Source organism: Agromyces mediolanus (genome assembly GCF_014648575.1).
In the GTDB taxonomy this organism is placed as follows: domain Bacteria; phylum Actinomycetota; class Actinomycetes; order Actinomycetales; family Microbacteriaceae; genus Agromyces; species Agromyces mediolanus.
Window position 1 is genome coordinate 1 of the sequence record NZ_BMRJ01000002.1, and the last position, 96,654, is coordinate 96,654.

At 73.4% G+C, this 96,654-nt stretch carries 91 protein-coding genes; 45 read left to right on the top strand and 46 right to left on the bottom strand.

The window, feature by feature from the left end; translation table 11 throughout:
- The 4 genes from IEY71_RS09805 to IEY71_RS09820 form a co-directional block, all read right to left on the bottom strand.
- A partial coding sequence (locus IEY71_RS09805; protein WP_229781655.1) for a hypothetical protein occupies positions 1 to 721 on the bottom strand: 721 nt, incomplete at its 3' end.
- A gap of 74 nt (positions 722 to 795) precedes the next feature.
- Positions 796 to 1,200 (bottom strand): Imm44 family immunity protein, encoded by a 405-nt coding sequence (locus IEY71_RS09810; RefSeq protein WP_189085170.1) that lies wholly within the window; start codon positions 1,198 to 1,200, stop codon positions 796 to 798.
- 15 nt (positions 1,201 to 1,215) lie between these two features.
- Positions 1,216 to 1,659: an NUDIX domain-containing protein gene (locus tag IEY71_RS09815; RefSeq protein WP_229781656.1), complete on the bottom strand. Its 444-nt coding sequence runs from the start codon at positions 1,657 to 1,659 to the stop codon at positions 1,216 to 1,218.
- A 14-nt stretch (positions 1,660 to 1,673) separates the two neighbouring features.
- Positions 1,674 to 3,059, bottom strand: coding sequence for a glycine--tRNA ligase (locus IEY71_RS09820; RefSeq protein ID WP_229781657.1), 1,386 nt, complete (start codon positions 3,057 to 3,059; stop codon positions 1,674 to 1,676).
- Between the two features lie 112 nt (positions 3,060 to 3,171).
- On the opposite strand from IEY71_RS09820, the gene IEY71_RS09825 reads away from it, so the two are divergent.
- Together IEY71_RS09825 and IEY71_RS09830 are read left to right on the top strand one after the other, a co-directional pair.
- Entirely contained in the window at positions 3,172 to 4,473 is a 1,302-nt protein-coding gene (locus tag IEY71_RS09825) for an alpha/beta hydrolase (RefSeq protein WP_189085172.1), read from the top strand.
- Positions 4,470 to 7,064 carry a bifunctional lysylphosphatidylglycerol flippase/synthetase MprF gene (locus IEY71_RS09830; protein WP_189085173.1) on the top strand — a complete coding sequence of 865 codons (2,595 nt, stop codon included), beginning with the start codon at positions 4,470 to 4,472 and terminating at the stop codon, positions 7,062 to 7,064. Before IEY71_RS09825 ends, IEY71_RS09830 begins: the two co-directional genes overlap by 4 nt.
- Before the next feature lie 264 nt (positions 7,065 to 7,328).
- Here the strand turns inward: IEY71_RS09830 and IEY71_RS09835 are convergent, their stop codons facing one another.
- From IEY71_RS09835 to IEY71_RS09850, 4 genes are all read right to left on the bottom strand, one after another.
- Complete coding sequence (locus IEY71_RS09835) at positions 7,329 to 9,128, bottom strand: alkaline phosphatase family protein (protein WP_189085174.1); 1,800 nt, start codon at positions 9,126 to 9,128, stop codon at positions 7,329 to 7,331.
- 103 nt (positions 9,129 to 9,231) lie between these two features.
- Positions 9,232 to 9,930: a GNAT family N-acetyltransferase gene (locus IEY71_RS09840; protein ID WP_189085175.1), complete on the bottom strand. Its 699-nt coding sequence runs from the start codon at positions 9,928 to 9,930 to the stop codon at positions 9,232 to 9,234.
- 129 nt (positions 9,931 to 10,059) lie between these two features.
- Entirely contained in the window at positions 10,060 to 11,409 is a 1,350-nt protein-coding gene (locus IEY71_RS09845; RefSeq protein WP_189085176.1) for a glutamyl-tRNA reductase, read from the bottom strand.
- A gap of 76 nt (positions 11,410 to 11,485) precedes the next feature.
- Entirely contained in the window at positions 11,486 to 12,295 is an 810-nt protein-coding gene (locus tag IEY71_RS09850; protein ID WP_189085177.1) for a hypothetical protein, read from the bottom strand.
- A 211-nt stretch (positions 12,296 to 12,506) separates the two neighbouring features.
- On the opposite strand from IEY71_RS09850, the gene hemE reads away from it, so the two are divergent.
- Both hemE and hemG read left to right on the top strand, forming a co-directional pair.
- On the top strand, positions 12,507 to 13,661 hold the full coding sequence (gene hemE, locus IEY71_RS09855) for a uroporphyrinogen decarboxylase (protein ID WP_189085178.1): 1,155 nt from the start codon (positions 12,507 to 12,509) through the stop codon (positions 13,659 to 13,661).
- Positions 13,658 to 15,193 carry a protoporphyrinogen oxidase gene (gene hemG, locus IEY71_RS09860; RefSeq protein ID WP_189085179.1) on the top strand — a complete coding sequence of 512 codons (1,536 nt, stop codon included), beginning with the start codon at positions 13,658 to 13,660 and terminating at the stop codon, positions 15,191 to 15,193. The genes hemE and hemG overlap by 4 nt, the downstream gene beginning before the upstream one ends.
- 46 nt (positions 15,194 to 15,239) lie before the next feature.
- Here the strand turns inward: hemG and IEY71_RS09865 are convergent, their stop codons facing one another.
- Positions 15,240 to 15,821: a GNAT family N-acetyltransferase gene (locus IEY71_RS09865; RefSeq protein WP_189085180.1), complete on the bottom strand. Its 582-nt coding sequence runs from the start codon at positions 15,819 to 15,821 to the stop codon at positions 15,240 to 15,242.
- 142 nt (positions 15,822 to 15,963) lie between these two features.
- Here IEY71_RS09865 and IEY71_RS09870 point away from each other — a divergent pair, with 142 nt between their 5' ends.
- Genes IEY71_RS09870 through IEY71_RS09885 form a run of 4 tightly spaced genes read left to right on the top strand, consistent with a single transcriptional unit; the run spans position 15,964 to position 17,862 of the window.
- Positions 15,964 to 16,446 (top strand): YtxH domain-containing protein, encoded by a 483-nt coding sequence (locus IEY71_RS09870; RefSeq protein ID WP_189085181.1) that lies wholly within the window; start codon positions 15,964 to 15,966, stop codon positions 16,444 to 16,446.
- A 12-nt stretch (positions 16,447 to 16,458) separates the two neighbouring features.
- Positions 16,459 to 16,866 (top strand): phage holin family protein, encoded by a 408-nt coding sequence (locus tag IEY71_RS09875; protein WP_189085182.1) that lies wholly within the window; start codon positions 16,459 to 16,461, stop codon positions 16,864 to 16,866.
- Positions 16,850 to 17,164 carry a hypothetical protein gene (locus IEY71_RS09880; RefSeq protein ID WP_229781658.1) on the top strand — a complete coding sequence of 105 codons (315 nt, stop codon included), beginning with the start codon at positions 16,850 to 16,852 and terminating at the stop codon, positions 17,162 to 17,164. Before IEY71_RS09875 ends, IEY71_RS09880 begins: the two co-directional genes overlap by 17 nt.
- A gap of 11 nt (positions 17,165 to 17,175) precedes the next feature.
- Positions 17,176 to 17,862, top strand: a complete 687-nt coding sequence (locus IEY71_RS09885; RefSeq protein ID WP_189085183.1) for a GntR family transcriptional regulator — start codon at positions 17,176 to 17,178, stop codon at positions 17,860 to 17,862.
- 59 nt (positions 17,863 to 17,921) lie between these two features.
- On the opposite strand, the gene IEY71_RS09890 is transcribed toward IEY71_RS09885, so the two are convergent.
- From IEY71_RS09890 to idi, 7 genes are read right to left on the bottom strand one after another with little or no spacing between them, the layout of a single operon-like run.
- On the bottom strand, positions 17,922 to 18,818 hold the full coding sequence (locus IEY71_RS09890) for a prenyltransferase (RefSeq protein WP_189085184.1): 897 nt from the start codon (positions 18,816 to 18,818) through the stop codon (positions 17,922 to 17,924).
- Complete coding sequence (locus IEY71_RS09895) at positions 18,815 to 19,162, bottom strand: lycopene cyclase domain-containing protein (RefSeq protein WP_189085185.1); 348 nt, start codon at positions 19,160 to 19,162, stop codon at positions 18,815 to 18,817. The genes IEY71_RS09890 and IEY71_RS09895 overlap by 4 nt, the downstream gene beginning before the upstream one ends.
- Positions 19,159 to 19,530, bottom strand: a complete 372-nt coding sequence (locus IEY71_RS09900; RefSeq protein ID WP_189085186.1) for a lycopene cyclase domain-containing protein — start codon at positions 19,528 to 19,530, stop codon at positions 19,159 to 19,161. The genes IEY71_RS09895 and IEY71_RS09900 overlap by 4 nt, the downstream gene beginning before the upstream one ends.
- Entirely contained in the window at positions 19,527 to 21,176 is a 1,650-nt protein-coding gene (locus IEY71_RS09905; RefSeq protein WP_189085187.1) for a phytoene desaturase, read from the bottom strand. The genes IEY71_RS09900 and IEY71_RS09905 overlap by 4 nt, the downstream gene beginning before the upstream one ends.
- On the bottom strand, positions 21,173 to 22,096 hold the full coding sequence (locus IEY71_RS09910) for a phytoene/squalene synthase family protein (protein ID WP_189085188.1): 924 nt from the start codon (positions 22,094 to 22,096) through the stop codon (positions 21,173 to 21,175). Before IEY71_RS09910 ends, IEY71_RS09905 begins: the two co-directional genes overlap by 4 nt.
- Positions 22,093 to 23,202, bottom strand: coding sequence for a polyprenyl synthetase family protein (locus IEY71_RS09915; RefSeq protein WP_229781659.1), 1,110 nt, complete (start codon positions 23,200 to 23,202; stop codon positions 22,093 to 22,095). The genes IEY71_RS09910 and IEY71_RS09915 overlap by 4 nt, the downstream gene beginning before the upstream one ends.
- Positions 23,199 to 23,819 (bottom strand): isopentenyl-diphosphate Delta-isomerase, encoded by a 621-nt coding sequence (gene idi, locus IEY71_RS09920; protein ID WP_189085189.1) that lies wholly within the window; start codon positions 23,817 to 23,819, stop codon positions 23,199 to 23,201. Before idi ends, IEY71_RS09915 begins: the two co-directional genes overlap by 4 nt.
- 119 nt (positions 23,820 to 23,938) lie before the next feature.
- On the opposite strand from idi, the gene IEY71_RS09925 reads away from it, so the two are divergent.
- From IEY71_RS09925 to IEY71_RS10005, 17 genes are all read left to right on the top strand, one after another.
- Positions 23,939 to 24,484, top strand: coding sequence for a MarR family winged helix-turn-helix transcriptional regulator (locus IEY71_RS09925; RefSeq protein ID WP_229781660.1), 546 nt, complete (start codon positions 23,939 to 23,941; stop codon positions 24,482 to 24,484).
- 82 nt (positions 24,485 to 24,566) lie between these two features.
- Complete coding sequence (gene hemQ / locus IEY71_RS09930) at positions 24,567 to 25,304, top strand: hydrogen peroxide-dependent heme synthase (RefSeq protein ID WP_189085190.1); 738 nt, start codon at positions 24,567 to 24,569, stop codon at positions 25,302 to 25,304.
- Complete coding sequence (locus IEY71_RS09935; RefSeq protein ID WP_189085191.1) at positions 25,304 to 26,569, top strand: ferrochelatase; 1,266 nt, start codon at positions 25,304 to 25,306, stop codon at positions 26,567 to 26,569. Before hemQ ends, IEY71_RS09935 begins: the two co-directional genes overlap by 1 nt.
- The gene (gene hemC, locus IEY71_RS09940; RefSeq protein WP_189085192.1) at positions 26,566 to 27,522 is read left to right on the top strand and encodes a hydroxymethylbilane synthase; all 957 of its coding nucleotides are present in this window, start codon (positions 26,566 to 26,568) and stop codon (positions 27,520 to 27,522) included. The genes IEY71_RS09935 and hemC overlap by 4 nt, the downstream gene beginning before the upstream one ends.
- 14 nt (positions 27,523 to 27,536) lie before the next feature.
- Entirely contained in the window at positions 27,537 to 28,334 is a 798-nt protein-coding gene (locus IEY71_RS09945) for a uroporphyrinogen-III synthase (protein WP_189085932.1), read from the top strand.
- Positions 28,335 to 28,383: 49 nt separating this feature from the next.
- Entirely contained in the window at positions 28,384 to 29,718 is a 1,335-nt protein-coding gene (locus IEY71_RS09950; RefSeq protein WP_189085193.1) for a DUF418 domain-containing protein, read from the top strand.
- Positions 29,715 to 30,707 (top strand): porphobilinogen synthase, encoded by a 993-nt coding sequence (hemB, locus tag IEY71_RS09955; protein ID WP_189085194.1) that lies wholly within the window; start codon positions 29,715 to 29,717, stop codon positions 30,705 to 30,707. The genes IEY71_RS09950 and hemB overlap by 4 nt, the downstream gene beginning before the upstream one ends.
- Complete coding sequence (gene hemL, locus IEY71_RS09960) at positions 30,704 to 32,080, top strand: glutamate-1-semialdehyde 2,1-aminomutase (RefSeq protein WP_189085195.1); 1,377 nt, start codon at positions 30,704 to 30,706, stop codon at positions 32,078 to 32,080. Before hemB ends, hemL begins: the two co-directional genes overlap by 4 nt.
- 93 nt (positions 32,081 to 32,173) lie before the next feature.
- Entirely contained in the window at positions 32,174 to 32,563 is a 390-nt protein-coding gene (locus IEY71_RS09965; RefSeq protein WP_189085196.1) for a hypothetical protein, read from the top strand.
- Positions 32,564 to 32,726: 163 nt separating this feature from the next.
- Entirely contained in the window at positions 32,727 to 33,857 is a 1,131-nt protein-coding gene (locus tag IEY71_RS09970; protein WP_189085197.1) for a serine/threonine-protein kinase, read from the top strand.
- Positions 33,857 to 39,853: an Ig-like domain-containing protein gene (locus IEY71_RS09975; RefSeq protein ID WP_189085198.1), complete on the top strand. Its 5,997-nt coding sequence runs from the start codon at positions 33,857 to 33,859 to the stop codon at positions 39,851 to 39,853. Before IEY71_RS09970 ends, IEY71_RS09975 begins: the two co-directional genes overlap by 1 nt.
- Positions 39,854 to 39,929: 76 nt before the next feature.
- Positions 39,930 to 40,895 carry an AAA family ATPase gene (locus IEY71_RS09980; RefSeq protein WP_189085199.1) on the top strand — a complete coding sequence of 322 codons (966 nt, stop codon included), beginning with the start codon at positions 39,930 to 39,932 and terminating at the stop codon, positions 40,893 to 40,895.
- A complete protein-coding gene (locus tag IEY71_RS09985; RefSeq protein WP_189085200.1) occupies positions 40,892 to 42,280 on the top strand; it encodes a DUF58 domain-containing protein in 1,389 nt (462 codons plus the stop codon). Before IEY71_RS09980 ends, IEY71_RS09985 begins: the two co-directional genes overlap by 4 nt.
- Entirely contained in the window at positions 42,277 to 44,832 is a 2,556-nt protein-coding gene (locus tag IEY71_RS09990) for a transglutaminase domain-containing protein (RefSeq protein WP_189085201.1), read from the top strand. Before IEY71_RS09985 ends, IEY71_RS09990 begins: the two co-directional genes overlap by 4 nt.
- The gene (locus IEY71_RS09995) at positions 44,829 to 46,325 is read left to right on the top strand and encodes a DUF5684 domain-containing protein (protein ID WP_189085202.1); all 1,497 of its coding nucleotides are present in this window, start codon (positions 44,829 to 44,831) and stop codon (positions 46,323 to 46,325) included. Before IEY71_RS09990 ends, IEY71_RS09995 begins: the two co-directional genes overlap by 4 nt.
- Positions 46,322 to 47,158: a PP2C family protein-serine/threonine phosphatase gene (locus tag IEY71_RS10000; protein WP_189085203.1), complete on the top strand. Its 837-nt coding sequence runs from the start codon at positions 46,322 to 46,324 to the stop codon at positions 47,156 to 47,158. Before IEY71_RS09995 ends, IEY71_RS10000 begins: the two co-directional genes overlap by 4 nt.
- Entirely contained in the window at positions 47,155 to 47,841 is a 687-nt protein-coding gene (locus IEY71_RS10005; RefSeq protein WP_229781661.1) for a hypothetical protein, read from the top strand. Before IEY71_RS10000 ends, IEY71_RS10005 begins: the two co-directional genes overlap by 4 nt.
- A 54-nt stretch (positions 47,842 to 47,895) precedes the next feature.
- On the opposite strand, the gene IEY71_RS10010 is transcribed toward IEY71_RS10005, so the two are convergent.
- From IEY71_RS10010 to IEY71_RS10020, 3 genes are all read right to left on the bottom strand, one after another.
- The gene (locus tag IEY71_RS10010) at positions 47,896 to 48,720 is read right to left on the bottom strand and encodes an ABC transporter permease (RefSeq protein ID WP_189085205.1); all 825 of its coding nucleotides are present in this window, start codon (positions 48,718 to 48,720) and stop codon (positions 47,896 to 47,898) included.
- Positions 48,721 to 48,725: 5 nt separating this feature from the next.
- Positions 48,726 to 49,622: an ABC transporter ATP-binding protein gene (locus IEY71_RS10015; RefSeq protein ID WP_189085206.1), complete on the bottom strand. Its 897-nt coding sequence runs from the start codon at positions 49,620 to 49,622 to the stop codon at positions 48,726 to 48,728.
- Positions 49,623 to 49,720: 98 nt separating this feature from the next.
- Positions 49,721 to 50,533 carry an isocitrate lyase/PEP mutase family protein gene (locus IEY71_RS10020; protein WP_189085207.1) on the bottom strand — a complete coding sequence of 271 codons (813 nt, stop codon included), beginning with the start codon at positions 50,531 to 50,533 and terminating at the stop codon, positions 49,721 to 49,723.
- An 85-nt stretch (positions 50,534 to 50,618) separates the two neighbouring features.
- Here IEY71_RS10020 and IEY71_RS10025 point away from each other — a divergent pair, with 85 nt between their 5' ends.
- Positions 50,619 to 52,037, top strand: coding sequence for an LssY C-terminal domain-containing protein (locus IEY71_RS10025; RefSeq protein WP_189085208.1), 1,419 nt, complete (start codon positions 50,619 to 50,621; stop codon positions 52,035 to 52,037).
- 24 nt (positions 52,038 to 52,061) lie between these two features.
- Here the strand turns inward: IEY71_RS10025 and IEY71_RS10030 are convergent, their stop codons facing one another.
- From IEY71_RS10030 to trhO, 8 genes are all read right to left on the bottom strand, one after another.
- Positions 52,062 to 52,571: a hypothetical protein gene (locus IEY71_RS10030; RefSeq protein ID WP_189085209.1), complete on the bottom strand. Its 510-nt coding sequence runs from the start codon at positions 52,569 to 52,571 to the stop codon at positions 52,062 to 52,064.
- A 12-nt stretch (positions 52,572 to 52,583) separates the two neighbouring features.
- Complete coding sequence (locus IEY71_RS10035) at positions 52,584 to 52,952, bottom strand: hypothetical protein (RefSeq protein ID WP_189085210.1); 369 nt, start codon at positions 52,950 to 52,952, stop codon at positions 52,584 to 52,586.
- Positions 52,953 to 53,133: 181 nt separating this feature from the next.
- Positions 53,134 to 53,949 carry a siderophore-interacting protein gene (locus IEY71_RS10040; RefSeq protein WP_189085211.1) on the bottom strand — a complete coding sequence of 272 codons (816 nt, stop codon included), beginning with the start codon at positions 53,947 to 53,949 and terminating at the stop codon, positions 53,134 to 53,136.
- Positions 53,950 to 53,990: 41 nt separating this feature from the next.
- The gene (locus tag IEY71_RS10045; protein ID WP_189085212.1) at positions 53,991 to 54,803 is read right to left on the bottom strand and encodes an iron ABC transporter ATP-binding protein; all 813 of its coding nucleotides are present in this window, start codon (positions 54,801 to 54,803) and stop codon (positions 53,991 to 53,993) included.
- Entirely contained in the window at positions 54,800 to 55,837 is a 1,038-nt protein-coding gene (locus IEY71_RS10050) for an iron chelate uptake ABC transporter family permease subunit (protein ID WP_189085213.1), read from the bottom strand. Before IEY71_RS10050 ends, IEY71_RS10045 begins: the two co-directional genes overlap by 4 nt.
- On the bottom strand, positions 55,834 to 56,772 hold the full coding sequence (locus IEY71_RS10055) for an ABC transporter permease (protein ID WP_229781662.1): 939 nt from the start codon (positions 56,770 to 56,772) through the stop codon (positions 55,834 to 55,836). The genes IEY71_RS10050 and IEY71_RS10055 overlap by 4 nt, the downstream gene beginning before the upstream one ends.
- Before the next feature lie 80 nt (positions 56,773 to 56,852).
- Entirely contained in the window at positions 56,853 to 57,842 is a 990-nt protein-coding gene (locus IEY71_RS10060; protein ID WP_189085214.1) for a siderophore ABC transporter substrate-binding protein, read from the bottom strand.
- Between the two features lie 90 nt (positions 57,843 to 57,932).
- Positions 57,933 to 58,826, bottom strand: a complete 894-nt coding sequence (gene trhO, locus IEY71_RS10065; RefSeq protein ID WP_189085215.1) for an oxygen-dependent tRNA uridine(34) hydroxylase TrhO — start codon at positions 58,824 to 58,826, stop codon at positions 57,933 to 57,935.
- 104 nt (positions 58,827 to 58,930) lie between these two features.
- Between trhO and IEY71_RS10070 the strand changes: the two genes are divergently transcribed.
- A complete protein-coding gene (locus IEY71_RS10070) occupies positions 58,931 to 59,491 on the top strand; it encodes a YbhB/YbcL family Raf kinase inhibitor-like protein (RefSeq protein WP_189085216.1) in 561 nt (186 codons plus the stop codon).
- Positions 59,492 to 59,515: 24 nt separating this feature from the next.
- Here the strand turns inward: IEY71_RS10070 and IEY71_RS10075 are convergent, their stop codons facing one another.
- The 3 genes from IEY71_RS10075 to IEY71_RS10085 form a co-directional block, all read right to left on the bottom strand.
- Positions 59,516 to 60,469 (bottom strand): hypothetical protein, encoded by a 954-nt coding sequence (locus IEY71_RS10075; RefSeq protein WP_189085217.1) that lies wholly within the window; start codon positions 60,467 to 60,469, stop codon positions 59,516 to 59,518.
- 65 nt (positions 60,470 to 60,534) lie between these two features.
- Positions 60,535 to 61,242, bottom strand: a complete 708-nt coding sequence (locus IEY71_RS10080; RefSeq protein ID WP_189085218.1) for a hypothetical protein — start codon at positions 61,240 to 61,242, stop codon at positions 60,535 to 60,537.
- Positions 61,243 to 61,371: 129 nt separating this feature from the next.
- Complete coding sequence (locus IEY71_RS10085; RefSeq protein ID WP_189085219.1) at positions 61,372 to 62,010, bottom strand: LysE family translocator; 639 nt, start codon at positions 62,008 to 62,010, stop codon at positions 61,372 to 61,374.
- A gap of 30 nt (positions 62,011 to 62,040) precedes the next feature.
- On the opposite strand from IEY71_RS10085, the gene IEY71_RS10090 reads away from it, so the two are divergent.
- Positions 62,041 to 63,090: an enoyl-CoA hydratase/isomerase family protein gene (locus tag IEY71_RS10090; RefSeq protein WP_189085220.1), complete on the top strand. Its 1,050-nt coding sequence runs from the start codon at positions 62,041 to 62,043 to the stop codon at positions 63,088 to 63,090.
- Positions 63,091 to 63,108: 18 nt separating this feature from the next.
- On the opposite strand, the gene sufU is transcribed toward IEY71_RS10090, so the two are convergent.
- Complete coding sequence (sufU, locus tag IEY71_RS10095; protein WP_189085221.1) at positions 63,109 to 63,561, bottom strand: Fe-S cluster assembly sulfur transfer protein SufU; 453 nt, start codon at positions 63,559 to 63,561, stop codon at positions 63,109 to 63,111.
- Positions 63,558 to 64,874, bottom strand: coding sequence for an aminotransferase class V-fold PLP-dependent enzyme (locus IEY71_RS10100; RefSeq protein ID WP_189085222.1), 1,317 nt, complete (start codon positions 64,872 to 64,874; stop codon positions 63,558 to 63,560). The genes sufU and IEY71_RS10100 overlap by 4 nt, the downstream gene beginning before the upstream one ends.
- Positions 64,875 to 64,995: 121 nt before the next feature.
- Here IEY71_RS10100 and IEY71_RS10105 point away from each other — a divergent pair, with 121 nt between their 5' ends.
- From IEY71_RS10105 to prpB, 3 genes are read left to right on the top strand one after another with little or no spacing between them, the layout of a single operon-like run.
- A complete protein-coding gene (locus IEY71_RS10105) occupies positions 64,996 to 65,646 on the top strand; it encodes a GntR family transcriptional regulator (RefSeq protein ID WP_189085223.1) in 651 nt (216 codons plus the stop codon).
- 29 nt (positions 65,647 to 65,675) lie between these two features.
- Positions 65,676 to 67,214 carry an MmgE/PrpD family protein gene (locus IEY71_RS10110; protein WP_189085224.1) on the top strand — a complete coding sequence of 513 codons (1,539 nt, stop codon included), beginning with the start codon at positions 65,676 to 65,678 and terminating at the stop codon, positions 67,212 to 67,214.
- Positions 67,215 to 67,227: 13 nt separating this feature from the next.
- Positions 67,228 to 68,136, top strand: a complete 909-nt coding sequence (prpB, locus tag IEY71_RS10115) for a methylisocitrate lyase (RefSeq protein WP_189085225.1) — start codon at positions 67,228 to 67,230, stop codon at positions 68,134 to 68,136.
- A 163-nt stretch (positions 68,137 to 68,299) separates the two neighbouring features.
- Here the strand turns inward: prpB and IEY71_RS10120 are convergent, their stop codons facing one another.
- Entirely contained in the window at positions 68,300 to 69,211 is a 912-nt protein-coding gene (locus IEY71_RS10120) for a putative endonuclease domain-containing protein (RefSeq protein ID WP_189085226.1), read from the bottom strand.
- A 302-nt stretch (positions 69,212 to 69,513) separates the two neighbouring features.
- Here IEY71_RS10120 and IEY71_RS10125 point away from each other — a divergent pair, with 302 nt between their 5' ends.
- Together IEY71_RS10125 and IEY71_RS10130 are read left to right on the top strand one after the other, a co-directional pair.
- Entirely contained in the window at positions 69,514 to 70,662 is a 1,149-nt protein-coding gene (locus tag IEY71_RS10125) for a bifunctional 2-methylcitrate synthase/citrate synthase (protein WP_189085227.1), read from the top strand.
- A gap of 118 nt (positions 70,663 to 70,780) precedes the next feature.
- Complete coding sequence (locus IEY71_RS10130; RefSeq protein ID WP_189085228.1) at positions 70,781 to 71,344, top strand: acyl-CoA thioesterase; 564 nt, start codon at positions 70,781 to 70,783, stop codon at positions 71,342 to 71,344.
- A gap of 37 nt (positions 71,345 to 71,381) precedes the next feature.
- Here IEY71_RS10130 and IEY71_RS10135 read toward each other — a convergent pair whose 3' ends face one another.
- Entirely contained in the window at positions 71,382 to 71,984 is a 603-nt protein-coding gene (locus IEY71_RS10135; RefSeq protein WP_229781663.1) for a TetR/AcrR family transcriptional regulator, read from the bottom strand.
- 87 nt (positions 71,985 to 72,071) lie between these two features.
- On the opposite strand from IEY71_RS10135, the gene IEY71_RS10140 reads away from it, so the two are divergent.
- Positions 72,072 to 73,535 (top strand): DHA2 family efflux MFS transporter permease subunit, encoded by a 1,464-nt coding sequence (locus IEY71_RS10140; RefSeq protein ID WP_189085229.1) that lies wholly within the window; start codon positions 72,072 to 72,074, stop codon positions 73,533 to 73,535.
- Here the strand turns inward: IEY71_RS10140 and IEY71_RS10145 are convergent.
- The gene (locus IEY71_RS10145; protein WP_189085230.1) at positions 73,532 to 74,632 is read right to left on the bottom strand and encodes an AI-2E family transporter; all 1,101 of its coding nucleotides are present in this window, start codon (positions 74,630 to 74,632) and stop codon (positions 73,532 to 73,534) included. The genes IEY71_RS10140 and IEY71_RS10145 overlap by 4 nt on opposite strands.
- Before the next feature lie 9 nt (positions 74,633 to 74,641).
- Complete coding sequence (locus tag IEY71_RS10150; protein ID WP_189085231.1) at positions 74,642 to 75,154, bottom strand: SRPBCC domain-containing protein; 513 nt, start codon at positions 75,152 to 75,154, stop codon at positions 74,642 to 74,644.
- A 67-nt stretch (positions 75,155 to 75,221) separates the two neighbouring features.
- Here IEY71_RS10150 and IEY71_RS10155 point away from each other — a divergent pair, with 67 nt between their 5' ends.
- A complete protein-coding gene (locus IEY71_RS10155; protein WP_189085232.1) occupies positions 75,222 to 75,590 on the top strand; it encodes a hypothetical protein in 369 nt (122 codons plus the stop codon).
- Positions 75,591 to 75,638: 48 nt separating this feature from the next.
- On the opposite strand, the gene IEY71_RS10160 is transcribed toward IEY71_RS10155, so the two are convergent.
- Complete coding sequence (locus tag IEY71_RS10160) at positions 75,639 to 76,046, bottom strand: winged helix-turn-helix transcriptional regulator (protein ID WP_189085233.1); 408 nt, start codon at positions 76,044 to 76,046, stop codon at positions 75,639 to 75,641.
- A 122-nt stretch (positions 76,047 to 76,168) separates the two neighbouring features.
- On the opposite strand from IEY71_RS10160, the gene IEY71_RS10165 reads away from it, so the two are divergent.
- Genes IEY71_RS10165 through IEY71_RS10175 form a run of 3 tightly spaced genes read left to right on the top strand, consistent with a single transcriptional unit; the run spans position 76,169 to position 77,643 of the window.
- A complete protein-coding gene (locus IEY71_RS10165) occupies positions 76,169 to 76,528 on the top strand; it encodes a DoxX family protein (RefSeq protein WP_189085234.1) in 360 nt (119 codons plus the stop codon).
- Positions 76,529 to 76,579: 51 nt separating this feature from the next.
- Entirely contained in the window at positions 76,580 to 76,975 is a 396-nt protein-coding gene (locus tag IEY71_RS10170) for an ArsR/SmtB family transcription factor (RefSeq protein ID WP_189085235.1), read from the top strand.
- 2 nt (positions 76,976 to 76,977) lie between these two features.
- The gene (locus IEY71_RS10175) at positions 76,978 to 77,643 is read left to right on the top strand and encodes an SRPBCC domain-containing protein (RefSeq protein WP_189085236.1); all 666 of its coding nucleotides are present in this window, start codon (positions 76,978 to 76,980) and stop codon (positions 77,641 to 77,643) included.
- A gap of 14 nt (positions 77,644 to 77,657) precedes the next feature.
- On the opposite strand, the gene IEY71_RS10180 is transcribed toward IEY71_RS10175, so the two are convergent.
- The 3 genes from IEY71_RS10180 to IEY71_RS10190 form a co-directional block, all read right to left on the bottom strand.
- A complete protein-coding gene (locus IEY71_RS10180; protein WP_189085237.1) occupies positions 77,658 to 79,313 on the bottom strand; it encodes a phytoene desaturase family protein in 1,656 nt (551 codons plus the stop codon).
- Between the two features lie 120 nt (positions 79,314 to 79,433).
- Positions 79,434 to 80,273, bottom strand: a complete 840-nt coding sequence (locus IEY71_RS10185; protein WP_189085238.1) for an ABC transporter permease — start codon at positions 80,271 to 80,273, stop codon at positions 79,434 to 79,436.
- An 88-nt stretch (positions 80,274 to 80,361) separates the two neighbouring features.
- Positions 80,362 to 81,378, bottom strand: a complete 1,017-nt coding sequence (locus IEY71_RS10190; protein ID WP_229781664.1) for an ATP-binding cassette domain-containing protein — start codon at positions 81,376 to 81,378, stop codon at positions 80,362 to 80,364.
- A gap of 60 nt (positions 81,379 to 81,438) precedes the next feature.
- On the opposite strand from IEY71_RS10190, the gene IEY71_RS10195 reads away from it, so the two are divergent.
- Positions 81,439 to 82,419: a helix-turn-helix transcriptional regulator gene (locus tag IEY71_RS10195; protein ID WP_189085239.1), complete on the top strand. Its 981-nt coding sequence runs from the start codon at positions 81,439 to 81,441 to the stop codon at positions 82,417 to 82,419.
- 49 nt (positions 82,420 to 82,468) lie between these two features.
- Here the strand turns inward: IEY71_RS10195 and IEY71_RS10200 are convergent, their stop codons facing one another.
- Entirely contained in the window at positions 82,469 to 83,119 is a 651-nt protein-coding gene (locus IEY71_RS10200) for a TetR/AcrR family transcriptional regulator (protein ID WP_189085240.1), read from the bottom strand.
- Between the two features lie 101 nt (positions 83,120 to 83,220).
- Here IEY71_RS10200 and IEY71_RS10205 point away from each other — a divergent pair, with 101 nt between their 5' ends.
- Complete coding sequence (locus IEY71_RS10205; RefSeq protein ID WP_189085241.1) at positions 83,221 to 84,003, top strand: alpha/beta hydrolase; 783 nt, start codon at positions 83,221 to 83,223, stop codon at positions 84,001 to 84,003.
- Positions 84,004 to 84,022: 19 nt separating this feature from the next.
- Here IEY71_RS10205 and IEY71_RS10210 read toward each other — a convergent pair whose 3' ends face one another.
- Positions 84,023 to 84,937 (bottom strand): LysR substrate-binding domain-containing protein, encoded by a 915-nt coding sequence (locus IEY71_RS10210; RefSeq protein ID WP_189085242.1) that lies wholly within the window; start codon positions 84,935 to 84,937, stop codon positions 84,023 to 84,025.
- A gap of 213 nt (positions 84,938 to 85,150) precedes the next feature.
- Between IEY71_RS10210 and IEY71_RS10215 the strand changes: the two genes are divergently transcribed.
- Positions 85,151 to 88,834, top strand: a complete 3,684-nt coding sequence (locus IEY71_RS10215) for a proline dehydrogenase family protein (RefSeq protein WP_189085243.1) — start codon at positions 85,151 to 85,153, stop codon at positions 88,832 to 88,834.
- A gap of 98 nt (positions 88,835 to 88,932) precedes the next feature.
- Here the strand turns inward: IEY71_RS10215 and IEY71_RS10220 are convergent, their stop codons facing one another.
- The gene (locus IEY71_RS10220; RefSeq protein ID WP_189085244.1) at positions 88,933 to 89,412 is read right to left on the bottom strand and encodes an ATP-dependent zinc protease family protein; all 480 of its coding nucleotides are present in this window, start codon (positions 89,410 to 89,412) and stop codon (positions 88,933 to 88,935) included.
- 26 nt (positions 89,413 to 89,438) lie between these two features.
- On the opposite strand from IEY71_RS10220, the gene IEY71_RS10225 reads away from it, so the two are divergent.
- Positions 89,439 to 90,632, top strand: a complete 1,194-nt coding sequence (locus IEY71_RS10225; RefSeq protein ID WP_189085245.1) for a RimK family alpha-L-glutamate ligase — start codon at positions 89,439 to 89,441, stop codon at positions 90,630 to 90,632.
- Positions 90,633 to 90,694: 62 nt separating this feature from the next.
- Positions 90,695 to 91,849 carry an SLC13 family permease gene (locus IEY71_RS10230; RefSeq protein WP_189085246.1) on the top strand — a complete coding sequence of 385 codons (1,155 nt, stop codon included), beginning with the start codon at positions 90,695 to 90,697 and terminating at the stop codon, positions 91,847 to 91,849.
- A 49-nt stretch (positions 91,850 to 91,898) separates the two neighbouring features.
- Here the strand turns inward: IEY71_RS10230 and IEY71_RS10235 are convergent, their stop codons facing one another.
- From IEY71_RS10235 to IEY71_RS10245, 3 genes are all read right to left on the bottom strand, one after another.
- Positions 91,899 to 92,276 (bottom strand): GntR family transcriptional regulator, encoded by a 378-nt coding sequence (locus IEY71_RS10235; RefSeq protein WP_189085247.1) that lies wholly within the window; start codon positions 92,274 to 92,276, stop codon positions 91,899 to 91,901.
- Between the two features lie 11 nt (positions 92,277 to 92,287).
- Positions 92,288 to 92,725 carry an Lrp/AsnC family transcriptional regulator gene (locus tag IEY71_RS10240; RefSeq protein WP_189085248.1) on the bottom strand — a complete coding sequence of 146 codons (438 nt, stop codon included), beginning with the start codon at positions 92,723 to 92,725 and terminating at the stop codon, positions 92,288 to 92,290.
- Between the two features lie 115 nt (positions 92,726 to 92,840).
- A complete protein-coding gene (locus IEY71_RS10245; protein WP_189085249.1) occupies positions 92,841 to 93,458 on the bottom strand; it encodes a TetR/AcrR family transcriptional regulator C-terminal domain-containing protein in 618 nt (205 codons plus the stop codon).
- A 106-nt stretch (positions 93,459 to 93,564) separates the two neighbouring features.
- On the opposite strand from IEY71_RS10245, the gene IEY71_RS10250 reads away from it, so the two are divergent.
- Together IEY71_RS10250 and IEY71_RS10255 are read left to right on the top strand one after the other, a co-directional pair.
- On the top strand, positions 93,565 to 95,196 hold the full coding sequence (locus tag IEY71_RS10250; protein ID WP_189085250.1) for an amidohydrolase: 1,632 nt from the start codon (positions 93,565 to 93,567) through the stop codon (positions 95,194 to 95,196).
- A gap of 27 nt (positions 95,197 to 95,223) precedes the next feature.
- Entirely contained in the window at positions 95,224 to 96,603 is a 1,380-nt protein-coding gene (locus IEY71_RS10255) for an APC family permease (protein WP_189085251.1), read from the top strand.
- Positions 96,604 to 96,654 lie beyond the last annotated feature (51 nt).

The following is a 96,654-nucleotide window of genomic DNA, read 5'->3' on the forward strand; positions in this document are numbered from 1 at the left end:
GGGCTGATGCGGTTTCTGGGGGTTCGAGTCGGGTGCGGAGCCGTCGGGCACGCTGCCGGAACCGGCCCAACGGGATCGTGCCGGCCAGGTGCACCAACGCCTCGTCGAACTCGGCGAGTGCGGCAGCGTGCCGGGCGGCATCGGCCGGGGTGCGGTGCGGGTCGTTGAGGGGGACTTCGTCGAGGGTGTCGAGCGCGGCACGTACCTCGGCATACGAGGCGATGCCGTCGCGGAACCTCGCCCACAGTCGGGGCAGGTGGCGGTGGGCGACGGCGGCGTGGTGGGCGCGGTTGCGGATCGTCGCGGCCGGCAGTTGCAGCCGCATCGACAGTTCCGCCGCGACCGAGCGGGCCGCGAGCTCTGCGACGGAGATGCCGCCGCGGGACTCGGCATGGTGCGCGTCGGGGTGGACGTACAGTTCGGGGTGGGCGTCGGCGAGCGCGAAGGCCTGCCGGTACGCGTCGAGCTGCGCAGCCTGCATGCGGTTCGCTTCCAACTGGGCGCCCTCGGCGGCATCCAGCGTGGCCTGCAGTTCAGCGAACACCGCCCGCGACCCGCCAGCGGCCGACGCGACCCGCCACCCATCCAACGACGGCCAATCAGGATCAGCCCACTCAGGGTCAGCCCACCCAGGCTCAGCCCGCTCGGCAGCACTGACCGCGGCCGGGTCGGCCGGGTCGGCCAGGTCGGCCGGGTCGTCGGGGTGCAGCGCTTCAGGCATACCCCGACACTATCGAACACAGCTTCGAAACTCACCACCGAAGTGGCGCTGTGGAAAACCGGCGCCCCCGGCCCTCACGCCTCGTCGGGCAGCCAGCTCAGCCGCGACAGCATCCGTTCGAACTCGGCGACGATGAGGGCGCGCTCCTCCCCGCTCCACGTCGCGGTCCTCGACCTCGAGCCTCGCGATACCAGCGCCAGCAGCAACGGGCCGAGCAGTCGTCGTTGCTCCTCCATCGTCAGGCCGGAGAGATCCTCTTCCGCGACCCGCAGGTCCACGAGGAGCACCGCATCGCGGCGGTCGTAGCGCACGAAGGAGCGTGGCGACAGCTCGCTCGGCAGCGATCGCAACGCGACGAACAGCGCGTCGGAAACAGATTCGGTCGCCTGCGCGAAGGCGGTGGACGACTCCGAGAGCTCGTGCGCCAGTTCGCGCACGTCGCCGATCCAGCCCGTGTCGCTGGTGGTGTCGAACTCCATGTCGCCCGCGCAGACCTAGTCGATGAGCCCGTCGGCCGCGAGGCGCCGGAGCACCTCGGCCCCGGCCGGCGGGCAGCGGTCGAGCTCGGCGGTCGTCACCCAGTGCAGTGCGCCGACCTCGGCCGAGGCCTTCGGCGAGGCATCCGTGCGCGTCAGGAAGACGCGCATGCGCACCATCCGCCCCTCGGGCTCGCCGTGCGCCTGCGTGACGACTTCGAAGAGCTCCTCGAGCTCGGCGGGATCGAGTTCGAGCGACACCTCCTCGCGAGCCTCGCGCGCGGCCGCCTCGGCCGCGGTCTCGCCGTCGTCGATCTTGCCGCCCGGCATGTAGTGCACCTCGCGCTCGCGCGCGGTCACCATCAGCACGCGGCGATCGCGGACGAGCGCGATCGCCGCGACGAGCAGATCGGGCAGGGCGGATGCCTCGGAGCCGCGCTCCGCCCCTGACTCCACGGCCACGGCGATCCTCGCGGTCAGGCGCCGAGCAGGCGCGTCGCCAGGTAGCCCTCGAGCTCGGCGAGCGGCACGCGCTCCTGCGACATCGTGTCGCGGTCGCGCACCGTCACGGCGTCGTCGTCGAGCGAGTCGAAGTCGACCGTGATGCAGAACGGGGTGCCGATCTCGTCCTGACGGCGGTAGCGGCGGCCGATGGCGCCCGCGTCGTCGAAGTCGATGTTCCAGGTGCGGCGCAGCTTCGCTGCGAGCTCGCGGGCGAGCGGCGAGAGCTTCTCGTTGCGCGAGAGCGGCAGCACCGCGGCCTTCACGGGGGCGAGGCGCGGGTCGAGCTTCAGCACGGTGCGCTGGTCGGTGCCGCCCTTCGCGTTCTGCACCTCCTCGACGTGGTACGCGTCGACGAGGAACGCCATGAGCGCACGGGTGAGGCCGAACGCCGGCTCGATGACGTAGGGCACCCAGCGCTCGTTCTTCGACTGGTCGAAGTACGAGAGGTCTTTGCCGGAGTGCTTCGAGTGCGTCGACAGGTCGAAGTCGGTGCGGTTCGCGACGCCCATGAGCTCGCCCCACTCGCCACCGGCGAAGCCGAAGCGGTACTCGATGTCGATCGTGCGCTTCGAGTAGTGGCTGAGCTTCTCCTGCGGGTGCTCGTAGCGGCGGATGTTCTCGGGGTCGATGCCGAGGTCGGTGAACCAGTCCCAGCAGTGCTGGATCCAGTAGTCGAACCACTCCTCGTCGGTGCCGGGCTCGACGAAGTACTCCATCTCCATCTGCTCGAACTCGCGCGTGCGGAAGATGAAGTTGCCGGGCGTGATCTCGTTGCGGAAGCTCTTGCCGATCTGCGCGATGCCGAACGGGGGCTTCATGCGCGCCGCCTGCAGCACGTTCGCGAAGTTCACGAAGATGCCCTGCGCGGTCTCGGGGCGCAGGTAGTGCAGGCCCGACTCGTCGTCGACGACGCCGAGGTAGGTCTTCAGCAGGCCCGAGAACGCGCGCGGCTCGGTCCACTGGCCGCGGGTGCCGCAGTTCGGGCAGACGATCTCGGCGAGGCCGCCCTCGGGCTCCCGCCCCTTCTTCGCCTCGAAGGCCTCGACGAGGTGGTCCTCGCGGAAGCGCTTGTGGCAGCTGAGGCACTCGATGAGCGGGTCGCTGAAGACCTCGACGTGGCCGGAGGCCTCCCACACCTGCTTCGGCAGGATGACGCTGGAGTCGAGGCCGACGATGTCGTCGCGCTGCTGCACCATGTAGCGCCACCACTGGCGCTTGATGTTCTCCTTCAGCTCGACGCCGAGGGGGCCGTAGTCCCACGCGGAACGCGAGCCGCCGTAGATCTCGCCGGCTTGGAAGACGAATCCGCGGTGCTGGGCGAGGGTGATGACGGCGTCGAGCGTGCTGGGTGCGGCCACGGTGGCTCCAATGGTCGGTGAAGGGGGTTCACCTGCAATCCTACGGAAATCCGCGGCGGCCGGGCCCCCGACCGCTACCCTGTCGTCAACGCGGGGAGGCTTGGGGGGTCGCATGCTGGACGCGCTGCTCGAGGTGAGCGTGGTCGACGGCTGGTTCCCGATCGCGCTCTCGGTGCTCGCCGTGCTCCTCCTGCTGTACCTGCTCGGCCGGGATCGCACCGGCGGCTGGGTGATGACGGCGATCATCATCCTCATCGTCGGGGGGCTGATCGGCGGCGCGGCGCTGTGGCTCTGCGCGAACTTCCTGGACCTCTTCGGCGGGCCGGTCGCCGACGCCGCCTGGCTCTGGGCCCCGCTCGCCTCCGGCGCGATCCTGCTGGCGATCTGGAACCTCTGGCGCTCGCGCTGGTGGCGCAAGCTCATCGCGATCCTCGCCATCCCGGTCTTCGCCGTCACCGCGGCCGTCGGCGTCAACGCCGCCTACGGCATCGACACCACCATCGGCGCCATGCTCGGCATCTCCACGGCCGATCCCATCGACATCCCGGACCCCGATCCGGCGGAGACGAACGATCCCGCCGAACCGTTGTACGCCACGTGGAAGCCGCCCGCAGACCTTCCGGCGCACGGGGAGACGGGCCTCGTTCCCGGCGGCATCCCGAACACGAACTCGGGATTCGACGCACGCCCGGCGCAGCTCTACCTTCCGCCCGCGGCCCTCGTCGCCGATGCGCCGCGGCTGCCGCTCGTCATCATGATGATGGGGCAGCCGGGCGACCCCGACCCGCAGTTCATCGCCAAGGTGCTCGACGAGCACGCCGCGGCCCACGACGGTCTCGCGCCGATCGCCCTCGTGGTCGACCAGCTCGGTGATCCGACCGCGGACCCGATGTGCCTCGACACCGATCTCGGGAAAGTGGAGAGCTACGTGATGCAGGATGTCGTGCCCTGGGCCCGCGAGCACCTCGACGTGCTGCGCAGCGCCGCGAGCTGGACGGTCGCCGGCTACTCCAACGGCGGCGGCTGCGCCGCCTACTTCGGCGCCAAGTACCCCGAGGTCTTCGGCAACATCCTCGCGGTCTCTCCCGTCGAGTACGCGGGCGCCGAGCACCCGCAGGACACGCTCCGCGACGTCTTCGGCGGCGACCAGGCCGCCTACGACGCCGTGAAGCCCGCGAACATCATGGCGGCGAAGGCGCCCTATCCGGACTCGACGGCGGTCTTCACGGCGGGCGAGAACGACCCGGCGTACGTCGCGAGCGCGACGGCGTTGACGGATGCCGCGACCGCGGCGGGCATGGCGGCGAGCCGCTTCCTCGTGCCGGGCGCCGATCATGGCGTCTCCGCACTGCTCGGCGGACTGGATCACGGCTTCGACGTGCTGTACCCGAGGCTCGGGCTGGTGGCGCCGTGAGCGCGGCGACGGGCGGGGCCCCGCAGCCCGGCGGGGGCGGCGGCGACGCGGCGGTGCTCGACGCGGAACCCGTCGGCCGGCTCCGATCGACGGGCGAGGCGCTCGGGCAGTTCGCCCGACGCATCCCGTTCAGCCTCGCCTTCGCGGCGCTCCTGGTCGTGACCGCCGTCGTCACCGGCACCATCACCGGACCGCCCTCCCACGCGACCGAATCGCAGTGGGCCGCGGGCGTGCTGACGACGATCGACGCCGGCCGCTGGTGGACCGTGCTGAGCGCGCTCGTCATCCCCTGGGACCCGTTCCAGCTCGCCGCGGGCGTGCTCGCGAGCGTGCTGCTCCTCGGTATCGCGGAACGGCGGATGGGGACGGGCCGCACGGTGCTCGCGCTCGTCGTGACCGGCACGATCGGCGTGCTCCTCGGCGTCGTGCTGCAGTGGATCGGCTCGCTCGCGGGCGAGTGGTGGGCGAGCGGCACCTCCATCGACCTCACGCTCGACCCGCTCACCGGCATCGCCGGCGCGCTGATCACGGCGACCGCGTTCATGGGACCGCTGTGGCGGCGGCGCTTCCGGGTCGTCACCCTCGCCTTCCTCTGCATCTTCGTGCTGTACGACGGCGACTCCTCCGACGTGTACCGGCTCATCGCGGTGCTCGTCGCGGCGCCCTTCGGCGCACTGCTCGCGCGCGACGCATCCGCGCTCCGCATCCCGCGCAGCTCGCATCGCGAGACGCGCACCCTCATCGCCGCCGTCGTCGCGGTCACCGGCCTCGGCCCGGTCGTCGCCTTCGCCACCCGCACCGAGCTGACGCCCTTCGCCTTCGGCTCCTTCCTCTTCGCCGACCAGCCCGTCGACCTCGACGCGGTGGAGCGCAGCTGCCGCGACGCGGCGTCCCTCGCCGCCGAGTGCCTGCGCCAGCTCACGCTCCTCTCGGCGCAGGGTGTCGGCATGTTCCTGCTGTCGTTCCTGCCCGTCGTGCTGCTGCTGCTCGCGGCCTGGGGACTGCACGAGGGACGGCGCTTCGGGCTCTGGCTGGCCGTCGCCGTGAACGCGATGATCCTGCTCTTCGCCCGGCCCGCCTTCGAGGTGACGAACGAGCTCGGCGACCTCGACTCGGGGGACTGGTCGGTGTTCGACCTCGGCGAGCTGCTGGTCTGGCTCGCGGCGATCGCCCTCCTGCCGATCGGCGTCATCGTGCTGCTCTTCGTCATGCGGCGGCACTTCCGCATCCGCGTGCAGCGCCGGGCGCTCCGCCGCTTCGCCGTCGTCGTCGTCGGCTCGTTCGTGGTGCTGGCCGGCGCCTATCTCGTGGTCGGGCTCTCGACCATCCGGGAGTACTGGCCGCAGGCCACCGTCGGCGACGTCGTCCTCGACACCCTCAAGCGCTTCGTGCCGCCGCACTTCCTCGCCGCCACCGACCCGATCGTGCTGCCCGGGCACGACCTCGCGAGCTTCCTCTACGAGTGGGTGGGGGTCGCGTTCTGGACCGTCTTCGTCGTCGCGGCGATCCGCGTCATGCACCGCCCGGCCGGGCCGGCCGCCGACGGCGACGAGGCGCGGCTGCGGGCGCTGCTGCACCGCCACGGCGGGGGCACGCTCGGCTTCATGACGACCTGGCCCGGCAACACGCCGTGGTTCAGCGCGGACGGCGAGGCCGCCGTCGCCTACCGCGAGATCAACGGGATCGCGATCACCATGTCCGACCCGATCTGCGCCCCCGAGCGCCTCGCCGAGACGGTGCGCGAATTCGCCGCGTTCTGCGACGCGCGCAACTGGAGCCCCGTGTTCTACAGCGTCCACGACGAGCTGCTGCCCGTCTTCGACGAGCTCGGCTGGCAGCACATGTCGGTCGGCGAGGAGACCGTCGTGCGCACCACCGGACTCGAGCTCACCGGCAAGCCGTGGCAGAAGGTGCGGCAGGCCCTGAACCGCGGGATCAAGGAGGGGATGACGACCGTCTGGGCGAGCTGGGACGAGCTGCCCAGGCCCACGATCGCCGAGATCACCGCGATCTCGGAGGAGTGGGTCGCCGAGAAGGAGCTGCCGGAGATGGGCTTCACGCTCGGCGGGATGGCGGAGCTGAAGGACCCCGAGGTGCGGCTCATGCTCGCCGTCGGCCCCGACGGTCGCCTGCAGGCGGTCACGAGCTGGCTGCCCGTGCACCGCGACGGCGAGGTCGTCGGCTGGACGATCGACTTCATGCGCCGGGCCGACGGTTCGATGAACGGCATCATGGAGTTCCTCATCGCCTCCGCCGCACTGCACATGAAGGAGGCCGGCGCCGAGGTGCTGAGCCTGTCGGGTGCGCCGCTCGCCACGAAGCCGCTCGCGCCGGGGGAGGAGCCGCCCCCGCCGACCGCGATGAGCCGGCTGCTCGAGTGGCTCGGGCGCACCCTCGAACCCGCGTACGGCTTCTCCTCGCTGTTCCGGTTCAAGGCGAAGTTCAACCCCGAGTACCGCACGATCTCGATGAGCTACGCCGACCCGCTGATGCTGCCCGCGATCGGCATCGCCGTCGGCAAGGCGTACCTGCCGGAGGTGTCGCCGAAGGAGGCGATGGCGCTCGTGCGCACGCTCACCCGGGCGGAGTGAGCGGTGGTGCGCTGAGCCCGGCTGGTTCGCTGAGCCGGTCTGGTCCGCTGAGCTCGTCGAAGCGGGCGGCTGTGGTTCGCTGAGCTTGTCGAAGCGCGCGGCTGTGGTCCGCTGAGCTTGTCGAAGCGGGCGGGGCCGATGCGCCTCGCTTCGACGAGCTCAGCGAACCAGGGCGCGCTTCGACGAGCTCAGCGAACCAGGGCGCGCTTCGACGAGCTCAGCGAACCAGGGTGCGCTTCGGCGAGCTCAGCGAACCAGGGCGCACTAGGGCTTCCCGAACAGCCCCACGCCGTACTGGTGCAGCAGCTCGTACGCCTCGGCGTAGGTGATGGGCTCCTCCTGGTCCTGCACCCCGGCCTTCGCCAGCAGGATGCCCAGCAGGCCGCGACCGGGCGGGCTGAGCGGCTTGTCCTTGTGCGCGTGGGCCGGGTGCGGTGCCTCGGCCTGCGGGTTCGGCGGGATGTACTGGGGATGCGTCTCCGGCCAGTCGTCAGGGTGCCGGGGCTGTTCCAGGTTGACCACGTCGAACAAGTCGTTGGCGCCGGCGTCCCGGCGGGTCAGGGGTTTCAGCCCGTGCAGCCGGTTGAGCGTCGCGATCACCGAGCCGTGGTGCATCTCGTCGTTGATGACGGTGCCCTTCCGCGTGTACGCCGAGACGGCGATCGCCGGCACGCGGCATCCGAGCCGGTCGAACTCGAATCCCATCTCGCCGGGGCCCGCATCGGCGTGCGGAGGCGTGGCGGGCGGCGGCGCGACATGGTCGTAGGTGCCGCCGTGCTCGTCGAAGGTGATCAGCAGCATCGTGTTGACGGCATTGGAACCGTGCTCGGAATGGCTCCGCCGGATCGCCGAGTAGATCTCGTGGATCAGCGCCTCGCCCGCGCGCACGTCCGAGACGGCGCTGTCGATGATGGCGCGCCCGTCGACGTCGCTCGAGCGGAACACCCCGAACGGCGGGTGGAAGTCGTTGTGGTTGTACGTCATGCGCGGCTCGATGAAGGCGTAGGCGGGCAGGGTGCCCAGCCGCACGTCCTCGTAGAACTCGCTCATGGTGGCGAAGTGCTCGGTCTGCCAGTACTGCTCGAGCACGGGGGCGTGCAGCACGCCGGTGAAGGAGACCAGCTGGAGCTCGTCGTAGTAGATGCGCCAGCTGAGCCCCGCCTCCTCCAGCCGGTTGAAGATCGTCGGGGCGGCGGGGGCGTCGAGCCACTTGTCGTAGCCGCCGCCGTGCTTGTTGGTGACGAAGCCGTGCGACGTCGACGCGTGGAAGAACGAGCGGTTGCAGAACGTCTGCGACGGCACCGCGCAGTGCCAGGCGTCGAAGACCGCGAACTCCTGGGCGAGGGTGGAGAGCACCGGCAGCATCTCGGGCGAGAACGACCCCATGATCTGGCTGGCCTCCTCTGCCGTCGGCGGGGTCCCCTTCTTCAAGCGCATGAAGTTGACGTAGTAGTCGTTCAGGAAGCCGCTCATGTCGGCCTGTTCGCCGTGCTGCGGGGCGTTGTACGGCGGCTTCATCGCCTCGACGAAGAGCGCGGCGTTGCCCGCGGGCTCGATCGTGTCGAACAGCTGCGTGTTCACGTGCGGGAACTCTTCGCCCGGGTCGGGGTTCGGCCGGCCCATGATCTCGTCGGTCGGTCCCTCGTAGACATGCGCCTTGACGGTGACGCCGTCGGGGCCGGTGTTGCCGTAGTCGCCGAAGGCGAGCCCGTCGAAGCTCTGCCCCTCCGGCAGCGTGTCGGGCGTATAGAGCCAGCCGAGCAGGTTGTCGAACGAGCGGTTCTCGCCCATCACCACGACGAGGTGGTCGAATCCGGGCTTGTTGCGCGGCGAGAGGCCGGCGAAGTCGTCGGCGCCCTCGACGAAACCCGCGCGGTGCCCGATCGCGGCGCCGATCGCGGCCCCGGCTCCGCCGCCGACGACGGCGCCGGCCGCGGCCGCGCCGCCGATCTTCAGGAAGTCGCGCCGGGAGCGGCGGGGACCGTCGGGCGAGGGCGGCGTGGATGCCGGCTCGGCGCCTTCGCCGGTGCCCCTGCCCGCGCCCGGTTCGTCTCGTTCGGTCATCGGCGTCCCCTCGTCGAATGCGGCCGCGGTGCCGCGTGCTTGCGAGTGTAGCCAGCGGGAGCGGGCGCGGGGCCCGGCGGTGCTCCGCGCGCCGACTCGGGGCTCAGCCGGCGAGGCGGGCGGCGAGGTGCTCGCGCCGGAGGACGGCGTAGAAGGCCATGTCGAGCCAGGCGCCCGCGTCGCGGTCGTACTCGTCTTCGACGAAGGTCGCCTCGTGGCGCATGCCGAGGCGCAGGCAGAGCTTCGCCGAGGCGGTGTTGGCGGCGACGAGCTCCGCGAGCACGCGATGCGCCTGCAGCGTGTCGAACGCGAAGGCGAGCACCGCGGCCGTGCCCTCCGCGGCGAGCCCGCGCCCCTGGAAATCGGGATGCAGCACCCAGCCGAGCTCGAGCCGCGCGTGCTCGACGCTCGCCACCCGCACCATGACGTCGCCGACGACCCGGTCGCGCCCGGACCCGGTGGGCGAGGGCTCGCCGGAGAGGACCATCGCGAAGTGCACGTTGTCGCCGTCCTCCGCGAGGAGCCGGCTGCCCACCCGCCGCATCGTGTGCTCGTGGGCCTCCTCGCGGCTGCGCTCGGGCCACGGGATGTAGCGCAGCACCTCGGGCAGGCGCTGGTACTCCCAGATGTCGTCGCTGTCGTCGGCCGTGATCGGCCGGATCACCAGACGCTCGGTGACGATCGGTCGGCGCTCGATCTCCTCGACGTCGAAGGGCAGCGCGAGCGCCGGCGCCCCCGAGCTGTGCGCGGTGTCGACGGGAGGGACGGAGTCCGGAGTGGTGGGGCGAGCGTCGGCGGTCATGGCACGACGCTACCCGCAGCGGACGACATCCGTACCGGTCGGGGCAAGCGGGCGTTTTCTGCGGGTGCGGAGCCGCCGCGACCCACGAAAACTGCCGTTATGCCCCGCCGCGGAGAGAACCTGGCCCGATCAGCGGGCGTCGTCGGCCCGGACGCCGAAGAGGGCGTCGAGCGCCTCGATCCAGGCCCGCTGCTCGCCCGAGCGGGCGAACTCGCGCGAGCGCACCATCGGGGTGTGCAGGAGGACGCCCGCCATATGCCGCAGCGCCTGCTCGACGCGTCCGTCGGGGTCGCCCTGGCCGCGGCCCCTCGCCCGCTCGATCTCGGCGTCGAGGATGCCGGCGACGTGCGAGCGCAGCGCGACCACGGACGGTGCGAGGTCGAGCTCCTCGCCGACCGCGCCGAAATTGCGCGCCGCGCTGTTGACGAGCTCGCGGGCGGCCTCGGTGGCGCCGAGCTCCTCGAGCGGAGCGTGCCGGCGGATCGTCTCGAGGTCGAGCAGCTCGACGCCCTCCACCTCGACGACGTCCGTCGCGACGTTGCGGGGCATGCCGAGGTCCACGACCAGCTGACGGGCGCTGCGGGCGGCGCCGGGGACGGGGCACCAGGCGCGGAACTCGGCGAGCACGGCGGATGCCTCGGCATCCGTCGGCGCCGCATGCGAGGAGGCGAGCGTCGCCTTGCCGCCGGCGAGCAGGACCCGGTCGACGACGTGGTGGTCGGCGGTGGTGCAGGTGATGATCACGTCGGCGGCCGCCGCGGCGACCGCGTAGCCGGCGTGGCTCACAGCCTCGATGCCGTGGCTGCGGGCGAAGCGCGCGGCCCGGCCGGACGGCGAGTAGACGCGCACGTCGTTCGCCCCGCGGTCGCGGAGGGCCGCGAGCGAGGCGCCGGCGTACTGGCCGGTGCCGACGAGCAGCACCCGCGCCTTGCCCCAGTCGGCGACGCGGGACGACGCGAGCTCGAGCGCGAGGCGCACGAGCGAGCGGCCGGCGCTGCCGACCCCGGTGCGGTTCTTCACCGTGCGGGAGGTCTGCGAGGCCCGCTGGAACAGGCGCTCGAGCTCCGGAGTGGTCGTGCCCTCGTCGCGGGCGCGTTCGAGCGAGCGTCGCACCTGCCCGGCGATCTCGCCCTCGCCGACGACGACCGACTCGAGGCCCGAGGCGACGGAGAAGAGGTGCCCGGCGACGGCGTTGCCGTGGGCGAAGTCGAAGGTGCTGCGCAGCTCCTCGGGCTCGAGGCCGGCGACGTCGCCGACGGCGCGGATCGCCTCGTGCACGATGGGAACGGGGGACTCGCCCTCGGGGGTGGCGAGGTCGAGGTAGGCCTCGAAGCGGTTGCAGGTGGCGACCACGACGGCGCCCTGCAGGGCGGCGTGGCCGTCGACGATGCGGCCGGCCGCGGCGTCTGCGGAGGCGGAGAGCCGCTCGAGCATGTCGAAGCCGGCGTTCTTGTGGCTCGCGGAGAGGCAGATGAGCACCAGAGGATTCTACCCGCCGTAGAGTGCCGCACGGACTCGCCGCGACATCCGGCGCACTCGCGGGGCGGAGGCCCCGCTAGCGGCGCGCGCCCCGGCGAGTGTCGCGACGCGCGGCGCGGCGCGGCGACGCCGAGTCCGCGAGTGCGGCCGTGCTCGCGGTGATGACCGGGATCGGGGTCGTGCTCGTCGGCGGCTCCAGGCCCTCGTGCTCGAGCGCGGTGCGGTGCAGCGCCTTCCAGGAGCGCACCACGGCGTAGAAGGGCGCGTCCGTGACGGCGAAGACGCCGGGCTGCTCGCCCGCGAGGAGGAGCGGCAGGGCGATGCTCGTGCCCTGGCGGCGCACGCGGACGATGACGACCGGGGCGGGGCGCGAGCCCGCGATGAGCTCGTCGGGGCGGATGCTCCGCACCTCGCGCCAGGCGACGTGGGCCGCGCGGCGCGGGCGGGCGCCGCCGTTCCAGAACGTCAGACCGGCCCGGTCGGCCACGATCGAGTAGCGCGTCGCGAGCGGGACCTCGCAGCCGGGCAGCTCGGCCAGGGCGTCCTCGAGCTCGCGGTGCCGGAGGCCGCACGAGATGCCGCCCTCGAAGCGGGCCTCGAGCGCGCGGCGGCGGGCCCGGTTGCGGGCCAGCAGGGCGAAGCGCACCGCGATCGTCGCGAGCGCCAGCACGCCGACGACGGCGAGGAAGACGCCGGCCGCTGCCGGCCCGTTCACGGAGGGCAGGGAGCCGATGAGCTCGTCGAGGGCCGGGCCGGCGACCGCCAGCACCGCGACGACCGCGACGGTGGCCGCGGCGACGGCGACGGTGAGGCCGAGCCGGTGCTCGCCGGGGCGATCGTCGGCCGGGGTCGGGAAGGCGGACTGGGGTGTGACGATTCGGGACACGTCGTCTCTCTCCGTGGGGCGCGGAGGCGCGTCGACGTCGCGGTCGACGCGTCGTCGCACCACTGGGGGATGGCGCGACGGCACCGATGCTAGCGCGAACCGCTCGCAAAGGTAAGGGCTCCTTGCAAATCTCGTCATCCGGCCCGGCGCGCGCACGCGCCGCCGCGCGTCAGGGCGCACGTTCAGCCCGGTGCGCGAGAATGGCGGGGTGATGCTCGACACCACCCACCCCCTGCAGGCCGGCCTCACCGCCGATTCCCGTCTCGTCCGCGCCTACGGCGGCGAGCGCCCCGAGACGACGCCCGTCTGGTTCATGCGCCAGGCCGGCCGCTCGCTGCCCGAGTACCGCGAGCTCCGCGTCGGCACCCGCATGCTCGACGCCTGCCTCGACCCCGAGATGGCGGCGGAGATCACGCTGCAGCCCGTCCGCCGCCACGGCGTGGACGCCGGCATCTTCTTCAGCGACATCGTCGTGCCGCTGAAGCTCGTCGGCGTCGACGTCTCGATCGAGCCGGGCCGTGGCCCGGTCTTCGCCCGCGGCTACGCCGACGCCGAGGGCGTCGCGGAACTCACCGCGATCGACCCCGCGCTCCTCGACGAGCGCGCCGCGCCCATCGCCGAGGCCGTGCGCCGCACGGTGGCGGAGCTGAACGAGACGGCGCCGTCAGGCGCCGAGTCGGGCGCGACCCCGCTGATCGGCTTCGCGGGCGCCCCCTTCACGCTCGCCGCATACCTCGCCGAGGGCGGCCCCTCGAAGGACCACCTCGCGGCGCGCACCCTGATGCACGCCGACCCCGGAGCCTGGCGCGCGCTGATGGACTGGACCGCCGAGCTCACCGGCCGCTTCCTGCGCACGCAGGTGCTCGCCGGCACCTCGGCCGCGCAGCTCTTCGACTCCTGGGCGGGCGCCCTCTCGCTCGCCGACTACGAGCGCCACGTCGCGCCCGCCTCGGCGAAGGCGCTCTCCTTCGTGCACGACCTCTCGTACGAGCGCCGGCTCGGCGACGGCAGCGGCAGCAGCACGACCGTGACCCGCAGCGTGCCGGTCGTGCACTTCGGCGTCGGCACGGGCGAGCTGCTCGGGGCCATGCACGACATCGGCGTCGACACGGTCGGCGTCGACTACCGCATCCCGCTCGACGTCGCCGCGGAGCGCGTCGGCGGGGACGTGCCGCTGCAGGGCAACCTCGACCCCGCCCTGCTCGCGGCGCCGTGGCCCGTGCTCGCCGACGCGGTCCGCGACGTGCTGCGCCGAGGCCGCAGCGCGCCCGCCCACGTGTTCAACCTCGGCCACGGCGTGCCGCCCGAGACGGACCCGACCGTGCTCACCCGCGTCGTCGAGCTCGTGCACGAGGCCGGCGCGTGAGCAGCGATCCCGCCGGGCTCGACCCCGCCGCGCTCGATCCGGCCGCGGCGGCGGGCGAGCCCGTCGAGCCCGAGCAGCGACGCAGCGACGTCGTGGTCGTGGGCGGCGGGGTCGCCGGGCTCGTGGCCGCGCTCGAGTGCGCCAAGATCGGGCTCTCGGTCACGGTCGTCGAGCGTCAGGAGGAGCCGGGCGGATGCGTCGGCCGCATCGAGCTCGAGGGGCTCTCGCTCGACTCCGGCGCCGAATCGTTCGCGACCCGCAACGGCTCCGTCGCCGAGCTCCTCGAGGCGCTCGGCCTCGCCGACGACATCGTCACGCCGAACCGCGCCGGCGCGTGGCTGGTCTGGGGCGCCGGGCTGCGGGCGGCCCCGCTGCCGAAGACGGGCGTGCTCGGCATCCCCGCGAACCCGCTCGGCGACGACGTGCGCGCCATCATCGGCTGGGGCGGGGCCATCCGCGCATATGCCGATCGGCTCATGCCGATCCTGCGCATCGGGCGGGCCGACAGCGTCGGCAAGCTCGTCCGCTCCCGCATGGGCGCCGCCGTGCTCGAACGCCTCGTGACCCCGATTTCCTCCGGCGTCTACTCCGCCGATCCGATGGACCTCGACCTCGACCTCGTCGCCCCCGGCCTCAACGCCGCGATGACCCGCGCCGGCTCGCTGTCGGGCGGCGTGGGCGAGCTCGTGGAGACCCGTCGCGCGGGTAGCGCCGTGCTCGGGCTGCGGGGCGGCATGCACCGGCTCGTCGACGCCCTGCGCGGGGAGCTCGCCCGCTTCGGCGCCGTCGTGGAGACGGGCCGAGAGGTGGTCGAGCTGCAGCGCGTCGAGTCGCCGGACGATGAGGCCGCGAGCTGGCGCGTCCGGGCCCTCGGCTCGGAGCGCGACCTCGTGATCGACGCGCGCTACGCGATCCTCGCCGCCCCGGCGCAGACCTCGCGCCGCCTGCTCGGCCAGGCGGTCGAGGGCTGGGCGGACGCCTCGGACTGGCCGAGCGCCGCCTCCGTCGAGATCGTCACCCTCGTGCTCGACGCCCCCGCGCTCGACGCGGCCCCTCGCGGCACCGGCGTGCTCGTGGCGGCCGACGCCGTCGGCGTGCAGGCGAAGGCCCTCACGCACTCCTCGGCGAAGTGGTCCTGGCTGGCCGAGGCCGCCAAGGCGAGCGGCGGCAGCGGTTCGCGCCACGTCGTGCGGCTCTCCTACGGCCGAGCGGGCGCGGCGAATCCGCTCGAGGGGCTCGACGACGAGGCGGTCGCCCGCCTCGCGGTCGCGGATGCCTCCGCCCTCCTCGGCGTCGAGCTCGATGCCCAGGCGCTCGTGGCCTCGGGCCGCACCGCCTGGCGCGACGCGCTCTCGCACGCCGCGCTCGGTCAGCGGGCGAGGGTCGCCGAGTTCGAGGACGCGCTCACCGCGGAGCCCGGCATCGAGGCGACGGGCTCCTGGGTCGCCGGCACCGGGCTCGCCTCGGTCGTGCCGCACGCCATCGAGGCTGCGGCGCGCATCCGGCACCTGGCGGTGCAGGAGCGCCAGTAGCGCGGCAGAGGCCATCCGGGTCCGACCCGGCTCGGCCCCGCTCTGCTCAGGCGAGGGTCGCGGCGAGCTGCGCGGCGGTGAGCTCGCGATCGGCGTAGACGAGGCGGATGGCCGAGGCATCCGGATTGCCCGCATCGGGCGCGCGGTGCCGCAGCGTCAGCCCGACCTTCTCGGCCACCCTGGCCGACGCCGTGTTGTGCTCCAGCAGGTAGGCGACGATCGGGAGTCCGGGTCGGCGCAGCCTGGCCGCCTCGACCGCGGTGCGCGAGAGCTCGGTCGCGAGCCCCCGGCCCTGCGCCTCGGGGCGGAAGCGGTAGCCGAGGTTCCAGTACGCCCCGTCGCGGGCCGCATGGTCGTGCGCGCCGGCCGCACGGCCGCGGACCGCGCAGCCGCCGTGCCCGATCACGAGCTCGGGTGCGGCCGCCTCCCGGATCGTCCAGGCGCCGAAGCCTTCGCTGCGCCAGTCGTCGAGCCAGCGCTCGAGCACCTCGGCCGTGCGCTCGCGGTCGGGGTGGCGGCCGGTGGGCAGGTGGGTCCAGGTGCGGGCGTCGCCGTAGATCTCGTGCAGGGCGTCGAGGTCGTCGGCGCTCGTCGGGTCGAGCAGGAGGCGTGCGGTGCGCTGCGGCATGCCAGGAGTGTAGGCATCCCGACCGACACGGCGAGTTCATGACCGAAACGGAATATTTCCGTCAACCCCCCTTGCGCCCATCTGCTCGGGGTCTACCCTTGGAAGGGTCGCCGTGCCGAAGGCGGCAGGAGATGGGGTGGAAATGAAGGGCAAGATCCTCTTCGTCGTCGGCCTTGGTGTGGGCTACGTGCTCGGCACCCGAGCCGGCCGCGAACGGTACGAGCAGATCAAGCGCGCGGCCGAGGGCGTCTGGAACCAGCCGGCCGTGCAGCAGGGCGTCAGCACCGTCACCGACTTCGCCAAGGACAAGCTCGGTGACGTCTCCGACACCGTGCTCGACGCCGCCAAGTCGTTCATCGGCAACGCGACCCGCGGTTCGGGCGCCACGAAGTCCGAGGTGCGCGAGGCCGCAGAGGCCGCCAAGCGCGGCGTCTCGAAGACGGCCAAGGCTGCGAGCTCGGCCGTCGAAGACGCCGCCGACGCGGTCGGCGACGCGATCGACGCCGCAGCGAAGACCGCGGAGCAGGCGGCGAAGCCCGGCACGCAGAAGCGCACCGCCGCCAAGAGCGGCGCAGCGAAGAAGTCGGGCGGCACGAGCGGCCGTTCGGCGGGCTCCGACTCCTAGGAGGGCGGCAAGATGAGTGCACCCACAGAAGACGAACGCTCGCTCTTCACCCTGATCGGGCAGCTGCCCGACACGGTGTCGAGCCTCGTCCGCGCCGAGGTCGACCAGGTCAAGGCCGAGTTCAGTTACAAGGCGAAGCACTTCGGCATCGGCTCGGGGCTCTTCGTCACGGTGCTGGTGCTGCTGCCGTTCCTGGTGTTCTGCCTGCTCGCGGCGGCGATCTTCGCGCTCGCGCTCGTCATGCCCGCGTGGGCCGCGGCCCTCGTGGTCGCCGGCGCCATCCTGCTCGTCATGGCGATCCTCGTGGGCATCGGCATCATGAATTTCAAGCGCGGCGCCGAGCCGCTCGAGTCGATCGACAGTCTCAAGGCCGACCTCGACGCCCTGAAGGGAACGGGTGACTATGACCGCCGCTACTGACGCGCCCGGCTCTGGCTCCAAGCGCGAGCAGAAGACCCGCGAACGCAACCTCGGCCGGGTGCAGGCCCGAGCGGCCGTCGTCGACGCCCGCGCCGAGTTCGCGAGCACGCTCAACGCCCTCGAGGACAAGCTCAACGTGCCGAAGCAGCTCGGCATCCGCGTCGATCGCGCGAAGGTGAAGGCCAGGGCCTTCGCCGACCGCAACCCCGCCGGGGCGGTCGCCGTCGCGATCGGGGCGGTCGTCGTGGTCGCCGGCGTCGTCGCCCTCGTCGTGCGCGCCGCCGTCAGCGACGACTGAGCCGCCGCGTCATGCCGGCGCCCACCGCCGTCGAGCGGATGGCCGATGCGCTCCGTGACGAGATCCTGAGCGGCGCGCTGCCCTCGGGGGCGCCGCTGCGCGAGGAGCAGGCGGCCGAGCGCTTCGGGGTGTCCCGGCACACCGTGCGCGCCGCGTTCCAGCGGCTCGTGGCCGAGCGGCTCGCCGAGTCGGCGCCCTACCGCGGAGTGCGGGTCACCGAGTTCGACCACGCGCAGGTGCTCGCGCTGCAGCAACTGCGCGAGGCGCTCGAGGTCGAGGCCGTGCGCATCGCGGGCGACCGCTACGGCGCGCACTGGCCCGAGGCGGCGCTCGCCCCGGCGATGCTCGCCCTCGACGAGCTCGCCCGGCTCGCCGTCACCGAGGAGGCGCTGCGTCCTCCGGGCGAGCGCGAGACGACCCCGGCCTGGCTCGAGGCCGAGCGGCTGCACCTCGAGGTGCACCGGGCGATCGTCGCCGCCAGCGGCAGCCCCAGGATCGTCGAGGCGCACGCCGCGCTCGGCGCCGAGCTGCGGCTCTTCCTGCTGCACATCCGCCGGCACTACAGCCTCGCCGAACTCGTCGTCGAGCACCGCGAGCTGCTCGCCGAGGTGCAGGCCGAGGGCGTCGAGGCGATGCGGCGGCACATCGCCCACTCGACCGGGCTCCTCCTCGGCTCGCCGCCCCTCGACGGGGAGTGAAGCCCCTCGACGGGGAGTGACGTGCTCGCGGACTCGCGCCCTCGCCGCGGAGCGACGGCTCAGGCCGTGAGCAGCGCGTACCAGATCAGCAGCATCGTCGCCGCGAAGCCGACGCCGTAGTTGATCGCGAGGAACCAGCGCCAGCCGCCGTTCGCGCGCGCCGACTCGGCGTCGCTCACCGAGCGGTACGGCCACGCCGCGACGAGGTACGGCACGGCGAGCACGGCGGCGAGCGGCCCCGGCCAGGACGTGCCGAGCATCAGCACGCCCGCCAGCAGCCAGAGGCCGATCGCGAGCCGGGTCGTGCGGCGGGCCCCCAGCGCGGTCGCGATCGAGCCGATCCCGGCCTCGCGGTCGGGCACGACGTCCTGCACCGCGCCGAAGGCGTGGCTCGCGACGCCCCACACGAAGAACGCGAGCAGCAGCAGCACGAGCTGCGGCGTCACCGTCGCCCCCGCGAGGGCGAGCCCGTAGCAGGCGGGCGAGACGAAATGGGTGCTCGAGGTGAGGGAGTCGAGGCCCGGGACCTCCTTGAACCTGAGGCCCGGCGCCGAGTACGCCACCACGGCGAACAGGCTGAGCGCGAGCCAGGCCCACGACCACGGGCCGCCGAGCAGCACGAGCCAGACGACGAACGGCACCGTCAGGGCGACCGCGGCGATCAGCACCGCGCGATGCCGGGCGGGCGGCAGCAGGGCCCCCTCGACGCCGCCCTTGCGCGGGTTCCTCGCATCGGACTCGAAGTCGAAGACGTCGTTGATGCCGTACATCGCGAGGTTGTACGGCACGAGGAAGAACAGGGTGCCGACGACGAGGGCGACGTCGACCTCGCGCACGGTCAGCAGGTATGCGGCCGCGAACGGGAAGGCCGTGTTGATCCAGCTGAGCGGGCGCGATGCGGTGAAGAGCGCGGGGAGCAGGCGCTGGCCGGATGCCTCGGCGCCGACGGCGCTCATCGCTCGGCTCCTCTGGGCGCGCGGGCGGGCCGGTCACGAGCCGCCGAGGCATCCGCTCGCCCGAGCAGCGTCCAGACCGCGGAGCAGAGCAGCAGCGCGGCGATTGGGTAGGCGAAGTCCTCGATCGGGGCAAGCCCGAGGCGCGGGCCGAGCAGGGGCGCGTCGGCGTAGTCGAACAGGCCCGCGGCGATCATCAGCGAGTCGAACACCGCGGTGAGGAGCACGAGGCCGCCCGCCGTGAGCGCGAGCGCGGCCGCGTGACCGGCCGGAGCACGTCGCCAGGCGATCACGGCGAGCACCGCCGAGACGGCGAGGAACGGGAGGCAGAGCACGGCGTAGCTCATCGGCGGGCCCCTTCGGCGGTGGAGTCGGCAGCGGGGCCGGTGGCGGGCTGCGCGGATCGGTGCGCGAGGAGGCGCAGCAGTCCCGTGTAGCCGACCATCGCGAGCTGGCAGAGGAAGGCGAGGAACACCGGCTCCTCGATCGGCAGGTGCGGCGCGATGAGCAGTCCCGTGGAGTAGGCGTTCGGCTCGCGGAAGAAGATGCCGAGCGAGATGCCCCAGAGGTCCCAGACGAGGAGCATCGCGACGCCGAGGGCGACCACGACCGTCGCCCGCAGCGGCGCCCGCCAGAAGAACAGCCGGTAGCGCGCGTCGACGAGTGCGATGCACGCGATCGAGGCGAGCAGCAGCCCCAGGTGGAGGAAGGTCATCCGGTGCGCTCCCGGTCGAGCGGGTCCGGGTGCAGCGGGTCGGGGTGCACTGGGTCTGGGCGCAGCGGGTCTGGGTGCGGCTCCTCGCTCGGCTCCGGGAGCGGGCCCGGGGCATCCTCGCCGCGGACGGCCTTCGCGACGAGCTCGGCGCTGATCAGGCACATCGGCAGGCCGATGCCCGGGATCGTCGTCGCCCCCGCGAAGTACAGCCCCTCGACGTTCGCCGAGGCCGTGCGCCCCCGGAACATGGCGCTCTGCCGCAGGGTGTGCCCCGGGCCGAGCGCCGAGCCGCGCCAGGACTGGAACCAGTCCTCGAAGTCCGCGGGCCCGATCGTGCGGCGCACGAGGATCCGCTCGGCGAGGTCGGGGATGCCGGCCCACTCGGCGAGGGTCGCGATCGCCCGGTCGGCCGTCTCCTCGACCGCCCGGTCGCCGCGGCCGTCGACGCCGCCGGCACCGATCGTGGGGTCGGCGGGCACCGGCACGAGCAGGAACAGGTTCTCGCAGCCGGGGGGCGCCACGCCCGGATCCGTCGCACTCGGGCGGCAGACGTAGAACGACGCCGGGTCGGGGATCGCCGGTCGCGAGCCGAACACCCGCTGGAAGTTCGTGCGCCAGTCGGCCGTGAAGCAGAGCGTGTGGTGGGCGAGCTCCGGCAGCCGCCCGTGCACGCCGAGCATGACGAGCACCGCGCCGGGTCCGGGGTCGCGGCGCGACCAGGATGCCTCGCTCCGCGTCCGCGCGCGGGGCGGGAGCAGCTCGGCATCCGTGTGGTGCAGATCGGCGGCGGAGACGACGAGCTCGGCCTCGACGAACTCCTCGGTGCCGGTGCCACCGGTCGGGCCGTGGTGCTGCACGCGCACGCCCGTGGCGCGCCCGCCCGCCGTCTCGATCCCGAGCACCCGCGCGCCGGTGACGAGCTCGGCGCCCGCCCGGCGGGCCAGCCTGGCCACGCTCGCGATGATCTCGCCGAAGCCGCCCATCGGGTAGAACACCCCGTCGGCGAGGTCGAAGCGGCTCATCAGGTGGTACATGCTCGGCGCCCGCTCGGGCGAGGTGCCGAGGAACACCGCCGGGTAGCCCAGGATCTGCCGCAGCCGCACGTCGTCGAAGGAGCGCCCCACCATGCGGTCGAGCGGTTCGAGCAGCAGCTTCGCGAGCCGGCCGAGCCGCCGCCGGACCGGCGCGGCGAGCAGCGCCCCCGGGTGGGCGAAGTCGGTGTAGAGGAAGTGCGTCATCGCGAGCCGGTACGTCTCGTCGGCGGAGTCGAGGTGCCGGGCGAGCGCGGCGCCGGCGCCCGGTTCGATCGACTCGAAGAGGGCGATGGATGCCTCGCGCTCGGCCCGCACGTCGACCGGCTCGTCGTAGCCCTCGAAGTACACCCGGTAGCCGGGGTCGAGGCGCACGAGCTCGAGCTCGTCGGCCGCCGTGGTGCCCATCAAGCGGTAGAAGTGCTCGAACACCTCGGGCATGAGGTACCAGCTCGGACCGGTGTCGAACAGGAAGCCGTTCGCCCGCCAACGCCCGGCACGGCCGCCGAGCTCGTCGCGCGCTTCGAAGAGCCGCACCTCGTGCCCGTCGCGGGCGAGCAGAGCCGCCGTGGCGAGCCCGGCGATGCCGCCGCCGATGACGACCGCGCGGCTCACGGTCGGCCTCCGCGGGCGATCACGCGGGCGACGATGGCGAGCTTGCGCGGCGCGGGCACCCGGACCCGCCGGGTGACGAGTTCGGCCGCGGGCGTGCGGCGGAGCCGGGCGGAGAGCTCGCCGAACAGGCCGTGCGCCGCGGCGACCGCGACGCGGCAGCCGCGGGGCAGCTCCGGGATCACGGCGGCCGCCTCGTCGAGCTCCGCGTCGATGCCGTCGAGGAGGCGCAGCTGCTGGGCCTCCGAGAAGCTCACCGGATCGACGCCCGGGAAGTAGCGGCGTCCGCGGAGCGAGGCATCCTCCCCGAGGTCCCGCAGGAAGTTGACCCGCTGGAACGCCGAGCCCAGCGCCCGCGCGCCGCGCTCCCAGCGGGCGTCGCGCTCGGCGTCCGGGGCGAGCCCGATCGCGAAGCCGCGCAGGCACATCAGGCCGACGACCTCGGCCGAGCCGTAGACGTACTCGTCGAGCTCGCGCTCCTCGGTGAAGGCGATGGGCTCGAGGTCGCGTCGCATCGAGGCGAAGAAGGGCCGGGTGAGCTCCTGGCCGAAGCCGCTGCGCCGCGCCGCGCGGGCGAAGGCGTGCACCACGAGGTTGGCGCTGTAGCCGCTCTCGAAGGCGGCCTCCGTGTCGGCCTCGAGGGCGTCGAGCAGCTCGCGGCGCCGCTCGCACGGCAGCCCGGCCTCCTCGGCCGGGCCGTCGACGAGCTCGTCGGCGATGCGCACGAGCGCGTAGACCTCGGCGAGGTGCTCGCGGACGGCGGGGGAGCAGAGCCGGCTCGCGAGGCCGAAGGAGGTCGAGTACGCCCGGATGACCCGGGCCGAGCCCTCGGCGGCGGTGCGGTCGTAGAGGGCGAGGCCGGTGGACGGTGCGGGCGGCGCGGTCGTGCGCTGGGTGGTGCGCTGGGTGGTGCGCGTGCTCACCTGGACCTCCTGGTGGCTTCGGCGGCGAGGCCGAGCAACTCGGCTTCGAGCGCGGCGGGCAGGTCCGCCGCGGCGATCGCCGTGCGCGCCGCGGCCGCCTCCTCGGCGATGCGCAACTCGACGCGGGCGCGGGCGCCGCTCGCCTCGATCGCCGCGCGGAGGGGGCGGGCGCCCGCCTCGTCGAGGTCGGGGCGCCCGAAGGCGCCGGATGCCGCGACCCAGGCCGCGTGCCCCCGCGCGTAGGCGATGAGTAGCGTCTCCTTGCCCTCGCGGAGGTCCCCGAGTGCCGTCTTGCCGGTCACCCGCTCTTCGCCGTAGACGCCGAGCACGTCGTCCTGCAGCTGGAACGCGACGCCGAGTCGGCGGCCGATCTCGCCGAGCCGTTCGACCGTCGCGCGCGGGGCGCCGGCGAGCAGCGCCCCCGCCCGGAGCGGCGCGCTGAACGAGTAGCAGGCCGTCTTGTCCTCGATCATCGCGAGGATGTCCGCCTCCCCGGGCCGCACCCCGGCGGCGTGCCGCACGTCGGCGTGCTCGCCCGCCGCGGCGGCGAAGACGCACTCGTCGAGCACGGCGAGGATGGCTCGCCGGCGCTCGACCGGCACGTCGAGGCCGGCCGCCACGGAGTGCGCCGCCGCGATCAGCAGGTCGCCCGCGAGGATCGCCGAGGCCTGGCCGTAGGCGTCCGCCCGCTCCCGCTCGAGTCCGCGCAGCGCGGCGTCGAGCGCGAAGCGGCCGGCGACGTTGGGCTCGCCCCGGCGCACGAGGTCGCGGTCGATGACGTCGTCGTGCACGAGGAACGCGGTGTGCAGCAGCTCGAAGGCCGCCGCGAGCGCTACGGCCTCCGCAGCGGCGGCGGGCTCGGCGTCGGCCCGTTCGCGGCCGCTCACCGACGCACCCTGTGCGGCGAGCGCGTCGTAGGCGCCCAGCACGAGCCTGGGGCGGATCCGCTTGCCGCCGCTCGCGGCGTCCCGCGCCGCCGCCCAGAGCCGCCGGTAGTCGGCGGCGTGCGCGTCGGCCCGCACGATGGCGTCGTCGAAGAAGCCGCCGAGGTAGCGCTCCACCTCCGCCTGCCGGCTCGGGGCGACCACGGTCGCGACGAGGCTCACGAGACGAGCGCTTCCGTGCGGACGCGCGCGTCGGCGTGGCCGCCGAGGAAGGGCAGCAGCTGCGCCTGCAGCACGAGCCAGGGACTGAACGCCCAGGGCGCGGCGCGGACCGCGGTGGCGAGCTCGCCCGGTTCGACCCAGGCGAGGTCGAGGACCTCGTCGGGATGCGGCGCCGGCGCCGAACTCGTGCGCGCCGTGTAGACCGGGCAGATCTCGTGCTCGACGATGCCCGAGGCATCCGTCGCCCGGTATCGGAAGAACGGCAGCACCGGCTCGACGTCATGGAGCTCGAGGCCGAGCTCGAACTCGGCCCGGCGGCGCACCGCGTGCGGCAGCGGCTCGGCCGGGGCGGGGTGCCCGCAGAAGGAGTTGGTCCATACGCCGGGCCAGGCGACCTTGCCGAGCGCGCGACGGGTCACCAGGAGGCGGCCGTCGTCGTCGAAGACGTGGCAGGAGAACGCGAGATGGAGGGCGGTGTCGGCGCCGTGCACGCTCGACTTCGGGGCGGTGCCGATCTGGTTGCCGGCCTCGTCGAGCAGCACGACCAGTTCGGCGCTGGATGCGGGCTGCACCGGTGCGGCCTGGGCCGGCAGCGGCGTGATGCTGAGGTCGGTCATGTCGGCTCCTTCGACAACTCCGGCGCGAGGTGCTCGATCCGAACCCTCGCTGCGGCGAATATCTCGCCTGGCTAGTGAGTAGCTTAGCGAGATTCGTCTCGCTTAGCTAGAATCTCGACATGGCAGATGAGCGGGAGCGCAGCCGGCGCGTGGAATCGGCGATGCACGATCCGCGCATCGTCGACCGCGACGAGGAGCTCGTCGACCGCAGCGGACTCGCCGACGAGGAGGTCGACCAGGTCGTGCGCGTCATGCAGGCGCTGCGCGGCTGGCACGCCGCCGCCGAGCGCATGAGTGAGGCCTCCCGGCGCTACATGCAGCTCAACCAGACCGACATGCGCGCCATCCGCTTCCTCATCGCCGCACGCAACCAGGGGCTCGTCGTGACGCCCGGCGCGCTCGCCGAGCACCTCGGCATCTCCAGCGCCTCCACCACGAAGCTCCTCGACCGGCTCGAACGCGGCGGCCACGTCACCCGATCGCCCCACCCGAGCGACCGCCGCGCCCTCGCGATCGCCGTCACCGAGCACACCCGGCACGACGCCCGCGAGACCGTCGGCCGTCAGCACGCGCGACGCTTCGCCGCCGCGGCGGCCCTCGCGCCGGAGGAGCGCGAGGTCGTCATCCGCTTCCTCGACGCGCTCGCCGCGACCGGACAGGACTGAGCCGTCCGCGGATTCCCGCGCCATTCGGCGGAGCCGACGCCTCCCTTTTGGACCTTCCGGGGGAAAGAGGGAGACTGGGGGTATGTCTTCCCCCGCTGCCGAAGGGGCAGCCGACGAGCTCCGTCACGCGTCCGAACCCGAGCAGTCGCCCGAGGGCTACACGCTCTTCGCCGTGCTCCGAAAGGACCCCGCGCGCCCCGATGACCTCGACGGGCGCGATGTGCCGCGCTTCGTGACCGAACTCGACGGCGTCATCGCGCTCGTCGAGAACGAGGGCGTCACGGTGCGCGGGCTCTACGACGTCTCCGGCCTCCGCGCCGACGCCGACGTCATGATCTGGCTGCACGGCGCCACCGCCGAGGGCCTGCAGTGGGCGCTGCGCGAGCTGAAGCGCAGCCGCCTGCTGCGCGCGCTGCTGCCGACGTGGAACGCCATGGGCGTGCACCGCGACGCCGAGTTCAACAAGGCGCACGTGCCGGGCTTCCTGCGCGGCATCGAGCCCAAGGGCTGGCTGACGGTCTACCCCTTCGTGCGCAGCTACGACTGGTACCTGCTCGACCCGGCCGAGCGCTCCCGCATGCTCGCCGACCACGGCCGCAAGGGCGCCACCTTCCGCGGCGCGATCGCCCACACCGTGAGCGCCTTCGCCCTCGGCGACTACGAGTGGCTGCTGCCGATCGAGTCCGACGAGCTCACCGAGCTCGTCGACCTCATGCGCGAGCTGCGCGCCACCGACGCCCGCATGCACGTGCGCGAAGAGGTCCCGTTCTACACCGGTCGACGGATCTCGACCGCCGAGCTCGTGGAGGTGCTGCAGTAATGGCCGCGACGAACCTGGGCTCGACCGGAGCCGCCGCGCCCGAGCGCGAGGCCGCCCGCGGCCGCAAGCCGGCCCCCGCCGCCGAGGCGTACTGCGCCTCGGGCGCGTGCGTGCCCGGTGCCACCGAGGCCGCCCAGTCGGGCCCCGAGCACGTCACCGAGCCCGTCGCCTACGACGCGATCCTGCTGGCCGGCTTCGGCGGGCCCGAGGGGCAGGACGACGTCATCCCCTTCCTGCGGAACGTCACGAGCGGCCGGGGCATCCCCGACGAGCGCCTCGAAGAGGTCGCCCACCACTACCGCCACTTCGACGGCATCAGCCCCATCAACCAGCAGAACCGCGAGCTGAAGGCCGCTCTCGAAGCGGAGCTCGCCCGGCGCGGTGTGGAGCTGCCCGTGATCTGGGGCAACCGCAACTGGGACCCGTACCTCAACGACGCGCTGAACGAGGCGAACGAGCGCGGCTTCACCAAGCTCATCGCGATCGCCACGAGCGCGTACAGCTCGTACTCCAGCTGCCGCCAGTACCGCGAGGACTTCGCCGACGCGCTCGCCGACACCGGCCTCGCCGAGACGGTCCAGATCGACAAGGTGCGCCAGTTCTTCGACCACCCCGGCTTCGTGCAGCCGTTCATCGAGGGCGTGCGCGACGGCCTCGCCGAGCTCGAGCGCCGGGTGCCCGGCCTCGACCGCACGAGCGGCGTCGAGGTGCTCTTCGCGACCCACTCGATCCCGTCGACCGACGCGGCCAGGTCCGGGCCGGCCGAGCGCGGCTTCGGCGAGGGCGGCGCCTACGCGGCGCAGCACCGCGCCGTGGCCGAGGTCGTCATGCGCGAGGCGGGCGCGAGCGACGTGCCCTGGCAGCTCGTCTACCAGTCGCGCTCCGGCCCCCCGTCGATGCCGTGGCTCGAGCCCGACATCAACGACGCCATCGCCGAACTGCCCGCCACGGGCCGCAAGGCCGTCGTCATCGTGCCGCTCGGCTTCGTGAGCGACCACATGGAGGTGCTCTGGGACCTCGACAACGAGGCGCTCGAGAGCTGCGAGGAGCACGGGCTCGAGGCCGTCCGCGTGCCGACGCCCGGCACGCACCCCGCCTACGTCGCGGGCCTCGTCGACCTCGTGCTCGAGCGCGTCAACGGCACGCCGACCGAGGAGCGCCCCGCGATGACCGAGCTCGGCCCCTGGTACGACGTGTGCCGCCCGGGCTGCTGCGAGAACGTCCGCCTCGGCTTCCGCCCCGCCCTCGCCGGGATCGCGCCGTGACCGAGCTCATCCGCGTCGGCACCCGGGGCAGCGCCCTCGCGGTGGCCCAGACCCGCTGGATCGCCGAGCGCATCGCGAAGGCCGCCGGCGGCGCCGAGATCGAGCTCGTCGAGGTCACCACGCACGGCGACACCTCGCGCGCCTCGCTCAGCGAGATCGGCGGCGAGGGCGTCTTCGCCGCGGCGCTGCGCGAGTCGCTGCTCGCCGGCGACTGCGACGTCGTCGTGCACTCCCTGAAGGATCTGCCGACGGCCGAGCACGAGGGGCTGCGTCTCGGCGCGGTGCCCAAGCGCGCCGACCCGCGCGACGCGCTCTGCGCGCGCGACGGCCTGACCCTCGCCGAGCTGCCCGAGGGCGCCCGCGTCGGCACCGGCTCGCCCCGCCGCATCGCGCAGCTGCGCTCGGTGCGCCCCGACCTCGAGGTCGTCGACCTCCGCGGCAACGTCGACACCCGCCTCGGCAAGGTGGCGAGCGGCGAGCTCGACGCCGTCGTGCTGGCCGCCGCCGGGCTCGGCCGACTGGGCCGGCTCGAGGCGGCGACCGAGCTGCTCGAGCTCTCCGACTGGCCCACCGCGCCCGGCCAGGGCGCGCTCGCCGTCGAGGTCCGCCGCGAGCGCGGCGAGCGGGTGCTGGAGCGCGCGCTCGAGGGCGTCGACCACCGCTCGACCCGGGCCACGGTGCTCGCCGAGCGGCTCGTGCTCGCCGGGCTCGAGGCCGGCTGCTCCGCGCCCATCGCCGCGAACGCCTTCATCGAGGACGAACTTCTCTTCCTCACGGCCACCGTGTACAGTGCCGACGGGGCGCGCAAGCTGACGAGTTCTCACGCTGCGACCCCCGAAAGCCGCTCGACCGCCGATCTGGCCGAGGCGGCCGGCGACGTCGCCGAGCGCGTCGTCGCCGAACTCCTCGGCAACGGTGCCGCAGACCTGGCAGCACTCGAGGAGCCGCGGTGAGCGAATTCGAACCGATGACGGGCACGATCAACGTGTCCGTCTCGGGCGACGGCAAACCGCTCGCCGGCTGGCGCGTGCTCGTGCCCCGCGGCGGCCCGTGGGGCGACGCGGTCGCGGCCGCGCTCCGCTCGCGCGGGGCCACCCCCGTCATCGCCCCCATGATCAACTTCGCCCCGGCCGACGACCAGGCCGCCCTGGAGTCCGCGCTCGAGAAGCTCGGCCGCGGGGAGTTCGACTGGGTGACCCTGACGAGCGCGACCACGGTCGACGTGCTCTCCACCTACGGCGCCACCATCCCGGCGTCGACGAAGGTCGCGGCGGTCGGCGAGACCACCGCCGCGGCGCTCACCGCCGCCGGGTACCACGTCGACATCGTCCCCTCCGAGGAGAACTCGGCGCGCGGCCTGCTCGAGGAGTGGGAGGCGGCGACCGAGGGGCAGAAGGGCCTGCGCGTGCTCGCCCTCCGCTCGGCGATCGCGAAGCAGGTGCTCTCCGTCGGCCTGCAGCGCATCGGCCACCACGTCGAGGCGGTCGTCGCGTACCGCACCGTCGGGGTGCCCATCGCCGACAAGGTCGTCGACGACGTCCGCGCCGGCAACGTCAGCGCCGTGCTCGTGACCTCGGGAAGCGTCGCCGAGCAGGTGCAGCAGCAGCTCGGGCCGATCCCCGAGCAGACGCTCGTCGCGGCCATCGGGCCGCAGACGCAGCGGGATGCCGCGAAGCTCGGCCTGCGGGTCGACGTCGTCGCCGTCGAGCGCAGCGCCGAGTCGCTCATCGACGCGGTCGTGAACGCCGCCCTCGCCCGGGCGTAGCAGCCGCGGACGGCGGGCCGCGCGCCGCCGCTGCCCGTAGTCTCGGCTCATGACTTCGAGCGGGACCGGTGAGCGCACCGTCGACGACGGCTCCCGTGGCACGCGCGCGGCCCGCATCGTCGGCATCGACTACGCGCGCTTCCTGGCCCTCGCCGGCATGATGGCGACCCATCTCTGGACGTGGCAGCCCGACGGCGGCACGCCCGCGCTCTCCGCCGCGCTGCAGGGCAAGGCCGCCGCGCTCTTCGCCGTGCTCGCCGGCGTCGGCATCGCGCTGTCCACGCGTCGGGCCGTCGCCGAGGGGCGGGTGTCGTCGGCGCGCTGGGCGGTGTTCGGCCGCGGGCTCGCCCTGCTCGTCATCGGGCTGACCCTCGGCCTGTTCCCCGGCAGCATCCTCGTCATCCTCGCCTACTACGCGCTGACGTTCTGGGCGATGATCCCGTTCCTGCGCGTGCCCAGCCGGGTGCTGCTGCCGATCGCCGTGGGCTGGGCGCTCGTCTGGCCGCCGCTGCTGCAGCTCGCCCGGGCCGAGCTCGTCGTGCCGTTCGAAGTCGGCAGCGCGAGCTGGCTCGATTTCGAGGACCCGCTGCGGCTCGTGCGGGGCCTCCTCGTCACCGGCGTGTACCCGGTCGGCACCTGGCTCGTCTACACGATGGTCGGGCTCGTGGTCGGCCGCGCGGTGCTCGCCGTCGTCGCGGAGCCCGCCCGGCTCCGCGCCCTCGGCATCCGCCTCGCGGTGATCGGCGCCGGCCTCGCCGCCGTCGCCGTCTCGCTCAGCTGGCTGCTCGCGGTGGGGTTCGGCGGCCTCGAGCGCCTCGCCGAGGCTCGGCCGGAGCTCGGCGCGGCCGGCGTCGCCGAGCAGTTCCTCGCCGAGCAGTTCGGCGGACCGCCCGGCGGCAGCCTCTGGTGGCTCGCCTCGCCCGCGCCGCACACGGGCACGAGCTTCGACCTCGCGATCACCTGCGGCACCTCGCTCCTCGCCCTCGGCCTCTGCCTCGCGCTCGGCGCGATCCTGGGACCGCGGACGCGTCTCGTGCTCGCCCCGATCGGCGCCGCGGGAGGTGCCCCGCTCACCGTCTACACGGCGCACGTGCTGGCCGCCGGGCTCGTCGACGCGCTCGCCTCGCTGGAGCCGTGGGACGACGGCCTCCCCTGGCAGGTGTCGAGCCTCCAGCTCTGGCTGCTGCACGTCGCGGGCGCCCTGCTCATCGGGCTCGTGCTCGCCCTCCTCGGCCGGCGCGGGCCGCTCGAGGCCGTCGTCGCCTGGGTCGCGCGCCGCTTCGCGCGGCTCGGGAAGGGCGAGGCGGATGCCGCGCCGGCGGCGCCGAGCGGCGATGCCCCGCCAGGCGACGTCCAGCCGGGCCCGCGTAGGCTTGACGGGTGAGCTCCGCGCCAGCCATCCGCCCCCGTCGTCTGCGGCAGAGTCCCGCGCTCCGCCGCCTCGTCTCCGAGACCCGGCTGCACCCCGCCGACCTCGTGCTGCCGATCTTCGTCCGCGAGGGCGTGTCCGAGGCGGTGCCGATCGCCTCCATGCCGGGCGTCGTGCAGCACTCCCTCGAGAGCGTGAAGGGCGCCGTCGCCGAGGCCGCCGCGGCCGGCGTCGGCGGCGTCATGCTGTTCGGCGTCCCCGAGACCCGCGACGCGATCGGCTCGGGCGCGACCGACGCCGACGGCATCCTGAACGTGGCGACCCGCATCGTGCGCGAGGAGGCCGGCGACGCGCTCGTCGTGCAGACCGACCTCTGCCTCGACGAGTTCACCGACCACGGCCACTGCGGCGTGCTCGATCCCTCCGGCGCCGTCGACAACGACGCCACCCTCGACCGCTACCGCGAGATGGCGCTCGTGCAGGCCGCCTCCGGCTCCCAGCTGCTCGGGCTCTCCGGCATGATGGACGGCCAGGTCGCCGCCGTCCGGCACACGCTCGACGCCGCAGGCTTCGCCGACACCGCGATCCTCGCCTACTCCGCCAAGTACGCCTCGGCGTTCTACGGGCCGTTCCGCGACGCCGTCGAGTCGACGCTCGAGGGCGACCGGCGCAGCTACCAGCTCGACCCCGGCAACCGCCGCGAGGGCCTGCGCGAGGCGACCATCGACATCCAGGAGGGCGCCGACGTCGTCATGGTGAAGCCCGCCGGCGGCTACCTCGACGTGCTCGCCGACGTCGCCGCCGTCTCGGAGGTGCCGGTCTGGGCGTACCAGGTGTCCGGCGAGTACGCGATGATCGAGGCCGCCGCCATGCACGGCTGGATCGACCGCCGCCGCGCGATCGTCGAATCCGTGCGCTCCATCCGCCGCGCCGGCGCCGACGCGGTGCTCACGTACTGGGCGAGCGAGCTCGCCACCTGGATCCGGAACGGGGACGAGGCATGAGCGCCCTTCGACGAGCTCAGGGGACCAGCGGAGCTCAGGGGACCAGCGGAGCTCAGGGAACCAACGCCGAGCTGTTCGCGCGCGCGCAGGCCGCGATCCCCGGCGGGGTGAACTCGCCCGTGCGCGCCTTCCGCTCCGTCGGCGGAACGCCCCGCTTCCTCGTCTCCGCCCGCGGGCCGTACGTCACCGACGCCGAGGGCCGCGAGTACGTCGACCTCGTCGCCGGCTGGGGCCCCGCCATCCTCGGCCACGCCGACCCGCGCGTCGTCGAGGCGGTGCAGGCGGCCGCCGCCCGCGGCCTCTCCTTCGGCTCCTCGACGCCCGCCGAGACGGAGCTCGCCGAGCTCGTCGAGGCCCGCGTCGCCCCCGTCGAGCAGCTGCGGCTCGTGTCCACCGGCACCGAGGCCACCATGAGCGCCATCCGCCTCGCCCGCGGGGCGACCGGCCGCGACGTGCTCGTGAAGTTCGCCGGGCACTACCACGGCCACTCCGACGGCCTGCTCGCCGAGGCCGGCTCCGGCCTCGCGACCTTCGCGCTGCCCGGCTCTGCCGGCGTGCCCGCCGACATCGCCGCGCTCACCCTCGTGGTGCCGTACAACGACCTCGACGCGCTCGCCGCGGTCTTCGCCGAGCACGGCGAGCGCATCGCCGCCGTCATCGTCGAGGCCTCCGCCGCGAACATGGGCGTCGTGCCGCCGCGGCCCGGCTTCAACCGCGCGCTCGTGGAGCTCGCGCACGCGCACGGCGCGCTCGTCATCAGCGACGAGGTGCTCACCGGCTTCCGCGTGTCCGAGGCCGGCTGGTGGGGCCTCGAGGCGCGCTCGGCCGACACGGCGTACACGCCCGACCTCATGACCTTCGGCAAGGTCATCGGCGGCGGAATGCCGGTGGCCGCCCTCGGCGGTCGCGCCGAGCTCATGCAGCAGCTCGCGCCGCTCGGCCCGGTCTACCAGGCGGGCACCCTCTCCGGGAACCCGGTCGCCGTCGCCGCGGGCATCGCCACGCTCCGCGCCGCCGACGCCGAGGTGTACGGGCGGCTCGACGCCGCGGCCGCGACGATCTCGGCCGCCGTGTCCGAGGCGCTCGCCGCCGAAGGGGTCGCCCACGCCGTGCAGCGGGCCGGCAACCTGTTCAGCTTCGTCTTCGGCGAGGAGCTCGCGAGCGGCGCCCACGACTACGCGACCGTGCAGCGGCAGGAGTCGTGGCGCTACGCCCCGTTCTTCCACGCCATGCTCGACGCCGGGGTCTCGCTGCCGCCGAGCGTCTTCGAGGCGTGGTTCGTCACCGCCGCGCACGACGAGGCGGCGATCGGCCGCATCCTCGACGCGCTGCCCGCCGCGGCCCGCGCCGCGGCATCCGCCCGCCCCGCCTGAGCCGCCTGCGCCGCCTGCCCGCCCGCCGCCCCTGCAGAACTCCGCGCCGGAGTATTCCTGAATTGTCGGTGGTGATCGGGCAGGATGGAGGGCATGGCGAAGCTCCGCGTGCACAGCGACCGCGTCGAGGTGCAGCTCACCGCGACTGAGAAGTCGCTCGCGCTGCGCGGCGACGACATCGTCGTGCAGCAGGGCGACATCCGTTCGGCCATCATCACCGACGACCCGTGGATCTGGATCCGGGGCATCCGCCGCCGCGGCACCGAGGTCCCGCTCGTCGTCGCTGTCGGCGTGTGGAAGTACCACGGCGGCAGCGACTTCGTCATCGTCAAGGGCAAGCGGCAGGCGGTCGTGCTCGAGCTCTCCGGCGGCGAGTTCGCCCGGCTCATCGTGTCGACGAACCACGCCGCGCAGCTCATCGACTCGCTGCGGCTCACCGCCGCCTCCGACGTCGAGGCCGAGTCGGCCGGCGCGGGCGAGTAACCCCGGGTTCGTCACCCGAGCGCGGGTCATCTAGGATGACTCGCGGACGCCGGAGGCAGGCGTCCGCGGGATCCGGGGGCCGCGACGACGGCGGCCGGACTCGGAGAACGGAACGGGGTGCGCCTGTCGGCGGTCCGATGACGAGCTGGCAGGGAGGGGCCGCGTGGCGAAGCGATTGCCCTCTGCGCCGCCCGTGCTCGCGGGCTACAGCTACGTGCGCCCGCTCGGCACCGGCGGCTTCGCCGACGTCTTCCTCTACGAGCAGGACCTGCCGCGCCGCGTCACCGCGGTGAAGGTGCTGCTCGCCGACGTCGTCGATGCGGAGGCGCGCCGCTCCTTCACGGTCGAGGCCGACGCGATGGCCAGGCTGAGCGCCCACCCCTCGATCGTGACCATCCATCAGGCCTCGATCTCCGCAGACGGCCGCCCGTACCTCGTGATGGAGTACTGCCCCGACTCGCTCGGCGCGAAGGCCAAGCGCGGCCCGATGCCCTACGACGAGGTGCTCGACATCGGCGTGCGGATGGCGGGCGCCCTCGAGACCGCGCACCGCACCGGCCTGCTGCACCGCGACATCAAGCCCAGCAACCTGCTGCTGAACTCGCTCGGCGCGCCCGTGCTCGCCGACTTCGGCATCGCCGCGGCGATCGGCGACGGGCAGGGCGAGGCGTTCGCGATGTCGATCCCGTGGAGCGCGCCGGAGGTGCTCGGCGAGCAGACCACCGGCACCGTCGCCTCCGAGATCTGGGGGCTCGGCGCGACCCTCTACACGCTGCTCGCGGGGCACAGCCCCTTCGAGCTGCCCGATCGCGCCCGCAACACGGTCGACCAGCTCTCCCGTCGAGTGCTCTCGGCGAGGTACACGCCGCTCTCCCCGCGCGGCGTGCCGCCCCGCATCGACGCGGTGCTCGCGACGGCGATGCAGCGCGACCCCTCGCGCCGCTACGCCTCGATGAGCGAGTTCGGCGAGCAGCTGCGCTGGGCGCAGTACGAGCTCGGCCTCACCCCGACGACGCTCGAGGTCGCCGCGACGGAGTGGGCCGCCGCCGCACCCATCGACTTCGCCGACGCCTCGAGTCGCGGCCCGGTGATCTCGACGGTGAAGCCCGAGGGCCGCCTCGCCGCGCGCACCGCCTCCGCCGCGACGCCGCGTGGCCGCGTCGTCGACGACGGCGGGCTGGCCGCGGCTCCGGCGCGGAACGGATGGCTCAAGCCGACGCTCATCGGCGTGGGCGCCGGCCTCGGCGTCCTCATCGCCGGCGCCGTGGCGATGAACCTCGCGGGAGTGCTCTGATGGCGGCCGCAGCGCGCGAGCGCAGCGGGCGCCGGCCGTCGCGCGGCGCGATCATCGGCGCCGTGGCGGGCGTGGCCGCCGTCGCGACCGTGGTCACCCTCGCGGTGACGGCGAACGGCTACGAGGCCCAGCAGGTGCCCCGGCTCGAGACCGCCGTGTGGGTGAGCCGCGACGCCGGCCAGTACGCGCGGGTCAACACCGACCTCGCCGAGATCGACGTCGTCCGCGACGTCGACGACCCGAGCGCGATCGTGCAGTCCGGCGCGCGCGCCTCCGTCTACAGCCAGGGGCTCGGGCAGCGCTGGCAGGTGAACGTCGCCGACCCCGTCGATCTCGTCGGCGCCGACGGCGTGGGCGGCACGCCGACCCCCGTCGGCACGCGCGAGGTGCAGTCGGCCGGCGACTGGATCGCCTACCGCACCGACACCGGGACCGTGCACGTCGGCCGGGTCGAGAGCGATCAGGCGGTGCCGGTCGACCCGTTCGCGGGCGAGGAGGGCGACACCGACGAGACGTACGCCGCCAACGCGATCGGCATCTCCCCGAACGGCCTGCTCGTCATGTACTCGGCGCGCGAGGGCGCGGTGCGCAGCTACGACGCGGAGAGCGGTCGCTTCGGCGACGCGGTGTCGATCGAGGCGCCGCCCGCCGCGGACGCCGGGGTCCAGCTCGCCGTGATCGGCGAGCACTGGCTGCTCGTCGACGCGGCGGACGGTCGCACGTGGCGCGAGGGCGGCGGGGCCCCGACCACGCTCGACGTCGGAGCCGACGCGCTGCTGCAGCAGAGCGCGGCGACGGGCGACGCGGCGTTCCTCGCGGACTCCGACGGGCTCGTCTCGATCCCCCTCGACGGCGGGGAGCCCGAGCGCGTCGCCGCCGACGGCGGCGTGCCGGCCAGGCCCGTCGTGGCCGACGGCGGCGTGGTCGCGGCGTGGCTCGCGCCGGGCGGCGGCACCGCCTGGTTCGGAGACACCGGCGAGTCGGTGGCCCTCGGCATGCCGTCGGGCGAGATCGATGCGGCCGCCTCGCTCTCGCCGATGCTGCGCACGAACGGCGACCGCGCGGTGCTGAACGAGACGACGAGCGGGCTGCTCTGGACGCTCCCCGACGGCCGGCTCGTGCCGCTCGAGCAGTGGGACCTCGACGACGAGGTCGAGGACAAGGTCGGCACCCAGCAGGTGGAGGACCTCGCGAGGCAGGAACCGCCCGTCGCGGTCGCGGACTCCTTCGGCGTGCGCGCGGGGCAGCAGGTCGAGCTGCCCGTGCTGCTCAACGACCACGACCCGAACTCGAAGGACGTGCTGACGGTCGATCGCGCCTCCATGGCGGGCGGGCTCGCGGACCCGGGCTTCGGCGAGCTCTCGCTCGTCGCGAACGACCAGACGCCGACCGTGCGGGTGCGGGCGACGAGCGGCTCGACCACCTTCAGCTACGCCGTCACCGACGGGCAGGCGAGCTCCGCCCCCGTGACCGTGACGCTCACCGTCGTCCCCGACGACCAGAACTCGGCGCCCGTCTGGTGCGGCGTGGAGGCCTGCGTGCAGGAGTGGCCCTCGCCGCAGCTCATGCCCGGCGGGACCGCGATCGTCGACGTGCTGTCCGGCTGGGTCGACCCGGAGGGCGACGCCTTCGTGCTCGCCGGCGCCGAGCCGCTCGACCCGTCCGCGCCCGTCACGGTCGTCCCGATGGGCGACGGCCGCGTCGCCATCCGCCACACCGACCCGAACGCCGCGGGCACGACGGTCCCGGTGAAGATCACCGTCGCCGACGTCCACGGCGCGAGCGCCGACGCGACCCTCGACCTCCGGGTGTCGGCCAACGCCGGCCTCGACGTCGCGCCGGTCGCCGTGACCGCCGGAGCCGGACGCACCACGATCGTCCCGATCGCCGACCACGCCTCGGGCGGCTCGGGCTCGCTGCGGCTCCTCGACGCGGTGCCGACGGCCTCCGCGGAGGGCGCCGGGCTCGAGGTCGTGCCGAACGCGGCCGCCGGCCAGGTCGAGCTCCGCGCCGCCGAGCCGGGCGCCTACACCGCCACCTACACGGTGCAGGACCTCGTGACGCGTGCCGAGCAGTCCGCGACCATCCGGGTCACCGTGGCCGCCGCCGGCGCGCCGATCGCGATCGCCCCGATGACCGCGTTCGTCCGACAGGGCGAGGACTCCATGGTCGACGTGCTCGGCGCCGTGCAGAACACCGGCGGCCGGGTGCTCATGGTCACGGAGGCCGTCTCGGTCTCGCCCGAGCTCAACATCGGCCTCGTCGGCCAGTCCCAGGTGCGCGTCGCCGGGTCGACCCAGGACGGTCAGCCCGGGCTCGTCGGGCGCGCCAGGGTCACCGTCTCGGACGGCGCCGGCGGCACGGCGGTCGGCGACCTCAGCGTGTTCCTCGTCGCCGCCTCCGCCGGGCTCAGCCCGATCGCGATGCCGGACACGGTCACGATGCGGGCGGGGGAGCTCGTCAGCATCCCCGTCACCGCGAACGATGTGAGCCCCAGAGCCGAGCGCCTCGTCGTGCACCCCGAGGTGACCGGCTCCGGCACCGAGGGCGAGCTCGTCTTCGCGTCCGGCAGCAGCGTCCGCTACCTCGCCCCGAAGACGCCGGGCACGTACGAGCTCGGCTACGCGGTCGGCCTCGAGCAGGCGCCCGACCGGCTCGACCACTCGACCGTCACGGTCACGGTGCTCCCGGACGGCGCGAACCGCGCGCCGCAGCCGCGCTCGCTCGTCGCGCGCGTGCTCAGCGGTCAGAGCGTGTCGATCCCCGTGCCGGCCGCGGGCATGGACCCCGACGGCGACCGCACCCGCCTCGTGTCGGTCACCCAGCCGGGCAAGGGCCTCGGCGTCGCCACGATCTCGGCCGAGGGCGATGCGATCGTGTACACGGCCCCCGCCGACGGCACCGGCGACACCCAGCCGAACTTCGAGTACACCGTGCGCGACGCCTCGGGCGCGACGGGCAGCGCCGCCGTGCGCGTCGGCGTGCTGAGCGCCGCCGTGAGCGATGCCGCGCCGGTCACCTTCAGCGACTACGTGCGGGTGCAGCGCTCCTCCGACTCGCCGGTGACGATCGATCCCGCCGGCAACGACCTCGACCCCGCGCAGGGCGCCCTCCGCCTGGTGAAGCTCGTGCCGAACGCCCCCGAGGGCACCCCGGAGTACGAGCGGCTCCTCGCCCTCATCGACGACCGCACCTCGCTCGCCGACCGCCGCGTCGTCCTGCGCGCCGGCGACGTGGTCGGTACGAACTCCTACCGCTACACGGTGGCCTCCGAGCGCACCTCCTCGACGGCCGAGGGGCTCGTCGTGGTGAACGTCACCGAGGCCGCCTCGACCGATGTGCCCGTCGTGCGGGACACCGTCGTCACCGCGCGCTCCCGGCTCGAGCTCGCCGACCGCGGGCTCGACGTCGTCAGCGGCCGGGTGGTCTGGGCCTCCGGCGACCCGGCGAAGCTGAAGCTCGAGCTCTGGGGCGACGGCCCCGCCGCCGCCGGCTTCTCGGTGCAGGGCCACCGCATCCGTGGTCCGCTCCCCGACGAGGGCGCGCTCGTGCCGTTCCGGGTGAGCGGCACCAACTCCGCGGGCGGCGAGGTCGAGGCGTTCGGCTTCCTCGTGGTCCCGGCCGCCGACGAGCTCCGGGTGCAGCTGCGCGGCGACGTCAGCCCCGTCGAGGTGAAGGAGGAGGCGTCGAAGACCTTCGACGTCCAGAAGCTCCTCGACCTCCCGTCGGGCGATCGGGTCGAGCTGGCGGGCGACGGCGAGTACCCCGTGCAACGCGACGCGGCGAGCTGCGTCCCCGCGGGCGGCACCGGGGCGGAGTACCGAGCCGGTGCCGGCTCGCCGTGGTCCGACCTCTGCCTCATCGGGGTCCGGCTCCCGGGGCAGCAGCAGTGGTCGCAGGTCGCCGTGCCGATCAGCGTCATCCCGAAGGACCCGCAGGCGATCCTCTCGGCCGTGTCGCGCACGGTCCCGCCCGGCGCGAGCGAGACGGTGCGGCTCTACGAGGAGATGACGAGCTGGGAGGGCGGTCGCGAGGGCGACCGCGGCAAGCTCGACTACGCGGTCACCTACCAGGGCTCCGCCTTCACCGTCACCCAGCAGGGCGCGACCGTGACGGCCGAGGCTCGGGCGGATGCCCGGCCGGGCACCCGCGAGACCGTCACCGTGGGCGTGAGCGCCTTCGGCGGGCTGACCTCCGCGATCACGCTCGTCGTCGGTCAGGCGCCGGCGGACCAGCCGCGGGGCGCGGTCTTCACGCAGCAGTGCTCGGTGGGGCAGGGCAGCTCCTGCTCGATCCCCGTCGTGGGCGTCTCCGGCGAGTACGACCCGTTCTCGGGCAAGGCCGGCTCCGGTCTGAAGCTGCGCTCGCTGGGCGCCACCGCGTGCCCCGTCGCGAGCATCGGGATGCAGGGCGACACCGCCGTCACGGTGACCTGGCCGAGCGGGCAGAACGCCTACGGCGGTCAGTGCGTCGTGCCGTTCACCGTCGCCGACGCCCAGGGGCGCACCGGCGAGGGCCGGCTCACCGTCGACCTGCTCGGCCTGCCGCAGGCGCCCGCGTCGATCGTCACGGCCGACTACACGAAGGACTCCGTGACGATGGAGGTCTCGCTCGGCGAGGCGCTCCGGGCCCACCCGGAGGTCACCGGTGTCGAGATCCTCGAGGGCGGCCGCTCGGTGGGCGCCTCCTGCGGACCGGGCGCACCTGGCGTCTGGCGGTGCACCGTCGGCGGGCTCGTCCCCGGTGAGCGGCATTCCTACTCGGCCCGCGCCGTGAACAGCGTGGGGCCCTCGGCCGCCACGAACACGGTCGAGACCTGGGCCTACGAGGCGCCCTCGGTCGACGGCGTCGTCGCGACCCCCGTGTACCGCGCCGGCACGACCTCGCCGAGCGCCGGCGTGGTGCAGCTGACGATCACCTCGGACGCCGACGCCCGCTCGTTCCGCGTGCAGGAGACCGGGCAGACGATCGATCGCACGGGGGCGCAGACGAACGCCGAGCTGACTCTCGCGCCGGGCCCGCAGATGATCACCCTGGTGCCGATCAGCGTGTACACGCCGCCCACCGGGCGTGGCAACAACGAGGGCGGCCAGGCCGCCACGCCGGTCACCGTCGCCGGCGGGCCCTACTTCGAGCCGAACGCCATCCAGGCGGTCGCCACCACGAACTCCTCGATCCGCATCTCGGGCGTCGGCCTCGCCGGCAACTCGAGCGCGAAGCCGAACGAGCTCGTGTACTTCGCCTGGCGCTCCGGCGGCGAGCCGCAGTGCTCGGCCGACGGCAACGGCGGGCTCACCTACAGCGCCGGCTCGGCGCGGGTCTCGACCTCGCCGGACATCGACGGCCTCGACGAGCGCAAGCGCTACTACATCAAGGCGTGCGGCTCCAACGGCTTCGGGGTCGTCGCCTCGGGGATCGGCGAGGTGCGCGTCTACACGAGCGCGGACACGCCCACGGGCGACGCGAGCTACACCGTCGCCACTTCACCGAGTCCGGCGGGTCCCACCCACTACCGCTACGAGGTCACCGGCCCGAGCCTCGCCTCGATCGAGGACTTCCACGTCGAGTACTCCTCGAGCAGCTCCGGCGGCTGGACGACGGACTTCGGCTCGGCCGTCAACGACGGGTCGAACCCGGGCCAGGTGCTCGCCCGGCAGTGCCACGACACCTGGGGCGGCCTCTACTGCTCCAACGAGATCACCGTGAGCGCGAACACCGCGCCCGCGCCCGTGTCGGTCGACTTCAGCAGCTCCTGCGTGCCCGCCCCCGCGAACCCGAGCAACGTCTCGACGGGCGAGGCCGGGGCCACCGTCACCTCGGCCGCGGCGGGCTCCGCCGTCATCCAGAACTGGGCGCCGGACGCGAACGACCCGAACAAGGCGAGCTTCCGGCTCGCGTTCACCGGGGCGTTCAGCGGCCTGCAGCCGATCGACCGCACCGTCGACGTCTGCCAGCCGCCAGCGCCGAACCCGGGCGATACCGGGGGCGGCGGATGAGGCATCCGCACCGCAGCCGGGCGGAGCCCGAGCCCGCCACCCAGCCCAGCACCGATCCCCGCCGAGAGGACCACCGATGACCATCGCCCCGGAACAGGCCGCCTGGTTCCACGAGACGTTCGGACTCATCGCCGACAACGTCGAGCAGGCGCTGCTCGGCAAGCGCCACGTGATCGAGCTCGTGCTCGCGACCGCAGTCTCCGGCGGACACGTGCTGCTCGAGGACGCCCCCGGCACCGGCAAGACCGCGCTCGCCCGCGCCATCGGGCAGACGATCCACGGCACCAGCTCGCGCATCCAGTTCACGCCCGACCTGCTGCCCGGCGACGTCACCGGCATCACCGTGTTCGACCAGAAGTCCGGCGAGTTCGAGTTCCACGCCGGACCGGTGTTCGCGAACATCGTGCTGGCCGACGAGATCAACCGGGCGAGCCCGAAGACGCAGTCCGCGCTGCTCGAGGTGATGGAGGAGGGGCAGGTCACGATCGACGGCGTCACCCGCTCCGTCGGCACCCCCTTCCTCGTGCTCGCCACGCAGAACCCGATCGAGCAGGGCGGCACCTACCGCCTGCCCGAGGCGCAGCTCGACCGCTTCTCCATCAAGACCTCCATCGGGTACCCGGACGAGGCCGCGACGATGCGCATCCTGCAGGGCGTCGGCACGCCCAAGGGCGAGCTCGAGGCCATCGTCGGCACCGACACCATCGTCGCGATGACGGAGCTCTCGCGCAGCGTGTACGTCAACCCGCTCGTCTCCGACTACATCATGCGGCTCGTCGACGCCACGAGGCGCGCCTCCGAGGTGCGCCTCGGCGTGAGCGTCCGCGGCGCGATCGCCCTGTCCCGGCTCGCGATGACGTGGGCGGCCGCGGCCGGCCGCAGCTACGCGACCCCCGACGACGTGCGCGAGCTCGCCGTCGCCGCCCTCGCCCACCGGCTCGTCCTCGAGCCCGAGGCCGAGTTCGACGGCGTCACGCAGAGCGCGGTCGTCAACCAGATCCTGCTCGACGTGCCGGCGCCGAGGGAGAACGGGGTGGCGTGAGCGCACCCGAACGCCTGCTCCGCGAACCCGCGGGCCACGACACCGTCACCTCGACGCGCGGCGCCAGCGTCACGCGTCGTTCGGCGACCCGTCTCGGCGGCATCACGGGCGGCGCGGTGCGGCTGCGCCGCGGCTGGCGACGCGCGGGGGATGCCGCGGGCCGGGCCGTGCGCTGGGTGCGCGAGACGGTGTCGCCCGCCGGGGTCCTGCTCGCCGTGCTCACGGTCGGCGGGGTGCTCGCGGGCTGGGCGTTCGGCTGGATGGAGGCGTGGGTCGTCGCGGCCATCGCCGGCGTGCTGCTGCTCGCATGCGTGCCGTTCCTGCTCGGCGCGCACGACTACCGGGTGCGGCTCGAGCTCGACCGCGACCGGGTGGTCGCGGGCTCCGAGATCCGCGGCGGCCTCGACCTCGTGAACGAGGGCCGCCGGCTGGCGCTGCCCGGCGTCGTCGACCTGCCGGTCGGCACGGGGCTCGTCGAGGCCCACGTGCCGCTGCTCCGCGCCGGCGCGCACCACCACGAGGAGCTCGTCATCGCCGCGCAGCGCCGCGGCGTCATCGACATCGGACCGATGACGGTCTCGCGCGGCGACCCGCTGCGCATCCTCCGCCGCGAGCTCAGCTGGCCCGAGGTGCAGCGCGTCTACGTGCACCCCGTGACCGCGCAGCTGCCGCCCTCGAGCGCCGGACTCATCCGCGACCTCGAGGGCGCGCCGTCGAGCCAGCTCGTCGACGCCGACCTCTCCTTCCACGCGGTGCGGGAGTACGCGCCCGGCGACTCGCAGCGCCACATCCACTGGAAGGCGACCGCCCGCACGGGCACCCTCATGGTGCGCCAGTACGAGGAGTCCAGGCACGCCCGCATCGCCGTGCTGCTCGACCTCGACCTCGGCGGGTACCGCGACGAGGACGAGTTCGAGCTGGCCGTCAGCGCCGCGGCCTCCCTCGGCGTGCAGGGCGTCCGCGAGGGCCGCGACGTGCTCGTCGGCGTGAGCGCCGAGCTCGACCCGGCCGACCGCGGCAGCGTGCAGGCCATGCGCTCGCTGCCGACCGTCTCCCCCCGGGTGCTGCTCGACGCCACCTCCGCGATCGAGGGCGGCGCCGCCGAAGGGCTCGACGCCGACGTCATCCGCCTGGAGTCGCTCGCCGCGCTCGTCGCGCGCTCCTTCGCCGATCTGTCGATCGCCTACCTCGTGACGGGCGCCGAGGTGCCCACCGCCCGGCTGCGCCGGGCCGCCGTCGCCCTCCCGCCCGGCATCGCGATCGTCGCGGTCCGCTGCGAGCCGGGCGCCGAGCCGGGGCTCCGCCGCTCGCGCGAGCTCGCGGTGCTCACGATCGCCGAGCTCGCCGACCTCGGCCAGCTGCTCGCGAGAGGAGCGGCGCGATGAGCGCGCCGGAGGCGGCGCCGGCCCGCGGTCGCCGCGCCGACCGGCCCGAGCGCTTCGAGCGCGGACCGTCGCCCTTCGACGAACGGAGCCTGCTCGGGCTCGGCTACGTCGTCGTCGCCGTCGTGCTGGCGACGATCGCGGCGTGGCCCGTCTACGGCTCCCCGCGCATGATCCTCGTCGCCGCCGTGGGACTCGTGCTCGGCCTCGGGCTCGCGGTCGTCGCCCGGCTGCTGCGCTGGCGCGGCGTCGTCGGCGCCCTGCTCGTCACGGCGTTCGCCGTCGTCGGCTACGCGCTCGTCGTCGTGCCCGTGGCGATCCCCTCCGCGCTCGGCGGCCCGATGCGCATCGTCGAGGGCGTGCGCGACGGCTTCGTCGGCGTCATCGTCGGCTGGAAGCAGCTGCTCACCCTCGCGCTCCCGCTCGGCGAGTACCAGGCGGTGCTCGTGCCGTTCCTGCTCGTCATCCTGCTCGGCTCGCTCGTCGGCGGGCTGCTCGTGCTCCCCGACCGCGGCTGGTCGCCGCTCGCGGTGCTCGTGGGCTTCGGCATGACGGTGTTCGGCATCGTGTTCGGCTCGAGCGCCCTGAGCGCCCCGCTGCTGCTCGGGCCCGTGCAGGTGCCGGCCCCGAGAGAGCTCCTGGTCGGCGTCGGGGGGCTCCTCGCGGCGGTCGGCTGGCTGCTCCTGCGCTCCCGCTCCGCACGGCGGATCGCGCTGCAGCGGGCGACGGCCGGCACGGTGCAGCGCTCCGGCCTGTCGGGCTGGGTCGCGGTGCGCCGCCGGGCCGTCGCCGGCGGCCTCGTCGCGGTCGCGCTCATCGCTGGCGCCGCCGTCGCCCCCGCCGCCGCGGAGCTGAGCGACCGCAGCGCGCTGCGCGACCGCATCGAGCCCGAGCTCGCCGTGCGCCAGGCGCCGTCGCCGCTGTCGGCCTACCGCTCGGCCTTCACGAGCGAGCGGATCGACGAGGCCTGGCTCGAGCTCGACGGCGACACGGCCGGCGTGGAGCGCGTCCGCATCGCGACGCTCGACGACTTCGACGGCGAGATGTTCCAGGTCGCCGCCGACCCCGACGACGCCGCCACCCGGTTCACCCGGCTGCCGCGCGCCGCGACGAAGGGGGCCGGCGACGCCGAGTTCGCGCTCGCCGTCGGCGACGGCTACCGCGGCCTGTGGGTCCCGGTCCCGGGCGGGCTGATGGCGGCCCCCGACTTCTCCGGCGAGCGTGCGGTCGCGCTCGAGGACGGCTTCCACCGCTCCGCCGACGGGGCGACCTCGATCTCGATCGCGACGCTGCCGGGTTCGAGCGGCCGCGACGCCCAGCGGGGGCTCGTCGCCGGCGACCGGTACCGGGTCGTCGCGCACGCCGACGAGATCCGCGGACTCGAGACCCTCGGCAGCCCCGCCACCCAGTCCGCCATCGACGAGGAGAGCTATCCCGCGCTCACCGCCTGGGCGGAGCTGCAGGCGCAGCCGCGCTCGGCCGAGGGCCTGGCGACCCTCGTGGAGCGCCTGCGCGCCCGCGGCTATCTGAGCCACGCGGCCGGCGACGGCGAGGCGGCGGCCGAGTGGATCGGGCGGATGGGTCCGGGCTACGCGTTCCTGCCGAGCTACTCCGGCCACTCGACGGCGCGGATCGAGGCGCTCTTCACGCAGCTCGTCGACCAGCAGCGCCTCGCCGGGGAGCAGGCCGGCGACGCCGAGCTCGTCGCGGGCATCGGCGACGACGAGCAGTTCGCCCCCGCCGTCGCGCTCCTCGCCCGGTACCTCGGCTACGAGTCGCGGGTCGTGCTCGGGTTCCGTCTCGACTCCGCCGGAGAGGTCGACGGCGTCGAACGCTGCACCGAGGTCTGCACGGGCGGTGCGCTCGCCGCGTGGGTCGAGGTCCGTTCGGCGAACGGCGACTGGGCGACGGTCGACGTGACCCCGCAGCACGAGATCGCGCCGAGCTTCATCAAGGAGGGCGAGCAGCTGCCGCAGCACCCGACTCGCCCGGAGCGGCCCGACACGGACACCCTCGACCCGCCGCCCGCGCAGAGCGACGCGAGCGAGGCCGAGGCCGCGCCCGCCGAGGAGACCGGGCCGGATCTCTCGCTCCTCTTCGCGGTGCTCAGGTGGACGGGCATCGGACTCGCGGCGCTGCTCTGCCTCCTGCTGCCCGTCCTCGTCCTGCTCGCCGCGAAGCGGTGGCGGCGCGCCGGCCGTCGCCGCGAGCCCGCGCCGGAGGTGCGGATCGTCGGCGCATGGGACGAGCTCGTCGACCGCTACGTCGACGAGGGCGTCCTCGCGGGGGAGTCCGGCACGCGCGCGGCGACCGCTCGGGCGAGCGGCCGGCCCGCCGCGGTCGCGCTCGCGGCGCTCGTCGAGCGCGCCGTCTTCGCCGGCGACCCGCCGACCCCGGCCGATGCGGACGCCGCGTGGGCCATCGTCGATCAGGAGACGGCGGCCCTCCGCAGCCGGGACGGCGCCCCCCGCCGTCTCGGGGTGATGCTGTCGTTCGCGTCATTCCTGCGTACAATCCGACCCGCACGTGTTCTCACGGAGGAGCCCGCCAGATGACCCCCGCCGATTCCCAGCAGTTCGCCGTCGTCATGCTCGTCATGACCCTCGTCTGGCTCCTCGTCGCGGTCGGGGTGTACGTCTGGTACGCGGCGATGCTCGCCCGGGTCTTCCAGAAGTTCGGCCTGCCCGCGTGGTCGGCCTGGGTGCCCGTTTACAACGAGATGCAGCTCTTCGGGCTCGGCGGGCAGCCGAAGTGGGCGGCCATCCTGCTCTACGTGCCGATCGTGCAGCTCGTAGGCCTGTACTTCCGCATCCTCGCCGTGCACCGCGTGACCACCCAGTGCTGGCGCGGGGTCGGCACCACCGTCGTCGGCATCCTGCTGCCCCCGGTGTGGGCGACGATGCTGGCGCTCGGCGCCGCACCCGACCCGGAGCGCGGCCGGCTGCCCAAACCGTTCGGCACGAACACCGGCCCCTCGCCCGTCGCGCAGGGCCCGCTCGCCGTCGGCCAGCCGGGAGCCATCCCCCCGGTCGCCCCGCAGGGCTCCGCGTTCCTGCCGTCGCAGGAGCCGTTCGCGGCCGGCGGAGCCGGGCACGCGGGCGCACCCGCGCAGGCCGCAGCGCCGGCGCACGCGCCGTTCTCCGCGCCCGCGCCGGCGACGGCCCGTCCGGCTCCGGCCGCTCCGGCCGCAGCGCCGATCGTGCCGCCGAGCTTCGCGGTGCCCCCGGTCGCCCCGCCCGCGGGCGGCACGCTGCCGCCGACGGCCCAGACTGGGGTCCAGCCGGCGGCCCAGCCCGCGCCGCCGACCGCTCCGCAGCAGCCCGCAGCCCCGCAGCAGCCCGCGGCGCCGGTCTTCGCGCCGCCCGCGCCCCCGGCGCCGCAGGCCGCAGCACCCGAGCCCGCGGCCCCGGCCGCGGCGCCCGCCGCCCCCGCGGTTCCGGCCGCCCGTCCCGAGGAGCCCACCGGGCCGAATCGCATCGAGCCGATGCCCCCGGGACCCGCCTTCGTCGAGTCCGCCTCCGCGTTCGCGGACTCCGCGTCGATGTTCGCCGGTGCGGCCTCCGCGTTCGCGGCATCCGCCCGCGCCGAACCGGCCTTCAGCCCGCCGGCCGACGACGAGATCGCCGACGCCGCCACGATCATGGTCGCCCCCGCCGAGGAGGACCCGATCGACCGCACCGTCGTCGTCGAGCGCCGCCCGCGGATCACCTGGATCCTCGTCACCGACGAGGGCGCGCGGCTGCCCCTCGACGCCGCGCTCGTCGTGCTCGGCCGCAACCCGCGCCAGGTCGGCGAGGGCGAGCAGCGGCTCATCGTGCCCGATTCCAGCCGCACGCTCTCGAAGACGCACGCCGAGCTCCGCCGCGACGGCGAGCAGTGGACCGTCGTCGACCTCGGCTCCACGAACGGCGTGCTCGTGCCCGACCGCTTCGGCGAGGAGCAGCTGATCGACCCCGGAGTGCCGACGCCCGTCGCCGAGCGGTTCGTGCTCGGCACGCTGGGCCTGCGGATCCTCCGCGGCGAGTCCGAGCGGACCGGCCCGGTATGACCGATCCCCACGCCGTGACCGTCGCGGCCGCCGTCGCCACCGACGTCGGCCTGGTCCGTCGCGCGAACGAGGACTCCGCGCTCGCCGAGTGGCCCGTCTTCCTCGTCGCCGACGGGATGGGCGGCTACGAGGCCGGCGATCGGGCGAGCGCCGCGGTCGTCGAGGCGTTCCGGGTGCACGTCGCCGGACGGCCCACCGCCACGGTCGGCGCGGTCCGGGACGCGCTCACCGCCGCAGCGGACGGCGTCGCGAAGGTCGCCGCCGAGACCGACCGGGGCGCGGGCAGCACCGTGACCGGCGTGGTGCTCATCGAGGACGAGGGCGAGCCCGCCTGGCTCGTGTTCAACGTCGGCGACTCGCGGGTCTACCGCCATCACGGCACCGAGCTCGAACAGCTCACCGTCGACCACTCCCTCGGTCAGGAGCTCATCGACCGCGGCGCGATGCGCCGGGAGGACCTCGCGAGCTTCGACCGCCGCAACGTTATCACCCGCGCGATCGGGGCACCGGACAGCACCGCGGACAGCTGGCTACTCCCCGTCGTGAACGGCGAACGGCTGCTGCTCTGCTCCGACGGACTCACCGCCGAGGTGAGCGACGAGGGCATCCGGGCGACGCTCACCATGAGCGGCCGCCCGGAGTCCGCGGCCCAGGCGCTCGTGCAGCGCGCCCGTCAGGCGGGCGGCCGCGACAACATCACCGTCGTCGTCGTCGACGTCATCTCCGGCGGCATCGAGGAGCTCGGCGACGGCACCACCTCGATCCGCCCCGCGGCGGACGGCGAGGAGGCCGACGACCACACGACGATCCCGGTGCGTCGGGCGGCCTCGTGAGCGAGGAGCGCGGGCGGGGCGAGCTGATGCCCTCGCAGGATGTGGCCGGTGCGCCCGACGAGGTCGAGGACGCGACCGTGATCGTCGAGCGCACGGCCGAACGGCTCGCGGGCGCGTCGCCGCTCGCCGATGCCGACTGGGACCCGGCGGATGCCGACACGGCCGACCGGCCCGAGGAGGCCACCGTCGTCGTGGATCGCACCGGCGGTGCCGAGATCGATGAGACCCGCGTCGTCGACCGTGGCGCCTCGGCCGAGCGCGCGGAGCGCGGCACGCCGGCCGAACCGCTCGCAAGCGCGGCCGAACCGCTCGCACGCCCCGCCGAATCGCTCGCGACCCCCGCCGAACCGGTGCTCAACGCGCCGAACCGTCGTCGCCGTCGCCGCGAGCCGGCACCCGCCCCCGTCGCGGACGAGGTGCTGCGCACGGCCGAGCACGGTCCCGGCGTCGGCGTGCTCGACCGCTATCCGGCGCGCACCGGCGAACCGTTGCGGATGCCGATCCCCGAGCTCGGCGAGGGCCCGGACCCGACGCGCGACCCCGCGGCGCCGCTGCCCTCGGTCGCCCGCCGCAGCCGACGTTCGGCGATGGTCTCGCTCCTCGCCGTCGGGGTCGCCGGGGTGCTCGGCCTCGCCGGGCTCATCGCCGTCGGCTCGATCCTCTGGCGCGCGCTCTTCGGCTGACGCTCGCTCCGGCTCCGCCCCGGGGCATCCCGCCCCGAGGCATCCGCTGCCGCGTCAGGACACGTCGCGACGCCAGCTCGTCGCCCCGCCGATCACGGCGAGCACGACCGCGATGCCGAGCAGCACGAGTCCGCCCTGCCACCACACCAGCATCTCGGCGGCGCCGCCCGGCGTCGCCAGCGCGTAGAACGAGGCGCCGACGAGCGCGTCGCTCGCCGAGCCGGGCAGGAACTTGCCGATGGCGGCGGTCGCGTCCGAGAACGAGGTCGCGAGGCGCAGCAGCGGCTCGACGAACTGGGTGAAGGCGAGCACGATGACGATCGCCGCGACCTGGTTCGGCACGACCGAGCCGAGCGCCGCACCGATCGCGGCCCAGAGCGCCATCGCGAGGATGCCACGGCCGATCATCGCCCAGGTGTCGCTCTGGTCGAGCAGCGTGTCGAGTCCGAAGACGGCGAGCATCGCCGCGCCGGCCCCGACCGAGGCGAGGAACGCGATCACGCCGAAGCCGGCGCCGATCGGCAGCTGCGCGAGGAGCTTCGCGCCGAGCACCGTGGTGCGCTGCGGCGTCGCGAGGAACGTGGCCGTGAGCGTGCGGTGCCGGAACTCGCCGGTGACGGCCAGCACGCCGATGATCACCGCGAAGACGTAGCCCATCGAGGTCGCGAAGCTGTAGATGAGCGGCGCCAGCGGCATGTCGCCGAGCGAAGGGGCCGACGCGCCGGTCGCGGCGGCGGCGTCGGGGTTCGCGATCGTGAAGCCGAACAGCGCCGCCAGCCCGCCCGCGATGAACGCGAGATAGGCGAACATGATGATGGCGAGCAGCCACCACATGCGGGTGGTCGTGACCTTCAGGAACTCGGATGCCAGGACGCGCATGCCGTTCACCCCTCACCCTCGCCGACGAGCGCGAGGAAGGCGTCCTCGAGCTCGGACTTCAGACGGTGCAGCTCCGAGAGCTCCACCCCGCCGACGAACGCGGCGCGACCCACCCGTCCCGGTTCCGGCTCGTCGACGATGAAGCCGTTGCGGCCCTCGGCGTAGGCCAGGCCCGCGGCGCCGAGCGCGGCCGCGAGCGCCGGGCGGTCGGGCGAGTCGACGATGGTGCGCGGGGCGCGGTCGAGCTCGAGGCTCGCGAGCGTTCCCGTGCGCATGAGCCTGCCGCGCGCGATGATGACGACCTCGTCGACCGACTGCTGCACCTCGCTCAGCAGGTGCGAGCTGATCAGCACCGTGCGGCCCTCGGCGGCGAGCTGCTGCAGGAAGCCGCGGATCCACCGGATGCCCTCCGGGTCGAGCCCGTTGATCGGCTCGTCGAGCACGAGCACGCCCGGGTCGCCGAGCAGGGCGGTCGCGAGCGAGAGCCGCTGGCGCATGCCGAGGGAGTAGCCGCCGACGCGTCGGCCGGCGTAGTCGCTCATGCCGACCTGCTCCAGTACCGTGTCGACCCGCTGGCGGGGCAGTCCCGCGGCGGTCGCGTAGACGCGCAGGTGGTCGCGCCCCGTGCGGCCGGGGTGGAAGCTCGCGTCGAGCGCGGCGCCCACGGTCTCGAGCGGCCGTTCGAGCTTCGCGTACGGGGTGCCGCCGAACGTGGCGGTGCCGGCGTCGGCGCGGACGAGGCCGAGCAGCATCCGCAGCGTCGTCGTCTTGCCCGCGCCGTTCGGGCCGAGGAAGCCGGTCACCACGCCCGGGCGCACGGTGAAGCTCAGATCGTCGACCGCGGCGACCTGGCCGAACCGCTTGCCGAGTCCCGAGACCTCGATGGGGATTCCGCCGGTCATGCGCTCTCCTCACGTGGCGTGCAGGCGGGTGCAGCCGCCTGCCATCACCCTAGCGACGGATGCCGGTGGAGGCATCCGTCGCGCGGGGGAGATGCGCGCTAGTTGAGCGGGCGGATGTCGGACGGCAGCACGCCGCCGGCGTAGAGCTGCGCGGCGGCATCCTCCAGCGCGCCGAGCGCGAGCCGCTGCGTGTACGGGCCGTAGGAGACACGGGCCACGCCGAGCTCGGCGAGGCGCGCCGGAGCCGGCACTCCCGGCAGGCCGATGACGGACAGCCGGCGCTCGCCGAGCGCGTCGACGAGCTCGGCGATCTCGGCCTCGCCGAGGGCGCCGGGCACGAAGACGCACGTCGCCCCCTCGTCGAGGAACGCGCGGCCGCGCTCGATCGCGTCGGCCAGCCACACCTCGCGCGGGCGCTCGTGGCCGCGCAGCCAGGCGTCGGTGCGCGCGTTCAGCGCGAACGGGACGCCCTCGGCCTCGGCCGCCGCGACCGCGGCCCGCACCGCCGCGACCGAATCGGCGAGCGGCTTGAGCTCGTCTTCGAGGTTCGCGCCGACGATGCCCTCGCCGATCGCCCGCCGGATCGTCTCGCCCGGCGCGCCGTAGCCCGCCTCGAGGTCGGCGCTGACCGGCACCTCGACGGCCCGGGCGATGCGCCCGGCCATGTCGAGCATGAGCTCGACCGGGATGCGCTCGCCGTCAGGGTAGCCGAAGCTCGCCGCGATCGAGTGGCTCGCCGTGGCGAGCGCCGTGGTGCCGGGCAGCGCGGCGACGACGCGGGCGCTCACGACGTCCCAGACGTTCACCACCTGCAGCAGCTCGGGCGCCGCGTGCAGCTCGCGCAGGCGCTCGGCGCGGGAGACGGTGAGCTCGGCGAGGTGGGCGGCGTGGTCGTGCGGCGTGGAGGTCATGAGGCGAGGGTAGCCGGAGCCGGTGACGGCGAGCCGGGTCGATGCAGGAAGCCCCGGCCGCACCAGGAATCGCTAGCATGACCGCATGGGGGCGACGACGGCGAGCGGGGGCAGGCGTCTCTCGGTCAACGCCCTGCTCGACGGCGCGGTCTTCGTCTACGCGGGCGTCGCCGCGATCTGGCTCGCCTGGCTCGTGCTCAGTCAGTCGTTCGAGTTCGGCTGGTTCGGCATCCTCTTCTTCCTCGCGTTCTGGCTGCTGCTCGCCTACCTCGTGCTGCCCCGGCTGCACCGCATCCTCACGACGATCTACGTGCCCGACTACTTCATCGGCCGGGCGCGCACGAGCGACGGCCTGCTCGGCGACCCGGTCAACCTCGCGCTGCTCGGCGAGGAGGGCGCCATCCACGAGGCCATGCGCGGCGCCGGGTGGACGCGAGCCGACGACGTCGATGCCGCCTCGAGCTGGCGCATCATCCTCTCCACGATCACCCGCCGCAGCTACGACGAGGCGCCCGTGAGCCCGCTCTTCCTCTTCGGGCGGATGCAGGACTTCGCGTACCAGCAGGAGGTCGAGGGCAATCCGGCGAAACGGCACCACGTGCGCTTCTGGCGGACGCCGGAGGGCTGGCTGCTGCCGGGCGGCCGCCGCGTCGACTGGCTCGCCGCCGGCACCTTCGACCGGGCCGTCGGCTTCTCGCTGTTCACCCTGCAGATCACGCACAAGATCGACGCCGACACCGACGTCGAGCGCGACCACATCGTGCGAACCGTGCTCGACTCCGGCGTGCCGGCGTCGGTCGACGTGATCCGGGACTTCTCCACCGGCTATCACTCGCGCAACGGCGGCGGCGACACGATCACGACCGACGGCGACCTGCCGGTGCTCGCGCTCGGCTCCGCGGTCGCGGCGGCGGATGCCTCGGCCGGGGCATCCGCGACCCGACCCGCCTCCCGCGGGGCGCCCGGCGAGCCGGCCGAGCATCCGGAGACCGCGAAGCGCACCGCGTTCGAGCCGCTCACCCGGCTCGCCGACCGCGACGCGGAGCGGGCCGCGCTCGCCCGGGTGCACCGCCGACCGGCGGCGACCTCGCTCGGGGCGCTGCTCATCGTGGTCCGGGTACTGCTCGGCGTGATCTGGCTGATCGGCCTGTACGTGCAGTGGCCGACGGTCGTGCGCGAGCTCGACCTCGTCGCCGAGGGCGTCACGGAGGGGGAGGTGTCCGCCTTCGTGCTCTGGACGGTCATCGTCGGCGGTGCGGTCGTGCTGCTCGCCGAGCTCGTGTTCGCGTGGCTCGTGTTCCGGGGCAGCAACTGGGCGCGCATCACCGTGATGTTCGTCGCGATCCTCAGCACGCTCGTCTCGGCGGTGGACTACTTCGGCGGCGACGCCGAGATCACGATCCGCACGACGCTGCTGACGCTCGCCGTCGACATCCTCGTGCTGCTCGCCCTGTCGAGCCGCTCGGCCCGCGCCTACGCCCGGCGGGGTCGCGCGGAGCCCTGAGCCCGGTCGAGCGGCGTTCCGGCCTCACAGCGAGCCCGCGTAGCCCTGGCACGCGTCGGGAGTGAGGCCCGCCGCGGCGGCCTGTTCGGCGACGTCGACCGCGGACTCGAGGGGGGTGATGCCATGGCCGATGAGGCAGGCCTGCAGGAGCCGGGTCGTGAACGAGTCGTCTTCGTTCGCGATCTGCCAGGCTTCGTCGACACCGGCGAACTCGCGCTGGTAGCAGCGGTCGTCGTCTCCTGACTGCACGGCTTCGTCGGGCACCGAGTACGCGATGACCTTCTCGCCCCGGGTGATGTTCGCGAGCGGCTGGCCGGCGTCCGACATGCAGTCCTCGTAGCGCGCGAAGGCGTCCTGGTACTCGGGCAGCGACACCGAACCGTCGGCGAGGGCCATCGTCTGCTGCGCCGAGGGGCCGACCGGCGGGAGCTCATCGCGCGTGAGCGGCGCTCCATCCGCCGACGCGCCCGGAACCGAGCACCCCGCGCAGGCGAGCGCGGCTGCGAGGACGAGGGCCTTGGCTGAGTGCTTCATGGTGTCCGCCCTTCAGGTGGAGAAGACGCCCTGCCCGGACACGCCGTGCTCGCCGTCACTGGTGCCTGACTGATACTGGGTCACCGACGATGAACCGTAGCTGAATCCGGTCCAGTAATAGGGGCCTCCTGGGTATGACTGATACTTGACCCGCACCGACAGCGTGAGTGCCGTGCAATCGGGGGTCTTGTTCGTGTAGGCGCCACCGCTGAAATCGCTGTTTCGCCAGCTGTATCCGGTCACGTATCCAGTCCCTGGCGGGTTGTAGACGCAGCTCACGGTTCTCGTGCCGAGCGCCACCGCCGGCGCGCTCTGGGTGACCATCAGGCCGCAGCTGAAGCCGAGGAGCACCGCGCCTGCGAAGGCTCGCGACAGCTTCATGACGACCCTCCTGACCCTGTTGCTGCGGTTGTGCCTGAAATCACAGCACATCGACAAGGGCGCGTCAAGAGGAAATCTCATTTCGGGATCCCAGGAGGCTCCTGAATCGTGGGCTTATGGCGTTTAGTCCAATGTGGACGTTCGTAATCCGGGATTCCAAGGGTGCCCCTGTCCGCCGAGCTCAGTGCGGAGCGTGGTACTCCGCCTCGCCGCGGCGCCAGTAGCCCTTCACCACGAGCTGATCGGACGCGAGGCCCCAGCGGTCGAGCACGAGCGCACGCGCCGGCTTCACGATCGCGTGCTCGGCGGCGACGAAGGCGAACACCTCGCCGGCGGGCCGGTCCTCGGGGCCGAGCGCATCGAGGGCCGCCACGAGCGCCTCGCCCTGCGGGCGCCCGTCGCGGTGCACCCAGCGCAGCTCGGTGCCGGCGGGGGCCTCGAGAGCGGGCCGGTGCGCGGCGTCGGGCACCTCGACGAGCACGAGTCCGCGGGGCGTCGCGTCGCCCTCGCGGGAGAGGCGGGCGAGGAAGCGACGGATCGCCGGCAGCGCCGTCTCGTCGCCCGCGAGCAGCCAGCCGTCGGGCTCGCCGGTGATCACCGTCGCGCCGCGCGGTCCGCCCACCCCGATGACCGAGCCGATCGGCGCGCGGTCGGCCCAGCGTCCGGCGATGCCGTGCTCGCCGTGCACGACGAACTCGATCTCGAGCACGCCGGCCTCGGCGTCCCAGGCGAGCGGGGTGTACTCCCGGCTCGGGGACTCGCGGAGCGCCCCGACGTCGAGCGCACCGGCATCGCCGTCGAAACCGAATCCTTCGGCCGGGCTTTCGCCGGGGAAGAACAGCCGGATGTGGTCGTCGCTGCCGAGCGAGTCGAAACCGCGCAGCGCCTCGCCCTCGAGGCGGAGGCGCAGGTAGTGCGGGGCCAGCCGCTCGCGGGCGGTCAGCGTGACGGGGCGGAAGACGAGCTCGCGGGGCACGCGGTCGAGGGTGAAGGGCATTGCGGGTCCTTTCGGGGTCGCTGCGGTGGTGCGGACGGCGGTCAGTGCTCGGATGCGGATGCGGACCCGGTGCCCGCTGCGGCGGGCACGGCGTCCGGGCGGTAGTAGACGGCGAGGCGCTGGCCGCCGTGCTCCACGACGTCGACGGGGGTGTCGAAGACCGCAGAGAGCACCTCGGGCCGCATGATCTCCTCGGGCGTGCCCGAGGCGACGATCCGGCCGTCGGCGAGGGCGATGATGCGGTCGGCGTAGGCCGAGGCGAAGTTGACGTCGTGCACGACGAGCACGATCGTCTTGCCGAGCTCGTCCGCGGCGTCGCGCAGCCGCTGCATCATCGCCGCCGCGTGCCGCATGTCGAGCGCCGCGAGCGGCTCGTCGAGCAGCACGACCTCGGTGTCCTGCGCGAGCACCATCGCGACGAAGGCGCGCTGGCGCTGCCCGCCCGAGAGCTCGTCGAGGAAGCGCTCCTCGAAGCCCTCCAGGTCGAGGAAGGCGAGCGCCCGGTCCACGGCCTCGCGGTCGGCGGCGGTCAGCCGGCCCTGCGAGTGCGGGAACCGGCCGAAGGACACGAGCTGGCGCACCGTGAGCCGGGCGACGAAGTGGTTCTCCTGCTTCAGGATCGAGACGACCTTCGCGAGCTCGCGCGGCTTCGCCGTGACGACGTCGAGGCCGCCGACCCGCACCCGCCCGCTGTCGGGGTCGAGCAGCCGCCCGACGATCGTGAGCAGGGTCGACTTGCCGGCCCCGTTCGGGCCGACGAGTGCGGTGAGCCCGCCCGAGGCGATCTCGAGGTCGACGGGTCCGAGCGCGCGAGTCGCCCGGTAGTGCTTGTCGACCGCTTCGATGGTGATCAACGCAGCCCCTTCCTGAGGATGACGATGAGGAACGCGAGCCCGCCGACGAACTCGATGACGATGCTGACGAGACCCGCGGCGGCGAAGACGTGCTGCATGACGAAGTACGCGCCGAGCAGGGTCGCGAGGCCGAGCAGCACGGCGACGGGCAGCACCTGGCCGTGCCGATCGGAGGAGACGAACTGGTAGCTCATGATCGCCACCAGGAAGCCGAAGAACGTCATCGGCCCGACCATGGTCGTCGACACCGAGACGAGCACGGCGACGACCACGAGGAGCACGACGATCTCACGCCGGTAGCGCAGGCCGAGGCTCGTCGCGGCATCCCGCCCGAGCGCGATCACGTCGAGCGCCGCGCGTCGCCGCCACGCCCACACCGCGATCGCCGCGACGACGAGGGCGGCCCACGGCAGCACCTCGGGGTTGCCGCGGCCGATGCTGCCGTAGAGCCGCGCGGCGAGCACGTCGAACTCGCTCGGCGTGAGCATCCGCTGCAGGAACGTCGAGACCGAGCCGAAGCCGACCCCGAGCACGACGCCGACGAGCAGCAGCACGTGCAGGTTCGCCCGTTTCCCGGAGAACAGCCAGCCGTAGAGCAGTGTCGCGAAGAGCACCATGAGCGCGCTCTGCGCGACGATCTTGCCGACGCCCTCGACCTGCGTGGCCGCCATCCCGAACACGAAGACGAGCGCCGTCTGCATCAGGGTGTAGAGCGCGTCGAAGCCGAGGATCGACGGCGTCAGGATGCGGTTGCCGGTGGCCGTGTGGAAGAGCACCGTCGCGAGGGCCTGCGCGGCGGCGACGAGCGCGATCGTCGCGACGGCGACCGAGCGGCTCTGCACGATGACCCAGAAGCCGGGCTGGTCGGCCGGCACCGGGTTGCCCCACACGAGCAGTCCCACGGCGAAGAGCGCGGCGGCTGCTCCGGCGACGATCGCGGCGAGGGGGACGCGCCGCTCGCGCGTCGTGGCCGCGGCGGCGGGTCGGGCGGATGCCTCGGCGCCGACGGTCGGGACGGATGCCTCGGCGCTCACGAGCGCACCGCCCGCTGCCGGAGGAGCAGGGCGATGAACACCGCGCTGCCGACGATGCCGAGCACCATCGACACGGGCACCTCGAACGGCATCCGCACGGTGCGCCCGACGAGGTCGCAGGCGGTCACGAGCACGACGCCGCCGACGCAGACCCACGGCAGGTTCGAGCGGAGGTCGTCGCCGCGCACGAGGGAGACGATGTTCGGCACGACGAGTCCGAGGAACGGCAGGAAGCCGACCACCACGACGGTCACGCCAGTGGCGACCGCCACGAGGCTCGTGCCGAGGAGCACGACGGCCTCGTAGCGGACGCCGACGGTGGTCGCGACGTCGCGACCGAGCCCGGCGACCGTGAGCCGGTCGGCGACGACGAAGACGAGGATCGTGACGATCGCGACGGCCCAGAGCACCTCGTAGCGGCCGCGGACGACGCTCGTGAAGCTGCCCATGAACCAGGTGCCGAGCAGTTGCAGCGCGTTGTTCGTCGCGGCGAGGTAGGTGGTGACGGCGCTCACGACGGCGCCGAGCATGATGCCGATGAGCGGCACCACGAGGGTCGAGCGGAGCGCGATGCGGCGGAGCACCGCGAGGAAGACGAGGGTGCCGGCGAAGGCCGCGAGGGAGGCGACGAGCATCTGCACGGGCAGCGGTGCGGTCGGCACGACGAGGAGGGTGACGAGGAGCCCCAGCGCGGCCCACTCGGTGGTGCCGGAGGTGGTGGCGTCGACGAAGCGGTTCTGGGTGAGCATCTGCATCACGAGGCCGCTGACGGCCATCGCGCAGCCCGAGAGCACGAGCGCGACGGTGCGCGGCACGCGGGTGATCCAGAACATCTCGCCGCCGCCCTCCGCGCCGACGACGTCGTAGACGCCCACGAACAGGGAGGCGGCGAGCAGGGCGATCGCGAGCGCGATCGCCGCGGGCAGGGCGAGCACGCGGAGGCGCGCGCCGCGAACGGCGCGCGCCTCCGGCCGGGCGGCGGGGTCTGCCGCCCGAGCGTGGGACGTGTCGAGGCTCAGGATGCCGCCCCGAACGCCTTCGCGAGCTGCTCGTAGACCCCGGTGTAGGTCTGGATGTCCTCGCGGAGGTAGAACGCCGGGTCGACGTAGACGACCTGGCCGCGCTTCACGGCCGTGACGTTCGCGAGCGCCTCCGAGCCTTCGATGAGCTGCTTGGCGGGCACGTAGCCCTCGGCGTCGGTCATGGCGCCCTCGCGGTCGATCACGACGATCCAGTCGGGGTTCGCCGCGGCGATCGCCTCGACGCTGATGTCGTCGCCGTGCGAGGTGTCGTCGGCGGCCTGCTCGATGCCGGGCTTCAGATCGAGCGCGGGGTAGAGCATGCCGAGGCCGCGGCCGGTGACCGGGGCGATGTAGGAGATCTCGCCGCCCGAGGTCATCAGACTGACGACGGTCGAGCTGCCGTCGTAGGCCTCCTTGGCGTCGGCGATCGACTGCTCGAAGTCGGCGACGATCTTCGCCGCCTCGTCCTCGCGGTCGAAGATCTGGCCGAGGATCTCGACCTGGCGCACGAGCTCGGCGGCGGGGTCCTCGCCCTCGCGCGGCGCGATCTCGATGACGGCGGCGTCGGGGTTCTGGCTCACGATCTGGTCGTACGACTCGGCGAAGCGGTAGCCGCCGATGATGAGCTCGGGCTGGGCCGCGACGATCGACTCGAGGTTCGGCTCGAAGTGGGCGCCCACGTCGAGCACCGCCTCGTCGCCGGTGTACTCGGGCCAGATGTCGGTGCCCATGACGCCCTTGGGCGCCGCGGCGAGCGGGATGTCCCAGGCGGAGAGGGTCTCGAAGACGTGGTTGTCGAGGGCGACGACGCGCTTCGGGTTCACCGGGACCTCGACCTCGCCGTGGTTGTCCTCGATCGTGACCGTGGTGGCCGCGGCGGTGCTCGGTTCGGCCTCGGCCGTGCCGCTCGCGCAGCCGGCGAGGAGGAGGCTCGCGGCGGCGAGCGCCCCGGCGGCGGCGAAGATCGACTGGCGTCTGGGCATGCGGAAGTCCCCGTTCGTAGGAGTGTGCAAGGAATGCCGACCCCTCGTCGCGTCGACTAAGGTGAGGCTAACCTTAACCGTAGGCGAATCTCAAACCCCGGCGTGCGCCGCGCAGGGGACCGCCGTGCACCCCTCGCACACCACGGACTGCTGCCGGCACGAGGCATCCGGGCAGTTCGCCGTGCGCTTCGTCGCGGCGCCGCAGCCCGCGCAGCGACCGATCACCTCGGCGTGATCGCTGAAGTCCACCGAGCCGCGCCCATCGAAGACGTACAGCGAGCCCTGCCACAGCCCGTCGTCGCCGAAGCGCTCGCCGTAGCGGACGATGCCGCCCTCGAGCTGGTACACCTCGCCGAAGCCGCGGCTCGCCATCAGCCCCGACAGCACCTCGCAGCGGATGCCGCCCGTGCAGTACGTGACGACGGGCCGGCCCTTCAGGTGGTCGAAGTCGCCGCGGTCGAGCAGCTCCACGAAGTCCCGCGTCGTCTCCGTGGCAGGGACCACCGCCCCTCGGAAGCGGCCGATCTCCGCCTCGAGCGCGTTGCGGCCGTCGAAGAAGACCACCTCGTCGCCGCGCTCGGCGACGAGCTCGTGCAGCGCCTCGGGGTCGAGCCGGGTGCCGCCGCCGACCACGCCGCCCGCGTCGACGACGAGCTCGCCCGGGGCGCCGAAGGACACGATCTCCTCGCGCACCCGCACGCTGAGCTTCGGGAAGTCGAGGCTGGCCCCCGCCTCGTCGAGGCCGGTGCCTTCGCTCCACTTGAAGTCGATGCCGCGGAACGGCGCGTACTCGCGCGTCTTGCGCACGTAGCGCTTCAGCGCGCCGAGCTCACCGCCGAGCGTGCCGTTCAGCCCGTCGCCCGAGATCAGCAGCCGGCCGCGCAGTCCGAGCGACTCGGCGAGGTCGCGCTGCCAGAGGCGGATCGCCTCGGGGTCGGCGATGGGGGTGAACACGTAGTACAGCAGGATCTTGGCGACGGCCACCCCGAAATCCTACGTGGGGCCGCGACGTAGGCTGGGCGGAGGACCGGATGCCGGCGCCTCCGCGTGGATCGAGCGAGGGCCCGGCGAACGACGGAAGGACAGAGATGTTCGATTTCGACCCGTACGAACAGCTGCAGAAGCTGCGGCCGATGGGCTCCTTCGCCCTCACGAGCGAGGACCTCGCGCCGGGGCAGCCGCTCGCCGAGGCGCAGCGCGGGGCCGGTCGTGGCGGCGGGGACGTGTCGCCGCAGCTCAGCTGGTCGGGCTTCCCCGCCGAGACGAAGAGCTTCGCCGTGACCTGCTTCGACACCGACGCCCCGACGGGCTCCGGCTGGTGGCACTGGGCGGTCGCGAACATCCCCGCCTCGGTGACGAGCCTCGCCGCGGGGGCCGGGGCGCCCGACGCGCTCGCCACGGGCGCGCTGCCCGAGGGGGCGCTCGTGCTGCAGAACGAGAACCGCGAGCCGCGGTACCGGGGGTCCGGGCCGCCCGCCGGCAGCGGCCTGCACCGCTACTTCTTCGCCGTGCACGCGCTCGACGTGGCGCACCTCGACCTCGACCCGGCCGTGACGACGCCGGCCGTGCTCGGCTTCAACTGCTTCTTCCACGGGCTGGCTCGGGGCATCCTGATCGGCACCGACGTCAACCCCGCCGACGCGGGCTGATCGGGGCGGGCCGGCTCGGTCGCCTCAGCCGGCCGAGCCCGCACTCGGGGTGAACGCGATCGACCCGCTCGCGTCTCGCGAGACCGTGCCGGTGTACGAGGCCTCGACCGTGGTGGAGACGTCGCCGTTCCAGAACACGACGTCGTACTCCGCGGTGGTGACGAACTCGCCGTCCAGGAAGACGATCTGCGGTTCGCTCTTCGGGAACCACTCCGTGCCGGAGCTCTCGCGGGGCTCGGTCGGGAACCCGGCCGGGCACGACGGCCCGGCGAAGCCGTCGGCCTCGCACGCCGCCTGGAGTCGCGCGAGCGCGTCGGCCAGGCCGGGATCGACGTCCTGCATGAACACGGGAGTGAACGCGAAGCCCGTGCCGATGATCGAGCCGTCGGCGGCGACGACCTCGGGGACGTAGGCCGTGAAGGCGGACGCCCCGCCGGCGCCTTCCAGGAGCCCGGTGGGGTCGGCGTACTCGACGGCGTAGGCGCCGGGCAGCAGGGCGACCTCGGCGGCGGGTTCGAGGAGCGGGAACTCCACGCGGTCGTTGACGATCAGGGTGCCGGGGACCGGAGCGGGCGCCCCGATCCGTTCCGCCGGGCCCAACCGGTCGATCTTCACCTCGTCGCCGTCTCTGCTGGTGCCGAGTTCCAGGGTGACCGGGGCGTCGACGCCGTCGAACGCGAACTCCACGGTCACCGTGGCGCCGTCGGCCGACCCCGCCGACGAGACGATGTGCGCGTCGGTCGGCAGGGCCGCCGAGGCCCGGTAGAACGCGTCGTCGATGAGCGCGTCGTCGAACTCGATCGTGGTCAGCGCGGCGGCCTCGCTCGCCTCGCCCGCTTCGAGGTGCGCGAGGAACGCGTCCACGACGGCGGTGCTCTCGGACGTGTCGGTGCCCGCCGGCTGCGGTGCGCAGCCGGCCAGGGCGGCGCTCGCGATGCCGAGGGCGGCTGCGGCGGTCAGGGGTTTCCAGCGTGTCACGGATGCTCCCGTCTTCGGAGTGCGTGCGGTCGGGATGAGCGGACTCGGCTCGTGCGGCTCGGCGCTCACCGGGCGAGGAGCAGCAGGAGGAACGTCAGGACCAGCGCCGCGGCTCCGGCCCCGATCCACGGCAGCAGCCGGCGGAATTCGAACGCCACGCCGCGCTGCGGCTTGGAGAGTCCGGTCAGCGCGGGGTCGTGCGCGGCCGCCGCGTGGTCGCCCGCGGTGGCGGCGGGGTCGAGCAGCGCGATCGCCGGGTCGTGCGGATGGAGCAGCAGCCTCGCGCCGCTGTCCTGCGCCGGCACCGGCTGCGGGGCGAGGCGCACCGCCACCGGGAGCGTTCCCCGGGCGCCGAGGTCCGCCACGTACATCGCCGTGCGGAACGGCGCCCGCTTGCCGGCGCGCGGGACTCGCGAGAGGATCGCCGGCACCCGGGGCCACGAGGAGACCGCGCCGGGGTCGGCGGCGAGCAGCGCGGATGCCGCGGACAGGCGGTGCTGCAGCCCCGCCTCCTCCCGCGCCATGACCGTGAGGGCGACCAGCGTGCCGATCATCCACGCGACCCAGCCCGCCGCGATGACGACGACGGGTGCGAGCGTGAGCTCGCCGGGCGCGAACAGCGACGCCACCCCGCCGAGCATGACGCCCGCCGGGATGAGCTGGAGCGGCAGGACCACTCGCATGAGCCGCGCCTGCGCGTCGGGCACCGAGCGGAGGTGCGAATCGGATGCGTACGGAGGTGCTGGCAGTCGCCCCTGCTGCTGATCACTCACGCAACGAAGTCTACGAACTCGGCGTTCGGTATGCCAGGCGGGCGGCGTCTCCCCGAGATCTGGCGCGTGTCGGATGCGGTGGCGTCGGATCGATCTCCGTGCTCGGACACCAGCTCGTCGGCGGGAGGGCTAGTGCTTCGCGCCGCTGAGCGCGAGCACGCCGCCGAGGCCGATCATCATGACGCCGCCGGTGGTCGCGAGGTGCTCGGCGCGCTTCGGCGAACGGGCGAACCAGTCGCGCGCCGAGCCCGCCGCGAGCGCCCACACCGAATCGCAGGCGAGCGCGAGCACCACGAACACGACGCCGAGCGTCGCGAGCTGCAGCGGGATCGCGCCCGCGCCGAAGTCGACGAACTGCGGCAGCACCGCCACGAAGAACGCGATCGTCTTCGGGTTCGTCACGCCCACGAGGAATCCCTCGCCGAGCAGCTGCCACGGTGACCGACGCGCCACCCGGCCGGCGATCGCGGCCGAGGCATCCCTCCGGTGCCGGATGGCCTGCACGCCGAGGTAGGCGAGGTAGAGCGCCCCGACGATCTTCACGATCGTGAACAGCACCACCGACTGCGCCACGACGACGCCGACGCCGAGCGCGACGGCCGCGACGAGCGGGATCATGCCGAGCGCGTTGCCGACGACGCTCAGCATCCCGCCGACCCGGCCGAGCGCGAGCGAACGGCCGATCACGAACAGCACGCTCGGGCCGGGCACGACGATGAGCACGACCGAGGCGGCCACGAAGGCCCAGAGGTTGGCGGCGGGGACCATGCGAGGATGCTACTCCGCTAGCGTGGCGGTGTGAGCCCCCACATCTCCGCCACGGTCGCCGACGGCGTCGGCCACGTGACGCTCGACCGGCCAGAGGCCATCAACGCCCTCTCCTACGAGATGGTGCGCGAGCTCACGGGCGTGCTCGAGGCGTGGCGGCGTGACACCGAGGTCGGCCTGGTCGTCCTCGACGGGGCGGGGGAGCGCGGCTTCTGCGCCGGCGGCGACATCCGCGAGCTCTACGGCTACGCCACGAGCGACGGGCACGAGGAGGCACGGGCCTTCTTCCGAACGGAGTACCGGCTGGATGCCGCGATCGCCCGCTACCCGAAGCCGGTCGTCGCCATCATGGACGGCATCGCGATGGGCGGCGGCATCGGTCTCGCCGGGCACGCCGCGATCCGCATCGTGACCGAGCGCTCCCGCGTCGCGATGCCCGAGACCCGCATCGGCTTCACCCCCGACGTCGGCGGCAGCTGGCTGCTCGCGAAGGCCCCCGGCGAGCTCGGGGTGCACCTCGGGCTGAACGCCCGCACCATGGACGCGGCCGACGCCCTCCATGCCGGCTTCGCCGACGCGTACGTGCCCTCCGAGCGGCTGTCCCACCTCGTGCAGGCGCTCGCCGAGCGCGCTGACCCGGGCAGCCCCGCCGAGATCGTCATGCTCTTCGACGAGACTCCCGAGCCCTCGAAGCTCGCGCTCGCCCGCGACTGGGTGGACGCCTGCTACTCGGCGCCGACGGTCGCCGAGATCGTGCGCCGGCTGCGCGAGCACGGGCACGAGGATGCCGAGGCCGCCGCCGACGAGCTCGAGTCGCTGTCGCCGACGGCGCTCGCCGTGACGCTCGCCTCGATCCGCCGGGCGCGCACGCTGCCCGCGCTCGAGGACGCGCTGGAGCAGGAGTTCCGGGCGGTCAGCTGGTTCCTCGACCAGCCCGATCTGCACGAGGGCATCCGTGCGCGGGTCATCGACAAGGACCGGTCCCCGCGCTGGAACCCGCCCGAGATCCGCGACGTGCCGCTCGACCTGCCGGGCCGCGTGCTCGAGACCCCGGCGCCCGGCGGCGGCGTCTTCGCCTGACCCCCGCGGCCGAGCAGCTCAGCCGCGCGTCGCGCGCGCCTCGGTGAGGCAGGCCTCCAGGGCGACCCAGGAGAGCATCGCGCACTTCACCCGCATGACGTACTTCGAGACGCCGTGGAAGGCGATCGCGTCCTCGAGCAGCTCCTCATCGGGTTCGCCGGCGCCCTGCGAGCGCAGCATCGCCCGGAAGGCGTCGATGCGCTCGCCGGCCTCCTCGAGGGTGCGGCCGGCCATGAGGTCGACGAGCGCCGACGCCGAGGCCATCGAGATGCTGCAGCCGTCGCCCTGCCAGGCGAGCTCCTCGATGCGCTCGCCCGCGTCGTCGAGGCGGATGCGCATGGTCAGCTCGTCGCCGCACGTCGGGTTGTACTCGTGGTGCTCCGCGGCCGCGTGCTCGAGCGGCCCGTCGCCGTGCCTGGCCTTCGAGTGGTCGAGGATGATCTGCTGGTACAGCCCTTCGAGCCCGCTCACGCGACGACCCCCGTCTGCTCGCCGGCGCCCGCGACGCCGAAGAAGCGGCGCACGCCGCCGAGGGCGTCGATGAAGCGGTCGACCTCGTCCTCCGTGGTGTAGACGTGCGCGCTCGCGCGGGTCGTGGCGGTGACGCCGAGCGCCCGGTGCAGCGGCTGCGCGCAGTGGTGGCCCACGCGCACGACGACGCCCGCCTCGTCGAGGTACTGGCCGACGTCGTGGGCGTGCACGTCGTCGACGACGACCGAGACGAGCCCGGCGCGCTCCTCGCCGGGCGGCGGCCCGATCAGGCGCACGCCGGGCAGCTCCGCGACGGCCTCGGCCATGCGGGCCGCGAGCGCGGACTCGTGCCGGGCGACCTCGGCCATGCCGAGCTCGTCGAGGTAGCGGGCCGCCTCGGCGAGGGCGACGACCTGGGACACCGGCTGGGTGCCCGCCTCGAAGCGGTGCGGCGCGGGCAGGAACTCGGCGTGCTCGAGCGTCACCCGGGTGATCGTGGAGCCGCCGGTGCGCGCCGGGGGCAGCGCGTCGAGCAGCTCGGCGCGGCCGTAGAGGCCGCCGATGCCGTTCGGCCCGAGCATCTTGTGGCCGGAGAACGCGGCGAAGTCGACGCCGGACGCGGCGAGGTCGCTCGGCCGGTGGGGGACCGACTGGCAGGCGTCGAGCACGACGAGCGCCTCGGGCGAGCGCTCGCGCACGAGGGCGACGAGCTCGGCGACCGGGGCGAGGAAGCCCGTGACGTTCGACACCTCGGCGAAGGCGACGACGCGGGTGCGCGGCGAGAGCACGGCGGCGAGCTCGGCCGGGCCCCAGAGCCCGCGCGCATCGACCCGGACGGGCCGCAGCACGGCGCCGGTGCGGGCCGCGAGCCGCTGCCAGGGGATCAGGTTGGCGTGATGCTCGGCCTCGACGACGACGAGCTCGTCGCCCGGGTGGAGGGCGAAGCGGGATGCCTCGGCGCCGCCGAGTCCGGCGGAGGCATCCGCCATGCCGAGCGCGACGATGTTCAGCGCGTCGGTGGCGTTCTCGGCCCAGACGAGCTCGCGCTCGCCGGCCCCGACGAAGCGGGCGACGGTGGCCCTGGCGTCCTCGAAGAGCGTCGTGGAGCGGCCCACGGCGGCGCTCGCGCCGCGGTGCACCGGGGCGAGGTGGTGTTCGAGGTACTCGCGTTCGGCGTCGAGCACGCGGGCGGGCCGTTGCGAGGTCGCGGCGGAGTCGAGGTACGCGGGGGCGTGCTCGCCGGCGTCGCGGAAGACGGGGAAGTCGAGGCGGAGATCGGCGACGCGCCGGGCCCCGAGGGTGTCGCTGCTCATCCCTTCCATCGTCCCATGCTCAGCCTGGAGGAGACCCGGATTCATGTATACATTCACGCGCAATACTCGCGTTCACCGCGTGTGCTAGCGTCGTAATGTATACATCGAGCGGGAGGTGCGGATGCGAGCCAGCGAACGCGCGTACCAGCGCCTCCGCGAGGAGATCCTCGACGGGGAGCTCGCCCCCGGCGCCCCGCTCGGCGAGGTCGAGCAGGCCGCGCGGCTCGGCGTCTCCCGCACGCCCGTCCGCGAGGCCTTCGCCCGGCTCGAGGCCGACGGCCTCGCCACCGCCGCGTCCGCCCGCGTCCTCGTCGTCGCCGAGCTCAGCCCCGAGAGCATCGCCGCGCTCTACGAACTGCGCGAGGCCCTCGAAGAGCGTGCGGCGCGGCTCGCCGCCGAACGGCGCGATCCGGCGCCGTTCCTGGCCGTGCGCCGCCGCATCGTCGCCGCCACCGAGCAGCTCGACGGCGGCGCCGACGGGCTCACCGAGTACTACGCCGCGATCGCCGAGCTCGACGAGGCCGTCGATCGCGCCGCGGGCAACCCGCTATTGACGGCCGCGCTGCGCGGCGCCCGGCTGCACTCCGCACGCGTGCGCCGGCTCGCCAGGCACCACCCGGCCCGGCTGCGCCGCGCCGCCGACGAGCACCTGCTCATCGTCGACGCGATCATCGACGGTGACGCCTCGCTCGCCGCGCACGCCACCCACGTCCACCTGCACCTGAGCCTTCGTCACGCCCTCGCCTCCATCGGCGGGCGGAGCGTAGCCTGACACCGACCGAACACCGAAGGGATCCCCCGATGCAGACCCACCACCTGCGCACGCACCGCAGCGACGAGGACCTGCCCCGCGAGGGCCAGCTCGCCTGGCAGCTCGCCGAGCTCGCCGCCGACCCCGTCGAGCTCGACGCCGACGTCGTCGACATGGTGGTGAACCGGGTCATCGACAACGCGGCGGTCGCCGCGGCATCCCTCACCCGCCGTCCCGTGGTCTCGGCGCGCAGCCAGGCCTTCGCCCACCCCGTCTCGATCGGCGGCGAGGGCGCGACCGTGTTCGGCGCCGACCCCGCCCGCCGCACGAGCCCCGAGTGGGCCGCCTGGGCGAACGGGGTCGCCGTGCGCGAGCTCGACTACCACGACACCTTCCTCGCCGCGGAGTACTCGCACCCGGGCGACAACATCCCGCCGATCGTCGCCGTGGCGCAGCACCTCGCCGCCGCCCGCGGGCTCACCGGCCGCGACGTCGTGCGCGGCATCGCGACCGGCTACGAGATCCAGATCGACCTCGCCAAGGCGATCAGCCTGCACAAGCACAAGATCGACCACGTCGCCCACCTCGGCCCGAGCGCCGCGGCCGGCATCGGCACCCTGCTCGGCCTCGACCGCGAGACGATCTTCCAGGCCATCGGCCAGGCGCTGCACACCACGACGGCGACCCGCCAGTCCCGCAAGGGCGAGATCTCCAGCTGGAAGGCGCACGCCCCCGCCTTCGCCGGCAAGATGGCGATCGAGGCCGTCGACCGGGCCATGCGCGGCGAGACCAGCCCCGTGCCGATCTACGAGGGCGAGGACGGCGTCATCGCCTGGCTCCTCGACGGCCCCGACGGCTCCTACGAGGTCCCCCTGCCCGAGCGCGGCGAGGCCAAGCGGGCCATCCTCGACTCCTACACGAAGGAGCACTCGGCCGAGTACCAGGCCCAGGCGTGGATCGACCTCGCCCGCCGCCTGCACGAGGCGTACCCCCTGATCCTCGACGACCCCGAGCGCATCGAGTCGATCGTGCTGCACACCTCGCACCACACGCACTACGTCATCGGCTCGGGTGCGAACGACCCGCAGAAGTACGACCCGGACGCCTCGCGCGAGACGCTCGACCACTCCATCCCGTACATCTTCGCGGTCGCCCTGCAGGACGGCGCCTGGCACCACGAGCACTCCTACTCCCCGGAGCGGGCGCACCGGCCCGAGACCGTCGCGCTCTGGCGCAAGATCTCGACGGTCGAGGATGCCGAGTGGACCCGCCGCTACCACTCGCTCGACATCGCCGAGAAGGCCTTCGGCGGCCGCGTCGTCATCACGCTCGCCGACGGCGGCGAGATCGTCGACGAGATCGCCGTCGCCGACGCGCACCCGCTCGGCGCCCGGCCGTTCGCGCGCGAGCAGTACGTGCAGAAGTTCCGGCTGCTCGCCGACGGCGTGCTCGAGGCGGACGAGATCGAGCGTTTCCTCGAGCTCGCCCAGCGCCTGCCGGAGCTCTCGCCCGACGAGCTCGGCGGCCTCACCATCACCGCGGGCCCCGGTGTCCTCGCCGGCCTCGCGATCCCCACGGGACTGTTCTGACGGAGGTCAGCCGATGCTCTACGCCACCACCCCCGCCCATGTGAAGCGCCAGGCGTTCCGCGCCCGGCTCGCCACGGGCGAGCTGCTGCGCTTCCCCGGCGCCTTCAACCCCCTGTCGGCCCGGCTCATCGAGCAGCGCGGCTTCGAGGGCGTCTACATCTCGGGCGCCGTGCTCTCGGCCGACCTCGGCCTGCCCGACATCGGCCTCACGACGCTCAGCGAGGTCGCGGGGCGCGCGAAGCAGATCGCCCGGATGACGGAGCTGCCCGCCATCGTCGACGCCGACACGGGCTTCGGCGAGCCGATGAACGTGGCCCGCACCGTGCAGGAGATGGAGGACGCCGGCCTCGCCGGCCTGCACATCGAGGACCAGGTGAACCCCAAGCGCTGCGGGCACCTCGACGGCAAGCAGGTCGTCGACGAGCACACGGCGCTGCAGCGCATCCGCGCCGCCGTCGACGCCCGCCGCGACCCGAACTTCCTGATCATGGCGCGCACCGACATCGCCGCGGTCGAGGGGCCGCAGGCCGCGGTCGACCGCGCGAAGGCGCTCGTCGACGCCGGCGCCGACGCGATCTTCCCCGAGGCGATGCGCTCGCTCGCCGAGTTCGAGGCGGTGCGGAAGGCGGTCGACGTGCCGCTGCTCGCGAACATGACCGAGTTCGGCAAGAGCGAGCTCTTCACCGTCGCGCAGCTGCGCGACGTGGGCATGAACCTCGTGATCTGGCCGGTGTCGCTGCTGCGCCTCGCGATGGGGGCCGCCATGCGCGGGCTCGACGAGCTCGAGGCGGCGGGCGCGCTCACCGGCAAGCTCGGCGAGATGCAGCACCGCGCGGAGCTCTACGAACTCATCGACTACGAGGGCTACACCCGCTTCGACTCGGGCGTCTTCGACTTCACCGTCGGCGACACCCCCGGCTGAGCCAGCCGCCCTCCTTCCTTCCGCCTCCCCCCCTTCCCCTTCCTTTTCCCCTCTCCCCCTTCCTCCCTCCCTTCCAGTGGCCCAAGAAGTCACTTTTCGTGGGTGCTGCTCGATCCAGACCCGCAAATACTGACCGCAAGGGGGCGAGGGGCGGCGGGCGAGATCAGCGGGCCGGGAACCAGCGCGAGAATCGGGGCGTGCCGGCCCACCCCCGGCGACGCAGGGTCGCCGCGAGCCGCGCGATCAGCTCGCGCGGTCGCAGGAGATCCGCCTGCGTCACTTCAGTGACGTGAAAGCCGAGGGCCTCGAGCTCCGCCTCCCGGGTGCGGTCGCGTCGCCACTGCCGCAGCTCCGATCGGTGATGGTCGCCCTGATACTCGAGGACTTCGCCGTACTCGGCGAACAGCGCGTCGACGCGGGCGACGAAGCGGCCGGCCTCGTCGACGATGACCGCCTGCGGGAGGTGCGTGGGCAAGCCCGCCAGGATCGTCAGCGCGAGGAGCTCCGATTCCTTCGGCGACTCCCGCCGGGTGTCCCGTAGGGCGAGTGCGGCGGACAGCTTCGGGCGCATTCGGCCATCCGGGTACTGCTCAACCGCCGTCGCGAGGTCGAGCGATGGGGGCAGGGCATCGGCGACCGCGACGAGCTCGGGCACGGTGAGCCGGGCCGCCAGGTCGCAGAAGGTCCGCTCGGGCGAGGTCGTGCGGGCGCCGTCGAGCCGCACGAGTTCGTGTGGCTGGATCCGGAGCGAGCGGGCGACGACGCCAGCGCGCCGTGGCGCCCTGGCCGGCCACGGAACACCGACCTCCACGATCGTGCCGAGCCGCCACGGCACCGGAAGCTCGTACTCAGCGGCGGCGGATGCCCCGCAGAGGAACGCGTCGCCGCGGAGCGCGAGGAGGATGGCGCGGCGCCGATGCTCGGCATCACCGCCACGGGGCGCGCGTGCACCGGACGTCGGGGCGTCGAGGTCGGCTGCACGGATCCGCCCGGCGGAGACACCGGCGTCGAGGGCCGTGCGCGTCGCGAACGGCCGGCCGGCGAGGTGCGGGGGGAGTGGGCGGCGAGCGGTCATCGGGCCATCCTGCCGACGGGGGACGGCCCCGCCCCTCGGCTGCATCCGAACCGAGGCATCCGTTCCGCTGCGCCCGAGCTGTGGAGGAGGGGCGCGCGGCGCCAAGACGGCAGTATTTGCGGGTCCGCGGGCGGCGTGACCCGCAAATACTGCCGTCTTGCTGGAGGGGGAGCCGGGGGGACGGGCGGAGGGGGAGGCGGGGGACGGGCGGAGGGCTGCCGGCGGCGGCGCGCCGGGCATAGGGTGAAGGAGGCGCCGCTGCCGCACGCGCGGGTGCCCCACCGATCCCACAAGGAGCGCACATGGCCGAGCAGCAGGACACCGCAGCACCCCAGATCTTCAAGGGACTGGCCGGGGTGCCGGTCGACTACACCGCCATCTCGAAGGTGAACCCCGAGTCGAACTCGCTGCTGTATCGGGGGTACCCCGTGCAGGAGCTCGCCGCGCAGTGCACCTTCGAGGAGGTGGCGTACCTGCTCTGGCACGGCGAGCTGCCGAACGACGCCGAGCTCGCCGAGTTCGGGGAGTTCGAGCGGCGGCACCGCGGCCTCGACCACCAGACGAAGCGCATCGTCGACGAGCTGCCGCTCGAGGCGCACCCGATGGACGTCGTGCGCACGGCCGTCAGCGTGATCGGCGCGAGCGATCCCGAGACGCCGGTCGACACCCCCGAGGCGAACCTCGACAAGGCGATGCGGCTCTTCGCGAAGCTGCCCTCGATCGTCGCCTACGACCAGCGCCGCCGGCACGGGCTCGAGTTCGTCGAGCCGCGCGACGACCTCGGCTACTCGGCGAACTTCCTCTGGCAGACCTTCGGCGAGGCGCCCGAGCTCGCGGTCGTGAACGCCTTCGACGTGTCGATGATCCTGTACGCCGAGCACTCCTTCAACGCCTCGACGTTCACCGCCCGGGTGATCGCCTCGACCCTGAGCGACCTCTACTCGGCGGTGACCGGCGCCATCGGCGCGCTCAAGGGCCCGCTGCACGGCGGCGCCAACGAGGCGGTCATGCACGCCTTCGCCGAGATCGGCCCGGGCGAGGGCGGCGCCGAGCGCGCCGTCGCCTGGCTCGACGCCGCGCTCGCCGAGAAGCGCAAGATCATGGGCTTCGGGCACCGCGTCTACAAGAACGGCGACTCCCGCGTGCCCACCATGCGCGACGCGATGGAGCGGATGGTCGAGCACTACGAGCGCCCCGAGCTGCTCGAGGTGTACGTGGCGCTCGAGCAGGCGATGGGGGAGCGCAAGAACATCAAGCCGAACCTGGACTACCCGGCCGGTCCGACGTACCACCTGATGGGCTTCGACACCCCGACCTTCACCCCGCTGTTCGTCGCGAGCCGCGTCGTCGGCTGGACGGCGCACGTCATGGAGCAGCTCGCCTCGAACGCGCTGATCCGCCCGCTGTCGGTCTACAACGGGGTCGACGAGCGGCACGTGCCCGCGAAGTAGGCGGGTGCGGGCCTCACTGGCGGATCCGCACAAGCACCGGCCGAGGCATCCGCCGCCCGGCTGTGGCGACCCTCAACGGACCGCGCCATCCGCCCGAAGCCGCCTACGCTCGGTGCTCATGCACATGCTCTTCCGGACGCTCCTCCACGTGCTGTTCCTGTCGCGGCGCCGGCCCGACCTCGGGCACTACGACGTGGCGCGCACGCGCTTCATCACGCTGCCGACCGATCTCGACATCAACCGGCACATGAACAACGGCGTCTACTTCTCGATCATGGACGTCGCGCGCTTCGACATGCTCGTGCGCAACGGTGTGTGGGGGATCATGCGCGAGCGGGGCTGGTACCCGGTGGTGGCGAGCGAGACCATCACCTTCCGCAAGTCGCTGCAGCTCTGGGAGCGGTTCACGATCGAGTCGCGCGTGCTCGGCTTCGACGACAAGGCGGTCTACGTCGAGCAGCGCTTCGTGAAGAAGGGCGCCGACGGTCGGCCGGAGATCTACGCGCAGGGGTTCATCCGCGGGCGCTTCCTGAAGAAGTCCGGCGGCACGGTGCCGATGGCCGAGGTCGTCGAGGCGTTCGGTGCCGGCCCGGGCGACGGGCTGCCCGAGTGGATCGAGCGCTGGGGCCAGGACGTCGCGCTGCCGGCGACCCGCGCTGAGGCGCCGTCGGTCTGGAGCTGAGCCGCACGGCTCAGGCGCACGGCTCACGCCGCACGGCTCACGCCGAGCGGGAGAGCCCCTCGAGCACGATGCCGAGCTTGTCGCCGAAGGTACAGGCGAAGAGCTCGTCCACCCGCTCGTCCTCGTCGATGCGGACGGTGAGGTTCGAGGCGATGAGCGTGTTGATGAGCATGCCCTGGGCCATGAATCGCATCGCCTCGTCGGGGGTCATCACCTCGCGCATGCGGTCGTAGATGCGCAGGAAGCCGCGCCGGGCGACCGGCCCGATGTTCGGGTCGTGCCCGAGGATGAAGCCCTGCATGAGGGCGAGCAGCACCCCGCGGTCGGTCTCGACGAGGTGCACGTACGCCTCGCCGATGCGCGGGCCGACGGGCTTGTCGGATGCCTCGTCGGCGACCGCGCGGTCGAAGGCGGCGACGATGAGCTCGCAGGTGCGCTCGAGCACCTCGATGAAGAGCTGCTCCTTCGTGCCGAACATGCGCACGACGTAGGGCTGGCTGATGCCGGCCGCCTTCGCGACCCGGTCGGTCGTCGCGCCCGCGTAGCCGAGTTCGCCGAAGACCCGAGTGGCCGCTTCGAGGATCTGTTCGCGGCGCTCGGCCGCCGGGATCCGGTCCGTCTTCGACACCATGCTTGACATGTTATCAGTCGATTACTACAGTCGCTCCAGTGAAGTAATCAGTCGATTACCACCATCGTCGCCCACCGCGTCCCGAGGAGCCCCGAAATGTCCACCGCCGCACGCCGGACCCCCGTCTGGCTCGCGATCGTCGCGGCATCCCTGCCGATGTTCATGGCGACGCTCGACAACCTCGTCATCACGAACGCGCTTCCCGCGATGGCCGCCGACCTCGGCGCCTCGATCGAGGAGCTGCAGTGGTTCGTGAACGCCTTCACGCTCTCCTTCGCGGCGTTCATCCTCGGCGCCGCGGCGCTCGGCGACCGCATCGGCCGGCGCACCGTCTTCCTCATCGCGCTCGCCGTGTTCACCGCCGCGAGCGCCCTCGTCGCGCTCAGCACCGAGCCGTGGATGGTGATCGCGAGCCGCGCCGTGCAGGGCGTCGGCGCCGCCGGCATCATGCCGCTCTCGCTCACCCTGCTCGCCGGCAGCGTCCCCGAACGCCGCCGCCCGATGGCGATCGGCGTCTGGGGCGGCGTGGCCGGCCTCGGCGTCGCGCTCGGCCCGCTCGTCGGCGGCGCCGTCATCGAGGGCTGGAACTGGGAGGCCATCTTCTGGCTCAACGTGCCCGTCGGCGTCATCGCCATCCCGCTCGCCCTCGCCGCCCTGCCGAACGCCCTCGGCGCCCGGGTGCGCATCGACGTGCCGGGCATCCTGCTCGCGGGGCTCGGCGTGCTCGGCGTCGTGTTCGGCATCGTCCGCGGCAACGACGCGGGCTGGGGGAGCGCCGAGGTGCTCGGCTCGCTCGCCGCCGGAGCCCTGCTGCTCGCCGCCTTCATCGCCTGGGAGCTACGCGCCCCCGCGCCGCTGCTGCCGCTGCGCCTGTTCCGCAACCGCGGCTTCACGGCCGCGAACCTCGTCGGCTTCTGGTTCAGCTTCGGCATGTTCGGCTCGGTGTTCGTGCTCATCCAGTTCCTGCAGGTCGTGCAGGGCGCGACCCCGCTCGAGGCGGGCGTGCAGACCATGCCGTGGACCCTCGCCCCGATGTTCATCGCCCCGATCGCCGGCGCCCTCGCGCCGCGCATCGGCACCCGCACGCTCATCGTGGCCGGACTCGCCCTGCAGGCCGCGGCGCTCGCCTGGCTCGCGTTCGAGCTCGACCCCGACGTCGCCTACGGCGCCCTGATCGGCCCGTTCCTGATGGCGGGAGTCGGCATGTCGCTCGTCTTCGCGCCCATGTCGACGGCCGTGCTCGCCGGCATGCCGGAGGACGATCACGCCAAGGCCTCGGGCACGAACTCGACGCTCCGCGAGGTCGGCGTCGCGCTCGGCGTGGCCGTGCTGACCGCGGTCTTCACCGGTGCGGGCGGGGAGCTCACGCCCACCGGCTTCGTGGACGCCGCGGTGCCGGCCGTGCTCGTCGGCTCGGCCGGGCTCGTGCTCGCACTCGTCGCGGCGTTCTTCCTGCCGCTCGGGCGCAGCGGCGGGCGGGATGCCTCGGCCGGGCCATCCGCCGTGGACGCGACGTCGGATGCCTCGGCGGACGCCGGCCTCGCGGCGGCGCAGCGCTAGCTGCGCGCCTGGCGGGGGATCACGATCTCGCGGATGATGAGCAGGATGCCGGCCGAGATCGGGATCGCGACGAGCGCGCCGAGCAGGCCGAGCAGCGTGCCGCCCGCGAGCGCCGAGATCAGCACGATGGTGCCGGGCACCTGCACCGCCTTGCCCATCACCTTCGGCGTCAGGATGTACGCCTCGATCTGCATGTAGACGAGCATCGCGACCAGCACGATGAGCGCCGCGGTGGGCGAGACGAAGAGCGAGACGATCGTCATGAGGATCGTGGTCAGCACCGTACCGATGAGCGGGATGAGCGTGACGAACAGGGCCACGACGCCGATCACGAGGGCGTACTTCACGCCGACGAGGCTCAAAAGGATCGTCGAGAACACCGCGTTCAGGAACGCGAGGACGACCATGCCGCTCAAGTACTTGCCGACCGACTGCATGATGCGCTCGCTGTAGCCCTCGACCCGCTCGCGGTGCGAGGCCTTGACGAGGGAGTAGCAGGCGCGCTTCGTGGCGTCGAGCGTCGCGATGAAGTAGATCGAGAGCACGACGACGAAGAAGCCGGTCGACACCGCGTCGAGCACGGCCGCGCCGAAGGCGAGCGCGCCGCCGCCGATCGAGGCCCAGACGTTCGGGTCGGAGAGGAGGTTCTCGACCGACTGCACGACGGTCGAGAGCAGGCCGTTCGTCGTCTCGTTCGCCTGCTCGAACCAGCCGGAGTCCTGCAGCTGCTGCACCTGCGCAGGCAGCGTCGTCACGAGCGAGGTGGCCTGCGAGACCAGCGGCGGGATGATCACCCAGATGATGCCGACGACGGCGAGCACGAAGAGCAGGATGACGACGACGATCGCCGCGCCCCGCTTGAGCCCCCGGCGTTGGAACCAGCGGATGAGCGGGTCGAGGCCGAGCGCCACGAAGGAGGCGATGAACACCGAGAGCAGCACGCTCTGTAGGTTCACCACCACGATCGCGAGGAGCAGGGCGAGCAGTACGCCGAGCGTGACGATGAATCCCCAGCGCAGCGGATGCTGCGCGAAGAAGGAGCCCCCCGGGCCGCCGGCGGCCGGCTCGCGCCGCCGCAATCGATCTGCCGCTCTCACGGCGTCAGTCTAGGGGCGGGCCGCGTCGGGGACGCGGAGGTCGCGGTAGTGCGCGGCGAACGCGGGGAAGTAGTCGCCCCACTCGGGCATCGCGAGCCCCTGCCTGGCGGCGATCATGCGGTCGAGGTAGTAGTCCCAGCCGGGGCCGATCTCGCCGACGTCGAGCTTGTCGTCCACGCGCTGCGCGAAGCTCAGCGTCGTCATCCCGCCGGCCTCGCGCAGGTGGCAGTGCAGCCGCCACGCCTCGGGCTGGGTGTCGACGTCGAGGTGGAAGCGGTGCGGCGCCTCGCAGAGCAGGATGCTCACGTTCTGCCACGGGGCATCCTCGCTCTCCGCGGTCATCCGGAAGCGGACGCCGCCCGTGGACGGGCTGCCGGTGTACGTGCCGATCCAGGAGCGGAGGGCGGTCGGATTCGTCAGGCTGTACCAGACGTCCTCGATGGGGGCGCGGAACAAGCGGTCGAACTGCAGGTAGCGTCCGTCGGGCTTCAGCTCGTAGTGACCGGTGGGCTTGGCGCTCATCTCGACCCCCTCGTCGTCCGTTTCCCCAGGCTAACCCTCGGCGCTCGGAACCACTAGCATCGTGGCCATGAGTAGCAAGGGGTCGTCGGCCGCCAAGCGCGAAGCCGCCATGGACATCACCGAGGGCAAGTCCGGGCTGTGGGGGTGGCTCGCCGGCCTTGTCGTGCTCGCCCTCATCGCGGTGCCGCTGTCGGCCGCGTTCGCCTTCGCGACGCACCCGCACTCGCAGCAGCTCTTCGCGGGCCGCCTCGACGAGGTCGGCACCGGCGCCTACCAGGTGTTCTGGTGGCTCGTGACGATCTTCCTCGTCGCGCTGCCGATCCTCGTCGGCTACGCGATCGCGAAGCTCTCGGCGCGTTCCCTCGCCATCGTCGGCGCGATCGTCGCGCTCTTCGTCATCGCGATCCTGGTGCTCGGGCAGCTCTTCGTCTTCTGACGTCGACGCTCCGGGGGCCCGCGCCGAGCTCGGGCGGACCCTCGGGGCTCACTCCTCGCCGTCGTAGGCCGCTCGCGCGGCCGCGATGTCGTCGTGGCGCGCCGTCGCCCAGTCGATGAGTGCGAGCACGGGCTCGGCCAGCGATCGGCCGAGCGGCGTAACCGCGTACTCCACCCGCGGCGGGATCTCGGGGTACACGCGACGTGAGACGAGCCCGTCGCGTTCGAGCCCGCGGAGGGTCTCGGTGAGCACGCGGTGCGAGATGCCGTCGATGCGGCGCTGCACCTCGGTGAATCGAAGTGGTCCGTCGTGCAGGGTGCCGACGATCAGCAGGCTCCACTTGTCGCCCACTCGCGAGAGCACCTCCCGGACGACGGTGCTCGACGGGTTCCGCGTCACGCAGGCGCCGTCCTCGGTGCGGACGCGCTCCGCCACTCCGCCACTCGGCTCGATCATCCGCGACTCCCTCCACGAACCTCAGGGTGCGTGACGCACGATGAAGTGCCGTCCGCCCGTCTCCTAGCATCAGGGCCCGTGCCTCGTGCACTCATCGTATTCGGCCCCGAACGGAGACCCGCATGATCATCGCCCTCTGGATCGTCACCATCCTGCTCGCCCTGCTGTTCCTGCTCGCGGGCGCCGTCAAAGCCATGCAGTCGCGCGAGGCGGTGCTCGCTCGCATGGCCTGGGTCGAGGACGTCACCGCAGGGCAGTTGAAGGCCATCGGCGTGCTGGAGGTGCTGGGGGCCATCGGGCTGGTCCTCCCGGCTGCGGCGCCCCTCGTGTGGTGGCTGACGCCCGTGTCGGCGTTCGCGCTCGCCGTCACGATGGCCGTCGCGGTGGCACTGCACGTGCGACGGCGGGAGGGCTTCGCCCCGAGCCTCGTGCTCGCGGTGGTCTCCCTGGCCGTCGGGATCGGCTGGCTGCTCCTGCGCTGATGCAAATAGTTAAGACTTGACTTATATAAGTTGAGGCGTAACTATTGGACCATGCACGCGTTCGACGTCCTCGGCGATCCGGTCCGGCGACGCATCCTGGAGCTCCTCGCCGAGGGCGAGGCGCCCGCCGGCGCCGTCTGCGCGATCGTGTCGGCGGAGTTCGGCATCACGCAGCCCGCGGTGTCGCAGCACCTGCGGGTGCTGCGCGAGCAGGGCTTCGCCTCGGTGCGCGCCGACGGCCGTCGGCGGCTCTACGCGGTCGACGCCCGCGGGCTCCAGCAGGCCAGCGATTGGCTCAGCCCGTTCGAGCGCTTCTGGCGCGGCCCGCTCGCCGCGCTCGGAACCGAGCTGAAGCGCGGCCAACGGGCCCGCAGGCTCGACGCCGACGCCGACGCCGTGCATGACCGGGCGGACGGCCCGGCCGATCCGCCACGAGACGAGGAGTGACCATGATCGACGTGAACGAGCAGATCGACGCCGTGACGCGCGAACTGCGCACCGAGGACCTCGACGGCGAGCCCTCGCGCATCCAGCTCATCGCGCAGGAGTACCCGGCGGACCTCGCCGACGTGTGGGCCGCGGCGACCGAGCCGGAGCGCATCGCCCGCTGGTTCCTGCCGGTGACCGGTTCGCTCGAGCTCGGCGGGCGGTACCAGCTCGAGGGCAACGCCGGCGGCGAGGTGCTCGCCTGCTCGCCGCCCGCGGACGGGCGCGCGAGCTATCGCATCACCTGGGAGTACGGCGGCGGGATGTCGTGGGTGACCGTGCGGCTCACGTCGATCGACGGCGAGCGCACCCGCTTCGAGCTCGAGCATGTGGCGCGAGTCGGCGACATCCCCGAGGAGATGTGGCAGACGTTCGGGCCGGGCGCGACCGGCGTCGGCTGGGACCAGGCGCTGCTCGGCCTCGCCCTGCACCTCGGCACGCAGGACGCACGGATCGCGCCGGCGGACGCCATGGCCTGGATGCTCTCGGAGGAGGGGCGCGCGTTCTCCCGCGCCGCCGCCGACGGCTGGGCCGCCGCGCATCGTGCGTCCGGTGCGGACGCCGAGACCGCGGCGCGCGCCGCCGACGCCACCTTCGGCTTCTACACGGGCGAGACGCCAGGGGCCTGAGCCGCGGGCGCGGGTCAGCCGCGCGCCTCGAGCACGGCCATCGCCGCGTTCTGCCCGCCGATGCCGCTGACCGCCCCGCCGCGCACGGCGCCCGAGCCGCAGAGCAGGATGCGCTCGTGCGCTGTCGCGACGCCCCAGCGCTCGGCGGCCGTCGCGAGCGGCCGGCCGGGCTCCGCCCACGGCCACGACAGCGGCCCGTGGAAGATGTGCCCGCCGGGCATCGCGAGCGCCGCCTCCAGGTCGCGCGTCGTCTTCGTCTCGATGCACGGGCGGCCCGAGGCATCCCTCGCGATCACGTCGGCGATCGGCTCGGCGAGCACCGAGTCGAGCGAGTCGAGCACGGCCTGCTGGAGCCGCTCGCGCAGCTCGTCGGCGCCGAAGCGCTCGCCGAGCCGATCCGCGGCGTGCAGCCCGAAGACGGTGAGCGTGTGCGCGCCGCTCGCGACGAGCTCGGGCGAGAGGATCGTCGGGTCGCTCAGCGTGTGGCAGTAGATCTCGCAGGGGAGCGGATCCGGGATTGCCCCGCGGGCGGCCGAGCGGAACGCGCCCTCGAGCTGCGACTCGAGCTCGTTGATGTGGAACGTGCCCGCGAAGGCCTGCTCGGGCGCGACCTCGGGGTCGCGGAGCCGGGGCAGGCGGGCGAGCAGCAGGTTCACCTTCACCTGCGCGCCCTCCGGCGCGTCGAGATGGCGGAGCCGCTCGAGCACGACGGGCGGGACGCCCGGCACGCGGTCCTCGGCGAAGGGTGCCTGGGTGCGCGGGGCGGATGCCTCGGGGGCCGGCGCGCCCGCGGCCAGCAGTCGGGCGAGCACCGCCGGTGCGACGTTCGCGAGGATCGTGCCCGCCGCGACGAGGTGCTCGCCCGAGGCATCCCGGTACCGCACCGAACCCGCGGGACTCGCGCCGAGCGCCTCGGCCCCGGTGAGCAGCGTCGCGCCCGCCGCGCGGGCGACCCGCTCGAGTTCGCCCGTCACCGCGCCCATGCCGCCGACGGGGACGTCCCAGTCGCCGGTGCCGCCGCCGATCACGTGGTACAGGAAGCAGCGGTTCGCGTCGAGCGCCGGATCGTCGAGCGAGGTGAAGGTGCCGATGAGGCCGTCGGTCGCGACGACGCCGCGCACGAGGTCGCTCGCGAAGCGGGCGTCGACGGTCTCGCCGAGGGGGCGCTCGACGAAGTCCCGCCACACGCGTTCGTCGCCGACGAGGGCGCGGGCCTCCTCACGGGTGGGCAGCGGCTCGGTCAGCGTGGGGAAGAGCGCCGTCGCGAGCCGGGCGGTGTCGGCGCCGAGCTCGCGCCAGGCGGCCACATCGGCCTCGGCGCCGACCCGGGCGAAGGCGGCGGCGAGGGCCGCGTCGTCCGCGTCGCGGTCGACGAGCAGCCCGCGCGCGGGGTCGGCCGGGTCGGGCGTGTAGGAGGAGAAGCGGCGGCGCACGAGCTCGAGCTCCAGGCCGAGCTCCTCGACGATGCGCGCGGGCAGCAGGCTCACGAGGTACGAGTACCGGGAGAGGCGGGCGTCGACCCCCTCGAACGCCTCGGCCGAGACCGCGGCGCCGCCGAGATGGTCGTCGCGCTCGAGCAGCAGCACGTCGAGCCCGGCGCGGGCGAGATAGGCGGCGGCGGTCAGGCCGTTGTGGCCCCCGCCGAGGATGACGACGTCGTGCGCGCGCATGGCTCGAGCGTAGCCGGGCGCAGTGCGGCGGCGACCGCGAGGGGGTCGTTCTCCGACGCGGGCACGGGCGCCTGCGGCATCCGCGGTCGGAAAACGACCCCCTCGGGTGGGGTGCCGGGGTCAGCGGGCCCGGCGCATCGCGCGCACCCCGACGACGAGGCCGATCGCGCAGGTGACGACCGCCGCGATCGCGCCGCCGAGCACCGCCGGTGCGCCGAAGTCGCCCGCGAGCAGCGCGCGCTCCGCGCCGACGAGGTAGCTGAGCGGGTTCACGGCGGCCGCGACCCGCATCCACTCGGGGCCGTCCTCGAGCGGCAGCAGCATGCCCGAGAGGATCATCAGGGGGAACAGCAGCGTCTGGTGCACCATCCAGAACATCCAGTCCCGATTGCGGCAGCCGAGCGCGAGCGTGTAGCTCAGCGCGCCGAAGCCGATGCCGAAGACGGCGAGCACGACGAGGCCGAGGAGCAGCCCGGGCACGTTCACGCTGAAGCCGAACGGCACGGCCACGAGCACCACGATCGTGCCCTGCACCATGAGCGGCACGACCTCCTTCAGGGCGCGGCCGACGAGCAGCGCGTTCCGCGAGAGCGGGGCGACGAGGGTGCGCTCGTGCGAGCCGGTCTGCATCTCGAAGAGCAGGTTGGCTCCGGTCGAGGCGGTGCCGAACAGCGCCACCATCACGAGGATGCCGGGCACGAACCACTGCAGCGTGCCCGCGACGTCGCCGCCCGCCGCGCCGACGAGCAAGGGGCCGAACAGGCCGAGGAAGACGAGCGGCTGCACGAGTGAGAACAGCACGCTGAACGGGTCGCGCACGAGCGGGCGGGATTCGCGCACGAACACCGCCGCGGTGTCGCGGGCGAAGCCGGTGCGGCGCGGGACCGGGCGGGCGGCGAGCGGGGCGGGCGCCTGCGCGCCCGTCGCGGTGGACGGTGTGGGGTCGGCGATGGTGTTCATGGTCGTGCTCCTTCGGTGGCGGTGGCGGTGGCGGTGGCGGTGGCGGTGGCGGTGGCGGTGGCGGCGGTGGCTGTGGGACGGATGCCGCTCACGCGGCGGCGGGTTCGGGCGTCTCGGCCGCTCCGGCCCCGGCGGACTCCTCGCGGAGGCTGCGCCCGGTCAGGGCGAGGAAGACGTCGTCGAGCGTCGGCGGCCGGTGCGTCGCCGTGACGACGTCCAGCCCCGCCGCGGCGAGCTCGCGGAGGTGCCGCGGCAGCGCCCGCTCGCCGTCGGCGGCGGTGAGCACGAGGCGGGTCGGGTCGGCGGGGTCGAGCTCTCCGCCGAGGCGGGCGGCGGCGGCCGAGGCATCCGCCCGTCCCGCGAAGCCGAGCGTGATGCGGTCGCCCGCGAGCGATTCCTTGAGCGCCCCGGCGGTGTCGTCGGCGATGACGCGGCCGTGGTCCATGACCATCACGCGCTCGGCGAGCTGGTCCGCCTCGTCGAGGTAGTGGGTGGTCAGGAAGATCGTCGTCCCGGTCGTGCGGCGGAGCTCGACGATGTGCTCCCAGAGGTTCGCCCGGCTGTGCGGGTCGAGCCCGGTCGACGGCTCGTCGAGGAAGAGCAGCTCCGGACGGTGGATGAGGCCGAGCGCGATGTCGAGCCGGCGCTTCTGCCCGCCGGAGAGCGACTGCACGCTGCGGTTCGCGAACGGCCCGAGCTCGAGCGAGTCGAGCAGTTCGGCCGCCCGCGCCCGCGTCTCGCGCCGGCCGAGGCCGTAGAACGCGCCCTGGGCGTGCAGCTCGTCGCGGACCCGCTGGGTGTGGCCGCCCGAGCTGCCCTGCCCGACGTAGCCGATGCGGCGGCGGACCCCGGCCGGGTCGCGGCGGATGTCGCAGCCGGCGACGGTCGCCTCGCCGCTCGTGGCGGGCAGTAGCGTCGTGAGCATCCGGAGCGTCGTCGACTTGCCCGCGCCGTTCGGCCCGAGGAACGCGACGAGCTCCCCGGCGGCGACGGAGAGGTCGACAGCGCGCACCGCCTCGACCGTCTGCCCCTTCGAGCGGAACGTCTTCGTCGAGCCGCGGGCGGTGATCATCTGGCCGGTTCCGGCCTGCGTGTGCTTCGTCATGGACACAGCTTCTCGAGGCATCCGGTCAGTTTCTGTCCGGTATCGGAGGAGAATCGTGGCATGGCCGCCACGACCTCGCGAACGCTCGAACTGCTCTCGCTGCTGCAGAGCCACCGGCACTGGACCGCGCACGAGCTCGTCGACCGCCTCGGCGTCAGCGAGCGCACGCTGCGCCGGGACGTGGAACGGCTGCGCGAGCTCGGGTACGGCATCGAGTCGCTTCGCGGCGTCGCCGGCGGCTACCGGCTGGAGGCCGGCACCGGGCTGCCGCCGCTGCTCCTCAGCGACGACGAGGGCGTGGCGATCGCGGTCGGCCTGCGGTCACAGGCGACCGCCGGCCTCCGCGGCGCGGAGCACACCACGCTCAGCGCCCTCGCGAAGATCGAGCAGGTGCTGCCGCCCGCGCTGCGCCGCCGGATCGAGGCGCTGCAGTCGCACGCCGCCGCCGGCGCGCCGCCCCTCGGCGGGCGCGACGGGCGACCGGTGCCCGCCGTCGATCCGGAACTCCTCGGCCTGCTCGCGCTCGCCTGCCGCGACGCCGAACGACTGCGCTTCCGGTACACCGACGCGAACGGCGGGGAGACCGCGCGGAGCGTCGAGCCGCACCGCCTCGTGCCGGTCGCCCGGCGCTGGTACCTGCTGGCCTGGGACCGGGACCGCGACGACTGGCGCACCTTCCGCGTCGACCGGGTCGACGACGTCTTCCAGACCCGCGTGCGCTTCGAGCCCCGGCCGATCGACGACGAGGAGGCGCGGGAGCGGGTCGAGCGGGCCACGAGGTACCGGCGCAGCTCGGTCACGGCGCGGGTCGTCGTCGCGCTTCCGCTCGCCGAGCTCGCCGCCCACCTGGGCTGGTGGGGGCGCGAGCTCGAAGCGGTGGATGCCGGGCACTGCGCATGGCCGATCGAGGCCGACTCCGTCGAGGGCCTCGCGATGGGGCTGATGTGGCTGCCGGCCGACGCCGAGTACCGCATCGAGGGCGAGGAGCTGCGGGCGTTCCTCGCGGTGCAGGCTGCGCGGTTCGCCGCCGCCGCGGGCTGAGGGGGCCGCGGGCGGCGGTCTGGGTGCAGATTCCGTCGCCCGCGGGGCGTCAGGCGGGCAGGGCCCCTGCGGACTCGTCGGCGGGGTGCGGCGCGAGCCCCTCGAAGAACAGCTCGAGGGCGAGGTCGACCTGCGCCTCGATCTCGGCGCGGTCGGGCAGCGCGGCGTCGCCGAGCATCATGGCTCGGTTCAGCGGCTCGCCCATGACCATCCAGTTCAGCTGCGCTGCGGCGCGCTCGGGGTCGGCGGCGCGCAGCACCCCGGCGGACTGCAGCTCGGCGACGATGCCGGCCAGGTTCGCGATCGCTCGCTTCGGCCCGTGCTCGTAGAGGGCCGCGGCGAGCTCGGGGGAGCGGGGCAGCTCGCCGATGACGAGGCGCCGCAGCCCGACGATGTTCGGCGTCAGCACCGCTTCGAGCTGGCCGACGAGGAGCTCGCGAAGGGCGGCGCGGGGCTCGTCGTGCGGGTCGATGCGCGGCGCCGGTGACAGCACCGTGCGGCGGGTGCCCACGGTCTCGGCGGTGACGAGCTCGAGGAACAGGGCGCGCTTGCTGCCGAAGTGGCTGTAGAGCGTCTGCTTCGCGATGCCGCACTCGGCGGCGATCGAGTCCATGGTCACGGATTCGTAGCCGGTGGCCAGGAACTGCCGTTCGGCGGCGCGCAGCGCGGCTTCGCGCTTCTGCAGCGAGCTGGGGCGCATCCGCGTCTCCTCCGATCGGTCCGGCTCTTGCAGACATCATACTCGTGCGTCTATATTCTCAATGAATCAAGACTCGTCAGTCCAGAAATGGGGATGCCCCGATGGAAACCATCACCACCGCCAACGGCGACCTCGTCGCCTTCGACCGCTACGGCGAGCCGGGAACCCCCGCCGTCGTCTTCATCCAGGGCGCCGGGCCCACCCGCGCCGACGACCCGGTGACCGCCGAGACCGGACGCCTGCTCGCCGAGCGCGGGCATCAGGCGATCGTGCACGACCGCGTCGGACGCGGCGACTCCGCGGCATCCGGCCCGATCGCGCTGGACCGCGAGCTCGACGCGATCGCCGCGCTCGCCGAGGCGGCGGGCGCGCCCGTGGTGCTCGTCGGACACTCCTCGGGCTGCGCCATCGCGCTGCGGGCCGCACCCCGCGTGCCCGGTCTCGCGGGCCTCGTGCTCTGGGAGGCGCCGCTCGGGCAGTTCGAGGGCGGCGCGCCCGCGTGGTGGGCGGTGGTCGAGCAGGCCGTCGCCGACGGCCGACTCGAGGACGCCGTCGCCGCCTACATGGTCGGCATGCCGCCCGAGTGGCTCGAGGAGCTGCGCCGCTCGCCCGACTACCCCGGGCTCGTGCTGAGCTGGATCCCCGACGGCGAGGCCCTCGCTTCCGTCGAGGCCGACGGGCTCGCGGCCCACCTCGGCGGGCTCGCCGTGCCGGTGCTCGCCGTGGTCGGCACGGAGACGTTCCCCGGCATGGCCGAGGCCGCCGACGCGATCGCGGCCGCGGCGCCCGCCGGGGCCTCCGAACGCGTCGCCGGCGCGTGGCACAGCTGGGAGCCCGAGGCGATGGCCGAGCGGCTCGCCCGCCTCCTCGACACGCAGGGCTGAACCGGCCGCGTCGCCCGGCTCAGCCGGCGGGGCGCCGCGCCGGAGCGGCGGCGCGAGCCGCCCGGGCGAGCGCCTCGCGGCACGCGACGACCGCCGGACGGGTGGCCGCCGCGTGCCTCGTCGCCGTGAACACCTCGCGTTGCGGGCGGCCGGGCAGCTCCGCGAGGCGGACGCTCGGCGGCTCGCCCGCCCAGACGAGATCGGGCAGCAGTCCCGCGGCGTGGCCGGCCCGGATGAGCCGGATGTGCGCGATGAGGTCCGCCGTCTCGAAGCGCACATCGGGTTCGAAGCCGGCCTCGCGGCAGAGCTGCACCGCCCACTCGCGCGAGGCGGTGCCGGCCGGCTCCAAAACCCAGGGCAGGGATGCCGCGTCCGCCAGGGTCGCGGCCTCGGGAGCGACGCCGCCGGGCAGAGCGAGCCGGATGGGGTCGGCGACGAGCGGGACCCGGTCGAGTTCCGGGCGGTGCGCCCTCGTGTGCCCCGGGTACTGCTCGGCGACGACGAGGTCGAAGTCGCGGGCCGCGACCTCGAACAGCCCCGCCTCGGGCTCGCGCTCGGTGACCTCGACGCGGAGCCCCGGATGCTCCGCCGCGAGGATCGTCAGCGCCTGCGGCACGACGGCGTGCGCGGCCGATTGGAACACCGCGACGCGCACCGTGCCGCCGACCGAGGTGAGGGAGCGGGCGACCTCGGCCTCCGCCTCCTCCAGCCGGTCGAGCACCGCGATGCCGTGCTCGACGAGCACGAGGGCCTGCGGGGTGAGCTGCACCCGGCGGCCCGCCTGCACGAGCAGGGGCACGCCGGCCTCGCGCTCGAGCAGCGCGAGCTGCTGCGACACCGAGGACGGGCTGTACGAGAGCGCCTCGGCGACCGCGGCGAGCGTGCCTCGGCGGCTCAGCTCCACGAGCAGGCGCAGGCGGCGTACGTCGAGCATCGCGGCGTCCTTCCTCTCTGTTCCACTGCCTCGACTTGCCCGACTTTCATGAAAGTCGGGCACGTCGAGAAGGCGCTCACGATTATTCGGAAATCATGAACAGTATCCATCGGAATCATTCGCTGTACCGAATGAACGCCCGGCCGCACACTTGAGTCGATGCCCGGCGTTCCCCCGGCCCCGCTTCCAGTGAAGGACAGTACTGTCGTGACCATGACGAACCTCAGCGCAGCCACCGGCAGCCCGCGCACCGACGACGTCGTCTCCCTCGTTCGCCGCTGGCTCGCCGAGAGCGCAGCGCACCCCGTCGACCCCGCCGCCGAGCGGCTCGCGGGGGTGCTGAAGGACCCGAACGGCCTCGCCTTCACCGTCGGCTTCGTCGACGGCGTCATGCGCCCGGAGGACCTCGGCGTCGCCGGCCGCAACCTCGAGCAGGTCGCGAAGCTCACGCCGAAGTTCCTGCCCTGGTACCTGAAGGCGGCCATCCGCGTGGGCGGCGTCTTCGCCCCGATGCTGCCCTGGGTCGTCATCCCGATCGCCCGCCGCGTGCTCCGCGCCATGGTCGGCCACCTCGTGCTCGACGCCACCCCGGCGAAGCTCGGCCCCGCCATCGCGAAGCTCCGCGAGGGCGGCAACCGGCTCAACCTCAACCTCCTCGGCGAGGCCGTGCTCGGCGAGCAGGAGGCCGACCGCCGGCTCTCCGGCACCTACGAGTTCCTCGCCCGCGACGACGTCGACTACGTCTCGATCAAGGTCTCGTCCGTCGTCAGCCAGCTCTCCATGTGGTCCTTCGACGAGGCCGTCGCCAAGGTCGTCGACAAGCTCACCCCGCTCTACGAACTCGCGGCGCAGCGCACCGCCGAGGGCAAGCCGAAGTTCATCAACCTCGACATGGAGGAGTACCGGGACCTCGACCTCACCATCGCGGTCTTCACCGCGCTCCTCGATCAGCCGCAGCTGCGGCAGCTCGAGGCCGGCATCGTGCTGCAGACCTACCTGCCCGACGCGCTCCGCGCCATGCAGGAGCTGCAGGCCTGGGCGAAGACCCGGCGTGCGGCCGGCGGGGCCCCGATCAAGGTGCGCGTCGTCAAGGGCGCGAACCTCGCCATGGAGCAGGTGGATGCCGCGATCCACGACTGGCCCGTCGCGACCTACTCGAGCAAGCAGGACTCCGACACCAACTACAAGCGGGTGCTCGACTGGTCGATGACTCCCGAGCGGATCGACGCCGTGCGGCTCGGCGTCGCCGGGCACAACCTCTTCGACGTCGCCCACGCCTGGCTCACCGCCAAGGCGCGCGGCGTCGAGGCCGGCGTCGAGTTCGAGATGCTGCTCGGCATGGCGACCGGGCAGGCCGAGGCCGTCCGCGGCGACGTCGGCCAGTTGCTGCTCTACACGCCCGTCGTGAACCCGGCCGAGTTCGACGTCGCGATCGCGTACCTGATCCGCCGGCTCGAAGAGAACGCGAGCCAGGAGAACTTCATGTCGGCCTTGTTCGAGCTCGCCGACGACCGCGGGCTCTTCGACCGCGAGCGCGCCCGCTACGAGCGCTCCCTCGCCGCCCTCGAGCCCGTCGTGGCGGAGGCCCCGCAGCCGAACCGCACGCAGAACCGCCGCACCGAGTGGGAGGGCGGGGCGCTCGACGCCGCCTTCGCCCGCCTCGACGCCCCCGCACCCGGCAGCGAGCACGCCGAGGAGGGGCTCACCAACGTCGTGCTGGGGATCAGCCGCGGGTCGAGCGGCGCGTCGGGCGGCGCTTCGACGGGCTCCGCTTCGACGGGCTCCGCTTCGACGAGCTCAGCGGACCAGGGCTCCGCTTCGACGAGCTCAGCGGACCATGGCCCGGGGCTGACCCCCGGATTCCGCAACGAGCCCGACACCGATCCCGCGCTCGCCGCGAACCGGGAGTGGGGCCGGCGCATCCTCGAGCGCGTCCCCGGCTCCGAGCTCGGCCGCGACACGATCCGCGCCGCCCGCATCGACGACGCCGACGCGCTCGCCGAGCTCATGGCCGGCGTCGCCGCCGCGGGCGAGGCCTGGGGCCGCAAGTCCGGCGCCGAGCGCGCCGCCGTGCTGCACCGGGCGGGCCTCGCGCTCGCCGCGAACCGCGACCGCCTCATCGAGGTCATGGCCGCCGAGGCGGGCAAGACCATCGCCGAGGCCGACCCCGAGATCAGCGAGGCGATCGACTTCGCCCACTACTACGCCGAGCGCGCCCGCGAGCTCGACCACGTGCAGGGCGCCGTTTTCGTGCCCTCGAAGCTCACGGTCGTCACCCCGCCGTGGAACTTCCCCGTCGCCATCCCCGCCGGCGGCGTGCTCGCCGCGCTCGCCGCGGGCTCCGGCGTCGTGATCAAGCCGGCGAAGCTCGCGCAGCGCTCCGGCGCGGTCATGGTCGAGGCGCTGTGGGAGGCCGGCATCCCGAAGGAGCTCCTCGCCCTCGTCGACGTGGGCGAGCGGGAGCTCGGCACCCAGCTCGTCTCGAGCCCGAACGTCGACCGGGTCATCCTCACGGGCGCGTACGAGACGGCCGAGCTGTTCCGCTCCTTCCGCGCCGACCTGCCGCTGCTCGCCGAGACGAGCGGCAAGAACGCGATCATCGTCACGCCCTCGGCCGACCTCGACCTCGCCGCGTCCGACGTCGTGAAGAGCGCCTTCGGGCACGCCGGGCAGAAGTGCTCGGCGGCCTCGCTCGTCATCCTCGTCGGCTCGGTCGCGAAGTCGGAGCGGTTCCGCCGCCAGCTCGTCGACGCCGCCCGTTCGATGCGGGTCGGCTACCCCGCCGATGCCCGCACCCAGATCGGGCCGATCATCGAGCCGGCGCAGGGCAAGCTGCTCCACGCCCTCACCCAGCTCGGCATCGGCGAGGAGTGGCTCGTCGAGCCGAAGCAGCTCGACGACAGCGGGCGGCTCTGGTCGCCGGGCATCAAGACCGGGGTGCAGCCGGGCTCCTACTTCCACCTCACCGAGTTCTTCGGCCCGGTGCTCGGCATCATGCACGCGAAGGACCTCGACGAGGCCATCCGCTTCCAGAACGCCGTCGACTACGGCCTCACCGCGGGCCTCCACTCGCTCGACTCGGAGGAGCTCGCGAGCTGGTTCGACCAGGTCGAGGCGGGCAACCTCTACGTGAACCGCGGCATCACCGGTGCGATCGTGCAGCGCCAGCCCTTCGGTGGCTGGAAGCGCTCCGCCGTCGGCGCCGGCGCCAAGGCCGGCGGGCCGAACTACCTGTTCGGGCTCGGCAGCTGGGAGGCCGAGCACGGCCGCCAGTCCTCGACGCTGCACCTGCGCGGCCTCGACAAGCGTGTCACGGAGGTCATCGAGGCATCCCAGTCGGCCCTCGACTACGAGTCGTTCGACGTGCTGCGCCGCTCCGCGCTGAGCGACGCCGTCGCCTGGGCCGAGGAGTACGGCGTCGCCCGCGACGCCTCGCAGCTCGGCGTCGAGCGGAACGTCTTCCGCTACCGCCCGCTGCCCGTCACCGTGCGCATCTCGGACGACGCAGACCTCGCCGAGGGCCTCCGGGTCGTCGTCGCCGGCCTGCTCACGAAGTCGCGCTTCGAGGTCTCGACCGCGCTCGAGCTGCCGAAGGGCGTGCGCACCGTGCTCGCCGCCCGCGAGGTGCGGATCACCCGCGAGGACGACGCCGCCTGGCTCGCCCGCGTGGCGAAGCGCGGCGCGAAGGCGCTCGGCGCGAGCCGGGTGCGGCTCGTCGGCGGGGATGCCTCGGCGCTCGCGCACGCGCTCGGCGGCGCGCCGGATGTCGCGGTGTGGGCGCACCCCGTGACGCCCTCGGGCCGGGTGGAGCTGCTGCCGTTCCTGCACGAGCAGGCGATCTCGATCACGAACCACCGCTTCGGCAACCCGACGACCCTGTCGCAGGGCGTGATCTAGGCATCGCCGCGCTGCCGCGCTGCCGCGCTGCCGCGCTGCTCTGCTTCAGGGTTGCCCGACTTTCATGAAAGTTGGGCAACCCTGAAGTCAGAGGGGGGTCAGGCCCGGCCGCGGTTACGGCGGCGCGCGTGCTTCGGCGCGCGGCCGCCGACGAAGGAGCGGCCGGAGTCGACGACGAAGCCCTGCCGCAGCGCCTCGCGGCCGACGAGCATGCGGAAGCCCATCTCGTCGCGGTTCGTGAGCGTGACCTCGGCGGTCACCGTGCGGCCGAGCAGCACGACGTCGAGCAGCACCACGATGCGCTCGGCGGTGTGGCCGGAGGAGCTGCGCACGAGGCGCCGGTCGTGCACCGGCAGCTCGACCCGGACGTCGTCCTCGTCGGAGCCCTGCCAGGGCCGCACGCCGAAGCGCACCCACGGCTCGCCGTCGCGCTCGAACTCCTCGAGATCGAAGGCGTGCAGCGCGGAGCTGCGGGCGCCGGTGTCGAGCTTCACCTTGATCCAGGCCACCCCGAGCCCGGGGAGGCTCGCCCATTCGCGCCATCCGGCGATGGTGCTTGAATGGGAACTCGACTTCACTCGTCCATCTTGGCAGGGCACCCAGCATGAAACTCGCGATCCTCTCGCGCGCGCCGCACGCGTACTCGACCCAGCGCCTCCGGGCCGCAGCCCAGCAGCGCGGTCATCAGGTCAAGGTCCTGAATACGCTGCGCTTCGCGATCGACCTCGCGGGACCCGAGCCCGATCTGCAGTTCCGCGGCCGGCAGCTGAGCGACTACGACGCGATCCTGCCCCGCATCGGCAACTCGATCACGTACTTCGGCACCGCCGTGGTGCGCCAGTTCGAGCAGATGGACGTGTACACGCCGAACACCGCGAACGGCATCTCGAACGCCCGCGACAAGCTGCGCGCGAACCAGATCCTGTCCCGGCACAACATCGCCCTGCCGCCGACCGCCTTCGTGCGCAACCGCGCCGACGTGCGCCCGGCGATCGAGCGCGTCGGCGGGGCGCCCGTCGTCATCAAGCTGCTCGAGGGCACGCAGGGCATCGGCGTCATCCTCGCGCCGCAGGTCAAGGTCGCCGAGGCGATCATCGAGACGCTGCACTCGACGAAGCAGAACGTGCTCATCCAGAAGTTCATCGCCGAGAGCCGCGGCCGCGACATCCGCGCCCTCGTCGTCGGCGACCGCGTCGTCGCGGCCATGCGCCGTGTCGCGAACGGCGACGAGTTCCGCTCGAACGTGCACCGCGGCGGCACCGTCGAACCCGTGGAGCTCACCCCCGAGTACGAGCAGGCGGCGGTGCGGTCGGCGCAGATCATGGGCCTCAAGGTCGCCGGCGTCGACATGCTCGAGGGCGAGCACGGGCCCCTCGTCATGGAGGTGAACTCCTCGCCGGGCCTGCAGGGCATCGAGGCCGCCACCAACCTCGACGTGGCCGGCGCGATCATCGACTACATCGCGAACCAGGTGGCGTTCCCCGAGATTGACGTGCGCCAGCGGCTCACCGTCTCGACCGGGTACGGCGTCGCGGAGCTGCTCGTGCACACGAACGCCGACCTCGTCGGCAAGACGCTCGGGGAGTCCGGCCTCTGGGAGCGCGACATCACGGTGCTCACCCTGCACCGCGGCGCGAACGTCATCCCGAACCCGCGCAAGGGCGTGCTGCTCGAGTCGGGCGACCGGCTGCTCTGCTTCGGCAAGCTCGAGGAGATGCGCTCGATGATCCCCGAGCGCCGTCGCCGCCGGGCGAAGGTGCGCAAGCTCCCGAAGCAGGCGATGCCGACGAACGAGTAGCGGCGCAGCGCGGCGGCGCCCGCGGAGGGCGCTCACACCCGCGGATCGACTACCCTCGCCTGGTGCGCATCGCGATCGTCGGAGCCGTGCTCACCGCGCTCGGCCTCGTCGCGGTGGCGAGCGGCGTGCTGCCGCTCGACGCGGTCGCCGCGCTCGCGGAGCGCTCCGCGCCCATCCTCGGCTTCGTCGTCGCGATGACGGTGGTCGCCGAGCTCGCGGCGGAGGCGGGCGTCTTCCGGGCGCTCGCGGAACGGCTGGCGCGGATGGCGGGCGGGCGGGCCATCCTGCTATGGCTGCTCGTCGTGGTGCTCGCGACGGCCTCGACCGTCTTCCTCTCGCTCGACACGACGGCCGTGCTGCTCACGCCGGTGGTGGTCTCGCTCGCGGCGCACGTGCGGCTGCCGCCGATCCCGTTCGCGCTGACGACCGTGTGGCTCGCGAACACGGCCTCGCTGCTGCTGCCCGTCTCGAATCTGACGAACCTGCTCGCGGCCGAGCGGCTCGCGCTGCACCCGCTCGAGTTCGCCGCGCTGATGGCCGCGCCGGCGCTCGTCGCCGTCGTGGTGCCCGCGGTCATCGTGCTGCTCGTGCGGCGGCGGGAGCTCGCGGCCCGCTTCGTCCCCGACGAGCCCGCCGCGATCGGCGACCGCCCGCTGTTCTGGACCGCCGTCGGCGTGCTGGCCGCGCTCGTGCCGCTGCTCGTCTCGGGCCTTCCGGTGTGGCTGCCGGCGAGCGGGGCGGCGCTCGTGCTCGTCGTCGTGTTCGCCGTGCGCCGACGCCGGGTGCTGCGGCCCGGGCTCGCGCCGTGGTCGCTCCTCGTGTTCGTGTGCGGGCTCTTCCTCGCGATGCAGGCGGCGCACGAGCTCGGCGCGACCGCCGTGCTCGGCGAGCTCGCGGGCACGGGGGAGGGTCCGCTCGAGCTGCTGCGGCTCACCGGGGCATCCGCGCTCTCGGCGAACGCGATCGACAACCTGCCCGCGTTCCTCGCCCTCGAACCGTTCGCCGCGTCGCCGCTGCGCACCGCGGCCCTCCTCATCGGCGTCAACGCGGGCGCGATCGTCACGCCGTGGGCGTCGCTCGCGACGCTGCTCTGGCACCAGCGGCTCGTGGCGATGGGCGTCGAGATCTCGTGGTGGCGCTACGTCGCGCTCGGGCTGCTCGTCGCGCCGCTCACGGTCGCCGGGGCGACGCTCGGGCTGGCGCTCGCGGCGGGCTGAGCGCGCAGGAGCGGGATGCCTCGGCGGGCCGCGCCCGCCCGCGCCCGGCTCACTCGTGCAGGGCGGCGTCGACGATCTCGCGCGCCTCGGCGGCGTCGACGCCCACGCGGCGGGCGAGGGCCGCGAAGTCGGCGGCGGCGCGCTGCAGGGCCCGGCGCCCGGCGTCGCCGTGCTCGGCGATGACGGTGCCGTTGCGGCCCCGGGTCTCGATCACGCCGTCGCCCTCGAGCGCGCGGTAGGCCTTCGCGACGGTGTTCGTGGCGAGCCCGAGCTGTTCGGCGAGGGCGCGCACGGTCGGCAGCCGGTCGCCGGGGGCGAGCCGCCCGGACTGCACCGCGTCGACGACGGCGGCGCGCAGCTGCTCGAACGGGGCGGTCGCCGCATCCGGATCGATCGTGAGCGACAGGCCGGCGCCGGGCTTCGACATCGGGGGCCCGCTCAGTCCCGCACCCGGTTCACGAGGCGCGAGAGCACGATCGCGCTGCGGGTGTGGTCGACGTTGGGGGCGATGCGCACCCGTTCGAGCGCGTCCTCGAGGGAGGCGATGTCGCGCGCGCGGATCTGCACGATCGCGTCGGCGGAGCCGGTGACGGTTCCCGCGTAGACGACCTCGGGCACCTCCTGGAGGATGCGCTTCAGCTCCTCCGGGGCGACCGTGCCGCGGCAGAACAGCTCGACGTAGGCCTCGGTGGACATGCCGTCGACGGTCGGGTCGACCTGGATCGTGAAGGAGCGGATGACGCCCTCGGCGACGAGCTTGTCGACGCGCCGCTTCACCGCCGAGGCGGAGAGCCCCACGGAGGAGCCGATGTCGCCGTAGCCGGCACGGGCGTTCTGCCGCAGAAGATCGAGGATCGCTCGGTCCAGGTTGTCCATGGAACGCGAGTGTACGCGGGACTCTTGCGCGCCGTCGTCCGGTCGCGCGCGAATCCTGCGGGTCGTTGCGGAATCGTTCGCAAACGGGGCACAGAAGGTGCCGTGCGGGAGTGGTTCAGGCGGGGGCGACCGTGGCGCGGCGCGCGCGGAGGCCGTCGAGGAGGGCCCGGATGCCGAGCTCGAAGGCCGCGGCGGCGCTCGTCGACTCCTCGTACTCGGGGTCGAGCGCGGCGTGCACCCGGGCGAGCTCGGCCGGCACCGAGGACTGGTCGAGCATGTCGCTCGGCGCCACGAGGTCGAGCGCGGAGCCGAGCACGTGCGCCTCGACGGTGCGCATCACGGCGACCGCGTCGTGCATCGGCCAACCGGCCTCGATCAGGGCGCCGATCACGACGTCGTAGATCTCGAACGTCGAGATGTCCCGGATCGGGGTGGTCGCGAGGATGCGGATGAGGTTCGGGTGCGCGGCGAAGACCCGCAGGTAGGAGCGCGCCCACGCTTCGAGCGCGACGTCCCAGGGCTCGTCGGCGAAGGGGGTGGTGTCGATGCCCACGACGATGTGCGCGCGCACGAGCTCGATCAGCTCGTCGCGGCTGCCGACGTGGTTGTAGAGCGAGGAGACCTGCCGGTGCACCCTCGTGGCGAGGGAGCGCATCGTGAGCGCCTCGCTGCCCTGCTCGTCGACGATCGCGAGGGCGGCGAGGACGAGCTGCTCGCGGTTGACGGTCGGCATCCCGGCATCCCCCTCTTCCCTCAGCCCTGCCGAGAGTGTAGCCTCTCAACACCCACACGAACAGTGTTCGTATGAACGCTGTTCGTTCGAGTGAAAGCAACGGTGCATGACGGCGATCCACTTCTCCGGCGGAACGATCTGGCGCGGCGCGGGCGAGCCCGCGGCGCGCTCCCTGCTCGTCGACGGCGGGGTGATCGTCGCGCTCGACGACGCGGCCGACGCCGCGGCCGAGCGGGCCGAGCAGCTCGAACGCGTCGAGCTCGACGGCGGATTCCTGATGCCCTCCTTCGGCGACGGCCACGCCCACCCGCTCTTCGGCGGGCTCGAGGCCGAGGGCCCCGCGGTGCGCGGCCGCACCTCCGTCGAGGAGATCGTCGCCGCCGTCGGCGAGTACGCCGCGGCCCACCCCGACGAGGAGTGGATCTTCGGCGCCTCCTACGACCCCAGCCTCGTCGAGGAGGGCCTCTTCGACGCCCGCTGGCTCGACGCCGCCGTGCCCGACCGGCCCGTCGTGCTGCGCGCCTACGACTACCACACGGTGTGGGTGAACTCCCGGGCGCTCGAGCTCGCCGGCATCGACGCGTCGACGCCCGAGCCGGTGCTCGGCGAGATCTGCCGCCGCGCCGACGGCAGCCCGCTCGGCACCCTCCGCGAGTGGGGCGCGGTCGACCTCGTCTTCGACGCCGCCCCGGTGCGGCCGGCCGAGCAGCGCATGCGCGCGCTCGTGCGGGCCGGCGAGTACTACCTCGCGCGCGGGGTCACCTGGGTGCAGGATGCCTGGGTCGAGCCCGGCGACGTCGACAGCTACCTCGAGGCGGCGGAGCGGGGCATCCTCCCCGTCCGCTTCAACCTCGCCCTGTACGCCGATCCGCGGCGGTTCCCCGCGCAGCTGCCGACCATGCTCGACTCGCGCGAGCGGGTGCAGGCGCTCGGCTCGCCCATGCTGACCGCGCACACCGTGAAGTTCTTCGCCGACGGCGTCATCGAGTCCGAGACGGGGGCGCTGCTGGAGCCCTACTGCTCCGCGCTGCACAAGCACGGGATGTCGGTCTGGGAGGGCGAGTCCCTCGCCGAGGCCGTGCGCGCGGTCGACGCCGCCGGCTTCCAGGTGCACATCCACGCCATCGGCGACGCCGCCGTGCGGCAGGCGCTCGACGCGATCGAGGGCGCCATCGCCGCGAACGGCCCGCGCGACCGCCGCCCCGTCATCGCCCACGCCCAGCTCGTCGACGACGCCGACCTCGACCGCTTCGCCGAGCTCGGCGTCATCGCCTGCATGCAGCCGCTGTGGGCGCAGCTCGACGGGCTGATGACCGTGCTCACCGTGCCCCGGCTCGGCCAGGAGCGCGCCGACCGCCAGTACCGCATGGCCTCGCTCGAGGCATCCGGCGCTGCGCTGTCCTTCGGCTCCGACTGGCCGGTCAGCTCCGGCGCCCCGCTCGACGGCCTCGCGATCGCGGTGTCGCGGCAGACCGCCGACGGCGTGCCCGCCGGCGGCTGGACGCCCGCCGAGATCCTCGACCCGGCGATCGCCTTCGACGCCTACTCGGCCTCCGTGGCCCACCAGGGCTTCGCCGACCGCGCCGCCGCCCCGTGGGGGCGCATCGAGCCCGGCGCGAGCGCCGACTTCGTCGTGCTCGCCGCCGACCCCCGGCAGCTCGCCCCCGCCGAGCTGCCCGCCCTCGCCATCCGCTCCACCTACCTCGCAGGAAGCCCCCGATACCGCGGCGCAGCGTAGCGCCGCACCACGAAAGGAAACCCGGCCATGTCCCAGGCTTCGCCCCACGATCCCCTGATCTCGGCGACCACCGCCACCGCGCAAGTCACGGAGGGCCGCTTCAAGCGCGTGCTCGGCGTGCCCTCGCTCGTGCTCTTCGGGCTCGTCTACATGGTGCCGCTCACCGTGTTCACGACCTACGGCATCGTCACGCAGGTCACCGGCGGCCGGGTGCCCGTCGCCTACCTGATCACCCTCGTCGCGATGGTCTTCACGGCGCGCTCCTACGCCAGGATGTCGGTCGCCTACCCGTACGCGGGATCGGCGTACGTCTACACGCAGCGGAGCTTCGGCGGCGCGGTCGGCTTCCTCTCCGGCTGGGCGCTGCTGCTCGACTACCTGTTCCTGCCGATGATCAACTACCTGGTGCTCGGCATCTACCTCTCGGCGTCGTTCCCCGGCATCCCCGCGTGGGTGTTCGTCGTCGCCGCGATCGCGCTCGTGACGATCCTGAACGTCGTCGGCATCGTCTCGGTGAACCGGGCCAACTTCGTCATCATCGCCGTGCAGACGATCTTCATCGTCGTCTTCGTCGCGCTCGGCTTCTCGACGGCGGCCGGCAACGGCGTCGACCCGCTGCTGCCGTTCCAGGGCGACGGCACGGTCGACGGCTTCGGGGCGCTGTTCGCGGGCGCCGCCATCCTGTGCCTCTCGTTCCTCGGCTTCGACTCGGTGTCGACGCTCGCCGAGGAGGCGAAGGACTCGAAGCGCACCGTGCCCCGGGCGATCATGATCACCACGATCAGCGCGGGCCTCGTGTTCGTGCTGCTCTCCTACGTGGCCCAGCTCGTGTTCCCCTCGAACGACTTCACCTCGGTGGATGCCGCGGGCGTCGACGTCGTGAGCGCCGCGGGCGGGCAGTGGCTGTCCACGCTGTTCATCGCGGGCTACGTCGCCGGTGCGACCGGATCGGCGCTGACCTCGCAGGCCTCGGTCGCGCGCATCCTCTTCGCGATGGGGCGCGACGGCGTGCTGCCGCGCCGGGTGTTCGGCCACCTGAACAAGCGATTCGGCACGCCGGTGGTCGCGATCCTGATCGTCTCGGCGATCTCGCTGCTCGCGCTCGTGTTCGACCTGACGCTGCTCAGCGAGATGATCAGCTTCGGCGCGCTCATCGCGTTCTCGGTGGTGAACCTCTCGGTCGTGAAGCACTACTTCCTCGACGGCAAGGAGCGCACCGGCCTCGGGGTGCTGAACAACCTCGTGCTGCCGCTCATCGGCTTCGCGCTGACGGTGTGGCTGTGGACGAGCCTCTCGGGCCGCACCTTCATCATCGGCCTGTCCTGGCTCGCGCTCGGCGTCATCATCCTCGCGATCGTGACGCGCGGCTTCCGCCGGCCGACGCCGATGCTCGACCTGAAGGAGTAGGCGCTTCGCCGCCCTTCAGGGGTGCCCGACGTTCATGAACGTCGGGCAACC

Bases quoted from the DNA above. Each gene is read 5' to 3' on its own strand.
- IEY71_RS10210 (WP_189085242.1), bottom strand. From the start codon at position 84,937: ATGCTCGACGTACGCCGCCTGCGCCTGCTCGTGGAGCTGAGCCGCCGA.
- IEY71_RS10100 (WP_189085222.1), bottom strand. From the start codon at position 64,874: ATGAGCAGCGACACCCTCGGGGCCCGGCGCGTCGCCGATCTCCGCCTC.
- IEY71_RS10010 (WP_189085205.1), bottom strand. From the start codon at position 48,720: ATGCGCGTCCTGGCATCCGAGTTCCTGAAGGTCACGACCACCCGCATG.
- idi (WP_189085189.1), bottom strand. From the start codon at position 23,819: ATGACCGACCTCAGCATCACGCCGCTGCCGGCCCAGGCCGCACCGGTG.
- IEY71_RS10185 (WP_189085238.1), bottom strand. From the start codon at position 80,273: ATGAACACCATCGCCGACCCCACACCGTCCACCGCGACGGGCGCGCAG.
- IEY71_RS09935 (WP_189085191.1), top strand. From the start codon at position 25,304: ATGGCCGCGACGAACCTGGGCTCGACCGGAGCCGCCGCGCCCGAGCGC.
- IEY71_RS10015 (WP_189085206.1), bottom strand. From the start codon at position 49,622: ATGACCGGCGGAATCCCCATCGAGGTCTCGGGACTCGGCAAGCGGTTC.
- IEY71_RS10025 (WP_189085208.1), top strand. From the start codon at position 50,619: ATGGGGGCGACGACGGCGAGCGGGGGCAGGCGTCTCTCGGTCAACGCC.
- IEY71_RS09865 (WP_189085180.1), bottom strand. From the start codon at position 15,821: ATGCCGCAGCGCACCGCACGCCTCCTGCTCGACCCGACGAGCGCCGAC.
- IEY71_RS09870 (WP_189085181.1), top strand. From the start codon at position 15,964: ATGAAGGGCAAGATCCTCTTCGTCGTCGGCCTTGGTGTGGGCTACGTG.
- IEY71_RS09810 (WP_189085170.1), bottom strand. From the start codon at position 1,200: ATGGAGTTCGACACCACCAGCGACACGGGCTGGATCGGCGACGTGCGC.
- IEY71_RS10150 (WP_189085231.1), bottom strand. From the start codon at position 75,154: ATGAGCGCCAAGCCCACCGGTCACTACGAGCTGAAGCCCGACGGACGC.
- IEY71_RS10225 (WP_189085245.1), top strand. From the start codon at position 89,439: ATGAAACTCGCGATCCTCTCGCGCGCGCCGCACGCGTACTCGACCCAG.
- IEY71_RS09925 (WP_229781660.1), top strand. From the start codon at position 23,939: ATGGCAGATGAGCGGGAGCGCAGCCGGCGCGTGGAATCGGCGATGCAC.
- IEY71_RS09965 (WP_189085196.1), top strand. From the start codon at position 32,174: ATGGCGAAGCTCCGCGTGCACAGCGACCGCGTCGAGGTGCAGCTCACC.
- IEY71_RS10180 (WP_189085237.1), bottom strand. From the start codon at position 79,313: ATGCGCGCGCACGACGTCGTCATCCTCGGCGGGGGCCACAACGGCCTG.
- IEY71_RS10040 (WP_189085211.1), bottom strand. From the start codon at position 53,949: ATGCCCTTCACCCTCGACCGCGTGCCCCGCGAGCTCGTCTTCCGCCCC.
- IEY71_RS10195 (WP_189085239.1), top strand. From the start codon at position 81,439: ATGGCCGCCACGACCTCGCGAACGCTCGAACTGCTCTCGCTGCTGCAG.
- IEY71_RS09995 (WP_189085202.1), top strand. From the start codon at position 44,829: ATGACCCCCGCCGATTCCCAGCAGTTCGCCGTCGTCATGCTCGTCATG.
- IEY71_RS10255 (WP_189085251.1), top strand. From the start codon at position 95,224: ATGTCCCAGGCTTCGCCCCACGATCCCCTGATCTCGGCGACCACCGCC.
- IEY71_RS10170 (WP_189085235.1), top strand. From the start codon at position 76,580: ATGCACGCGTTCGACGTCCTCGGCGATCCGGTCCGGCGACGCATCCTG.
- hemE (WP_189085178.1), top strand. From the start codon at position 12,507: ATGCTCGACACCACCCACCCCCTGCAGGCCGGCCTCACCGCCGATTCC.
- IEY71_RS10030 (WP_189085209.1), bottom strand. From the start codon at position 52,571: ATGAAGCACTCAGCCAAGGCCCTCGTCCTCGCAGCCGCGCTCGCCTGC.
- IEY71_RS09875 (WP_189085182.1), top strand. From the start codon at position 16,459: ATGAGTGCACCCACAGAAGACGAACGCTCGCTCTTCACCCTGATCGGG.
- IEY71_RS10035 (WP_189085210.1), bottom strand. From the start codon at position 52,952: ATGAAGCTGTCGCGAGCCTTCGCAGGCGCGGTGCTCCTCGGCTTCAGC.
- IEY71_RS10105 (WP_189085223.1), top strand. From the start codon at position 64,996: ATGCGAGCCAGCGAACGCGCGTACCAGCGCCTCCGCGAGGAGATCCTC.
- IEY71_RS09885 (WP_189085183.1), top strand. From the start codon at position 17,176: ATGCCGGCGCCCACCGCCGTCGAGCGGATGGCCGATGCGCTCCGTGAC.
- IEY71_RS10020 (WP_189085207.1), bottom strand. From the start codon at position 50,533: ATGACCTCCACGCCGCACGACCACGCCGCCCACCTCGCCGAGCTCACC.
- hemQ (WP_189085190.1), top strand. From the start codon at position 24,567: ATGTCTTCCCCCGCTGCCGAAGGGGCAGCCGACGAGCTCCGTCACGCG.
- IEY71_RS09945 (WP_189085932.1), top strand. From the start codon at position 27,537: ATGACGGGCACGATCAACGTGTCCGTCTCGGGCGACGGCAAACCGCTC.
- prpB (WP_189085225.1), top strand. From the start codon at position 67,228: ATGCTCTACGCCACCACCCCCGCCCATGTGAAGCGCCAGGCGTTCCGC.
- IEY71_RS09835 (WP_189085174.1), bottom strand. From the start codon at position 9,128: ATGACCGAACGAGACGAACCGGGCGCGGGCAGGGGCACCGGCGAAGGC.
- IEY71_RS10215 (WP_189085243.1), top strand. From the start codon at position 85,151: ATGACGAACCTCAGCGCAGCCACCGGCAGCCCGCGCACCGACGACGTC.
- IEY71_RS09895 (WP_189085185.1), bottom strand. From the start codon at position 19,162: ATGAGCTACGCCGTGCTCTGCCTCCCGTTCCTCGCCGTCTCGGCGGTG.
- IEY71_RS09890 (WP_189085184.1), bottom strand. From the start codon at position 18,818: ATGAGCGCCGTCGGCGCCGAGGCATCCGGCCAGCGCCTGCTCCCCGCG.
- IEY71_RS10200 (WP_189085240.1), bottom strand. From the start codon at position 83,119: ATGCGCCCCAGCTCGCTGCAGAAGCGCGAAGCCGCGCTGCGCGCCGCC.
- IEY71_RS10245 (WP_189085249.1), bottom strand. From the start codon at position 93,458: ATGCCGACCGTCAACCGCGAGCAGCTCGTCCTCGCCGCCCTCGCGATC.
- IEY71_RS10000 (WP_189085203.1), top strand. From the start codon at position 46,322: ATGACCGATCCCCACGCCGTGACCGTCGCGGCCGCCGTCGCCACCGAC.
- IEY71_RS10060 (WP_189085214.1), bottom strand. From the start codon at position 57,842: ATGCCCAGACGCCAGTCGATCTTCGCCGCCGCCGGGGCGCTCGCCGCC.
- IEY71_RS09980 (WP_189085199.1), top strand. From the start codon at position 39,930: ATGACCATCGCCCCGGAACAGGCCGCCTGGTTCCACGAGACGTTCGGA.
- IEY71_RS09990 (WP_189085201.1), top strand. From the start codon at position 42,277: ATGAGCGCGCCGGAGGCGGCGCCGGCCCGCGGTCGCCGCGCCGACCGG.
- IEY71_RS10235 (WP_189085247.1), bottom strand. From the start codon at position 92,276: ATGTCGAAGCCCGGCGCCGGCCTGTCGCTCACGATCGATCCGGATGCG.
- IEY71_RS10140 (WP_189085229.1), top strand. From the start codon at position 72,072: ATGTCCACCGCCGCACGCCGGACCCCCGTCTGGCTCGCGATCGTCGCG.
- IEY71_RS09975 (WP_189085198.1), top strand. From the start codon at position 33,857: ATGGCGGCCGCAGCGCGCGAGCGCAGCGGGCGCCGGCCGTCGCGCGGC.
- IEY71_RS10125 (WP_189085227.1), top strand. From the start codon at position 69,514: ATGGCCGAGCAGCAGGACACCGCAGCACCCCAGATCTTCAAGGGACTG.
- IEY71_RS09900 (WP_189085186.1), bottom strand. From the start codon at position 19,530: ATGACCTTCCTCCACCTGGGGCTGCTGCTCGCCTCGATCGCGTGCATC.
- IEY71_RS10250 (WP_189085250.1), top strand. From the start codon at position 93,565: ATGACGGCGATCCACTTCTCCGGCGGAACGATCTGGCGCGGCGCGGGC.
- IEY71_RS10190 (WP_229781664.1), bottom strand. From the start codon at position 81,378: ATGACGAAGCACACGCAGGCCGGAACCGGCCAGATGATCACCGCCCGC.
- IEY71_RS10120 (WP_189085226.1), bottom strand. From the start codon at position 69,211: ATGACCGCTCGCCGCCCACTCCCCCCGCACCTCGCCGGCCGGCCGTTC.
- IEY71_RS10240 (WP_189085248.1), bottom strand. From the start codon at position 92,725: ATGGACAACCTGGACCGAGCGATCCTCGATCTTCTGCGGCAGAACGCC.
- IEY71_RS09950 (WP_189085193.1), top strand. From the start codon at position 28,384: ATGACTTCGAGCGGGACCGGTGAGCGCACCGTCGACGACGGCTCCCGT.
- IEY71_RS10165 (WP_189085234.1), top strand. From the start codon at position 76,169: ATGATCATCGCCCTCTGGATCGTCACCATCCTGCTCGCCCTGCTGTTC.
- IEY71_RS10155 (WP_189085232.1), top strand. From the start codon at position 75,222: ATGAGTAGCAAGGGGTCGTCGGCCGCCAAGCGCGAAGCCGCCATGGAC.
- IEY71_RS10135 (WP_229781663.1), bottom strand. From the start codon at position 71,984: ATGTCAAGCATGGTGTCGAAGACGGACCGGATCCCGGCGGCCGAGCGC.
- IEY71_RS10160 (WP_189085233.1), bottom strand. From the start codon at position 76,046: ATGATCGAGCCGAGTGGCGGAGTGGCGGAGCGCGTCCGCACCGAGGAC.
- hemL (WP_189085195.1), top strand. From the start codon at position 30,704: ATGAGCGCCCTTCGACGAGCTCAGGGGACCAGCGGAGCTCAGGGGACC.
- IEY71_RS09840 (WP_189085175.1), bottom strand. From the start codon at position 9,930: ATGACCGCCGACGCTCGCCCCACCACTCCGGACTCCGTCCCTCCCGTC.
- IEY71_RS10070 (WP_189085216.1), top strand. From the start codon at position 58,931: ATGTTCGATTTCGACCCGTACGAACAGCTGCAGAAGCTGCGGCCGATG.
- IEY71_RS10130 (WP_189085228.1), top strand. From the start codon at position 70,781: ATGCACATGCTCTTCCGGACGCTCCTCCACGTGCTGTTCCTGTCGCGG.
- IEY71_RS09880 (WP_229781658.1), top strand. From the start codon at position 16,850: ATGACCGCCGCTACTGACGCGCCCGGCTCTGGCTCCAAGCGCGAGCAG.
- IEY71_RS10205 (WP_189085241.1), top strand. From the start codon at position 83,221: ATGGAAACCATCACCACCGCCAACGGCGACCTCGTCGCCTTCGACCGC.
- IEY71_RS10175 (WP_189085236.1), top strand. From the start codon at position 76,978: ATGATCGACGTGAACGAGCAGATCGACGCCGTGACGCGCGAACTGCGC.
- IEY71_RS10085 (WP_189085219.1), bottom strand. From the start codon at position 62,010: ATGGTCCCCGCCGCCAACCTCTGGGCCTTCGTGGCCGCCTCGGTCGTG.
- IEY71_RS09825 (WP_189085172.1), top strand. From the start codon at position 3,172: ATGCTGGACGCGCTGCTCGAGGTGAGCGTGGTCGACGGCTGGTTCCCG.
- IEY71_RS10110 (WP_189085224.1), top strand. From the start codon at position 65,676: ATGCAGACCCACCACCTGCGCACGCACCGCAGCGACGAGGACCTGCCC.